The sequence below is a fragment of the Sphingomonas sandaracina genome, from assembly GCF_036663695.1.
Classification (GTDB): Bacteria; Pseudomonadota; Alphaproteobacteria; order Sphingomonadales; family Sphingomonadaceae; genus Sphingomonas.
Window position 1 is genome coordinate 631,430 of sequence record NZ_JAXOJK010000001.1, and the last position, 113,952, is coordinate 745,381.

At 65.6% G+C, this 113,952-nt stretch carries 108 protein-coding genes and 6 tRNA genes (2 of these 114 only partly in view); 43 read left to right on the forward strand and 71 right to left on the reverse strand.

All coding sequences use genetic code 11. From position 1 onward, the window contains the following. On the reverse strand, positions 1–867 hold the 5' portion of the coding sequence (locus tag U1707_RS02750) for an acyl-CoA ligase (AMP-forming), exosortase A system-associated (protein ID WP_332798592.1). Its footprint begins 729 nt before the window's first position; only the first 867 of its 1,596 coding nucleotides appear in the window; its start codon is at positions 865–867; its stop codon lies beyond the left edge, outside the window. Positions 868–945: 78 nt separating this feature from the next. Between U1707_RS02750 and U1707_RS02755 the strand changes: the two genes are divergently transcribed. From U1707_RS02755 to U1707_RS02765, 3 genes are read left to right on the forward strand one after another with little or no spacing between them, the layout of a single operon-like run. Next, complete coding sequence (locus U1707_RS02755; protein WP_332798593.1) at positions 946–1,224, forward strand: acyl carrier protein; 279 nt, start codon at positions 946–948, stop codon at positions 1,222–1,224. Between the two features lie 29 nt (positions 1,225–1,253). Continuing rightward, positions 1,254–1,931 (forward strand): alpha/beta hydrolase family protein, encoded by a 678-nt coding sequence (locus U1707_RS02760; protein ID WP_332798594.1) that lies wholly within the window; start codon positions 1,254–1,256, stop codon positions 1,929–1,931. Then, a complete protein-coding gene (locus U1707_RS02765; protein WP_332798595.1) occupies positions 1,919–2,686 on the forward strand; it encodes a hydrolase 1, exosortase A system-associated in 768 nt (255 codons plus the stop codon). Before U1707_RS02760 ends, U1707_RS02765 begins: the two co-directional genes overlap by 13 nt. 17 nt (positions 2,687–2,703) lie before the next feature. On the opposite strand, the gene trxB is transcribed toward U1707_RS02765, so the two are convergent. Beyond that, positions 2,704–3,672 (reverse strand): thioredoxin-disulfide reductase, encoded by a 969-nt coding sequence (trxB, locus tag U1707_RS02770; protein WP_332798596.1) that lies wholly within the window; start codon positions 3,670–3,672, stop codon positions 2,704–2,706. A 140-nt stretch (positions 3,673–3,812) separates the two neighbouring features. Between trxB and U1707_RS02775 the strand changes: the two genes are divergently transcribed. From U1707_RS02775 to fdhD, 3 genes are read left to right on the forward strand one after another with little or no spacing between them, the layout of a single operon-like run. Then, on the forward strand, positions 3,813–6,101 hold the full coding sequence (locus U1707_RS02775; RefSeq protein WP_332798597.1) for an FdhF/YdeP family oxidoreductase: 2,289 nt from the start codon (positions 3,813–3,815) through the stop codon (positions 6,099–6,101). Beyond that, positions 6,098–6,613: a molybdenum cofactor guanylyltransferase gene (gene mobA, locus U1707_RS02780; protein ID WP_332799040.1), complete on the forward strand. Its 516-nt coding sequence runs from the start codon at positions 6,098–6,100 to the stop codon at positions 6,611–6,613. Before U1707_RS02775 ends, mobA begins: the two co-directional genes overlap by 4 nt. Further along, positions 6,610–7,401 carry a formate dehydrogenase accessory sulfurtransferase FdhD gene (fdhD, locus tag U1707_RS02785; RefSeq protein ID WP_332798598.1) on the forward strand — a complete coding sequence of 264 codons (792 nt, stop codon included), beginning with the start codon at positions 6,610–6,612 and terminating at the stop codon, positions 7,399–7,401. Before mobA ends, fdhD begins: the two co-directional genes overlap by 4 nt. 30 nt (positions 7,402–7,431) lie before the next feature. Here fdhD and U1707_RS02790 read toward each other — a convergent pair whose 3' ends face one another. From U1707_RS02790 to U1707_RS02815, 6 genes are all read right to left on the reverse strand, one after another. Then, complete coding sequence (locus tag U1707_RS02790) at positions 7,432–8,220, reverse strand: formate/nitrite transporter family protein (protein ID WP_332798599.1); 789 nt, start codon at positions 8,218–8,220, stop codon at positions 7,432–7,434. Continuing rightward, positions 8,217–10,595: an FdhF/YdeP family oxidoreductase gene (locus U1707_RS02795; protein ID WP_332798600.1), complete on the reverse strand. Its 2,379-nt coding sequence runs from the start codon at positions 10,593–10,595 to the stop codon at positions 8,217–8,219. The genes U1707_RS02790 and U1707_RS02795 overlap by 4 nt, the downstream gene beginning before the upstream one ends. Before the next feature lie 190 nt (positions 10,596–10,785). After that, a tRNA-Met gene (locus U1707_RS02800) sits at positions 10,786–10,862 on the reverse strand. A 66-nt stretch (positions 10,863–10,928) separates the two neighbouring features. Further along, positions 10,929–11,450 (reverse strand): 2'-5' RNA ligase family protein, encoded by a 522-nt coding sequence (locus U1707_RS02805; protein WP_332798601.1) that lies wholly within the window; start codon positions 11,448–11,450, stop codon positions 10,929–10,931. Positions 11,451–11,619: 169 nt separating this feature from the next. Continuing rightward, a complete protein-coding gene (locus U1707_RS02810) occupies positions 11,620–13,518 on the reverse strand; it encodes a potassium transporter Kup (protein WP_443025652.1) in 1,899 nt (632 codons plus the stop codon). Between the two features lie 352 nt (positions 13,519–13,870). Further along, positions 13,871–14,311, reverse strand: coding sequence for an Lrp/AsnC family transcriptional regulator (locus U1707_RS02815; protein WP_332798602.1), 441 nt, complete (start codon positions 14,309–14,311; stop codon positions 13,871–13,873). Positions 14,312–14,438: 127 nt separating this feature from the next. On the opposite strand from U1707_RS02815, the gene ald reads away from it, so the two are divergent. Beyond that, a complete protein-coding gene (gene ald / locus U1707_RS02820) occupies positions 14,439–15,545 on the forward strand; it encodes an alanine dehydrogenase (protein ID WP_332798603.1) in 1,107 nt (368 codons plus the stop codon). Between the two features lie 50 nt (positions 15,546–15,595). After that, positions 15,596–15,814: a DUF3072 domain-containing protein gene (locus U1707_RS02825; protein ID WP_332798604.1), complete on the forward strand. Its 219-nt coding sequence runs from the start codon at positions 15,596–15,598 to the stop codon at positions 15,812–15,814. Positions 15,815–15,924: 110 nt separating this feature from the next. Here the strand turns inward: U1707_RS02825 and U1707_RS02830 are convergent, their stop codons facing one another. The 20 genes from U1707_RS02830 to U1707_RS02925 all read right to left on the reverse strand — a co-directional run bounded on the left by U1707_RS02830 (position 15,925) and on the right by U1707_RS02925 (position 33,514). After that, positions 15,925–16,641 carry a tetratricopeptide repeat protein gene (locus U1707_RS02830; RefSeq protein WP_332798605.1) on the reverse strand — a complete coding sequence of 239 codons (717 nt, stop codon included), beginning with the start codon at positions 16,639–16,641 and terminating at the stop codon, positions 15,925–15,927. Continuing rightward, positions 16,566–16,949, reverse strand: a complete 384-nt coding sequence (locus U1707_RS02835; protein ID WP_332798606.1) for a cytochrome c-type biogenesis protein — start codon at positions 16,947–16,949, stop codon at positions 16,566–16,568. The genes U1707_RS02830 and U1707_RS02835 overlap by 76 nt, the downstream gene beginning before the upstream one ends. A 134-nt stretch (positions 16,950–17,083) precedes the next feature. Beyond that, the gene (locus U1707_RS02840) at positions 17,084–17,611 is read right to left on the reverse strand and encodes a DsbE family thiol:disulfide interchange protein (RefSeq protein WP_332798607.1); all 528 of its coding nucleotides are present in this window, start codon (positions 17,609–17,611) and stop codon (positions 17,084–17,086) included. Next, on the reverse strand, positions 17,608–19,521 hold the full coding sequence (locus U1707_RS02845) for a heme lyase CcmF/NrfE family subunit (protein WP_332798608.1): 1,914 nt from the start codon (positions 19,519–19,521) through the stop codon (positions 17,608–17,610). The genes U1707_RS02840 and U1707_RS02845 overlap by 4 nt, the downstream gene beginning before the upstream one ends. Then, positions 19,518–19,964 (reverse strand): cytochrome c maturation protein CcmE, encoded by a 447-nt coding sequence (gene ccmE, locus U1707_RS02850; protein WP_332798609.1) that lies wholly within the window; start codon positions 19,962–19,964, stop codon positions 19,518–19,520. Before ccmE ends, U1707_RS02845 begins: the two co-directional genes overlap by 4 nt. Positions 19,965–20,061: 97 nt before the next feature. Next, positions 20,062–20,787, reverse strand: a complete 726-nt coding sequence (gene ccmC, locus U1707_RS02855) for a heme ABC transporter permease CcmC (RefSeq protein ID WP_332798610.1) — start codon at positions 20,785–20,787, stop codon at positions 20,062–20,064. A gap of 189 nt (positions 20,788–20,976) precedes the next feature. Next, positions 20,977–22,026, reverse strand: coding sequence for a Leu/Phe/Val dehydrogenase (locus U1707_RS02860; RefSeq protein ID WP_332798611.1), 1,050 nt, complete (start codon positions 22,024–22,026; stop codon positions 20,977–20,979). Positions 22,027–22,138: 112 nt separating this feature from the next. Further along, positions 22,139–22,215: transfer RNA gene (locus U1707_RS02865), tRNA-His, on the reverse strand. Positions 22,216–22,280: 65 nt separating this feature from the next. Further along, positions 22,281–23,006 (reverse strand): type II secretion system protein N, encoded by a 726-nt coding sequence (gene gspN / locus U1707_RS02870; RefSeq protein ID WP_332798612.1) that lies wholly within the window; start codon positions 23,004–23,006, stop codon positions 22,281–22,283. After that, positions 23,003–23,479 (reverse strand): type II secretion system protein GspM, encoded by a 477-nt coding sequence (gene gspM, locus U1707_RS02875; protein WP_332798613.1) that lies wholly within the window; start codon positions 23,477–23,479, stop codon positions 23,003–23,005. The genes gspN and gspM overlap by 4 nt, the downstream gene beginning before the upstream one ends. After that, entirely contained in the window at positions 23,476–24,582 is a 1,107-nt protein-coding gene (gene gspL, locus U1707_RS02880) for a type II secretion system protein GspL (RefSeq protein WP_332798614.1), read from the reverse strand. Before gspL ends, gspM begins: the two co-directional genes overlap by 4 nt. Further along, on the reverse strand, positions 24,579–25,577 hold the full coding sequence (gene gspK, locus U1707_RS02885; RefSeq protein WP_332798615.1) for a type II secretion system minor pseudopilin GspK: 999 nt from the start codon (positions 25,575–25,577) through the stop codon (positions 24,579–24,581). Before gspK ends, gspL begins: the two co-directional genes overlap by 4 nt. After that, entirely contained in the window at positions 25,564–26,247 is a 684-nt protein-coding gene (gspJ, locus tag U1707_RS02890; protein ID WP_332798616.1) for a type II secretion system minor pseudopilin GspJ, read from the reverse strand. Before gspJ ends, gspK begins: the two co-directional genes overlap by 14 nt. Beyond that, positions 26,244–26,648 carry a type II secretion system minor pseudopilin GspI gene (gspI, locus tag U1707_RS02895; RefSeq protein WP_332798617.1) on the reverse strand — a complete coding sequence of 135 codons (405 nt, stop codon included), beginning with the start codon at positions 26,646–26,648 and terminating at the stop codon, positions 26,244–26,246. Before gspI ends, gspJ begins: the two co-directional genes overlap by 4 nt. Then, positions 26,638–27,108, reverse strand: coding sequence for a GspH/FimT family pseudopilin (locus U1707_RS02900; RefSeq protein WP_332798618.1), 471 nt, complete (start codon positions 27,106–27,108; stop codon positions 26,638–26,640). The genes gspI and U1707_RS02900 overlap by 11 nt, the downstream gene beginning before the upstream one ends. Then, complete coding sequence (gene gspG / locus U1707_RS02905; protein ID WP_332799042.1) at positions 27,083–27,538, reverse strand: type II secretion system major pseudopilin GspG; 456 nt, start codon at positions 27,536–27,538, stop codon at positions 27,083–27,085. Before gspG ends, U1707_RS02900 begins: the two co-directional genes overlap by 26 nt. An 8-nt stretch (positions 27,539–27,546) precedes the next feature. Further along, complete coding sequence (gspF, locus tag U1707_RS02910) at positions 27,547–28,773, reverse strand: type II secretion system inner membrane protein GspF (RefSeq protein ID WP_332798619.1); 1,227 nt, start codon at positions 28,771–28,773, stop codon at positions 27,547–27,549. Between the two features lie 171 nt (positions 28,774–28,944). Further along, the gene (locus tag U1707_RS02915; protein ID WP_443025653.1) at positions 28,945–30,432 is read right to left on the reverse strand and encodes a GspE/PulE family protein; all 1,488 of its coding nucleotides are present in this window, start codon (positions 30,430–30,432) and stop codon (positions 28,945–28,947) included. A gap of 81 nt (positions 30,433–30,513) precedes the next feature. Continuing rightward, the gene (gene gspD / locus U1707_RS02920) at positions 30,514–32,721 is read right to left on the reverse strand and encodes a type II secretion system secretin GspD (RefSeq protein WP_332798621.1); all 2,208 of its coding nucleotides are present in this window, start codon (positions 32,719–32,721) and stop codon (positions 30,514–30,516) included. Between the two features lie 10 nt (positions 32,722–32,731). After that, on the reverse strand, positions 32,732–33,514 hold the full coding sequence (locus U1707_RS02925; RefSeq protein ID WP_332799043.1) for a type II secretion system protein N: 783 nt from the start codon (positions 33,512–33,514) through the stop codon (positions 32,732–32,734). Positions 33,515–33,694: 180 nt separating this feature from the next. Between U1707_RS02925 and U1707_RS02930 the strand changes: the two genes are divergently transcribed. Further along, positions 33,695–34,351, forward strand: coding sequence for a prolyl hydroxylase family protein (locus tag U1707_RS02930; protein WP_332798622.1), 657 nt, complete (start codon positions 33,695–33,697; stop codon positions 34,349–34,351). 261 nt (positions 34,352–34,612) lie between these two features. On the opposite strand, the gene U1707_RS02935 is transcribed toward U1707_RS02930, so the two are convergent. After that, a complete protein-coding gene (locus tag U1707_RS02935) occupies positions 34,613–37,420 on the reverse strand; it encodes a TonB-dependent receptor domain-containing protein (RefSeq protein WP_332798623.1) in 2,808 nt (935 codons plus the stop codon). Positions 37,421–37,550: 130 nt separating this feature from the next. Next, on the reverse strand, positions 37,551–39,179 hold the full coding sequence (locus U1707_RS02940; protein WP_332798624.1) for a beta-helix domain-containing protein: 1,629 nt from the start codon (positions 39,177–39,179) through the stop codon (positions 37,551–37,553). A 143-nt stretch (positions 39,180–39,322) separates the two neighbouring features. Between U1707_RS02940 and U1707_RS02945 the strand changes: the two genes are divergently transcribed. Then, positions 39,323–39,823: a DUF6481 family protein gene (locus tag U1707_RS02945; RefSeq protein WP_332798625.1), complete on the forward strand. Its 501-nt coding sequence runs from the start codon at positions 39,323–39,325 to the stop codon at positions 39,821–39,823. A 304-nt stretch (positions 39,824–40,127) separates the two neighbouring features. Here U1707_RS02945 and U1707_RS02950 read toward each other — a convergent pair whose 3' ends face one another. From U1707_RS02950 to lon, 7 genes are all read right to left on the reverse strand, one after another. Then, positions 40,128–41,585 carry an efflux transporter outer membrane subunit gene (locus tag U1707_RS02950; protein ID WP_332798626.1) on the reverse strand — a complete coding sequence of 486 codons (1,458 nt, stop codon included), beginning with the start codon at positions 41,583–41,585 and terminating at the stop codon, positions 40,128–40,130. Beyond that, on the reverse strand, positions 41,585–43,213 hold the full coding sequence (locus tag U1707_RS02955) for a DHA2 family efflux MFS transporter permease subunit (RefSeq protein ID WP_332798627.1): 1,629 nt from the start codon (positions 43,211–43,213) through the stop codon (positions 41,585–41,587). Before U1707_RS02955 ends, U1707_RS02950 begins: the two co-directional genes overlap by 1 nt. Before the next feature lies 1 nt (position 43,214). Next, the gene (locus tag U1707_RS02960; RefSeq protein WP_332798628.1) at positions 43,215–44,384 is read right to left on the reverse strand and encodes an HlyD family secretion protein; all 1,170 of its coding nucleotides are present in this window, start codon (positions 44,382–44,384) and stop codon (positions 43,215–43,217) included. After that, positions 44,381–45,016 (reverse strand): CerR family C-terminal domain-containing protein, encoded by a 636-nt coding sequence (locus U1707_RS02965; protein WP_332798629.1) that lies wholly within the window; start codon positions 45,014–45,016, stop codon positions 44,381–44,383. The genes U1707_RS02960 and U1707_RS02965 overlap by 4 nt, the downstream gene beginning before the upstream one ends. A gap of 300 nt (positions 45,017–45,316) precedes the next feature. Then, positions 45,317–45,391: transfer RNA gene (locus U1707_RS02970), tRNA-Val, on the reverse strand. Positions 45,392–45,457: 66 nt separating this feature from the next. Then, a complete protein-coding gene (locus U1707_RS02975; protein WP_332799044.1) occupies positions 45,458–45,754 on the reverse strand; it encodes an HU family DNA-binding protein in 297 nt (98 codons plus the stop codon). 103 nt (positions 45,755–45,857) lie between these two features. After that, positions 45,858–48,251: an endopeptidase La gene (gene lon / locus U1707_RS02980; RefSeq protein ID WP_332798630.1), complete on the reverse strand. Its 2,394-nt coding sequence runs from the start codon at positions 48,249–48,251 to the stop codon at positions 45,858–45,860. Between the two features lie 250 nt (positions 48,252–48,501). On the opposite strand from lon, the gene U1707_RS02985 reads away from it, so the two are divergent. Genes U1707_RS02985 through U1707_RS02995 form a run of 3 tightly spaced genes read left to right on the forward strand, consistent with a single transcriptional unit; the run spans position 48,502 to position 50,923 of the window. Then, a complete protein-coding gene (locus U1707_RS02985; protein ID WP_332798631.1) occupies positions 48,502–50,226 on the forward strand; it encodes a M1 family metallopeptidase in 1,725 nt (574 codons plus the stop codon). Further along, positions 50,223–50,540 (forward strand): hypothetical protein, encoded by a 318-nt coding sequence (locus U1707_RS02990; protein WP_332798632.1) that lies wholly within the window; start codon positions 50,223–50,225, stop codon positions 50,538–50,540. The genes U1707_RS02985 and U1707_RS02990 overlap by 4 nt, the downstream gene beginning before the upstream one ends. Continuing rightward, positions 50,537–50,923 (forward strand): c-type cytochrome, encoded by a 387-nt coding sequence (locus U1707_RS02995; RefSeq protein ID WP_332798633.1) that lies wholly within the window; start codon positions 50,537–50,539, stop codon positions 50,921–50,923. Before U1707_RS02990 ends, U1707_RS02995 begins: the two co-directional genes overlap by 4 nt. Positions 50,924–50,925: 2 nt before the next feature. Here U1707_RS02995 and U1707_RS03000 read toward each other — a convergent pair whose 3' ends face one another. Beyond that, on the reverse strand, positions 50,926–52,050 hold the full coding sequence (locus U1707_RS03000; RefSeq protein WP_332798634.1) for a calcium:cation antiporter: 1,125 nt from the start codon (positions 52,048–52,050) through the stop codon (positions 50,926–50,928). A 100-nt stretch (positions 52,051–52,150) separates the two neighbouring features. Between U1707_RS03000 and U1707_RS03005 the strand changes: the two genes are divergently transcribed. Next, entirely contained in the window at positions 52,151–52,603 is a 453-nt protein-coding gene (locus U1707_RS03005; protein WP_332798635.1) for a hypothetical protein, read from the forward strand. Positions 52,604–52,866: 263 nt separating this feature from the next. Here U1707_RS03005 and clpX read toward each other — a convergent pair whose 3' ends face one another. The 5 genes from clpX to U1707_RS03030 form a co-directional block, all read right to left on the reverse strand. Continuing rightward, the gene (clpX, locus tag U1707_RS03010; protein ID WP_056048170.1) at positions 52,867–54,132 is read right to left on the reverse strand and encodes an ATP-dependent Clp protease ATP-binding subunit ClpX; all 1,266 of its coding nucleotides are present in this window, start codon (positions 54,130–54,132) and stop codon (positions 52,867–52,869) included. Between the two features lie 134 nt (positions 54,133–54,266). Then, positions 54,267–54,956 carry an ATP-dependent Clp protease proteolytic subunit gene (locus tag U1707_RS03015; protein WP_131585632.1) on the reverse strand — a complete coding sequence of 230 codons (690 nt, stop codon included), beginning with the start codon at positions 54,954–54,956 and terminating at the stop codon, positions 54,267–54,269. Between the two features lie 211 nt (positions 54,957–55,167). Further along, the gene (locus U1707_RS03020; protein ID WP_332798636.1) at positions 55,168–56,094 is read right to left on the reverse strand and encodes a glycosyltransferase family 2 protein; all 927 of its coding nucleotides are present in this window, start codon (positions 56,092–56,094) and stop codon (positions 55,168–55,170) included. Between the two features lie 323 nt (positions 56,095–56,417). Next, positions 56,418–58,073 (reverse strand): trigger factor, encoded by a 1,656-nt coding sequence (tig, locus tag U1707_RS03025; RefSeq protein WP_332798637.1) that lies wholly within the window; start codon positions 58,071–58,073, stop codon positions 56,418–56,420. Positions 58,074–58,141: 68 nt separating this feature from the next. Beyond that, positions 58,142–58,226 (reverse strand) — tRNA-Leu (locus tag U1707_RS03030). Positions 58,227–58,335: 109 nt separating this feature from the next. Between U1707_RS03030 and U1707_RS03035 the strand changes: the two genes are divergently transcribed. After that, the gene (locus tag U1707_RS03035; RefSeq protein ID WP_332798638.1) at positions 58,336–58,491 is read left to right on the forward strand and encodes a hypothetical protein; all 156 of its coding nucleotides are present in this window, start codon (positions 58,336–58,338) and stop codon (positions 58,489–58,491) included. A 2-nt stretch (positions 58,492–58,493) separates the two neighbouring features. Further along, positions 58,494–58,712: a hypothetical protein gene (locus tag U1707_RS03040; RefSeq protein WP_332798639.1), complete on the forward strand. Its 219-nt coding sequence runs from the start codon at positions 58,494–58,496 to the stop codon at positions 58,710–58,712. A 14-nt stretch (positions 58,713–58,726) separates the two neighbouring features. On the opposite strand, the gene U1707_RS03045 is transcribed toward U1707_RS03040, so the two are convergent. Continuing rightward, positions 58,727–59,359 (reverse strand): hypothetical protein, encoded by a 633-nt coding sequence (locus U1707_RS03045; RefSeq protein ID WP_332798640.1) that lies wholly within the window; start codon positions 59,357–59,359, stop codon positions 58,727–58,729. A gap of 250 nt (positions 59,360–59,609) precedes the next feature. Between U1707_RS03045 and U1707_RS03050 the strand changes: the two genes are divergently transcribed. Continuing rightward, positions 59,610–60,170 (forward strand): retropepsin-like aspartic protease family protein, encoded by a 561-nt coding sequence (locus U1707_RS03050; protein ID WP_332798641.1) that lies wholly within the window; start codon positions 59,610–59,612, stop codon positions 60,168–60,170. 297 nt (positions 60,171–60,467) lie between these two features. Here the strand turns inward: U1707_RS03050 and gatB are convergent, their stop codons facing one another. Genes gatB through gatC form a run of 4 tightly spaced genes read right to left on the reverse strand, consistent with a single transcriptional unit; the run spans position 60,468 to position 64,142 of the window. Continuing rightward, positions 60,468–61,949: an Asp-tRNA(Asn)/Glu-tRNA(Gln) amidotransferase subunit GatB gene (gene gatB, locus U1707_RS03055; protein ID WP_332798642.1), complete on the reverse strand. Its 1,482-nt coding sequence runs from the start codon at positions 61,947–61,949 to the stop codon at positions 60,468–60,470. Next, a complete protein-coding gene (locus U1707_RS03060; protein WP_332798643.1) occupies positions 61,946–62,362 on the reverse strand; it encodes a hypothetical protein in 417 nt (138 codons plus the stop codon). The genes gatB and U1707_RS03060 overlap by 4 nt, the downstream gene beginning before the upstream one ends. After that, positions 62,356–63,840: an Asp-tRNA(Asn)/Glu-tRNA(Gln) amidotransferase subunit GatA gene (gatA, locus tag U1707_RS03065; protein WP_332798644.1), complete on the reverse strand. Its 1,485-nt coding sequence runs from the start codon at positions 63,838–63,840 to the stop codon at positions 62,356–62,358. The genes U1707_RS03060 and gatA overlap by 7 nt, the downstream gene beginning before the upstream one ends. Further along, positions 63,840–64,142: an Asp-tRNA(Asn)/Glu-tRNA(Gln) amidotransferase subunit GatC gene (gene gatC, locus U1707_RS03070; protein WP_192977073.1), complete on the reverse strand. Its 303-nt coding sequence runs from the start codon at positions 64,140–64,142 to the stop codon at positions 63,840–63,842. The genes gatA and gatC overlap by 1 nt, the downstream gene beginning before the upstream one ends. Positions 64,143–64,389: 247 nt before the next feature. Between gatC and U1707_RS03075 the strand changes: the two genes are divergently transcribed. The 4 genes from U1707_RS03075 (at position 64,390) to U1707_RS03090 (ending at position 68,356) form a co-directional block, all read left to right on the forward strand. After that, a complete protein-coding gene (locus tag U1707_RS03075) occupies positions 64,390–65,499 on the forward strand; it encodes a DUF3089 domain-containing protein (RefSeq protein ID WP_332798645.1) in 1,110 nt (369 codons plus the stop codon). After that, complete coding sequence (gene ruvX, locus U1707_RS03080; RefSeq protein WP_332798646.1) at positions 65,496–65,963, forward strand: Holliday junction resolvase RuvX; 468 nt, start codon at positions 65,496–65,498, stop codon at positions 65,961–65,963. Before U1707_RS03075 ends, ruvX begins: the two co-directional genes overlap by 4 nt. 189 nt (positions 65,964–66,152) lie before the next feature. Continuing rightward, on the forward strand, positions 66,153–67,139 hold the full coding sequence (locus U1707_RS03085) for an aspartate carbamoyltransferase catalytic subunit (protein ID WP_332798647.1): 987 nt from the start codon (positions 66,153–66,155) through the stop codon (positions 67,137–67,139). Beyond that, positions 67,136–68,356, forward strand: a complete 1,221-nt coding sequence (locus U1707_RS03090) for a dihydroorotase (protein ID WP_332798648.1) — start codon at positions 67,136–67,138, stop codon at positions 68,354–68,356. Before U1707_RS03085 ends, U1707_RS03090 begins: the two co-directional genes overlap by 4 nt. A gap of 2 nt (positions 68,357–68,358) precedes the next feature. Here the strand turns inward: U1707_RS03090 and U1707_RS03095 are convergent, their stop codons facing one another. The 3 genes from U1707_RS03095 to U1707_RS03105 form a co-directional block, all read right to left on the reverse strand. Beyond that, positions 68,359–69,699: an SPOR domain-containing protein gene (locus U1707_RS03095; RefSeq protein ID WP_332798649.1), complete on the reverse strand. Its 1,341-nt coding sequence runs from the start codon at positions 69,697–69,699 to the stop codon at positions 68,359–68,361. Positions 69,700–69,715: 16 nt separating this feature from the next. Next, complete coding sequence (locus tag U1707_RS03100) at positions 69,716–70,096, reverse strand: hypothetical protein (protein WP_332798650.1); 381 nt, start codon at positions 70,094–70,096, stop codon at positions 69,716–69,718. Positions 70,097–70,211: 115 nt separating this feature from the next. Continuing rightward, entirely contained in the window at positions 70,212–70,916 is a 705-nt protein-coding gene (locus U1707_RS03105; RefSeq protein WP_332798651.1) for an AAA family ATPase, read from the reverse strand. 186 nt (positions 70,917–71,102) lie between these two features. Between U1707_RS03105 and U1707_RS03110 the strand changes: the two genes are divergently transcribed. Both U1707_RS03110 and U1707_RS03115 read left to right on the forward strand, forming a co-directional pair. Beyond that, positions 71,103–72,164, forward strand: a complete 1,062-nt coding sequence (locus U1707_RS03110; protein WP_443025639.1) for an SPOR domain-containing protein — start codon at positions 71,103–71,105, stop codon at positions 72,162–72,164. Positions 72,165–72,472: 308 nt separating this feature from the next. Continuing rightward, positions 72,473–72,955 carry a hypothetical protein gene (locus tag U1707_RS03115; RefSeq protein WP_332798652.1) on the forward strand — a complete coding sequence of 161 codons (483 nt, stop codon included), beginning with the start codon at positions 72,473–72,475 and terminating at the stop codon, positions 72,953–72,955. A gap of 125 nt (positions 72,956–73,080) precedes the next feature. Here U1707_RS03115 and serB read toward each other — a convergent pair whose 3' ends face one another. Next, entirely contained in the window at positions 73,081–73,962 is an 882-nt protein-coding gene (gene serB / locus U1707_RS03120) for a phosphoserine phosphatase SerB (RefSeq protein ID WP_332798653.1), read from the reverse strand. Here serB and miaA point away from each other — a divergent pair. The 6 genes from miaA to leuA all read left to right on the forward strand — a co-directional run bounded on the left by miaA (position 73,961) and on the right by leuA (position 81,431). Beyond that, positions 73,961–74,902 (forward strand): tRNA (adenosine(37)-N6)-dimethylallyltransferase MiaA, encoded by a 942-nt coding sequence (gene miaA / locus U1707_RS03125; RefSeq protein WP_332798654.1) that lies wholly within the window; start codon positions 73,961–73,963, stop codon positions 74,900–74,902. The genes serB and miaA overlap by 2 nt on opposite strands. Before the next feature lie 82 nt (positions 74,903–74,984). Beyond that, positions 74,985–76,745: an acetolactate synthase 3 large subunit gene (locus U1707_RS03130; protein ID WP_332798655.1), complete on the forward strand. Its 1,761-nt coding sequence runs from the start codon at positions 74,985–74,987 to the stop codon at positions 76,743–76,745. Positions 76,746–76,881: 136 nt separating this feature from the next. Further along, positions 76,882–77,397: an acetolactate synthase small subunit gene (gene ilvN, locus U1707_RS03135; RefSeq protein WP_056048113.1), complete on the forward strand. Its 516-nt coding sequence runs from the start codon at positions 76,882–76,884 to the stop codon at positions 77,395–77,397. A gap of 106 nt (positions 77,398–77,503) precedes the next feature. Then, the gene (gene ilvC, locus U1707_RS03140) at positions 77,504–78,523 is read left to right on the forward strand and encodes a ketol-acid reductoisomerase (protein ID WP_332798656.1); all 1,020 of its coding nucleotides are present in this window, start codon (positions 77,504–77,506) and stop codon (positions 78,521–78,523) included. Between the two features lie 449 nt (positions 78,524–78,972). Further along, complete coding sequence (locus U1707_RS03145; protein ID WP_332798657.1) at positions 78,973–79,578, forward strand: YceI family protein; 606 nt, start codon at positions 78,973–78,975, stop codon at positions 79,576–79,578. 194 nt (positions 79,579–79,772) lie between these two features. Further along, positions 79,773–81,431, forward strand: a complete 1,659-nt coding sequence (gene leuA / locus U1707_RS03150) for a 2-isopropylmalate synthase (protein WP_332798658.1) — start codon at positions 79,773–79,775, stop codon at positions 81,429–81,431. A gap of 115 nt (positions 81,432–81,546) precedes the next feature. Here the strand turns inward: leuA and U1707_RS03155 are convergent, their stop codons facing one another. From U1707_RS03155 to folE, 3 genes are read right to left on the reverse strand one after another with little or no spacing between them, the layout of a single operon-like run. Continuing rightward, positions 81,547–81,897: a dihydroneopterin aldolase gene (locus tag U1707_RS03155; RefSeq protein WP_332798659.1), complete on the reverse strand. Its 351-nt coding sequence runs from the start codon at positions 81,895–81,897 to the stop codon at positions 81,547–81,549. Continuing rightward, the gene (locus U1707_RS03160) at positions 81,890–82,660 is read right to left on the reverse strand and encodes an SDR family oxidoreductase (protein ID WP_332798660.1); all 771 of its coding nucleotides are present in this window, start codon (positions 82,658–82,660) and stop codon (positions 81,890–81,892) included. Before U1707_RS03160 ends, U1707_RS03155 begins: the two co-directional genes overlap by 8 nt. Next, positions 82,660–83,298, reverse strand: coding sequence for a GTP cyclohydrolase I FolE (gene folE, locus U1707_RS03165; protein ID WP_332798661.1), 639 nt, complete (start codon positions 83,296–83,298; stop codon positions 82,660–82,662). Before folE ends, U1707_RS03160 begins: the two co-directional genes overlap by 1 nt. A 202-nt stretch (positions 83,299–83,500) precedes the next feature. On the opposite strand from folE, the gene U1707_RS03170 reads away from it, so the two are divergent. Beyond that, entirely contained in the window at positions 83,501–86,470 is a 2,970-nt protein-coding gene (locus U1707_RS03170) for a TonB-dependent receptor (protein WP_332798662.1), read from the forward strand. Between the two features lie 461 nt (positions 86,471–86,931). Here U1707_RS03170 and fghA read toward each other — a convergent pair whose 3' ends face one another. The 3 genes from fghA to U1707_RS03185 are packed head-to-tail and all read right to left on the reverse strand — an operon-like array spanning position 86,932 to position 89,281. After that, positions 86,932–87,768 carry an S-formylglutathione hydrolase gene (fghA, locus tag U1707_RS03175; RefSeq protein ID WP_332798663.1) on the reverse strand — a complete coding sequence of 279 codons (837 nt, stop codon included), beginning with the start codon at positions 87,766–87,768 and terminating at the stop codon, positions 86,932–86,934. After that, positions 87,768–88,151, reverse strand: coding sequence for a VOC family protein (locus U1707_RS03180; RefSeq protein ID WP_332798664.1), 384 nt, complete (start codon positions 88,149–88,151; stop codon positions 87,768–87,770). The genes fghA and U1707_RS03180 overlap by 1 nt, the downstream gene beginning before the upstream one ends. A gap of 11 nt (positions 88,152–88,162) precedes the next feature. Beyond that, positions 88,163–89,281, reverse strand: a complete 1,119-nt coding sequence (locus U1707_RS03185) for an S-(hydroxymethyl)glutathione dehydrogenase/class III alcohol dehydrogenase (protein WP_332798665.1) — start codon at positions 89,279–89,281, stop codon at positions 88,163–88,165. Between the two features lie 119 nt (positions 89,282–89,400). On the opposite strand from U1707_RS03185, the gene U1707_RS03190 reads away from it, so the two are divergent. The 5 genes from U1707_RS03190 (at position 89,401) to U1707_RS03210 (ending at position 92,796) form a co-directional block, all read left to right on the forward strand. Beyond that, positions 89,401–89,604, forward strand: coding sequence for a hypervirulence associated TUDOR domain-containing protein (locus U1707_RS03190; protein ID WP_332798666.1), 204 nt, complete (start codon positions 89,401–89,403; stop codon positions 89,602–89,604). Between the two features lie 47 nt (positions 89,605–89,651). Next, complete coding sequence (locus tag U1707_RS03195; RefSeq protein WP_056411383.1) at positions 89,652–89,912, forward strand: SWIB/MDM2 domain-containing protein; 261 nt, start codon at positions 89,652–89,654, stop codon at positions 89,910–89,912. Between the two features lie 212 nt (positions 89,913–90,124). Next, a tRNA-Arg gene (locus tag U1707_RS03200) sits at positions 90,125–90,201 on the forward strand. Between the two features lie 59 nt (positions 90,202–90,260). Continuing rightward, positions 90,261–91,133, forward strand: a complete 873-nt coding sequence (locus U1707_RS03205; RefSeq protein ID WP_332798667.1) for an exonuclease domain-containing protein — start codon at positions 90,261–90,263, stop codon at positions 91,131–91,133. Positions 91,134–91,224: 91 nt separating this feature from the next. Beyond that, positions 91,225–92,796: a carboxylesterase/lipase family protein gene (locus tag U1707_RS03210; protein WP_332798668.1), complete on the forward strand. Its 1,572-nt coding sequence runs from the start codon at positions 91,225–91,227 to the stop codon at positions 92,794–92,796. Positions 92,797–92,800: 4 nt separating this feature from the next. Here U1707_RS03210 and U1707_RS03215 read toward each other — a convergent pair whose 3' ends face one another. The 12 genes from U1707_RS03215 to mutL all read right to left on the reverse strand — a co-directional run bounded on the left by U1707_RS03215 (position 92,801) and on the right by mutL (position 103,790). Then, a complete protein-coding gene (locus tag U1707_RS03215) occupies positions 92,801–93,901 on the reverse strand; it encodes a lactonase family protein (protein WP_332798669.1) in 1,101 nt (366 codons plus the stop codon). Positions 93,902–93,920: 19 nt separating this feature from the next. Next, positions 93,921–94,862, reverse strand: a complete 942-nt coding sequence (locus U1707_RS03220) for a DUF979 domain-containing protein (protein ID WP_332799046.1) — start codon at positions 94,860–94,862, stop codon at positions 93,921–93,923. Beyond that, on the reverse strand, positions 94,859–95,512 hold the full coding sequence (locus tag U1707_RS03225; protein WP_332798670.1) for a DUF969 domain-containing protein: 654 nt from the start codon (positions 95,510–95,512) through the stop codon (positions 94,859–94,861). Before U1707_RS03225 ends, U1707_RS03220 begins: the two co-directional genes overlap by 4 nt. Before the next feature lie 6 nt (positions 95,513–95,518). Then, positions 95,519–96,343: a subclass B3 metallo-beta-lactamase gene (gene bla / locus U1707_RS03230; RefSeq protein ID WP_332798671.1), complete on the reverse strand. Its 825-nt coding sequence runs from the start codon at positions 96,341–96,343 to the stop codon at positions 95,519–95,521. 74 nt (positions 96,344–96,417) lie between these two features. Beyond that, positions 96,418–97,974: a glutamine-hydrolyzing GMP synthase gene (gene guaA / locus U1707_RS03235; RefSeq protein WP_332799047.1), complete on the reverse strand. Its 1,557-nt coding sequence runs from the start codon at positions 97,972–97,974 to the stop codon at positions 96,418–96,420. Positions 97,975–98,133: 159 nt separating this feature from the next. Further along, the gene (gene rplQ / locus U1707_RS03240; RefSeq protein ID WP_332798672.1) at positions 98,134–98,556 is read right to left on the reverse strand and encodes a 50S ribosomal protein L17; all 423 of its coding nucleotides are present in this window, start codon (positions 98,554–98,556) and stop codon (positions 98,134–98,136) included. A 228-nt stretch (positions 98,557–98,784) separates the two neighbouring features. Further along, positions 98,785–99,855, reverse strand: coding sequence for a DNA-directed RNA polymerase subunit alpha (locus U1707_RS03245; protein WP_031395236.1), 1,071 nt, complete (start codon positions 99,853–99,855; stop codon positions 98,785–98,787). Positions 99,856–99,955: 100 nt separating this feature from the next. Further along, complete coding sequence (gene rpsK, locus U1707_RS03250) at positions 99,956–100,345, reverse strand: 30S ribosomal protein S11 (RefSeq protein WP_031395237.1); 390 nt, start codon at positions 100,343–100,345, stop codon at positions 99,956–99,958. An 84-nt stretch (positions 100,346–100,429) separates the two neighbouring features. Further along, positions 100,430–100,798 (reverse strand): 30S ribosomal protein S13, encoded by a 369-nt coding sequence (rpsM, locus tag U1707_RS03255; protein ID WP_056015521.1) that lies wholly within the window; start codon positions 100,796–100,798, stop codon positions 100,430–100,432. Positions 100,799–100,953: 155 nt separating this feature from the next. Continuing rightward, complete coding sequence (locus U1707_RS03260; RefSeq protein WP_332798673.1) at positions 100,954–101,199, reverse strand: hypothetical protein; 246 nt, start codon at positions 101,197–101,199, stop codon at positions 100,954–100,956. A 115-nt stretch (positions 101,200–101,314) separates the two neighbouring features. After that, positions 101,315–101,935, reverse strand: coding sequence for a hypothetical protein (locus tag U1707_RS03265; RefSeq protein WP_332798674.1), 621 nt, complete (start codon positions 101,933–101,935; stop codon positions 101,315–101,317). 52 nt (positions 101,936–101,987) lie between these two features. Continuing rightward, positions 101,988–103,790: a DNA mismatch repair endonuclease MutL gene (mutL, locus tag U1707_RS03270; protein ID WP_332798675.1), complete on the reverse strand. Its 1,803-nt coding sequence runs from the start codon at positions 103,788–103,790 to the stop codon at positions 101,988–101,990. A 154-nt stretch (positions 103,791–103,944) separates the two neighbouring features. On the opposite strand from mutL, the gene U1707_RS03275 reads away from it, so the two are divergent. The 6 genes from U1707_RS03275 to U1707_RS03300 all read left to right on the forward strand — a co-directional run bounded on the left by U1707_RS03275 (position 103,945) and on the right by U1707_RS03300 (position 109,954). Beyond that, a complete protein-coding gene (locus U1707_RS03275) occupies positions 103,945–104,988 on the forward strand; it encodes a rod shape-determining protein (protein WP_055878614.1) in 1,044 nt (347 codons plus the stop codon). 106 nt (positions 104,989–105,094) lie between these two features. Further along, on the forward strand, positions 105,095–105,967 hold the full coding sequence (locus U1707_RS03280; protein WP_332798676.1) for a rod shape-determining protein MreC: 873 nt from the start codon (positions 105,095–105,097) through the stop codon (positions 105,965–105,967). Between the two features lie 10 nt (positions 105,968–105,977). After that, the gene (gene mreD / locus U1707_RS03285; protein WP_332798677.1) at positions 105,978–106,508 is read left to right on the forward strand and encodes a rod shape-determining protein MreD; all 531 of its coding nucleotides are present in this window, start codon (positions 105,978–105,980) and stop codon (positions 106,506–106,508) included. Then, entirely contained in the window at positions 106,505–108,577 is a 2,073-nt protein-coding gene (gene mrdA, locus U1707_RS03290) for a penicillin-binding protein 2 (protein WP_332798678.1), read from the forward strand. The genes mreD and mrdA overlap by 4 nt, the downstream gene beginning before the upstream one ends. A gap of 19 nt (positions 108,578–108,596) precedes the next feature. Further along, positions 108,597–109,703, forward strand: coding sequence for a rod shape-determining protein RodA (gene rodA, locus U1707_RS03295; RefSeq protein ID WP_131585720.1), 1,107 nt, complete (start codon positions 108,597–108,599; stop codon positions 109,701–109,703). Between the two features lie 175 nt (positions 109,704–109,878). Beyond that, positions 109,879–109,954: transfer RNA gene (locus U1707_RS03300), tRNA-Lys, on the forward strand. A 128-nt stretch (positions 109,955–110,082) separates the two neighbouring features. On the opposite strand, the gene U1707_RS03305 is transcribed toward U1707_RS03300, so the two are convergent. After that, positions 110,083–110,583, reverse strand: a complete 501-nt coding sequence (locus tag U1707_RS03305) for a DUF427 domain-containing protein (RefSeq protein ID WP_332798679.1) — start codon at positions 110,581–110,583, stop codon at positions 110,083–110,085. A gap of 255 nt (positions 110,584–110,838) precedes the next feature. Between U1707_RS03305 and U1707_RS03310 the strand changes: the two genes are divergently transcribed. Beyond that, positions 110,839–112,797 (forward strand): glycoside hydrolase family 127 protein, encoded by a 1,959-nt coding sequence (locus U1707_RS03310; protein WP_332798680.1) that lies wholly within the window; start codon positions 110,839–110,841, stop codon positions 112,795–112,797. Between the two features lie 149 nt (positions 112,798–112,946). Beyond that, positions 112,947–113,952: the 5' portion of a S9 family peptidase gene (locus tag U1707_RS03315; RefSeq protein ID WP_332798681.1), read on the forward strand. 926 nt of this gene lie beyond the right edge of the window; the window shows 1,006 of its 1,932 coding nt (coding positions 1–1,006); it begins with the start codon at positions 112,947–112,949; its stop codon lies off the right edge, out of view.

Consider the following 113,952-nt stretch of genomic DNA (forward strand, 5'->3'; position numbering starts at 1 on the left):
CAGTCGCGCCGCGGTCTCCGCCGGCCAATCCGCCTCCAGCAACTGCACCCACAAGGGCGGCACGCCCGCCAGCGTCGTCGCCCCGACCCGCTCGACCGCCTTCACCACGTCGCGCGCGACCAGATAATCGAGCGGTGCCACCGACGCGCCCGCTACCCAGGTGGAGAACAGCTGGTTCTGGCCATAGTCGAACGACAAGGGCAGCACGCCGAGCACCCGGTCTTCAGGCTCCAGCTTGAGATAGTGCGCGACGGAGATCGCCCCTAGCCACAGGTTCGCATGGCTGAGCATCACGCCCTTCGGCCGCCCGGTGGAACCCGAGGTGTAGAGGATCGCCGCAAGACTATTAGAGTCAGCATCCGACGGACCCATAACGCCGTTGTTCCCCCGCGAAAGCGGGGGCCCAGGGTTACAGAGCGCAACGTTTGGGATTCCTAGACCCCCGCGTTCGCGAGGGAACGAGAGTAGCTCCGTCTCGTCCACGATCACGCAGCCATCCGGAACGTCGCCATCGTCCAACGTCCCAGCCCGCGCGCCCTGAGACAGCAGCAACCGCGCGCCGCTATCGCCAAGAATATGCGCGACCTGCGCCCGCCGCAGCAGCGGATTGATCGGCACATGGACGAACCCCGCCCGCGCCACGGCCAGCGGCATCAGGCAGGCGACGCGTGTCTTGGGCAGCCACGTCGCGACCCGGTCGCCCGCGGCCAGCCCCTGGGCGGCAAGCCAGCCGGCCAACGTTCCGACGCCCGCCTCGAGTTCGGCAAACGTCATCGTCTCCGCTTTGTCGATCAGCGCGACGTCTTCCGCAGCACCGCGCAAGGCGACATGGTCGATAGGGTACGGAATGGGATTGAGAGACATCATGACAGCCCTCATAGCGCCAAGCCGTTGCCGAATTCACCCCCACACGCTAGCGCGGCCCGGTTCGTAACGGTTCAGGCGATGCTCGTGATCTTCGAAGGTACTTCCCAAGTCGAAACGACGGTACGCGCCGTCCTTGCAGACATACTCGGCCTCAGCGCCGATCGCGTCGCCGCGTTCACCGCCGACACGCCGCTGTTCGGCGCACTGCCCGAACTCGATTCGATGGCGGTGGCCAGCGTGCTGACCGAACTGGAAGATCGTCTCGGTATCCTGATCGAGGACGACGAGGTCGATGGCGAGATGCTCGAGACGTTCGGCGCACTGGTCCAGTTCGCCGCGAACAAGGCGCTGGTTTAGCCTCGACGGGGGGGCTAGCCTCGACCGGGATGACCGGCCTCCGCTTCGAACATTATGACTGGGCGGGTGGTCGCGAAGCGATGCTCCGGTTCGGCCCCGATACGGGTCCGATCGTCGTCGCCACGCTCCCCCTTTTCGAAGAGGCTAACCGAACGCGGCAGTTCCTCGTCACGATTTTGCGCGCGCTGGCGCAGCGCGGGATCGGCAGCGTGCTACCGGACTTTCCCGGCGTCGGTGAGAGTTGCGTTGCTACGGCTGATGCGCGACTGATCGACCAACGCGTCGCCTATAACTCGCTTATTCAACAGCTTGGCGGACGCAGTTACGGAATTTCGATAAGAAGCGGCGCGCTCTTCGACGTGGAAGCGGGCCTCGTCGGCCGGTGGCAATTGTCGCCGCAGACCGGCGAGGATCTTGTGCGCGAACTGGATCGCGCGCGGGCGGCCAATCGATCCGCAACTGCGGGCGCGACCGACTATGCTGGCAACACGCTGTCCGATGCGATGCTGAGCGACCTTCGCGACGCGCTGCCTTATGCCGCGGAGTGCCCTTTGCGGACCGTTCGCCTCGACTCCGACCCCCGCACCGCGAATGTGAAGTACGTGGCGTCGCCCTTGTGGCGCCGGTCCGAACCCGGCAACGATATCTCATTCGCGCAAGTGCTTGCCGGCGATATCTCGGAGTGGGTCGCATCATGCGAACGCTGATTGCGTTCTCGTGCGAAGGCGAAACGCTCGCCGCCACGCTGGACGAAGCCGTCGGCACGACCGGGCTCCTCATAGTCTCCGGCGGCAACGAGATCCGCAGCGGCGCGCATCGCGGCATGGCTATGCTAGCGCACCGCCTAGCCGCCACCGGCACGCCCGTCTTCCGCTACGACCGCCGCGGCGTCGGCGATTCGACGGGCGACAATGGCGGCTTCCTGAGCGCCGAGCCCGACCTTATCGCAGCGGTCGCCGCGTTCAGGAACGCAGCACCGCGCGTGACCCGCTTAATAGGCTTTGGCAACTGCGACGCCGCCAGCACGCTCGCGCTGTTCGGAAGGGTGGCGGGGTTCGACAAGGTCATCCTTGCCAACCCCTGGGTCATCGAACCGATAGACGACCTCCCCCCCGCCGCCGCCATCCGCGCGCGCTACCGCACCGCGTTCCGGGACTCGGCGACATGGCGTCGAGCACTGTCTGGGAACCTCAATATCGCCGGTCTTATTAGGGGCATAGCGAGGATAGTTCGGACAGACCGGGAAAGCCAAAACCCTCTCGCCGGACGGGTACTGACCGCAATCGCGGACTGGGAAACGGACGCCACCGTCATCCTGGCCCGCGGGGACGCGACCGCCATTGCCTTTGCAGCGGCAGCCGGCGTCGCCGTCCCTTCAGAGACTATCGATACCGACTCTCACAGCTTTGCGGGCACCGCGGGGGCCGCGCTGGAGAAAGCGATCAGGCGCAATCTGGCCTGATCGCTTTCGCGCCGCCGTTATTCGGCGGCTTCGGCGAATTCCGCAAACTCGGCTGCGGCGAGGAACCGCTCTGCGTCCAGCGCCGCCATGCAGCCGGTGCCGGCCGCCGTCACCGCCTGCCGATAGACCTTGTCCGCCACGTCGCCGCAGGCGAACACGCCCTCGACGCTGGTCCGTGTCGAACCCGTCTCGACGGCGATATACCCATCCGAATCGAGATCGATATGGCCGCGGAACAGCTCGGTTGCCGGGTGATGCCCGATCGCCACGAACCCGCCATCGACCGCGAGCCGCGACCGCTCGCCAGTTACGGTGTCTTCGAGCTCGAGCGCGACAAGGCCTGCGTTGCCACCGCCATCGACGAACTCGCGAACCTCCTTATTCCACAATACCGTCACGCCCTTATGTGCGAACAGACGCTCCTGGAGGATCTTCTCCGAACGCAGCGAATCGCGGCGGTGGATCAGCGTCACGTCGGGCGAATGGTTGGTGAGGTACAGCGCCTCCTCGACCGCGGTATTGCCGCCGCCGATCACTGCGACCTTCTTGCCGCGGTAGAAGAAGCCGTCGCAGGTCGCGCAGGCGCTGACGCCCTTGCCCTTCATCGGCTCCTCGCTGTCGATGCCGAGCCATTTCGCCTGCGCCCCGGTCGCGATCACCAGCGTGTCGCCCTCATACACGTCACCGCTGTCGCCGATCAGGCGGAACGGGCGGCTGGTCAGGTCGACCTGCACGATCGTGTCCCACATCATCCGCGTGCCGACATGTTCGGCCTGCGCCTGCATCTGTTCCATCAGCCACGGGCCCTGAATCACGTCCTTGAAGCCAGGATAATTCTCGACATCGGTGGTGGTGGTCAGCTGACCGCCCGGCTGGATACCCTGCACGACGATCGGCGCCATGCCGGCACGCGCGCCATAGATCGCGGCCGACAGCCCGGCGGGCCCCGAGCCGAGGATGAGCATGCGGGTGGTATGGGTGGTCATCGGCATTCCTTGACGGTTCTGGCCTTGGAGATTCGGGATTGCATCTAGGGGATGCGCGCGCGGATTTGAACTGCCGGTAAATCTGTTGCGCCTGCATCGAAAGCTATGCCGCTTCGTTAACAAGCAAAACGGAGATGAGCATGAGCGACGACCGTACCGTAGAGATCGAGGATTACACGGCACCAGCTGGCGGCTGGGGTTCGATGAAGTCTCTCGTCGAGATTTCTGCACGCGAGAAGGTAGGACCCGAAATGGTCCGCGAACTGGCGCGCCAGAACAAGCCCGACGGCTTTCAGTGCGTCAGTTGCGCCTGGGGCAAGCCCGCACACCCGCATGTCGCCGAGTTCTGCGAGAACGGGGCGAAGGCGACCGCGTGGGAATTGACGTCGTACCGCGTGACGCCGGCGTTCTTTGAACAGCATACCGTCAGCGAACTGCTCGGCTGGAAGGATTTCGACCTCGAACAGGCCGGCCGCCTGACGCATCCGCTGAAGTACGATGCGGCCACCGACAAATACGCCGCGTGCAGCTGGGACGAAGCCTTTGCTGGGATCGGCGCCAAGCTGAAGACGTATGATCCGACCAAGGTCATCTTCTACGCGTCGGGTCGTGCCAGTCTCGAAACCTCGTACATGTATAGCCTGCTTGCACGCATGTACGGCAGCCAGAACCTGCCCGACAGCTCGAACATGTGCCACGAGACGACCTCGGTCGGGCTCAAGTCGGCCATCGGTTCGGCCGTCGGCACGATCCACCTGTCGGACTATGAGAAGTGCGACGCCATCTTCTACTTTGGACAGAACCCGGGCGTGAACAGCCCGCGCTTCCTGCATCCGCTGCGCGATTGTGCAAAGCGCGGCGTCGAGATCGTGGTGTTCAATCCGCTGAAGGAACGCGGGCTGGAGAAATTCCAGGATCCGCAGAATCCGATCGAGATGGTGTCGGGCAAGTCGACGCCGATCGCATCGCAATACCATCAGTTGAAGACCGGCGGCGACGTCGGCGCGATCATGGGGATGTGCAAATACCTGATCGAAGCCGACGACAATGCCAAGCGGATCAATGGCCTGCCCGTGCTCGACCACGCGTTCCTGAGCCAGCATACCACCGGGTTCGAGGCGTTCGCCGATGTCGCGCGAGCGACCGAATGGGCGACGATCGAGCATGAGAGCGGCCTGGCCCGCACCGAGATCGAAGCGGCGGCGAAGGTCTATGCCAAGTCGAAGGCGGTCATCGCGGTGTACGGCATGGGGCTGACCCAGCATGTCGGCGGGATCGACAACGTCCACATGGTCGTCAACCTGATGCTGCTCCGCGGGAATATCGGCAAGCCCGGTGCCGGCATGGGTCCGGTCCGTGGTCACTCAAACGTGCAGGGCCAGCGCACCGTCGGCATCACCGAGAAGCCTGAACTAGCCCCGCTCGACAAGCTCGCCGAGCAATTCGGCTTCGAGCCGCCGCGCGAGAAGGGTTGGGATACCATCGAGGCATGCGAAGCCGTGCTTGACGGCAGCGCGCAGGCATTCGTCGGACTGGGCGGCAATTTCGTCCGAGCGATCCCCGACCATGCACGGATGGAGCCGAAATGGCGTGGGCTCGACCTGACGGTGCACATCGCGACCAAGCTCAACCGCTCGCATCTGCTGCCTGGCGAGACGTCGTACCTGCTCCCCTGCCTCGGCCGGATCGAGACCGACATGCAGGGCACCGGGCCGCAGAGCGTGTCGATCGAAGATTCGTTCAGCCAAATCTACGGCTCGAAGGGCAAGGCAACGCCGGCGGCCGAGACGCTGCTGTCGGAGCCGGCGATCTTGGCCGGGATCGCCAAGGCGACGCTCGCGCCCAATCCGAAACTCGATTGGGACGCCTGGGTGCGCGACTATGCGCGCGTTCGCGATGCGATCGAGGTGACGTATCCGGACATGTTCAAGGACTTCAATGCGCAGATGTTCACGCCCGGCGGCTTCTGGAAGGGCGTGCCGGCCGCGCACCGCGAGTGGCTGACGGAAAGCGGCAAGGCGGAAATCAACATTCCGCAGGCGCTGAACGTGACGGGGTTCGAGGAAGCCGAAGGGCGCTTCCGGCTGATGACGCTGCGGTCGAACGACCAGTTCAACACGACCGTCTATGGCTATCATGACCGGTTCCGCGGCGTGAAGGGTACGCGAGACATCGTGTTCATGAACCGCAGCGACATGATCCGCATGGGGATCACCGATGGCGACGACGTCGATCTGGTGGGCGATGCCGGCGACAATTCGGACCGTCGCCTGAACAAGCTGCGCGTGGTCGAATATTCGATCCCCGAAGGGTGCCTCGGCGCTTATTATCCCGAGAGCAACCTGCTCATGCCGGTTGCTCACCATGCGCGCGAAAGCCATGTTCCGGCAGCGAAATCCGTGCCCGTGCGGATCGAGAAGACGCGCTGACCGAGCGGCGCGTTCTCGGCGTCGTTCTTGCGGGCGGGCGGTCGTCGCGGTTCGGGTCGGACAAGGCGATGGCGGTGCTGGACGGGCGCACGTTGGCGGACCGTGCGCGGGCGCTGCTGTTGCCCCATGTCGATAGCGCCGTGATTGCGGGACGCGATGGGGCGATACCTGATCTGCCAAGCCCGGATATCGGGCCTCTGGGGGGTATTGCGGGCGCACTGGATTACGCAGCCTCGCTCGGGTTCACCTTGGTGATGACGATCGCGTGTGACATGCCGTGGTTGCCGGATGGTCTGCTCGCGGCACTCTCTCGGCATGCTCCCGCGTATTGTCCCGATGCCCCTGTCCTTGGGCATTGGGAGACTAGCTCGCTTGGAAACTTGCTGACGCATATCGAGACCGTGCCACGGCGATCGGTGCGGGGTTGGGCGGACGCGATCGGCGCTATCCCGGTTCCGGCGGGTTCGCCTATTCCGAACGTCAACACGCCGCAGGACCTCGATACCTTATGAGCACATCGCGCACCCAAGCGATCAAGATCCTGCGGCCTGATTCGATCACGGCCGGCGAGCGCGCGATCGCGATCGAGGTCCCGGTCGCGATCGAGATCGACGGACTTGGTTATGCGGTGATGATGATGACCCCGGCCGATCTGGTCGAGTTCACGACCGGCTTCCTCCTGACCGAGCGCCTGGCCGACAACGCCGACGATGTCCGAGACATCGATATCTTCGAGGCGGAGGCGGGCTGGATCGTTCGCGTCGGCTTGTCCGAGCGGTGCAAGGGCCGCATTCACGACCGTGTTCGTCACCGGACAAGCGACACAAGTTGCGGGCTGTGCGGGATCTCCGGGCTCGAGCAGCTTCGCAAACCGGTCCCCAACGCCTCGCCAAAGCCCGATACGCCCGTTGAGGCGCTGTTCGCGGCACTAGGCGGCCTGCGCGCGCATCAGCCCCTCAATGCGGCCACGGGCGCGATCCATGCCGCCGCCGCCTGCGACCGCGAGGGGCGGATCGTTGCGGCGTATGAGGACGTCGGCCGCCACAACGCGCTCGACAAGCTCGTCGGCGGCATCGCGATCACGGGGCAGCCTATCGACGGCTTCATCCTCGTCACGTCGCGGATCAGTTTCGAGATGGTCGACAAGGCGCTGATCGCCGGTGCGCCGATGCTGGTGGGCATCTCCGCCCCGACCAGCCTGGCGATCGATCATGCCCGCGATCACGGCCTGACATTGCTCGCGCTCGCCCGCAGTGACGCGATCCTGGTGGTCAACGATCCGTGGGATGTCTTCGCCTGAGCGCACGTGATGCAGCCAGGCGAAGATCGATCACTTCGCGGTCGGTACCGTGTCGGTCTTTGCCGCGGCCAGATAGCCGCCGACGACGAACACCAGGCCGCCGATGATGTTGCCGAGGCTGACGATCGCAAGGTTGCGAACCATCCCGGCAATATCGATCGAGGGGTTGGGCACCAACAATCCGAGCGTCAGCGCGGTCATGTTGGCGACCGAATGCTCGAACCCGGCGGCCACGAAGGCCAACAGGATCCACGCCATGGCGATGCACTTGGCGGCGTCGCCCGTCATCCTGGCGGCGGTCCAGATCGCAAGGCAGACGAGCCAGTTGCACAGGATCGCGCGGGCGAGGAGTGCGACGGTACCCGCCTCGACCTTGTGCTGGGCATAGGCGTGGAACATCGTGTCCGCATTGGCGAACACCGCGCCGCCACCGCCGGCTGCGAATACGGCCGACAAGATAAGTCCGCCGACCAGGTTGCCGATCCAGACGACTACGGTCAGCTTAAGGGCATCCCCGATGGTGATGGTCCGGCGTGCAAGACCGAAGCCGAGATACATCACGTACCCGGTAAACAGTTCGGCACCGGCGAACACCGTCAGGATCAGCCCTAGCCCGAAGGTCGCACCCATCACCAGCGGTCGGACGCCCGGTTCGAGCCCCGACCCGGTGCTGAGCGCGAGGATCATCGCGATGCCGATATAGGTGCCCGCCAGGATCGCACCCGCGAAGAAGCCAACGGGAGAGCGCCGAAACGCCGCCGCCTTGGTCGCCGCGAGGGTCGCGTAGGTATCGATCGTCGGCGTGTAACCGGTGCTCATGCGTCTACTCTTACGTTGTCTTGATGGCCGACCACACCCGCACGCGCCACGCCACGGTCCGCCTTGAGGTCGCCGGCTGCGGGACGGACGCTTACCGGAATGGACTTGTACGACGGGGTAAAGCTCTGCGGATCGTGATCCTCGAGCGCGATCAGGGGCTGCGTCTCGGGGTAGTAGGACGCGACGCAACCGTCGGGCAAAGCATAGCGGACCAGCATCAGCTTCTGTACGACACGGTCAGGCCGCGCGAACTGGAGCGCGGTGGCAATGTCGACGATGTCGCCTTCCTTGTGTCCGAGACGCGCCATGTCGCGCTCGTTCATGAACAGGATGTCGCGGCGTCCGAACACCCCGCGGTAGCGATCGTCGAGGCTGTAGACCGTCGTGTTGTACTGATCGTGCGCGCGCAATGTCGTCAGTCGCAGCACGGTTGGATCGCCTGCGCTTTCGTCCTTCTCCACGCCCTTGGCGACGATGAAGTTGGCCTTGCCACTATCGGTCTTCCACTCGCGCATTGCCGCCGAATTGGGGAGGTGGAAACCGCCCGGCTTGCGGATCCGTTCGTTATAGTCGGCAAAGGCCGGGAACACCGCTTCGATCTTGTCGCGGATCAGGCTGTAGTCGCCGACATAGGCGTCCCAGTCGATCTGGATCGGCGTGCGGCCCTTGGCAGCGAAGGTCGCCTTGGCGATCTCGCCGACGATCCAGATCTCCGACTTCACGTTCTCGCCCGGCGGCATCAGGAAGCCGCGCGAGGCGTGGACCATCGACATCGAGTCCTCGACCGTCACCGCCTGCTGGCCGCTAGCCTGCATGTCGAGTTCGGTCCGGCCCAGGCATGGCAGGACGTACGTCGCCTTTGCCATCAGCAACTGCGTGCGGTTGAGCTTGGTGGTGATGTGCACCGCGAGATCGAGGTTGCGGAAGCCTTCCGCACACGCTTGAGGGTCGGACGAGGCGATTGCGAGATTGCCGCCGAGGCAGACGATTGCCTTGGCCATCCCGTCGCGCATCGCAGCGATGCTCTCGACCACCGAATGGCCGTGCTCGCGGGGTGGCTCGAACCCGAACACGTCGCGCATGTTGTCGAGCAGCAACGCCATAGGCCGCTCGGTGATGCCGACGGTGCGATCGCCCTGGACGTTGCTGTGGCCGCGCAAGGGGCAGATGCCCGCGCCGGGGCGGCCCATGTTACCGCGAAGAAGGAGCAGGTTGGCGATCTGCTGAACGTTGGTCGTGCCGGTACGGTGCTGCGTGATGCCCATGCCGTAGCAGCAGATAGCCGCCTTCGACGTCGAATAGGCGAGCGCGACCTCTTCCAGATCGCTGCGGGAAAGCCCGCTGGAGCGTTCGATCTCGGCCCATTCGGTGGTCGCGAGGTCGGCGATATAGTCGTCGAGCCCGGCGGTATGCTCGGCGATGAAGGCGTGATCGAGCGCGGGTTCGCCGCCGGATACCTTGGCCGCGTCGTCGAGGGCGACGAGCGCCTTGGCAATGCCCTTGAGCGCGGCCGCGTCGCCGCCGACCTTCACCTGGTAATAGCTGCTGGCGATCGGTGTTGCTGACATCGTCGCCATCTCGACCACCGATTGCGGCGATTCGAAGCGTTCGAGCGAGCGTTCCTTGAGCGGGTTGAAGACGATGATCTTGCCGCCGCGCTTCGACACTTCGCGCAAGGTCGCCATCATCCGCGGATGGTTGGTGCCGGGGTTGTGGCCGACCGAGAGGATCAGGTCGGCATGATCGAAATCCTCGAGGCTGACCGTACCCTTGCCGATCCCGATCGATTTCGGCAGACCAACCGAAGTCGCCTCGTGACACATGTTCGAGCAGTCGGGAAAGTTGTTGGTGCCGTACAGCCGCACGAACAACTGGAACAGGAAGGCCGCTTCGTTCGAGCAACGGCCCGACGTGTAGAACTCGGCCTGATTGGGATCGGGTACGGCTGCGAGACCAGCGCCGATCTCGCGCATCGCATCGGCCCAGCTCACGACTTCGTAGTGATCGGTGGCGGCGTTGTAGCGGAGAGGCTCGGTAACGCGGCCCTGATCCTCGATCCAGTGATCGCTCTGCTGCCAGATGTCGGACACGCTGTGGGCGGCGAAGAAGTCCGCGCCGATCGTCTTGGCGGTCGATTCCCAGGCCACGGCCTTCGCGCCGTTCTCGCAGAACTCGAAAGACGACGTGTGTTTGGGGTCGGGCCATGCGCAGCTCGGGCAATCGAAGCCGTCGGGCTGGTTCGACTTGAGCAGCGTCTGGCCGCCGCGCACGACGATCTGCTGTGCCTTCAGCGAAACGGCGACCGCCTTCAGCGCACCCCAGCCGCCGGCCGGCCCGGTGTAATCGGCAATCCCGTCAGGACGTTTGTCGCGCATACTCTCTCTCCCGTAAGGCCGGACACGCGTATGCGCCCAAAACACGACACACAGGCTTACCGTTAATCCACGGCAATAGATGGGCATTTTTGGATTGCGAAGACGAGTTTCCCGCAGTTGGTGATCGTCTGCGTTGGTCTGCGGATGAGTTTGACGCGACGGACGAACGACGCCGGCATCAGGTTTTAAATGGTAGCGAAGGAGGGACTTGAACCCCCGACCCCAGGATTATGATTCCCGTGCTCTAACCAACTGAGCTACTTCGCCGTACCGTCCGTCAGGGAAGCATTCTTCCCTGCGAGGCGCGGCCTATAGGAAGCGGTTTCGAGGCGGTCAAGCGAACATGTGCCGCGAAATCGCTTCCCACGGTCCGCCGCGATACCACCACGCCCCCAGACCGGCGATTTCGACGTCGCGCTGGCTGAAATCGCGCTGCAGATTGGCGAGCAGGAGCTTGGCGACCTGGGGACTGACCTTGTTCTGGATCGTGACGTGCGGACGCCAGCCGCCGGCGTCCTGCGGGGTCAGCATACCGGTAAACGCATCAGCGAGCCGAGCGCGGATGTCGATCAGTTCGGGGGATTCGATCCGGTAGGCGACGCCCCGCCCCAGCGACATCAGCCCGCCCACACGCGACTGCGGGGCACGGATGCCCCGCGTCTCCTGGTTCAGGCGGTGCTTGAGTTCGTCGAGCCCCGACGGCGGCAGATGGTGGAACAGCGTCAGATGCGCGTCGAGCTGGTTGCGCTCGGGCGGGAAATGCTCGCGGCGCATGGCATCGAAGAACGCGGTGTCCTGGCGACCGAACAAGGCGGTAACGATGATCGGGGCGACTTCCGTAACGCCTGCCGTCATAGAGACACCCCCCCGGCGAAGGCCGGGGTCCAATTGGGAAACGCCAATGACGAGGGCCACGCTCCGTTACGGCAAACTCTCCAATTGGGCCCCGGCCTCCGCCGGGGGGGAGCAAACGCCCGCAGGATAGGCGCACCGTGCAAGTCCGGGATATGGACGAAATGAGGCATCAAATCTCGACCTGGCTGCCCAACTCGACGACGCGGTTGGTGGGCAGGCGGAAGAACTCCATCGCGCTTTCGGCGTTGCGCAGCATCCACGCGAACAGCTTTTCGCGCCAGAGCATCATGCCGGGCTTGTCCGACGCCAGCAGCGTCTGGCGCGACAGGAAGAAGCTGGTGTCCATCATCTTGAAGTCCGCACCGCAAGTATGGACCTGGCGCAGCGCCGCGGGAACGTCTGCGTCTTCCATGAAGCCGTAGCGCAGCACGAGGCGGTGGAAGCCGTCGCCGAGCTCCTCTCGCACCGCACGATCGTTGGCGGGCCAATAGGGCTGGCCGACGATCTTCACGGTGAGCAGGATGACGCGCTCGTGCAGCACCTTGTTGTGCTTGAGGTTGTGGAGCAGCGCGTGCGGCACGCCGTCCGCGGTCGAAGTCATGAACACCGCCGTGCCGGGCACGCGCGACGCGGACCCTGCCGCCGAACCGATGAACACCTTCATCGGCATAGCCGCCTCGTGCATCCGATCGATCATCAACTGCCGCCCCTTCGACCAGGTGGTCAGGAACGTGAAGATGATGAAGCCCACCAGCAGCGGGAACCACCCGCCGGCCGGCACCTTGGTCAGATTGGCCGCGAAATACGCGCCATCGACGGTGAAGAAGATCGCCAGCAACGGGATCGCCGCAATCTTCGGCCAGTTCCAAAGGCGGAACAGCACCACGCCGAGCAGGCAGGTGTCGATGAACATCGCGCCCGTGACGGCAATCCCGTACGCGCTCGTGAGGTTGGACGAGGTACGGAAGAACAGCACGAGCAGGATCACCATCACCATCAGTGCGCCGTTGACGAGCGGGATGTAGATCTGACCGGCGGTCGAAGCGCTGGTGTGCTCGATGCGCAGGCGCGGGATGAAGCCGAGCTGGATCGCCTGCTGCGTGACGGAGAACGCGCCGGAGATCACTGCCTGCGATGCGATCACCGCCGCCATCGTCGCGAGAATGACGAGCGGGAGCTGGAGACTCTCGGGCGCCAGGTTGTAGAACGGGCTGACGAGCGCCGCCTGCCCGTCGCGGAACAGCAGAGCGCCCTGCCCCATGTAATTGAGGATCAGCGCAGGGAGCACGAAGACCAGCCAGGACAGGCCGATCGGCTTGCGCCCGAAATGGCCCATATCGGCATAGAGTGCCTCGGCACCGGTGACCGCGAGCACGACCGAGCCGAGCGCGAGGAACGCGCGGACGGGATCGATCAGGAAGAACTCGACCGCGTAATGCGGCGACAGGGCCCACAGCACATGCGGTGTCTGGACGATGCTGAGGATGCCGAGCACGGCGATGACGCTGAAATACACCAGCATGATCGGCCCGAACACGAGCCCGATCCGTGCGGTACCGCTTTTCTGCACCCAGAACAGCGCGATCAGGATGACGATCACGATCGGCAGCACCAACCCCCCGAATGCGGGCGCGGCGACCGCCAGGCCTTCGACGGCGGACAGCACCGAGACCGCGGGCGTGATCATGCTGTCGCCGTAGAACAGCGCCGTCGCGAACACGCCGAGCAGAATGATGCCCTTGCTCCAGCGCTTCGTCTTGGTCTTGCCAGAGACGAGCGCGAGTAGCGCGAGACTGCCGCCCTCGCCCTTGTTGTCGGCGCGCATGATGATGATGACGTATTTCACCGTCACGACGATCATCATTGACCAGAACATCAGGCTGATGACGCCCATGATGTGCGCCGCGTCGAGCGCGAGCTTGTGATGGCCGGCGAAGGTTTCGCGGAAGGCGTAGAGAGGGCTGGTGCCGATATCGCCGAAGACGATGCCGATCGCCCCGAAAGCGAGCTTCAGCATGCCGTCGGAGTTGTGATGCCCCGTCTCGAGATCGAGATTGGCGGGTGGCACGGTCGAGGCCGCGGCTGTCTGGTCGACGCTCACTGGACGGTGAATCGACCCGGAAGTGCAGCAATCATCATCGAATTTCCGATTTCACCCTGTGCCCCAAGCGCGCGCATTTAGCATGGGGGGTAGAGGGCGGCAACGCCGCGGCTGGAAACGTGGATTAACGACGGCTGATCGGAGCTGGGGAGAAAGACATGCCAACACTTCCCCCCTCCCTGGGAGGGAGGGGTTGGGGGTGGGTCGGCTTCCGCATTATCGAACGTCGGCGGCACAAGCGGACCGACCCACCCCCGCCCCCTCCCTTCCAGGGAGGGGAGAAGAATCTCGTACGCGTCGATCACCGGTCCGCCGTCGTTCAGCGGGTGACGACCTCGCGGATCACGAAGTGCGAGGCCAGCCGCGTGACGCCGGGCAGTTGCGACAGCGTTTCGCGGTGGATGCGTTCGAACGTCTCGCCGTCGCGGATCTCGACGTGGAGCATGTAGTCCGCCTCGCCGCTCATCAGGAAGCATTGCACGACCTGCGGGCAGTCGACGATCTCCGCCTCGAATGTCGCCATCGTTTCCTGGCGCTGGTCGCGGAGGGTCACGTTGACGAGCACGATGCTCGGGTCGCCACGCGCGGCCCTGGACAGGACGGCGCGGTAGCCGACGATCGCGCCGCTTTCCCGCAGTTGCGCGACGCGGCGGTGCGCAGCGCTGGCCGACAGACCGACCGCGTCGCCAAGCTCGGCGCTGGTCAGGTCGGAATTGGCCGCCAACAGGTCCAGGATCCTGCGTTCGATCGTGATGCTCAAGGTTTTCCCGTTTCGACGACAGCGAACGCATTTATCGTGCAAGGACGCTACCGTATTGCGACAAATTTGCGAACCCTTCCCGTCCAAGGCGCGCTACTATCGCGCAAACGATAATGGAGTGGAATCAATGCGCGTCGGTGTCCCCAAGGAAATCAAGAACCACGAATATCGCGTCGGCCTGACGCCGCCGTCGGTCGCCGAACTGGTCGCGGCCGGCCACGAGGTCGTCGTCGAGACGCAGGCCGGATCGGGGATCGATTTCGAGGACCCGGATTATGTCGACGCCGGTGCGACGATCCTGCCGACCGCGGCGGCGGTGTTCGCCGGTGCCGACATGATCGTGAAGGTCAAGGAGCCGCAGCCGAGCGAAATCGCAATGCTCGAACCGCGCCACCTGCTGTTCACCTATCTGCACCTCGCCGCCGACAAGCCGCAGGCCGAGGGGCTGATGAAGTCGGGCGCGACCTGCATCGCGTATGAGACCGTCACCGACAATCGCCGCGGGTTGCCGTTGCTGAAGCCCATGTCCGAGGTCGCGGGCCGCATGTCGGTGCAGGTCGGTGCGCATTATCTCGAGAAGGAGCAGGGCGGACGCGGCGTCCTGCTCGGCGGCGTTCCGGGTGTTGCGCCGGCGAAGGTCGCGATCCTGGGCGGCGGCGTTTCGGGCGTCAACGCGGCGCAGATGGCGGTCGGCATGCGCGCCGACGTGACGATCTACGACATCTCGAACGATCGTTTGGCCGAACTCGACATGTTCTTCTCCAGCCAGATCAAGACAGCGTATGCGTCGAAGGCGGCGATCGCCGCAGCGGTGAAGAACGCGCATCTGGTGATCGGTGCGGTACTAGTGCCCGGCGCAGCGGCGCCCAAGCTCGTGACGCGCGAGATGCTGAAGACGATGAAGCGCGGTTCGGTGCTGGTCGACATCGCGATCGACCAGGGCGGCTGCTTCGAGACGAGCCACGCGACCACGCATGAGGACCCGGTGTTCGAGGTCGACGGCGTGATCCATTACTGCGTCGCCAACATGCCGGGCGCGGTGGCGCGAACCTCTGCGTTCGCGCTCAACAATGCGACGCTGCCGTTCGCGCTGAAGCTCGCCAATCTGGGTGCCGAGGCGGCGATGAAGGCCGATCCGCATCTCGCCAACGGGCTGAACGTCTACAAGGGCAAGATCGCCTACAAGGCGGTCGCGGATGATCTAGGTTTACCTTACGAAGCATGGGCCGGATAATCGGGAACACATGCGGAACACGGGTGTTGGACAGGGGAAAGGAATTACCAATGTCCGACACACCGAACCCTAAGTCCGAACCGTTCTCGAACGCCGAGAAGGACCCGGACGACTGGACCACCGGCGACGAGAAGATGACCGGTGCGCAGGCAAGCTACCTCAAGACGCTGTCCGAAGAAGCGCATGAGGAATTCGACGAAACGCTGAGCAAGGCGGATGCTTCGAAGAAGATCGACGAGCTTCAGTCGAAGACCGGCCGGGGGCAGTAAGCCCTCCTTACCGTCACCCTTCTTCCGTCATCCCGACGAAAGTCAGGATCCAGAGCCGAATAGCTTAACGTTCATGGCTCTGGATCCTGGGTCGAGCCCAGGATGGCGAACTATCTTTGGCCTGCGTTGGCCATGTCCTGCATAGCCAGAAACCGATCCAGCAACGCGAGCCGCGTGGTAATCTCGCCCCGATACGAAATGTCGGATGGCGTCAAGGCAAGCGCCTTAGCCCAATACGGTCGTGCCTTTTCGAACTCCCCCGCCCGCACATACGCCAGTCCTAGAAAGAACGGTGGCGCCGGATGCTTGGGCGCCAGGCGCGCCGCCTGTTGATAGGCAAATAGCGCCGACGGCGAAACCTGATTGCCGTCATGCGCGGCCAGCGCGTTGGCGAGTCCGGTCCACAATACGAGGCTCTTCGGCGCGATGCGGATGCCGCCGAGCAGCACTCGCACCGCCGCGCGGCGATCGCCGATCCGCGTCATCGCATCCGCCGCGACCAGATACGCAGCCGCGCCGGTATAACGCTCCAGCATCCGATCGCGCAGGTCGAGCATCGCACTATCGTCGGGCGTCGGTGCGAGCCCGGTCGATACCGTGTGGCCGACAAGTCCCGGCTGTCCCTGCCACGCATAGCCCGCCGCGCCGAGCATCAGCGCGGATGCGACCATGGACCATAGAACGCGGTCCACCTTCCACGCGAGCAGCGCGAACGCCCCTGTGCCGATCGCGGCGAGCCAGACATACCCCATCAGCGCACCCTCCGCCGAAAGCTTGACCGCGCGATCCAGCCGCCGATCGCGAGCAGCACGATCGGTGCGAGCCATAGCGGCCACGTCAGCCCCGACAATGGCGGGTCGTAGGTCACATACTCCCCGTACCGAGCCACCAGCCAGTTGCGGATCGATACAGGCTTTTCCCCGCGCTCGATCCGTTCGCGGACGAGCGCGCGCATGTCGGCGGCCATGTCCGCGTCGCTATCGGCGATCGACTGGCCCTGACAGACGAGGCACCGCAACGTCTCCATCAGCGCACGGGCGGAGGCTTCCTTGGCGGGGTCGGCGAGTTGCACGTTTGCGTAGTGCGCGGGCGGCGTGGCCGGCTGCGCAGCGGCGGGTGAGATGCAGAGCAGCAACGCCGCAGCAATCTCCCCTCCCGCTCGCGCGAGGGGTCGGGGGAGGGCAGGACCCGGACGCGGGGTTGGCGAGAGTTTAGAAGCCCCTCCCCTAACCCCTCCCGCAAGCGGAAGGGGGATGAAGTGCGAGCGTCTCACCGCGCGTCCTTCACGGCTTGCACGATCTCAGCGACGTTCTCCGGTCGGATGTCGCCGATGATCTGCTTCACGACGATCCCGTGGCCGTCGATCACGAACGTCTCGGGCACGCCCGACGAGCCTAGCGCCATCTGTACCTGGCTGGCCCGATCGCTGCCGATCCGCTCGTACGGATCGCCATTGCGGCGGAGGAATCCCGCGATCGCCGGCCCGGTGTCGCGGATCGCGATCGCGTCGACAGGTACGCCCATAGCCTTCAACCGCATCAGTTGCGGCGCCTCCGCGATGCACGGGATGCACCAACTCGCGAACACGTTGAGCAAGCGCGGCTTGCCCTGCCGGAACGACGCGCTGCTCAAACCCGGTTTGCCGGGGACCATCGCCGGCAACGCGAAATCGGGGAGCGGTTTGCCGACCATCGCGGAGCGGACCGTCTTTTCAGCCGGACGGAACAGCCCGCTCGCAACCACCGCGAACAGCAGCGCGAAGATTGCGAGCGGTGCCCAGAGTGCAAAACGCTTCATGCCCATTCATTCCGTATCGCGGTCCGGCGCTCGCGGCGCCACCGCCCGAGCAGCGACAGCATCCCGCCCAGCGCGATCAGGACGCCGCCGAACCAGATCAGCGTCACGAACGGTTTCCACCAGAGGCGAAGCTGCCACCGTCCCTGCCCGTCCGGCTGACCGAGCACGGTGTAGAGCTGGCCATCGAGTACCGTCAGGATGGCGGACTCGTTCGTGCTGGTCGGCGGGTTGGCAAAGAAGCGGAGTTGCGGCCGCAGGATACGCACGCTGTCGCCGCGCGTCGCGGTCAGGCGCGCTTCCAGTGCCGACCAGTTCTCGCCGATCACGGGAGATATCCCGTCGAGCGTCACGGTGTACGGCCCCACGCGCGCCAGCTCTCCCGCGCGCACCGCGACCAGCGTCTCCTTGGTGAAAGCGCTGTCCGACGCCATCCCGGAAAGGCTGACCGCGATGCCGAGATGCGCGAGGACCATGCCGTAGGTGAACAGCGGCGTGCGCTTCAACTTGCGCTTCCACAGCGGCGCTACGCTGGCGACGGCGAGCCCGGCCGCGAGCGACAGACCCGCCCAAGGCAGCACGCCCGGCCAGACGAACAGCAACGCGAGCGCCGCGATCAGCGTCGCGCCGATCGGCAGCATCACGCGGCCCAGCACCGCCTTCGCATCGTCCCGCCGCCAGCGCAGCAACGGCCCGACCGCCATCACGGCGACCAGCAACAATGCGATCGGCCCCGCCGCCTTGTTGAAGAACGGCGGCCCGACCGAAAGCTGGACGTCGAAGCTCGCCGCGACGATCGGATACAGCGTGCCGATCAGGACGATCCCGAGGATGACCGATAGCAACAAATTGTTCGCGACAAGACCGCCCTCACGGCTGACCGGGTCGAAGGTCGTGCCTGCGCGCACGGACCCGATTCGGGCCGCAAACAGGGCCAGCGCGCCGCCGATGTAGATCGCGAGCAACGCCAGGATGAACGCGCCACGCTCCGGGTCGACCGCGAACGCGTGGACGCTGGTCAGGATGCCCGAGCGCACCAGGAACGTGCCGATCATTGACATCGAGAAGGCGACCACCGCCAGCATGATCGTCCAGGCGCGCAGACCGTCGCGGGTCGCCAGCACGGTCACGGAATGGAGCAAGGCGGTCGCGGCAAGCCACGGCATCAGCGACGCGTTCTCGACCGGATCCCAGAACCACCAGCCGCCCCAACCGAGCTCGTAATACGCCCAATAGCTGCCCGCGGTGATGCCGAGCGTCAGGAATATCCACGCGATCAGCACCCAGGGCCGCATCGCCTTGGCGAACGCTGGCCCCACGTCGCGGGTGACCAGTGCGCCGACGGCGAACGAGAACGCGACCGAGAGGCCGACATACCCGATGTAGAGCGTCGGCGGATGGAACGCCAAGCCGGGGTCCTGCAACAGCGGATTGAGCCCGAGGCCGTTCGGTGCGGCCGGGTTCAACCGCGCGAACGGGTTCGAGGAGAACAGCAGGAACGCGTAGAAGCCGAGCGCGATCGTCGCCTGTGCGCCGAGCGTCGCGGTCAGCGTGCGCTTGGGCAGCGCGCGTTCGAAGATCGCGACCGCGCCGCCTGCCACTCCGAGGATCGTTACCCACAGGAGCATCGAACCCTCGTGATTGCCCCATGCGCCGGCGAACTTGTAGAGCCAGGGCTTGGCGGAATGGCTGTTCTCGACGACCAGCTTCACCGACATGTCGGAGTCGAGGAACAGCTCGATCAGCAACGCCATCGCCAGCAGCGCGAGCAGGCCCTGGACGATGGCCACCGGTCGCACCGCGGCGGCCACGTCGTCACGGCCGCGGGCGATACCGATCGCCGCCATCGCCAACTGCAACGCCGCCAGCGCGCCCGCGAACCAGAGCGCGGCCAGGCCTGCTTCGGCGATCATCGCCGTGCGTCCGGTTCGAGCGTCTTGGTTTCATGCATCTTGCCGGCCATCTGCGGCGGCATGTATTTCTCGTCGTGCTTGGCCAGCAGGTTCGAGGCGACGAAGCTGCCGTTCGGCTGGAACTGGCCTTCGGCAACGACGCCCGACTTCTCGCGGAACAGGTTGGGGACGATCCCGGCGAAGACGACGGGGGTGGTCGCCTGCCCGTCGGTGACGACGAAGTGCACGGTGACGCCGTCAGCGGCGCGCTGCACCGAACCGTCCTCGACCATCCCGCCGAGCCGGACCGCGCGGCCGAGCGGCAGGCCGTCGCGGCGGACGTCGGAGGGCGCGTAGAAGAACGCGGCTTGATCCTTCAGCGCCGACAGCGCGAGCAACCCCGCGACGACGACCGCGCCGAGCGCCAGCAGCGCCAGTGTCAGGCGTTGGTGCTTGGCTTTCATCGCTCGGCCTTACGCATCGCCAGATAGCTCAGCAACGCGATGATCGCGCCGCCTCCGAGCGTCACGACATACGCGGCAGTCACGAACGGCCAGGGGTTCATGCGCGCGCCATCCTGCGCATCCGAACTTCGGATTTCGCGACGGCAAGCATCGTCCGCATCCGCATCAGCACGATTCCCGCGAAGACGAGGGTGAAGCCAACAAGCATGATCGGCAGCGGCCACAGGATCGAGCCGTCGATCGTCGACTGGGTCAGGCCGATGCTCGGTCCCTGGTGCAGCGTGTTCCACCACACCACCGAATAGCGGATGATCGGCAGCAGCGCCGAGCCGGCGATCCCGTAGAGCGCGGGGATACGGCCGTCGCCGCCACGGTCGGCATCGGCCTTCGCCAGCGCCATGTAGCCGAGATAGACGAAGAACAGCAGCAGCATCGAGGTCAGCCGGCCGTCCCATTGCCACCACGTTCCCCAGGTCGGCCTGCCCCATATCGAACCGGTCATCAGGCAGAGCGCGGCGAAGACGGCGCCGGGCAGCGCGATCGCACGCGCGGCGATGCTGGCGAGCGGGTGACGCCAGACGAGCACCATGATGCTGGAGATCGCGATCCCGCTCCACCCGCCCATGCCGAGCCAGGCGGCGGGGACGTGGATGTAGAGGATGCGGACCGTCTCGCCCTGAAGATAATCGGGCGGGGTCTGCGTAAGGCCGGCCCAACAGCCCAGCGCGATAACCGCGACGCCCGCCCAGAAGAGCAGCGGCGTCAACGGCTTGGCGATCTTCAGGAAGCGCGCGGGGTTTGCGAAGGCGTGTAGGGTGGCCACTGGAGACAGCCTTATGGGCTTAATTCGCTGACGTCACGCGGGGACTTTTTACCCTCTCCCCTCGGGGAGAGGGAGGGGCCCGCCGCACTTGCGGTGGGAGGGTGAGGGGGAGTGAGGCTCGGGTCGTTCGCCCCAACTCCCCTCATCCGGCACTTCGTGCCACCTTCTCCCCGGAGGGGAGAAGGACGCTCAGCGGCCGATTAAGCGCTTTGCGATCGAGTCCGCCACGTCCGAGGAGGGTTCACCCGAACGATCGCTTTCATCCCAGACCTGGATCAGGCGCTCGGGGATGCGGGCGATCCGCGCCTTCACCTCGGCCTCGTCGCCTTGCCCGAGATATTCCAGGCCGACGTTGATGATCCCGCCGGCGTTGATCACGTAGTCGGGTGCGTACAGGATACCGCGGGCATGGAGCCGCGCGCCGTCTTCGCGAACACTCAGCTGGTTGTTCGCGCCACCCGCGACGACCTTCGCCTTCAGCGCGGCGATCGACATCTCGGTCAGGATCGCGCCGAGCGCGTTCGGGCTGAAGATATCCGCCTCGGTCGTCAGGATCGCCTCAGCGGCAACCGCGGTCGCGCCGAGTTCGCCGGCGAGCTTCTGCGCCCGGCCCTCGTCAACGTCAGCCAGCGTCAGCACCGCGCCGTCCTTCGCCAGCAGCCGCGCGAGACCGCCGCCGACCGAACCGACGCCCTGGATCGCGATGCGGACGCCCTTCATGTCGGTCGCGCCGAGGCCGCGCTGCGCCGCCGCCTTCACGCCGAGATAGATACCGAGCGCCGTGTAGGGCCCCGGATCGCCACCGGCAGCGCCGCTTGCGACCGGCAGGCCCGAGACGTAGCGGGTCTGCGTCGCGATCACTTTCATGCGCTGTTCGGACATGCCGACGTCTTCCGCCGTCACATAGCGCCCGCCGAGCGAATCGACCGCGCGACCGAACGCCTCGAGCTGTGCGGTCGTGATGACGTCGCCGGGCTTGGCCGCGAGGACCACGCCCTTGCCGCCGCCGAGTTCGAGGCCGGCCATCGCATTCTTGAAGCTCATGCCACGCGACAGGCGCAGCGCGTCGGTTACCGCGCGGCCGTTATCAGCATAGTGCCAGAAGCGCGTGCCACCGGCGGCCGGGCCCAGTTTGGTCGAGTGCAGCGCAATCACCGCGCGCAAGCCCGATTCGGGATCGGTGAAGGCATGAACGCCCTCGTGGTCGTCGAAATCGGGAAGGTCCCAAACCGCTGTCATCGCCGGCTCCTGAGGAGAATAAAATTACCGGGAGGCGAAATATTATTTTCTCGAGGCTTTTACCAGCCCAAAGCGCCCGCGCTGCAGGCACATACGAAAATAACGGGAATAATGGGGCGACCGACGGGACTTGAACCCGCAACATCCGGCATCACAAGCCGACGCTCTAACCAATTGAACTACGACCGCCGCGTAGGCGCTGCCCCCTAGCGGGGGTCGCCGCCTCCCGTCAACCGCCGACTTGCATTAACGCGTTAAAAACGTCCTTCGATGGCGAGCCGATAGCCGTTCGGGCCGCTCACAAAGCCGGCCTGTTCGAGCTTCTGGACTGCCAGCGGGTCGGACGGGCGCAGCGACAGTTCGGCGCGGTAGGTGCCCGCCCCTTCGATCCGCAGCGCGATGCCTTCGGTACCGGCCTGGCTCGTCAGCGGCAGGAGCAGCGCGGTGCCATCACAGCGCGCGGTGCCGCTGACCGATTGCGGCAAGGCGATCCCGCCGACGCCGCCCGCCAGCGTCGCGCGGACACGGCCTTCGGCGGATTCGCACTGGCCGTCGCGGAAGCGAACCGAGACGTCGTCGAGGTCGAGCGCGGACACGGGCACCGGTGCGAACAGCCGGCCGGTCGCGACAGTGGCGGTCATGTGATCGACGCCGAAGCCGTGGCGACTGACGCTTGCCGACCCGCGCAAGGGCCTGGCGGACACCGCCTCGGGACCCGCGAAGACGATCGTCGCGCGGCCGATCAGCAGCGGCAATGGCGACAGCCGCGCGTGCAGGTTGCCGAGCGCGAGATCGCCGAACCGTGCCTCGGTCAGCGTCGCACCCCAGATCGTGCCCGACACGCGGCGTGCGACCAGCCCTTCATCGCCGACACCGACCCAGCCGAGCACCGCGCGCATCGGCAGGAAAACGATCAATGCGATCAGCAGCATGCCCCCGAACAACGCCGCAGGGCCGGTCCGCATCCGAATCCGCCTCATGCCGCGCGTGCCTTCAACGTGAGCGCGACGCCGACGGTCTGGTCGCCCTTGTCGGTCATCGCAACAGAATCGACGAGAATGCCGAGCCGTTCGAGCCGCGCCAGCCATGCGACGAGCGCGGCCGGTCGTGCCGACTGGATACCGATACGCACGCGGCTGGCCCCATCCTGATCGAGCGATGCGAGGGCAAAGCCGGCCTGGTCGGCCTCGGCCCGTACCGTGTCGGCGAGCGTACCGGTCAACGGCGTCGCCCGCGCCCGCTGGATATCGCGCAACGTCGCGACCTGTGCGCGGGTCTCGCCGAGCCGGGTGACGGCATCGGCATGGCGTTCGCGGGCGCTCGACAGTCCGTCACCGACCGGCCGGATGATCAGCGCCCAGAGCAACGTCAGTACCGCGAGCGCCGCCATCACGAGCAGCAGGCGACGTTCGCGTAGCGAGCGCCCCTCGAACCAGGTCTTCAGTCCGGTCATCGTGTCACTCCCGACGGGCTGCTTGAACCTGGGCTAACCGTGAGTTCGCCGGTCACGCGGCCGGCCGCCGCCTGGAACACGCCCGCGCGTACCGAGAAGCCTGCGACTTCCAGCGCGCGCTTCAGGTCCGTCGCCAGCGCCTCGCGCTCGACCGCCACCGACAAGCGCAGGTCGCCGTTCGCCTGGAAATCGAGCCCGGTGACTTCTGTGCCGGGTGTCGCGCGTACTGCGGCGAATACCGCCGCGGTCGTGTTGGTGAAGCCAAGCCCCGGCCCGCGCACGCGCGACAGGCGTTCGTCGAGCTGGCGGCTGGCGTCGACCACCGTCTCGCCGCGTGGCAGGCCGGTGACGGCGACGGTATTGGCCTCCGCTTCCAGTGCGTCCGCACCAAAGCTGTACTTGGCGATGCGGACGAGCGAGATCGCCAGCGTCACGGCGAGGATCGTCAGCGCCAACAGCGCCAGTCGCCGGATCAGTCCCCAGTCGACCCCGAACCGACGACGGCGCGCGAATGGGCCCTGCCGCAGGTCCAGCGTCGGCGACGCGGCGGCGGCAACGATCGCGGCCTCCAGCGTATCGCGCGCGATTGTCGCCGGCGCAGTGCCGCCCGTCACCAGTTCGGTCAGTCGCGCCTCGTCGGCGAACCCGCTCGACGTACCGCGCACCACGCCCCTGCCCGCAACGTCCGCCCGCGCGTATCCCTCGTTCGGTCGTGGGAGCAGCATCGGGGCGGGAATGACGGCGACGGGATCGACTCCCGCCTCCGCCAGCATCCGAAGCCAGTCGCGCATCGTCGCCGTGCCGACTACCCCGATCGGCCGGTCGGCGGCGCCTTCGTCGCCGACCGCGACGTGCAGTTCGGCGAGCGGCGATGCACTTGCCTCGCTCGCCAGGATACGCGCGGCGGCGGTCGCCTGCGCCACCGAGCGCGACGGCAGTTCCGCCCAGTGCAGCGTCACCGCATCGGCCGGCGCCACCGCGATCGTCTCGTCGTCGGCGGCGATATCGGGGATCCCCTCCCCCTCGCCGACCACGCGCGCGTCGGCGACGCGCATCCAGCGGAATCCGGTCTCGCCGGCAGGGAGGAACACTAATGTCGTCATGATGGCTCGCCCCATTGCCGCGATACGAGCTGCGCGGGAAGCCGGTTCGCGTCGATCAGCGCACGTTCCTGCATTTGAGTGGTGCCGAGCGTCACGTCGATATCGAGCGTGAACCATTTCGACGTCACCGCCGCATCCACCCCAGGCGCGATATTGGCGGCGCCGAGCAGCGACGCGCCCTTCTGCATTTCGTCGAACGTCGCATAGCCCTGCACCGGTCGCCGCAGCAGCAGTTGCTGGGCGGCGCCGACCGACAGCGTATCGGGATACATCATTGCCAGCAGCACGCCCTGTTCGGGCAGCAGGGTGTTGACGTTGATCGGCGATGGCCTGGCGAAGGGCAGCGTGCAAATCCACGGACGGATCTTCGCGTAGATTTCTGGCGTCATGCCGGCGATCGGACGCAGTTCGCTGGGGTCGCTCATCAGCGTACCGGCGGTGCGATACGACGGGTCGCGCCCGAGATACGCGCCGTCCTCGGCACCCATGGGCTGCTGGTCCTGATCGCTGTCGATCCAGTCCGTCGTACCCGCCGCGACCTGTTCGGCGACCTGGACCGGCACGTCGAGCAACCGCATCAGCCGGACGAACTGTGGTCGCACCTCGCCGCGGGCGACATAGACGCCCGGGGTCGTCATGGCGACCAGCGCGTTCAGGTTGAAGCAGTTCGCGCCATCGCGGACGCGCGCGGTGGCAAAACCACCTGGCACCGGCAGACCGAACGGCGTGTTGCTCCAGCCGCCCGCCAGCGTGACTCGCTTGGGACTTTGCGCGAGCAGGTTGGAGACCCGGGTCAACGCCATCGTCTCGGCTGCGAACGCAAAGGCGCGCGCCTGCTCGCCGGTCGCGGCATTGCCCGCGAGGCGGGTCGAGAGGCGCAGTTTCTCCAGCGCGGCGCCCGCCATCACCGCGATGATCGCGACGAGCATCAGGACGGTTAGCAACGCGGCGCCCCGCTCCTGCCCGCGATGGCCGGGGCGATCAGGTACGCGCACCGGGCGTCTCCTGCGCTGGCGTGCCGGGCGGCGGCGTAGTCGATGGGCCGGCTCCATCGGCCGGCGCGGGGACATAGCTTGTGCCGACGAGGAACATCTGACGGAATTGCGTACCGTCGTCGCGCTGGACGGTGAGTTCCATCGCGTCGGGCAACGACCTGCCGCTGGCGCCGTCCCAGCGGTCGGTCCAGGCCCCGGCGAAGCGGTAGCGTAGCCCGACCTGGCGAACGCGGGTGAGCAGTGCCGCAGGGGGCAGCGGCTGCGCGCCGTCGATCATCGGATAGGCAATCCGCTGGAACGTCCCCCCGTCGACGCGATAGGCGACCTTCTGCAGGCTGGAACGCGCCGCGCCGTCGATATTGCTCCAGCCGGTGCGGACTAGGCGGAGCATCGGCGTGACGCCCGACCCGCCTTCGCCGATGAACGCGGGGACGCTGATGCCGGCCTCGTCGCGACTGGCGCGGTTCGAAGCCTGGGCGAGATCGGCGGACAGGATCGACATGGTCCGGGTGAGCGCGCTGATGTCGTCGAGCTTGGCGCCGGTGCTGCTCTGCGCCTTCACGCTGAACGACAGGATCGCGACACCGGCGGCGGCGATCATGCCGAAGATCATGAGCGAGACCATGACTTCGACGAGCGTGAAGCCGGCCTCGGATTTTGCGTGCGTCACATCACCATCCGCGGCGCCGGTCGCACCATCGTCAGGCGGCCGAGTTGCGTGCCGGTCCGGTCGGCGACCGCCACGTCGATCCGCAACACGCTCGATCCGCCGAGCGCGCTGACCTGCCGCGTCCACGTCCAAGGCTGGCCGCCGTTGGTCTCGACGCCAGTGACGCGGCCTGCGGTCGGGGGCTGCGTGGCGGTCACCGCGTCGATCGCGACGTTGCGCGCGACCATCTGCGCGACGAGCGTTTCGTCGAGGATCGAGGCGCCGCGGATCGTTGCGCTCTCCAGACGCACGAGCGCCATCGCCGCGAGGCTGAAGACTGCCAGCGCGACCATGATTTCGATCAACGTGAAGCCGTGTTCGGCGTAACGTCGACAAAGCGTGAAGCCGCGCTCAGCCTGCATCGGCTCTTACGCTACCGTCGGCGTCGATGTGGACGGTCGCCGCGACGCCGCCACGATCGAGGCGGATCTCCGCAGGGCGATCGACGAGGCCGGTCGGGTCGAACGTCACGCGCATGCGACCGCTGGTGTCGCCGATGATGGCTCTCGTACCGTCGTTCCAGCGTTCGACGCGCATCGGCTTCTCGGCGATCGGCGTCCAGCCGCCCGCGAGCCGCCGGTCGAAACCGTAACCGCCGCCGCTGATCCAGACGCTGACCGGGCGTGCCTCGACGATCGCCGAATCATGCGCCGCGCGGGCGCGCAGGGCAAAACGGGTCGCCTCGTCGAGCACGCGGCCGCGCGGGTCGGGCATGACAAGCACGGCCACCGCAGACGCCAAGCCGATGATCGTAACCACGACCATCAGCTCGACCAGCGTAAAACCAGCCTGCCGCTTATTGCCAGCTGCCGATATCGGCATCGATCCCCTCGCCGCCTTCCTTGCCGTCCGCCCCGAAGGTCCAGACGTCGGCTTCGCCATGTGCGCCGGGCGACGCGTAGAGATACGGGCGGCCCCAGGGATCGTTCGGCAGCTTCTTCAGATACCCGCCACGCTGATAGCGCGACGGATCAGCGAGGCCGGCGGGCGCCGACACAAGCGCATTGAGGCCCTGCGTGGTGTTGGGGAAGGTCATGTTCTGGAGCTTGTAGAGTTCCAGCCCGCCCTCGATCTGGGCGATGTCGGCCTTCGCCTTCTGGATCCGCGCAGTGTCGCCCGAGGGCAGCACGTTGAGGGCGACGATGGTCGCGAGCAGGCCGATGATGACGATCACGACCATCAGCTCGACGAGGGTAAAGCCGGCTTCGCGTTTTTTGCGGAGTTCGGGACGTTTCTTGGCTTCGGGACGCATGAACAACCTCATTGTCCGGCCAGCGTGTTGAGCTGGAGGATCGGGAGCAGGATGGATAGCACGATCGTCGCGACGATGCCGCCCATCACGACGATGATAAGCGGTTCGAGCAACGAGAGCGCGGTGGCGGTGAACCGGTCGAACTCTCGCTCGAGATAATCGGCGGCGCGCTCCAGCATCTCGTCAAGGCGGCCAGCCGCTTCGCCCGATGCCGCAAGATAGGTCAGCAGCGGGGGGAAGACGCCGGCGCGGCGCATCGCGGCGGACAGCGAGCCGCCGCCGCGGATCGCCTCGACGATCTGGTCCGAAGCCAGGCGCAGGCGGCGATTGTGGATCGTGCTGGCGGTCAGGTTGAGGCCGTCGAGCAGCGGCAATCGGCTCGCGACCATCGTGCCGAGAGTGCGTGCCATCCGTGCTGCGTGAAGGTCGCGCAGGAGACGCCCGAGCAGCGGGATGCGGAGCAGCCAGCCGTCGAACGCGAGCCGGATCGTCGGGTCCTTGAGCGCCTGCCACCCCGCCAGCCCGCCGCCCACGACGATCAGCAGCATCACCCACCAATAACCGACGAGGAACGCGGAGAACGCCATCACCATCCGCGTCAGCAGCGGCAATTGCTGGCCGACCGTGTCGAACTGCTCGACCACCTGTGGCACGACGAACATCATCAGCGCCGTGACCACGCCGAACGCGACGAGCGCGAGAATCGCGGGATAGGCGAGCGCGGTGATCAGCTTGCCGCGGATCTCGGCCTGGCGCTCGAGGAGCGCGGCGAGACGGTCGAGGATGGTCGGGAGCGAGCCCGAGCTTTCGCCGGCCGATACCATCGCGCGGTAGAGCGGCGGGAAGCTTTTGGGTTCGCGCGCCATCGCGTCGGCGAGGCGGCGGCCTTCGACGACGCCGGCGTGGACGTGCTGGACGATCGTGCGGACGCTGTCCTGCTCGGTCTGGCGGGTGATCGTGCGGAGCGACTCTTCCAGCGGGGAGACGCGATTGAGGGTGGCGAGCTGGCGGGTGAAGAGCGTGAGGCTCTTGCCCGACATCTTCGGCGTGCCGAGCTGGAGGCCGAACAGCGGGCGGCCCTTCGAGGCCTGCGGCGGCGCGCCGGGGGTGATCTTCACGACGTAGAATTTGCGCGCGTCGAGCGTCGCACGTGCGACGTCGATGTCCGCGGCGGCAACGTGGCCGCGGCGTTCGGCGCCCTTGGTATCGATCGCGATGTAATCGAAGTCCGCCATTATCCTCCCCTGCAAGGGGAGGGGGACCGCCGCGAAGCGGTGGTGGAGGGGGCGTGCCGCGCACGTTGCGTTGCGCTGCTGGCGGCGCACCGCTGGTGGTGCGAACGTGGTGAGCCCCCTCCACCAGCTTCGCTGGTCCCCCTCCCCGTTCCGGGGAGGATTGTTAGGGCGTTATGCAACTTCCGTATCCTCCACGACTTCCGTGGTGTCGCGGCGAGATACTCGGACGGCTTCTTCGGCGGTGGTCTGGCCGGAGAGGACTAGGTCACGGGCCGATTGCGCTAGGTTCGGGGACTTGGCGAACGCGTGTGCGGTTATCTCCGATTCGTGGCCGTCGGTGTTGATCAAGCGGCGGATTGTGTCGTCGATGCGGACGGCTTCGAATACGCCGATGCGGCCCTTGTAGCCGGTCTGGTTGCAGTCCTCGCAGCCTTGCGCGACGTAGACGACCGCGTCCGGCGCGATGCCGAGCAGTGGCGCGACCGTATCCGACGCAGGAACCGCCTTGCGACAGGTCGGGCACAGCCGGCGGACGAGACGTTGCGCGATCACCGCGCGCAGCGTCGAGGCAAGAAGGAAGCTTTCGACCTTCATGTCGCGCATGCGGGTGATCGCGCCGATCGCGTCGTTGGTGTGGACCGTCGACAGCACGAGATGGCCGGTGAGCGAGGCCTGTACCGCGATCTCGGCGGTCTCGCGGTCGCGGATTTCCCCGATCATCACGACGTCGGGATCCTGGCGGAGGATCGCGCGGAGGCCGGCGGCGAAGGTGAGGCCGACCTTCGGGTTCACCTGCGTCTGGCCGACGCCGTCGACGGCGTACTCGACCGGGTCCTCGACCGTGAGGATGTTGCGGCTGCCGTCGTTGAGCAGGCGGAGAGCGGCGTAAAGCGAAGTGGTCTTGCCCGAGCCGGTCGGACCGGTGACGAGGATGATGCCGTTGGGTTCACTCAACGCTTCGTTGAGCAGCGCAAAGAGTGCGGGCGGCAGGCCGAGCGCTTCGAGGTCGATGCCGGCGTTTTCCTTGTCGAGGATACGCAGCACGACGCGCTCGCCGGCCCGGCTCGGCAGCGTCGAGACGCGGACGTCGAGCAGCTTGCCGCCCAGCGTCAGCCCCATGCGGCCGTCCTGCGGTACGCGGCGCTCGGCGATGTCGAGGCGGGCCATCACCTTGACGCGGCTGACGACGACCGGCGCGACGTTGGGCGGCATGCGCAGCGTTTCGCGCAGCACGCCGTCGATCCGCATGCGCACGACGAGGCCGGTCTCGTAGGGCTCGATATGGATATCGGACACGCCATTGCGCGCGGCGTCGGCGATGATGCCGTTGATGAGGCGGATCGCGGGGGCGTCATCGGCGGTGTCGAGCAGATCCTCCGCGGTCGGCATGTCGCCGGCGAGCAGGTCGAGTTCGTCGCCCATCCCGACCGCGGCCAGCGCGTTGGCCTGGCCGTCCATGGCGTAGACGTTCGACAGGAGACGGTCGAACGCGATCTGTTCCACGAAGGTGACGTCGAACGGGCGGGCGAGGTAGCGGCGAAGTTCGACTAGAACCTTGGGCTCCGCCCCGGCGCGCATGGCGATGGTCAGATGGGAGTCGGTGTCCGTGTGATCGACGACAACCCCGAACTTCCGCGCGAAGGCGTAGGGAATGGTGATCTGGGGGAGATCTGCCTCACTCCCCTCCCGTAAGCGGGAGGGGGGAAGGAAGAGCGTCGATCTCGTGGCCTTCGCGGATGATCATTTCCTGGGCCGCACGACCATCGTCGATGTACGCACCGGAACGGCGATGCGGGGGTCCTCGATGTTGCCGGGGATCGGTGCGCTAGGGATCGGCGGGGCGGCGCCCATGTAATCGCGGACGAGTTGATCGATCGACGGCTCTGTACCCGGCTCCTGCAAGCCCTGTTGCAGGCGGACATAGCCGTACCGCTGCTCGGTCAGTTTGCGACTGTCCTCGGCGGTGCGCAGGATGGTCGGGCGGATGAAGATCATCAGATTGGTCTTAGCCCGCTGCTTCGCCTTCGAGGTGAACAGATGGCCGAGCACGGGAATGTCGCCGAGCAGCGGGATTTTCTCGATCGTGCGGCGTTCATTATCGTCGAGCAGGCCGCTGATCACGGCGATCTGGCCGTCGTCGACGGTCCGGACGGTCTCGACCTCACGCTTGTTGAGGATCAGGTCGCTGTTGTCGCTCGATACCGGGCCGGCGATCGAGCTGACCTCCAGGCGAAGGTTGAGCTTCACCGTACCCGACGAGTTCACCTGCGGGCGGACCGTCAGTTCGATGCCGACATTCTGGCGCTGCGTGGTGCGAAACGCGTTGTCGAAATTGGTGCTGAGCGCCTGGCCGGTGGTGATCGGGATCTCCTGCCCGACAAGGCTGTGCGCCTCCTGGTTGTCGAGCGTGACCAGGTGCGGGACCTGGAGCAGGTTGGACGTCGTGTCGCTCTTCACCGCGTTGATGATCGCGCCGAAGAACGTGCTGCCAATCTTGCCGCCGAACCCGCCAAAGCCGCCGGTGGCCGCGAGGATCGACGCGATCGCCGACTGCTGCAACGTGTCCGCCGCGGCATTGGGCGTGTTCGTTTCGGTGCGCGTGCCATCGGGCGCAACGACCGTCGTGCCATTGCCACCGATCGAGCGCGCGCCGATCGCGCCGGCAATCTGGAGGATGTTGGGCGCGGAGTTCGAGAAGGTCGACGCGCCGAACGCACCGCCGCTCGGGTCGCCGACGATGAACTGCGCGCCGAGCGTACGGGCGGTTGAATCCGATACTTCGGCGACGATCGCCTCGACCAGCACCTGTTCGCGGCGCGTGTCGAGCTGGCGGACGACCTCGTTCAACTGGCGCTGGATTTCTGCGGGGGCAGCGATGACGATCGCGTTGGCGCCGGCGAAACGCGTGACGACCACCGCGCTCTTCGATCCCGCCGCGGAGATCGCAGCTTGACCCGATCCCGACGATCCGCCGCCGGATGTCGGTCCAGACTGGGGGATCCGAGCCTGCGAGGCGTTCGACTGCCCTCCTGCGCTTCCGTTGCTGCTGTTCGGTCCGAAATTTGAGCGCGACAATGCCGTCTGCACCGGTTGGGTCGGGGTCTGGCCGACGAGTTCCTGCAACACCGGCAGCAGTTGCTCGGCGTCGGCGTTTTCGAGGAAGACGACCCGGATCTCGGTACCGTTACGCGCCCGTTGATCAAGATCGACAGCGACCTGCGCGAGGCGGGCGACGGTAGTCGGATCGCCCCGCAGCGCGACCGCGTTCGAGCCTTCGACGGCGACGACCGAGGCGCTGGGACCGGTCGTGGCCGCACCCTGCCCGCCGCCGGTTCCTGTGCCGATCAGCCCCTGAAGCGCCGTTGCGATCTCCTTCGCATTCGCGTTCTTGAGCGCGACGACGCGCGTCGAGGACGTATCGGTGTCGATCCGGCGGAGGACTTCGCGGATGCGGCGTATGTTGTCGGCGAAATCGACGACGACGAGGCTGTTGCCGCCACGGTTCGCGCTGACCGAACCTTGCGCACTGACCAACGGGCGAACGGTCTCGACCGCCGATTGTGCATCGATCGCGCGAAGGCGGATGATCTCGGTCACATAACTGTTCCGCGCCGCGCCTGCGACGCCGATCCGGCTCGGCTGCGAGGCGGCGTTGTCGAGCGGCTGAACGCGGAACGCACCATTCGATGTCGGCACCGCGACGAGGCCGTTGGCGCGCAACGTCGAGAGGAAGATCTCGAAATATTCGGACCGGCTGAGCGGGCGATCGGTGACCACCGTCACCTTGCCCGCGACGCGGTTGTCGATGATAAACGTGCGCCCGGTAACCTTGGCGGCATCCGCGATGAACGCGCGAATATCGGCGTCGCGCACGTTTAGCGTGGTCTGGGCATGGACGCCCGCGGCCAGCGCGAGCGCGACGACAGGACCGAGAAGAAGCTTTTTCATGTGGGCGTTTTCACTTGGGAGGCGCGATCGTAATGGCGAGCGGCAGGGTGTCCTGGCCGCGCTCTACGGTGATGGGGACGTTGCCGCCGCCCGCGAAATCCTTGACGACCCGGTCGAGATCGCCGGGACCGGAGACCGGGCGGCCGCCGATCGAGGTGACGACGTCGCCGTCCTTCAGTCCGGCTGAGCGGAACGCGTTGCCCGACCCTTGCGAGCGGACGGTAAGGCCGCTGATCCGGCCGCCATCGATGCGCGGGATGAAGCCGATTTCGCTGCGCAACTGCGCGACCGGAATGCCCACGACCGGTGCAGCCGTGGCCGACGCACCAGTTGGCGAGGCGCCCGGGGCGACTGGCGTTACGGAACCCGACTGATCGAGAAACAGGTCTTCGTCGGCTCCACCACGGTCGATCGTCACATGGTCGAATGCCACCGCCTTGAGGCGCACGCCGGGCTGGATTTCGTCACCGACCGCGATGCTCTGCTGGACACCGTCGGGACCAGCGATGATCGCGGAGCTGCGCCCCATCGCCTCGTCCATGCGCGTACCGAACAGTACCAACTGAAGCGACGTGACGGTAGCGGGCGCTCCCGCCGCACCACCGAGGCGGAAGAAAGGATCGAACCCGCGCAGGATATCGGCGGGCGACCCAACGACCATCGGCACGGCCGGGCGCCAATCGCCGAGCGGCGTGATCGGCGTCACGATCGTCCATGCCAGCCGCGCGCACTGCACCGCCACCCCGGCCAGCAGCGCAAGTTCGACGACACTGTAAACATTCACGACCGGCATACGCCGCAAGATACGGCGCGCCCGCGCGTCCAGCTTCAATCGCATCCGCGACCCACCCCAATTTCCCGCATTCCGTCGCGTAGGCATGCCATGTTACAATTCCGCGTCAATGGCTTGTGCGCCAATCGCGGTATTTCCGATGGGGTAGCACTTCGCGTCGACCCTTGGCAGAAGGCGAGTATGTCCGACACTCTCCCGTCCAGTGGCTCCGGCCTGCCGCCCGAAGCGATCATAGCGCGGCTGTCCGTCCCAGGCGTGCAACGCGTACCGAGCCCCAAGCTCGACCTGTTCGTGCGTCGGGACTTCCTGCCGCCGGACCTGTGCGCGTCGCTGATCGAGCGGATCGATGCGGTGCGGCGTCCCTCTACGATCTCCGATTCGAACGGCGACGCGAACTATCGGACGAGCGAGACGGGCGATCTCTCCCCGCTCGATCCACTGGCGATCGAGGTCGAGCAGAGGATCGCGGCGCTGACCGGGCTCGACCCGGTGCACGGCGAACCGCTGCAGGGCCAGCGCTATGCGGTCGGACAGGAATTCAAGGGACACACCGATTACTTCGAACCGACCGGGGTGGATTTCCAGCGCTATTGCGGGGTTGCCGGCAACCGGACGTGGACCGTCATGGTCTACCTCAACCGGCCCGAGGCGGGCGGCGCGACGCGGTTCAAGGCGATCGACAAGATCGTCCAGCCGGAGACGGGCAAGCTGCTCGCCTGGAACAATCGCAGAGCGGATGGCAGCCTGAACCCCGCGACGCTGCATCATGGGATGAAAGTGCGCGCGGGGGTCAAGTATGTGATCACCAAATGGTTTCGCGAGAAGGCCTGGAGCTAGGGCTGGCCGTCGACGGCTTAGTTGGTCCGACGAGAAACCGACGGATCAGCTGGGCGACGCCCCCGGCATCTTGGCGTCTTTGTACCTAAGCGCTTCAACCCAGCGCCCTGACCACCGCCCCGGCGGAGGCCGGGGTCCAGTTGGGCAACGTCGTTAACGGACGATTGATGCTCCGTTACCTCGACCTTACCAACTGGACCCCGGCCTGCGCCGGGGAGGTACCGTTTTCAGGATGTCCCCTTAATCAGGACATCCCCTTGATCAGAACGTCGTGCTGACCCCGAGCGTGAACACCTGACCCAGATTGTACCGGTTGATGTAGATGACGTTACCGTTCTCGAACGTCTGGCCCTCGGTGAACCGCGTCTTCGTCAGGTTGCGGGCCTCGGCCTTTACCTCGAACTTGGCGCCGCGCAATTCGATACCCTGGCGGGCGACGAGATCGAGGCGGATGCCGGGCTTCTCGATGATGTCGGGCAGGAAGCCCGTGCCACCGAGGTTCGAAGGGCCGCGATTGGTCACGCGCTCGCTGGCGTAGTTGAAGAGCAGCGTGATCTGCGACAGCCGCTTGGTGTCCTCAAGCCCCAGCTGGACGTTGACCAGGTGATCGGACTGACCTGTGAGCGGCGCACCGTCGCGGAAATTGCCCGTTGCGGGCGCAAACCCGGTTGCGCAGCCCGGAACCGTCGTCGTCTGGTCGACCACGTTCGGAACGCACGTGTCATCCACCGTGATCGACGACTGCGTATAGGTGTAGTTGGCGATGAACAGCAGGCGGCGCGTCGCGAAGAAATCGCTGCCCAGCGTGTCGAGCGGCACGTATTTCTGGAACTCGACCTCGCCCCCGTACAGCTTGGCCTTGGGCAGGTTGGTGAAGCCGGTCTGGAGACGATCGTCCGCGCCGGTGTAGAAGCCGACCTGTTCGATCGGCTTGTCGATCCGCTTGTAGAACGCGCCGAGCGTGAAGCGCTGGTCACGCGCGAAGAACCATTCGTACCGCGCGTCGATATTGTACAGCTTGGTATCCTGCAACAGCGGGTTACCGAAGAACAGGCGATCCGATTCGGGATCACGGAACTGCTGCGGGGCAAGCTCGCGGAACTGCGGGCGCGAGATCGTCTTCGACCCACTGACGCGGAACTGCATATCCGACGCGAAATTGTAGGTGAGCGTCGTTGCGGGCAGGAAATAGTCGTTCTTCAGACGCGTCGTCGCCGAACCGATCGGGGTGACCCGCTCGTCCGCCGTCTCGTAACGCACGCCGATCGTGCCGCGGATACCGTCGGCCACTTCGGCCTCTGCCTGGGCATAGCCTGCGTGAATGCGCAGCGATGCATCATATTGGTACGCGCCGAGCGGGGTGTTGAACTGCAGCTCCAGCGAGTTGGCCGGATCGTTCGTGTCGATCGCGAGCAGATAGTCCGGACGCAGGAGGTTGTACGGATAGCCCGGCGCCGTGCCACCACCGCGCGGCGTCTGGTAATTGAACTGAAGACGCGACGACGTACGCTTCGTGTCCGAAAAGAAATATCCGGTCGAAAGCGTCACCGGCCGCGCGGTCGACAGCTTGTAGGCCAGATCGGCCTGCCCGCTATAGAGGTCTTCCTTCAGTTCGCTGAAGATGATCGACGCGAATGGCGAGAAGCGCTGCGTCACCTGATACGCTCCGTTGCACTGCGCGCCGCCGATGCCGTTAGGATCCTGCACGGTGATCGGCAGACCCGTCGTGGTGGTGTTCGAGCAGAGATAGTCGAACTGCCGCTCGTACGGCGCATTGCGCTTCGAGTTGGCGTAGGCGCCCCGGACGTCGAGCGTCAGCGCGTCGACGGGCTTGAACGCGCCGACCAACTGGGTCTCGAACAATTGGCGTTCGAACCAGTTGGTGTTCTGCTGGAAACGCAGGCCGCTGGAGTTGTTATACGTGGTCGCCGCCGACCCGCGCGCCTGTTTGAGCGTGTCGTGAATATAGACGTTGGTCAGCTTGATGCTGTTATCGCCGAACTCGTAGCCGATGCCGAGCAAGCCATTGGCGACCATCCGGTTGTCGGTCAGCAGCGTCTGGAAATCGTTTCGCACCAGACCCTCGGGCGTGACCGAATCCTGCTGCGTGATGTTGCGCGTACGGAACGTGTTGCTCGCGCTGACCGACGCGATCACGCCGAGCCGACCCGAGCCGACGTCGAACACCGTACCACCGCTGACCTCGCCCGAGAAATTGGCGGGAAGCTGATTGTTGCGCTGAAGCAGCGAGGTCGAGGCGTTGCTGAGCGTCGCGGCCTGTGCAGCCGAAATGTTGCCGTTGCCCTTCGGCGCGTCCTTGATGAAGCTCGGCACCTTGCGGGTGCCGTCGTCGTAGCCGATCCAATCTTTATCGCCACCATAATAGGTGTAGCCGAGCTCGCTGGTCGTCGCGGTGTCGGCCGAAACCGAGCCGCCGAACGACAGGAAGTTCTTGTCCGGGATCGTCTTGGTCGTGAGGTTGATCACGCCGCCGCCGAATTCACCCGGATAGTTCACCGAATACGTCTTCTGGACCAGGGCGGACCCGACGATCGTGGTCGGGAAGATGTCGAGCGGGACCGAGCGACGCAGCGGCTCCGGGCTTGGCAAAGGCGAACCGTTCAGCAGCGACGACGAATAGCGATCGCCGAGGCCGCGGACGTAGACGAAGCCGTTGCCGACGATGCTGAGACCGGTGACGCGCGACAGGGCGCCGGCGATGTCGCCTTCGCCGGTGCGGGCGATGTCTTCGGTCGACAGGATCGACACGACCTGTGGTGTCGCGCGGACGAAGTTCGGAATGTTGCGACCGACGACGACGATGTCCTCGCCGCCATTGGGATCATAGCCCGGCGTCGACACTTCGGCCTGCGCTCCGGCGGCCTCTGCACCGGCAGCCTGAGGCGCGGACGAGTCCACCGGCGTCGAGGTCGGACCGGTCTGGGTCGTCGAGGCGGGAGGCGAAGCGGCGGGCGCGGGTGCAGCGCCGCCCGTCTGGGCCAGCACCGCGGGCGCGACCAGCTGCGAGGTCAGGAGAAGTAAGGTGGCATAGCCGAAGCGCGTCTGCATGGCCGAATATCCAGATCAGGAGTCTATGGGCAAATGCCGGGGCGGTCGTCGAACCACCCCGGCATCGCTGCTCACATCATCGACCGCCCCAGCTGACTGGGGGACCGACTAAGGGGAAGACTGCGGACCGTTACCGGCCGTTGCAGTTGAAGTAGACCGACGTGAAGATCGGCGGCCCCTGGTCCTGCTTCGAAGCATCGGCGGCGCGGATCGTCGAGCGATCGGCCTGGCTGGTTTCCTGCGCAACGAGGTTAAGGCAGGCGACGGTCGCCGGCGTTTTCACGATACCGTTGATGAAGCGCATGTCCGAGCCACCACGCTGGCGGATCGCGGCCGGCGCAAGCGCGGTCTGCACGAACGTGAAGTTCGAGAACTGACCGAAGGTGCGCGGCAGCAGATCCTCGGCACCGTTCGAGTCGATCTCGGTCGAGAACGAGTCGGCGGTCGCACCGAGCAGGCGCTGTGCGGAGATGATGAACTGCATGAAGCCGCGATAACCGTTGTCGATATCGTAGCCGTCGTCGTCCGCGCCGGTGACCGCGAAATACTTGACGTTCGTGGTGCCGCCGAAGATCTCGATGCCGTCATCGGCCGAGTTGTGGCTCTGGACGTGATCGATCGTCGTACCCGAACCGGTGCCGCCGAGCGTCAGGCCTTGAAGCTCGTTGCCATCGCTGATCGCGATGCCGCTGTAGCGGATCTGGACATACTGCATTGCGCCGCTGTTGTCCGCGGCGGCCGGGCCACCGTAGAAGCGTCCGGTGACGCCTTCGATCGCCTGCTGGCAGGTCGTGCTCGTTCCGCCGGCGTTGTTCGGACCGGTACCGGTCGCGCAGACCGCGACGGGTGCACGGCCGAGCAGGATGATCCCGCCCCACTGGCCCTGGGTCGCATCGCTGACGCCGTTGGCGGTCAGGTTCTGCTGCGACGTGAAGATGATCGGCGCATCGCGCGTACCGACGGCGCTGATCTTCGACCCGCGGTTGACGAGCAGGAGATCGGCGGTGACTTCGGTCGAATCCGCTGCAACGACGACGCCGGGTGCGATCGTCAGCGTTACGCCAGTGTCTGCACCGGTCGTGCCGGCATCGGCGCCGACTTCTGTCTGGCCGCGCAGGCGGTAGAACACGCCGGCAATCTTCGGAAGCGTCAGGCTGGACGAGATGACGGTCGGGAGGCGGCAGGCGCGGAAGGTCTGGACGAGGCCATCGTCAATCGTGCCGGTCGGGCAGGCTGCGGCCGAACCGCCAGCACCGACGGCGGGGACAGCGGTGCAGCTAGCGGTCGTGGTGCCGCCGAACTGTGCCGAAGTCGAGTTGCAGGTCCAGCCCTGGAACGCGGTGTCGGACGGGCCGTTCAGTGCGCCGACGAAGTTCGTGCTGGTGAAGAACGCGTTGAGCGACGAAGGGTCGGTCGCGGTGGTCGCCGAAGTGGCAGCAATCGGGTAGACGCCATTCAGGACGTTCGTGCCGTTGACGTTGTTGTTCGTGCCCGCGTTGACGATCGCAAGCTGCTCGTCGGCGCTGATCGTGATCGCACCGCCTGCAATGGCGCCAGATGTCGATGCGAACTGGGCTGCCGTGATCGCAGTCGGGGTGGGAGTCGGGGTGGCCGGCGTCGGGGTCGGCGTTGCCGGCGGGGTGATGATCACCGAGCCTGCGCCCGGCGAAGCGACGTCGTCGGCACCGCCGCATGCGGTGAGTGCGAGGCAGGCCGTGCCGGTCAGCAGGATCGTGCCGAGGCGAGTAAAGCTGGTCATGCGAAGGACTCCCGAGTCGTACCGTTGATTGTTCGGATCGACCCAGGCTCCCCCCTGCCGACCGTGACATGGCGGTTAGGCTGGCCAGATGACGTCGCGATGCGATTCAGGTTACGCTTGCATGACTGTGATATGACGGTTCGATGACTGTGGATAAGGTCATGCTCGGCATCGGGGTTGAAAACCGCGCTAACGAACACATCTCTTCCGATCCGGCGTGCGATGATTTACAGGCGCAGCCAGTGTCACCCGCGGCGCATCCCTGCGACCGCGCGGCCAGACCATCATTACAGGATTATTCTACGACAATGGCCTCTTTCAAGGACCCCAGTTTCCAGGACCGCACGAGCAGCGCAGCCGCCGCCAAGCAGAAGGCGCTTGAAGCGCTGCGTGCCAAGCCCCCGATCGACGAAGCCGTCGTCGCCGAACGCCTCGCCGCGCGCGAAGCCAAGGAAGTCGCAGAGCGCGAGAAGCGCGCCGCCAAGCGGGCTGCAGAAGATGAGGCCAAGGCCGTGAAGAAGGCCGAGGCAGAGGCCGCTGCTGCGAAGAAGCGCGAGGCCGAGGCCAAGGTCGAGCTGACCGATGCCGAGAAGAAGGCTATTCGCGACGCTAAGTATGCGGCGCGGAAGAACAAGAAGAAGTGATTTTGGAGGGCGGTCGTGTGGCCGCCCTGCTACGGTAACGTTAACGTTGCCAGATGTGATCCTAACTCGAGCCACCACCCAGGCGAAGGCCGGGGCCCAGGTGGAGAGGTCGGAGTAACGACGCGCAGCCCTCCGTTGGCGACGTCTCCCACCTGGGCCCCGGCCTTCGCCGGGGTGGTGCTTCGAAAACGATGCAGTTTCCTGACCACCTTGTTCTCCCGCGAAGGCGGGAGCCTAGACTGGGCTCCCCCCCTTCGCGGGAGAACACTTAAGGGCGGGTAACGTCAGTAAAGGGCGCGCGCCCCTACTCTGCCTGCTCCCAACCGCCGCCCAGCGCCTTGAACAGCGCCACCGTCAGCTGCCGCAATTGCGCATCGCTCGACACGAGTTGTTCCCGCGCCGTCAGTACGTCGGTCTCCGCATTCAGCAGCGTCGTCTGCGCGACGAACCCGGTCCGGTACTGCGACTCCGCCGCCTTCGCGCTGCTCTGCGCGTCGACCACGGCCCTCTGCAGCGCAGCGTTCCGGCGGCGCTCGGCGGCGATCTGGGCAAGCGGGTCCTCGACGTCGCGCAACGCCTGGAGCACGCTCGAGCGATAGCGCAGATACGCCTGCTCGCGGTCTTCCTCGCGCGACTTGACCGTCGACTTGCGTCGGCCCCAGTCGAGCAGCGGGAACTGCGCCGCGCCCGATGCCGTCAACTGCAGACTGTCGCCCGAGAACAGATTGCCGAGCGCAGTCGAGATCAGCTGGCTCATGCCCGTCAGGCTGAACTTCGGATACATGTCCGCCACCGCGACCCCGATATCGGCGGTCGATGCCGCGAGATCGCGTTCCGCCGCGCGGATGTCGGGACGACGACGCAACAGGTCGGACGGCAGACCGGCCGGGATCGCCGGCACGCCGAGCGGGGCGACCGATGGCGCGGCGAGTTCGGTCATCAGCGTCGCGGGCGGCTCGCCCAGCAGGATCGCCAGCGCATGCATCCGCACGTCGACATCGGCGCGGACCGGTTCGGCACGCGCCTCGGTCGAGGTGATCGAGGCGCGCTGCCGCGTGACGTCGATCGGCGGGACGAGGCCGACCTTGGCGATGTTGCCCGCGATCGTCAGCGCGCGGCGCTGGTTGGCGATCTCGCCCTCGATCGTGGCGATCTGCGCCTGGTCGAGCCGGAGTGCGAAATACGCCTGGGCGACCTCGGCCGCCAGCGTCACCGCGGCATCGCGCTTCGACCAGACCGCAGCTTCGGTCCGTGCTCGCGCACCCTCGGTGCTGCGTCGGACGCCCCCGAACAGGTCGAGTTCCCAACTCGCATCAAAGCCAACGGAGTAGGTCGTGATCCCGCTGCCGGGCAGCGCGATGCCGCCGGTCGAGCCGGTGCCGCCCGCCCCGGTGCCGCCGCTGAATGCGCGCGCGATGGACGACAGGCCGGCGTTCTTGCTGAACTCGATACGGCTCGGGCTGGCGCTGGCGTTCACGCTTGGCAAGCCTTGCGAGCGCGCGACGATCTCCTGCAACCGTGCCTGGCGCACGCGCGAGGCGGCGATCGCGATGTCGGGATTGCCCTTCAGCGCGCGCTCGATGAGGCCGTCCAACTGCGGATCGCCGAACGCAACCCACCAACGTGCCGGATCGACCGATGCGCCCGTCATTTGCGGCCCAACGAACGCTGGCGGCACCGCCATCTCCGGCGCCACGTAATTGGGCCCGACCGTGCAGCCGGCGAGCAAGGCCGCCCCGAAAAGCGTAAACCGCGCACGCATCAATGCATCCCTCCCGAGGGCGCGCCGCCGGTCTTGCCGGAGCGCATGAATAGAACCAGCGGTGCGACGCACAGCACGACCACCATCATCGCGCGGAACACGTCGAGGAACGCGAGCATCGTCGCCTGCCGCTGCATCTGGCTGTATAGAACGGCCAAAGGTGTCGTCGAATCGCCCTGCCCGCCGAACACGTTCGCCGCCTTCTGCATCCAGTCGTTGTAGTTCGGATCGAGCGGGTTGAGCGTCTGCGTCAGTTCCGACTGATGCCGCTGCAACCCGCCCGCGAGCTGCGTCTGCGCGAAGCAGATGCCGATCGTCCCGCCGAGATTGCGCGAAACGTTGAGGAGGCTCGACGCCTGCGCGGTCTGCGTCTGCTTGAGCCCGACATAGGCGATCGCGTTGATCGGCACGAACAGGAACGGCAGCGCCATCGCCTGGAACAGCCGCGCGAACGCGGCATCGGAGAACGCGATGTCGGCACTCAGGTGGCTCATGTTCCACAGCGCGAACGCCTGGACGAGCAACGCCGGGAATAGCAGCAGCCGAACGTCGATCAGCCCACTCAACCGCCCTGCGAACGGCACCATCACGAGCGTCGCAAGGCCGCCCGCCGTCAGCGCGAGCCCCGCATCGAGCGAGCTGTAGCCGAGCACTTGTTGCAGCATCTGCGGAATGAGCTGCGTGGTGCCGAACAGGATCATGCCGGTGACGCCCATCACGCCGATCGTCAGCGCGAAGTTGCGGTTCTTCATCAGCTTGAGGTCGATCACCGGGTCCTTGTGGTTCAGTTCCCAGACGACGAGGCTGATCAGCGACACCGCGGCGATGATCGCCGACATGACGATGAAGCCGCTCGAGAACCAATCCTCGCGCTCGCCGCGATCGAAGGTGAGTTCGAGGAAACCGAGGCCCAGCGCGACCAGCGCGACGCCGACATAGTCGATCGTCAGGCCGTTCTTGAACCGCTCGTCACGGTCCTTCTTTACCTGCGGCGGCTCGTCGACGAACGTCTCGACCAGGAACCATGCGCCGATGCCGACGGGGACGTTGATCAGGAACACCCAGTGCCAGCTCGAATATTCGACGATGTAGCCGCCGAGCGTCGGCCCGAGTACCGGCCCCACGACGACGACGATCGCGAAGGCGGCGAACGCCATCCCGCGTTGTTTCGGCGGGAAGGTATCGGCGAGAATCGACTGTTCGACGGGGGCCAAACCACCGCCGCCGATACCCTGCAGCACGCGCGCGACGACCAGCGTACCGATATTCGGCGCGAGGCCGCAGAGCAGCGAGGCGAGCGTGAACAACGCGATCGACAGCAGGAAATAGCGCTTTCGCCCAATCGCGTCCGACAGCCAGCCCGAGATCGGGATGACGATCGCGTTGGCGACAAGGTAGCTGGTCAGCACCCACGTCGCCTGATCGGTGGTGATCGACAGCCCGCCCGAGATATGATCGAGCGCGACGTTGGCGATCGAGGTATCGAGCACTTCCATGAAGGTCGGGATCGAGATGATCGCAACGATCAGCCACGGACTGTACTTGCCCGCTGCCGACCGGCTCGGCGACCAGGTATGGCCGCCGCCAGCATCAGCCTTGGCCCCAGCGTTGGAGGGAGCCTTGGCCACCTCAGCGGACCTTGACGGTCGGTACCACCGACATGCCGGGGCCGATCGGGTAACGCCGCGGATCGGGGCCGTTCTTCACGTCGAACACGATCCGCACCGGCACGCGCTGGACGACCTTCACGTAATTGCCGGTCGCATTCTGCGGAGGCAGCAGGGCGAAGGCCTGTCCTGCACCACGCTGAATGGAATCGACATGACCCTTGAAATCGACGCCGGGATACGCGTCGACATGGATGTCGACCGGCTGGCCGATCTTCATCAGCGTGAGCTGCGTTTCCTTGAAGTTAGCGGTCACCCACATTTTATCGGGGATGATCGCCATCAGCTGCGTGCCGGGAGCGACATAGGAGCCGACGTTGACCGAGCGGTTGACGACCTGCCCCGCGACCGGTGCGGTCAGGCGGAGATCGCCGATCGTGACGTCCGCCTGCCGGACCTGCGCACGGCGAGCGTCGATCACCGACTTTGCCGCACCGACCTGTTTCCGGGCGACCGTGATCTGGGCGGCGGCGGTGTCGATCTGTTCGCGGGCTGCTGCTGCATCCGCCGCGGTCTGCCGGGCAGATGCCCGCGCCTGGTCGAGCTGTTGCCCGGCCACCGCGCTCGGATCGAGCCTGAGCAACGCTTCGTAGCGCGCGAGATCCTGTCGCGCCTTGATCGCCGCCGCCATCGGCACGCGAGCCTGCGCCGCAGCCTGCTGGCGCTGGGCCTCGGCGGCCGTGACCTGCGCCTGCGCCTGCGCGAACTGCGCGCGCGCCTGTGATTCGTTCGCCTGTGCCTCGGCGACCTGCGCGTGGCGACCCGACGACTTGATCACCGCGAGCAAGCGGCCGGCCTCGACGTGGCGGTTGTCGATATCGGCGACCTGCACCAGCGTACCGGAAACCTGTGGCGCGAGGCGGACGATATGCGTGTCCACGAACGCGTCGTCGGTCGACTCGAACTGCCGCGCGTGCAGCCAGTAGAGAACCCCGCCGATGATCAGTCCGCCGACGACGATGACCAGGATGATCCAGAACAGCGGTTTTTTGAACACCGACGGCTTCTTGTCGTCGTCGTCGGCCCCGTCCTGCTGTTCGGTCTCGGACTGCTGATCGTCGCCGTTCGGATCGGGCTTGCGGCCGTCCTCATCATCATGGTCGTGTTCGGAGTGGTTCGTCTGGTCGGTCATGCCTGGCCCTGTTCTTCAGCACGAATCGAATCGAGAATGGCGTCGATATTGGCGTCGATCCGCGCCTTGATATCGAGGATGTCGGTGGGCTCGAGCGTGTCGCGCTCGAGCAGTTTGAGGCAGGTCGCGCGGTTCGCCCGCAGCGTGATGACCTGTCCCATCATGGTGATCGTCGCGATCCTGCCGGTGCGGATCTCGGCGCAACCGGTGGCGATGCAGACGAGATCGCCGAGCCTGCGCACCATCTGGCCCATCACGCCGCCATAGATGCGCTCGAACGCCTCGCCCGGCTTCATCTGCTCGCGCAGAACGAACAGCGTCCAGTCGGCGCTTTCGTTGCTCGCCATCTTGTCCGCGAGCCGGCCGAGAATGCGGTGGATCTGGTGTCGCGCCTCCGCTACGTCCATCGGCAAGGCGTCGCCAAGCTCCGACGGGTCGTCCATGACCGCGGACATGCGTTCGGCGATCCGGTCGGCTGCGGCGAGGTACAAGCCCTCCTTGCCGCCATAGTGATAGGTGATGGACGACATCGCGGTGCCCGCAGCCGCGGCGATCCCACGCGTGCTGGCGCCCTCCAGCCCCTTGGTGCCGAATTCGCTGATCGCGATGTCGAGGAGTCGAGACTGAACCACGTCGGGGCCATTAGTTCGATCGAACGAACACGCCTAATGAACAAATCGTCATGTTGGGGGATAGGGTTGGTTAGGCTGTATTCGATGCTTCTCCCCTCCCTGGAAGGGAGGGGTCCAGGGTGGGTAGGCCGGTTTATGCTGCAACGGTTCGCCGATGCGGAAACCGACCCACCCCCAGCCCCCCCTTCCAGGGAGGGGGGAAGAAGGGGGCCTTTCCTTCATGGCGTAGAGAAGACGGATCGGGCTGGACGCCGGAAACAGCAACGCCGGCCCCTTCGTGCGAAGGAACCGGCGTAAATCTGGTGGGCGCGGCTGGGATTGAACCAGCGACCCCACCCGTGTGAAGGGTGTGCTCTACCACTGAGCTACGCGCCCGAAACTCGTTCGGAAGCGGGCCTTTAGGAAGACCCCGTCCGTCTGTCCAGCCCTATAACACCGGTCCTAGTTGACCGCGTCCTTCAGGCCCTTGCCGGCCTTGAACTTCGGCTGGGTCGAGGCCTTGATGGTCATCGGCTCGCCGGTACGGGGATTGCGGCCGGTGGATGCCTTGCGCTTCGAGATCGAGAACGTGCCGAAACCGACTAGGCGAACCTCGTCGCCCTTCTTCAACGATGCTTCGATCGCGTCGAACACCGCCTCGACCGCCTTGGTCGCGTCGGCCTTCACCAGCCCCGACGTATCGGCAACCGTCGCGATCAGCTCCTGCTTGTTCATACAATCCCCCGAAAAAACGCGAATCGGCCGCGATGGACTCGCGACCGCACTCAGCACGCAATAATGCGGCGGCCCCGTCTGCTGTCAAACGAAACCGCCGCATACTCACTTGCACGCCAAACATGGATCAGTGGTGCAGGCCACCTCCGACCGGTGCTATCGGTGCTGGTGGCAGCGCCGCCAATTCGTCCGCATCGGTCCACTCGATCGCTTCGAGCGGCTCGGTCAGCGCCAGGCGAAGCACCTCGTCGACATGCGAAACGGGGATGATCTTCAGCCCCGCCTTGATGTTCGCCGGGATCTCCGCGAGGTCCTTCTCGTTCTCGGCCGGGATCAGCACCGTCTCGATTCCGCCCCGCAGCGCCGCGAGCAGCTTCTCCTTGAGCCCACCGATCGGCAGCACGCGGCCACGCAGCGTGACCTCACCGGTCATGGCGATCTCGCGCCGGATCGGCACGCCGGTCAGCGTCGAGACGATCGACGTGACCATGCCGATACCCGCCGACGGACCGTCCTTCGGCACCGCACCCTCGGGCAGATGGATGTGGATGTCCTTGCGCGCGAACAGGCTCGGCTTGATGCCGTAGCTCGGCGCGCGGGCCTTCACATAGCTGAACGCGGTCTCGATCGATTCCTTCATCACGTCGCCGAGCGTACCGGTGAGCTTGGCCTGCCCCTTGCCGGCGACCGTGACGCTCTCGATCGTCAGCAACTCGCCGCCGACCTCGGTCCATGCGAGGCCTGTGACCGCGCCGATCTGGTTCTCGGTCTCGCCAAGCCCGTGACGGTATTTCTGCACGCCGGCATATTCGCCGATGTTCTCAGGCGTGATCGTTACGCTGGTCGTCTTGTTCTCGAGAATCTGGCGTAGTGCCTTGCGGCACAGCTTGGCGATTTCGCGCTCCAGCGTACGCACGCCGGCTTCACGCGTGTACTGCTGGATGAGCGTACGAAGCCCCTCCTGCGTCAGCGTGAACTCGCCCGGCTTCAGGCCATGCGCCTCAATCTGCTTCTCGACCAGATGGCGCTCGGCGATCTCGACTTTCTCGTCCTCGGTATAGCCCTCCAGACGAATGATCTCCATGCGGTCGAGCAGCGCCTGCGGCAGGTTGAGCGAGTTGGCGGTGCAGACGAACATCACGTCCGACAGGTCGATATCGACCTCCAGATAATGATCCTGGAACTTGCCGTTCTGCTCCGGGTCGAGCACTTCGAGCAAAGCCGACGCCGGATCGCCGCGGAAATCCTGACCGAGCTTGTCGATCTCGTCGAGCAGGAACAGCGGGTTCGAGGTGCCGGCCTTCTTCAGGTTCGTGACGATCTTGCCCGGCAGCGAGCCGATATACGTGCGGCGATGGCCGCGGATTTCGGCTTCGTCGCGCACGCCGCCGAGCGACTGGCGAATGAACTCGCGCCCGGTCGCCTTGGCGATCGACTTGCCGAGCGAGGTCTTGCCGACACCGGGAGGGCCGACGAGGCACAGGATCGGCCCCTTCAGCTTGTTGGTGCGTGCCTGCACGGCGAGATACTCGACGATCCGGTCCTTGACCTTTTCGAGCGCGTAATGATCCTCGTCCAGCGTCACCTGTGCGGCGGCGATGTCCTTCTTGATCTTCGACTTCTTGCCCCAGGGGAGCCCGAGCAGCACGTCGAGATAATTGCGCACGACGGTCGCCTCGGCGCTCATCGGTGCCATCGTCTTGAGCTTCTTCAGCTCCGACGTAGCCTTGCCGCGCGCCTCCTTGCTCATCTTGAGCGTCGCGATCTTCTGCGTCAGCTCGGCGATCTCGTCGCCTTCGCCCTCGCCGTCCTCGTTGCCGAGTTCGCGCTGGATCGCCTTCAACTGCTCGTTGAGGTAATATTCGCGCTGCGTCTTCTCCATCTGGCGCTTGACGCGGCTCTTAATCTTCTTCTCGACCTGCAGGACGCCCAGCTCGCCCTCCATCGCCGTGAATGCCATTTCTAGGCGCTTCACGGGATCGGTCTGGAGCAGCAGCGCCTGCTTCTCGGCGACCTTGATCTGGACGTTTGCGATCACGGCATCGGACAGCTTGGAGGCGTCCTCGATCTCGCCGAGCTGGATCGACGTTTCGGACGAGAGCTTGCGGTTGAGCTTGGCGTAATTCTCGAACTGATCGACGACCGAGCGCATGAGGGCGACGACCTCTGGGCCTTCGACCTCGGCATCGGCGACCGGCTCGACCGTCGCGGTCAGGAACTCGCCGCTTTCGTCCAACGTCTCCAGCGTCGCGCGCTGCTTGCCTTCAACGAGCACGCGGACGGTGCCGTCGGGCAGCTTCAGCAGTTGGAGGACGGTCGCGGTAACGCCCATCGAATACAGGTCGTCACGTGCGGGGTCGTCCTTGGCCGGGTCGACCTGCGCGACGAGATAGATCTCCTTGTCCGCCGCCATCGCCGCTTCGAGAGCAGCGACGGACTTATCGCGGCCGACGAACAGCGGCACGATCATGTGCGGGAAGACGACGATGTCGCGAAGGGGAAGGACGGGGTATTGGGTCATGAACGCTCCGGTGGGTGCCTGCATGGGGGCATAATCTGTAGCTTATATGGTGAGGATGCGGCGTCCATCAATTGGTTGGCGGCGGTTAGGGGTTTTGGCGCGGCGCCCAAGCGTCAGCCGTTCTCCTGCAAACGCAGGAGTCCAGGGTAACGGGCGGCGGCATTCGTGATCCTGGGCTCCTGCGTTCGCAGGAGAACCGAAGGTGCCGGATCACACTTGTATGCGAGCCGCCCAGGCGCAAGAACGCGGCATGATCTCGCGTTTTCTCCTTGCCGCCAGCGCCACCACGCTACTCGCCGCCGCCCCGCTTCCCAAGAAGGGCGAGCCTGCTATTACCGCACAGACGCAGCGGTCGGGCGGGGTGCTTACACCCGAGCAGGCTGCACTCCAATTCGACAGCGCGGACCTGGCGTTCGAAGTTCTGCCCGATACGGAGAGCCTGAACGGTGTGGCGACTTTGGTTTTCACCGCGAAGGCCCCCCTCACCCGCCTGCCGATCGACCTCGATCGCAATCTGCCCGTCAGCGCGATCGCGATCGACGGCGTATCGCTCCCACCCTCGGCGTGGAGCAATCCCCAGGGCCGGTTGACGATCACGCTGCCGAAGCCGGTCGCGACGGGCGGCAAGGTTACCGCGAAGATCACCTATGGCGGCACGCCGCACGTCGCGGTGAAGGCGCCGTGGGACGACGGCATGGTCTGGTCGAAGACACCCGATGGCCGAACCTGGTTCGCGACGACTGCGGAAGGCTATGGCTGCGACCTATTCTGGCCGTGCCTCGATTTCCCGACCGGCGAGCCCGGGCTGGTTACGCTGCACATCACCGTACCGAAGGGGTTGAAAGCACCTTCCAATGGCGTGCTGCTCGGCGTCGATACGTTGCCCGACGGCCGGACGACCTGGAACTGGGGCGCCAAGCATCCCAACACCTACGGCATCGCGCTGAACGTCGGGCCGTACGAGGAGATCAGCGGCACGTACAAGAGCCGTTTCGGCAACAGCATCCCGATGTATTACTGGTACCTGCCGGGCGAGAAGGTGCAGGCGGAAAAGCTCTTCGCCGAGTTCGCGCCGACGCTTGATTTCTTCGAAAGCATGATCGGCCCCTACCCGTTTGGCGACGAGAAGCTCGGCGTGGTCGAGACGCCGCACAAGGGCATGGAGCACCAGACGATCAACGCGTACGGCAACGACTACGCCAAGGCGCCGGAGGGGTTCGACTGGCTGTTCCAGCATGAGTTCGCCCATGAATGGTTCGGCAATCAGCTGACCGCCGCCAACTGGGACGATTACTGGCTGCACGAGGGCTATGGCACCTACATGCAGCCGCTCTACGGCCAGTGGCGCGAGGGGCGTGCGCGCTATGCGGCGATGATGCAGACAGAGCGTGGCTCGATCATGAACCTCAAGCCGATCACGCAGCAACGCGTCACCACCGAAGAGGAGGTGTACGAACTCGACAAGGGCGGCGCGGGGCAGGACATCTATTACAAGGGGTCCTGGATGCTCCACACGCTGCGGGGGCTGATCGGCGACAAGGCGTTCTTCGATGTCACGCGGCTCGCGGTGTACGGCCGCCCCGACCCCAAGCCGGGGAATTTCAGACCGCGGTTTGGGTCGACGAAGGAGTATGAGGGGTTTGTCCGGAAGGTGACCGGGAAGGATTATCGCTGGTTCTTCGACGTGTATCTGCGTCAGGGGGCCCTGCCCGATTTGGTCGAAACGCGGACCGGCAATACGCTTTCGCTGGCGTGGAAGGTTTCGGGTAACGGCCCCTTCCCGCTGCCGGTGCAGGTGCAGGTCGATGGGAACACCCGGACTTTGCCGATGACCGGCGGGAGGGCGAGCCTATCCGTCCCAGCGGGCGCGCATGTCGTTATCGATCCGGACGCGCGGGTCCTGCGCCGCAGTGCCGCGTTGGAGGACGTAGCCACCTGGAAAGCTGCTCAAACCGCAAAGGCCAAGCCGCAATGACCACCTCTCCCTTGTTCCCTCGCCAACGCGGGGCGCCGGAGATCACGGACACCGCCCCCGACACCGCGCTTCCGGTTTCGCGGAAAGGCGGACCTTGGGGATCGCGCGCGGCGGAGATGGCGGCGATCTTCATGGTCGGGGACGGTTTGATCGGCCTCCTCCAGCCGCGTCGTCACGTCGACCTCTGGAAGGACGATGCGCTCGGGACGGAAAAGCTCGTAAAGGCGTTCGTCGACCGCCCCGGTCGGCGGCGCCTTTACGCGGTGATGCAGATCGCGGCCGGCCTGGCCTTGGCGGCGCGTCAAAAACCGTGAGCCTGCCGCGGTGGCCCCTGCTGGCACTCGCGCTCGCCGGTTGCGGATCAAGTCCCGAGGCCGGCCCGACCGATCAGATCGCGCATGGCGAGCGCGTCTTCCGCCGGTGCACCGCATGCCACACGATCGGGCGGAATGCGGGCGATACCGACGGTCCGAACCTCTACGGCGTAATGGGCGGTCCGATCGGCGAGCGACGCACGCGCTTCTCCTACACCGCCGGATTGAAGGCGCTCGGCGGCACGTGGGACGCAAAGCGCATGGATGCGTGGCTGACCAATCCACGGCGGATGGTTCCCGGCACGACGATGGCCTTTGCAGGCCTTACCGATCCGAAGGACCGCGCCGCCGTCATCGCCTATCTGTCGACGCAGGGTCCGTGAACCTACGGCACGACCGTCGTGAACAGATATGCCGCGAAGATCACGAGATGGACGACGCCCTGCAACACAGTCGTCCGTCCGGTGCCGAGCGACAGGGTGGCGACGAACAACGACAGCGCGAGCAGCGTCATGCCTTTCGCATCGATGCCAAGCGCGATCGGCAGGTCGAGCACCAGCGACACGATCGCGACGCTCGGGATCGTCAACCCGATCGTCGCCATTGCAGAACCCAGCGCAAGGTTGAGGCTGGTCTGCAACCGGTTGCGCTGAGCGGACTTGTAGGCGGCCAGGCTTTCGGGCGCGAGCACGAGCGCGGCGATCACGACACCCACGACGGTCAGCGGCAGGCCCGCCTCGATCACCGCCGCCTCGATCGTCGGCGACAGCGTCTTGGCCAGCAGCACCACCGATACGAGCGCAACCAACAGCGCGGCGAAGGCGATCCCCGTTGCGCGGCTCGATGGCGGTGCGGCGTGATCGTCCTTGTCGTCGGTCGAGGGCAGGAAATAATCGCGGTGGCGCACCGTCTGCACCAGCACGAACGTCCCATAGAGGATCAGCGACACGACCGCGACGAACATTAGTTGCGACGGCGCATAGGTCGGCCCCACCGTCGACGAGGTGTAGTTCGGCAGGATCAGCGACAGCACCGCCATCGCCGCGAGCACGCCGAGCGCGGCGGTCATGCCCTTCAGCGTGAAGCGTTGCTCGTGATGCCGCACCGCGCCCGCGAGCAGGCAGATACCGATGATGAAGTTGAGGATGATCATGATCGCCGCGAACACCGTGTCGCGGGCGAGCGTGGTGGCGTCGCCGGCGTTGGAGAGCATGAGCGAGACGATCAACGAGACTTCGATCACGGTGACGGCGATGGCGAGCACGAGCGTACCGAACGGCTCGCCGACCTTGTGCGCGATGACCTCGGCGTGATGCACGGCGGCGAGCACGCTGCCGATCAGCACGATTACGGCGGCGGCGGTGCCGATCGTGCCCATCTTGGCCAAGCCGGCCAGAACGGCGACGAGCCCGAGACCCGGCGCGATCAGAGTCCAGATCGGGAGCGCCAGGCGGTCCGGCATCGTGTCCACCACGTCTTCATTGGGTCGTTCGGCCACTTCGATCGTCATGCATGCTCCCTCGTTCCACTTGGATAACGAATGCGTGAGGGCCGGTAAGGGTCCGAGCCGGGGCGATTGCGGGGCGGTAGGGATCGAGTAGGTTGCGCCGATGCTAACTTCAGATCTTGGCGAAACGCTGACTATGGTGGCGGAGGCGATGCGTCACGCGCGTGATCCGTGGTGGGTGATTTCGAGCGCGGCATTGGCCCTTCACGGAGTCGGGCCGATTGAGGTTGGCGATGTCGATGTGGTATCGAGCGTCGGCGATGCGTGGCGGCTGATGGATGCGCTCGGCATCGCACCGGTCGAGGATGGCGCGAGTTCGCTATTTCGGTCGACGCTGTTCGGGCGATGGGAAACGCCGCCCTTGGTCGTCGAGATCATGGCGGGGTTTCACGTCGCGACGGGCGCGGGATGGACGGAGGTGTTGCCTCGGACGCGCGTGCCGGTTCTGATTGAGGGGTGCGCCGTCTATGTGCCTGACCGTGCCGAGTTGGCGGCGATGCTGAGACTGTTCGGGCGACCGAAGGATTTGGAGCGGGTTCGGCTTCTGACCTTGTAGATTAGTACCGCAGCCGTCCTTACCCTTTCCATGTGGAAGTCCCTCACCTCTCACGTTGGGAAAGGGGAGACGCCGGCTGCCCTACCCTCCCCCGTCATCCTGACGAAAGTCAGGACCCAGGGTAACGAACGCAGGCCCTCATGGCTCTGGATCCTGACTTTCGTCAGGATGACACGAGGGGTTTGTGAGCGAGTTTCACCCCAAAACAAAAAGGGCGCCGATCGCTCGACGCCCTCTTCCGCATTTCACGACCGAACTACGATTTAGGCAGCGTCGCCGGTCTTCTTCTTCTCGGCGTAGACGCGGATCGGTTCCTTGCGGCCTTCGATCACGTCCTTGTCGATCATCACCTCATCGACGCCGTCCATGCCGGGCAGGTCGAACATGGTATCGAGCAGGATGCTCTCCAGGATCGAGCGAAGCCCGCGGGCGCCGGTCTTGCGTTCGATGCCCTTCTTGGCGACCGAGACCAGCGCGTCGTCGGTGAAGCCGAGCGCGACGTCCTCCATCTCAAACAACTTCTGGTACTGCTTGACCAGCGCGTTCTTCGGCTCCTTCAGGATCTTTACCAGCGCGTCGACGTCGAGATCCTCGAGCGTCGCGATCACCGGCAGACGGCCGACGAACTCGGGGATAAGCCCGAACTTCAGCAGATCCTCGGGCTCGACCGACTTCAGCGTCTCGCCCGTCTTGCGCTCGTCCGGCCCGGCGACATAGGCGCCGAAACCGATCGACTTGCCCTGAAGGCGATCACCGATGATCTTCTCGAGGCCCGAGAACGCACCGCCGCAGATGAACAGGATGTTGGTCGTATCCACCTGCAGGAATTCCTGCTGCGGATGCTTCCGACCACCCTGCGGAGGAACCGACGCCGTCGTCCCCTCCATCAGCTTCAGCAGAGCCTGCTGCACGCCTTCGCCCGACACGTCGCGCGTGATCGATGGATTCTCAGCCTTGCGCGAGATCTTGTCGATTTCGTCGATATAGACGATCCCGCGCTGCGCCCGCTCGACGTTATAGTCAGACGCCTGGAGCAGCTTGAGGATGATGTTCTCGACATCCTCGCCAACATACCCCGCTTCGGTCAACGTCGTCGCATCGGCCATCGTGAACGGCACGTCGAGGATGCGGGCGAGCGTCTGCGCAAGCAGAGTCTTGCCGCACCCGGTCGGCCCGACGAGCAGGATGTTCGACTTGGACAGTTCGACATCGGCACCCTTGGCGCCGTGGTTGAGCCGCTTGTAGTGATTGTGCACCGCCACAGAAAGCACGCGCTTGGCGCGCTTCTGGCCGATCACATAATCGTCGAGGACGTCGCAGATCTCCTGCGGAGTCGGCACGCCACCATCCTTCTTGGACACCAACGCCGACTTCGTCTCCTCACGGATGATGTCGTTGCATAGCTCGACGCACTCGTCGCAGATGAAGACCGTCGGCCCGGCGATCAACTTGCGGACCTCGTGCTGCGACTTGCCGCAGAACGAGCAATAGAGGGTGCTCTTCGAGTCGCCACCGCTCAGCTTCGTCATTCAATCACCTCTCGTGCATGTCGGTGCACGTGCCGTTTCCGGGGCCGCTACCGTAACGCACCCCGGAGTTCCTACAATCAAATAAACCGGCGGGTGTTACGATTCACCCCATGTCGGCGTCGGTTGAGCAGGGATCAAGCGGATGTCGCCGCATCATCCGCAGGCGCCGGACGCTTGTCGAACACCTCGTCGACCAGTCCGAAATCCTTAGCCTCGTTCGCTTCGAGGAACGTATCGCGGTCCATCCGGCGCTCGATCTCTTCGATCGGCTGGCCGGTATACTGCGAATACAGCTCGTTCATGCGCTTGCGGATGCGCAGGATCTCGCGCGCCTGGATCTCGATATCGCTGGCCATGCCCTGTGCACCACCCGATGGCTGATGGATCATGATGCGTGCGTTGGTCATCGCGACGCGCATGCCGGGCTCGCCGCTCGCGAGCAGGAAGCTGCCCATCGATGCGGCCTGGCCGATGCACACCGTGCCGACGCGCGGACGGATGTACCGCATCGTGTCGTGGATCGCCATGCCCGCCGTGACGACGCCGCCCGGCGAGTTGATGTACATGAAGATATCCTTCTTCGGGTTCTCGGACTCGAGGAAGAGCAGCTGTGCGGTGATCAGCGAGGCCATGCCGTCCTCGACGCCGCCGGTCACGAAGATGATGCGTTCGCGGAGCAGGCGCGAGAAGATGTCGAACGAACGCTCGCCGCGGTTCGACTGCTCGATGACGATGGGAACCAGGCCTGCTTGCGTCTGCTGCAGGCCGAGCCCGGCGCTGGCCAACGGGCTCGCGAAATCGCCGGTCTCGAACGGATTGTGCATGGAAATCTCTCTTATGCCCCAGTGAACCGCTAACATCGGCGGTCCGAGAGGGGAGTTCAAGCCCTGCTAAGCCCTCGCCCCTCCGGGGAGAGGGAGGGGCCCGCACGCACTTGCGGGTGGGAGGGTGAGGGGCGTTGGGATCCGCCAACCGCCCCTCACCCTCCCGTCGCCAACGGGCTCCTCCTTCCCTCTCCCCGTGGGGGCGAGGAAGTTAGATGCCTGGGGCGGGGTAAGCCAGGTAAGCGAGGCGGCGGACTTCGCGGCGGCCTCTTACTACCGTGTCAAGGATCAGGCCGGTGAAGACGTTGAGCGCTGCGAAGATGCCGAGGCCGGTGATCAGGATCGCGGTCGGGAAGCGCGGGACCTGGTGGATCTCGATGTAGGTGAGCACCAGCGGGATGCCGAGAATCAGCGCGAGCAATCCGAACACGCTGCCGATCGCGCCGAAGAACCAGAGCGGACGCTCGATCCGGTAGAGCGTCATGATCGTGCGGAGGATGCGCCAGCCGTCGCCGTAGGTGCTGAGCTTCGATTCGGACCCCTCGGGACGCGCATAATAGGGCGTCTCGACCTCACCGATCGGCATCTTGAGTTCGAGCGCGTGGACGCTGATCTCGGTCTCGATCTCGAACCCGGCCGAGAGCGACGGAAAGCTTTTCACAAACCGGCGCGAGAACACGCGGTAGCCCGAGAGGATGTCGGTGAAGCTGCGGCCGAACAGGCGGGCGAGCATGCCGGTGAGAAGTGCGTTGCCGAAGCGGTGACCGCGGCGATAGCTTTCCTGGACCTGGCTGATCCGCGAGCCGACGACCATGTCGAGTTGCTCGTCCAGGACGCGGGCGACCAATTTCGGGGCGGACGCGGCATCGTAGGTCGCATCGCCATCGGCCATGACATAGATATCGGCGTCGATGTCGGCGAACATGCGGCGTACGACGGCGCCCTTCCCCTGGATGCGCTCGGTCCGCACCACCGCACCGGCGTCGCGCGCGACGTCGACCGTGCGGTCCGCGCTGTTGTTGTCATAGACGTAGATCGTGGCGCCGGGCAGCGCATCGCGGAACCCCGCGATCGTTTGAGCGATCGCGGCTTCCTCGTTGTAGCACGGGAGCAGGACGGCAATTCTCGGTTCGGTCATGACCCTCCCCCGCGAAGTTGGAGACGGTATCGAAGGTCGAGTAGCGGGCGAAACTTCAGTCACCGAACCATCCCAAAACGCACTTCCCCGGCGGAGGCCGGGGCCCAGTTAGGGAAGGTCCATAACGGAGCTTTGCGCACCGTTACAGCTACCTTTCCAACTGGACCCCGGCCTCCGCCGGGGAGGTGGTAAAATCTCATACCGGTCCCACCCACTCCGTCACCCCGGACCTGTACCGGGGTCCACCGTTCCGCCCGCTCATCGGCTTGAGAGCGTGCGGAACGGTGGATGCCGGAACGAGCCCGGCATGACGGAGGGGAAGCTTACGCCTCGGTCTTGGTCGGAGCCTTCTTCGCGCGCGGCTTCTTCACCGGTGCGTCGGCGGCGTCGGTGCCCTCTGCGTTCTCGGCAGCAACCGGCGACGATTCCGTCACGGCGGTCTCCGCTTCGACCGGAGCGGCCTTCTTCTTGGCAGGCGCCTTCTTCGCAGGCTTGGCCTCGTCCGCTGCGTCCGAAGCAGGTGCCTCGTCCGTCACGACGTCATCCGAAGCGACCTCGTCCGAAGCTGGCTTGGCCTTCTTGGCAGCGGCCTTCTTCTTTGGCTTGTGATTGTCGTGATCATGCGTGTGCGTGCCGCTGGCGAACCCGTCCTCGCTCTCGATCGCGGCCTCAAGCTCCTCGCGCGTCGCTTCGCGGTCGGTGATCTCGGCTTTCTCGAACAGGAAGTCGACGACCTTGTCCTCGTACAGCGGCGCACGCAGCTGAGCTGCCGCCATCGGCTCCTGCTGGATGTACTGCATGAACTGCTGGCGCTGCTCCGCGGGATACTGCTGCGCTGCCTGGGCGAGGAGACGCTGCATTTCCTGGTTCGAAACCTCGACGCCGTTCGCCTGTCCGATTTCGGACAGGAGCAGACCCAGACGCACGCGACGCTCGGCGATCTTGCGGTAATCGTCGCGCTCGCCTTCCATCTCGGCCATCGCCGCCTCGGGATCGGCCTCGTGCGTGGCTTCGTGCTGAAGCTGCGACCAAATCTGGTTGAACTCGGCTTCGACCATCGACGGCGGAACCTCGAAGTCGTGACCCTCGGCGAGCTGATCGAGCAGCTTGCGCTTCATATGCGTGCGCGTGAGACCGTTATGCTCCTGCTCGACCTGGCTCTTGAGCAGGCCCGTGAGCTGCTCCAAGCTCTCGAGACCCAGCGACTTCGCCAGATCCTCGTCGATCGCGCTCTCGCCTGCGGTCTTCACCGACTTGACGGTGATGTCGAACGTCGCCGGCTGGCCTGCGAGCGACTTCTCCTGATACTCCTCGGGGAAGGTCACGTTCAGGACCTTGTCGTCGCCGGTCTTCACGCCGACGAGCTGATCCTCGAAGCCGGGGATGAGACGACCCGAACCGAGCTCAACGCCCATGTCGGTGCCGGTGCCGCCCTCGAACGCGACGCCGTCGGCAGTCTTGCCGACGAAATCGACGGTGACGAGATCGCCCATCGCCGCGACATAATCGTCGGCTGCGTCATCCCACTTCTTCTGCTGGTCCGCGAACTTCTGGAGCTGCTCGGTGACCGCCTCGTCGGCGACGGGCACGGTAAGGCGCTCGAGCTTCAGGCTGTCGATCGCCGGTGCCGGGACCTGCGGGAGGACCTCCATCTCGACCTTGACCACGGCGTCCTTGCCAAGGTCATAGCCGTCTTCCAGCTCGACCGAAGGCTGCATCGCGGGGCGAAGCTGCTTCTCGGCAACGAGCGTCTGGACGCCCTCCTGGATCGCCGCGTTCAGCGCGTCCTGGGTCAGGGCCGGGCCGTGCATCTTACGGATGAGGTTGGCCGGCACCTTGCCCGGACGGAAGCCCGGCATCTTCATCTGCGGCGCGAGGCGCTTCAGCTCGACATCGACCTTGGCATCGATATCCTTCGCGGTGATGGTGAGCGTAAAGGCGCGCTTGAGGCCCTCGTTCAACGTCTCGACAGTCTGCATGTCCGGCCTTTGTTATAAGAGCATTCGGGATAATTTCTTCGGGCGGTCGCCTCGCCTACGCGGCGGGCTGGTGCGGGCGAAGGGACTCGAACCCCCACATCTTGCGATACTTGGACCTAAACCAAGCGCGTCTACCAGTTCCGCCACGCCCGCACAGGACATCGCCGTAGCGGGCGCGTCTATACCAACGAAGCATGCGGGGGCAAGCACATAGGCAACTCCGCATGATTACGCGCGTTAAGCACCGAGAAGGAGAGACATCATGGCTACCCAACCCCCGGCAGAGTTCCCGACTCCGACGCAGCCCGTCGAGCCGACCGCGCCACCGCCCGAGTTCAATCCGCCAGCACCGGACATCGACGTGCCTGCTCCGGGTGCACCGTCGAACGATCCCGCGCCCGTTCAGCCGGAGTTTTGAGCGTGAGCGATCCACATTCCGGTACGAACCCCGAAACGCTCCCCGAGGACCGTGACGAGGACACCCGTAGCGATATCGAACAGGCAGTGGAGTCCCGCTCCGACGCAGCCGAGCGCGGCGAAGGCGGTGACGAACCCGAGACGTTCACCGACAGCGGTCTGCACGACGGCGTCGGTGGGACCGGTGGTGTCGTGAAGAACCAGGACGCCGACGCGCAATAGGCGGGAAATCCTCGTCAGAAGTTCGGCAAATGGCGGTCGCTGCGATAGGCATCGACCGCCATCAGCAATCCGGCGATCTCCGCCGTCGAGAGCGATAGGCTACGTTCCTGACCGTCGCGCGCCAGAACCTTGAAGCGCCAACGCGTGTTCGTTTCAGGGGAATACAGCGCTGCATTAGCCTTCAACAGCGCCGCTTCAACGGCAAACCCGATGGTTTCCGACCGTGGGCATGGAAGGCTCCGTGAGCAGGCCCCCCGCAGGCGCACTATGCGCCGGGTCGGTATCGATCGGGGCCCGGTAGGCGCGGCGTAGTTCGCCACCCTCCAATCCGCCCACCCATAGCCGCGATACCGCATCGTGGCGTAGACTTGGTAGGCAGCTCGTCCCGTCTTCTTGTCGATGAAGGCACGGAGAAAGACGTCATCGGGTGCCAGTCCCAGCAGCGGCCTTCGCTCGACAAACCCGTCCGCGGTGGTGACCGTCGCGATCGTGTCCAGATCGTCGTCGTGAAGCGTGGCGAGAGCCTGAAATTGCGCAGGGGTCATGGCCGCTAGGCGCCGTGCGTCGCCGGACACGTGCGTCGCGGCAGACGTCTGCCTAGAGGCGAGCAACAGGAACGCGACCGTCATTGCCAATCTGATCGCCATGTATCGATCCCCCGGGTGCAGTGGAGCCGGTCCGAGGGAGGCGCGCAATCCAGGGGAACCACAATCCGAACGGTTTCGGATCGGTCCCTTCGGTAGCTTCAGTTCTCCCCTACCCGGTCAGCACCGATACAGGTTGTAGCGATTACGCTAAGACATTGCTTTCACAACTTTTCAGGACCCGCCGATCTTTACGTTTCCCACCCCCGACCAACCACACACGCTCTACGTTGCGCTTGGCATTGCCGTCGTCGTGCTGGTGGTCGCGCAGCGCATTCCGATCGTGCGCACGCTCGTGAATATCGGCATGACGCTCGTGCTGGTCGGCTTGCTGTTCGTCGCGGTCGACCAGCGTCGGCAGTTCGATCCCTATGTCGGCAAGATCGCGCGGTTTCTGAAGATCGAGGACCAGCAGGTGGTCGGCGGCGAAGTCCGCATTCGCATGTCGCCGGATGGGCACTTCTGGGCGCGGGCGACCATCGACGGAGTAAGCCAGCGGCTGCTGATCGACAGCGGTGCGACGATCACCGCGATTTCGGAGCAGACTGCGGAGGATGCGGGGATCCAGGCGCGGGTCGGGGTGGTGCCGATCGTCTTGCAGACCGCCAATGGGTCTATCGCGGCGAAGACGGGGACGATCGCGGATTTGCGCCTCGGCGCGATCGTCGCGCGCGATTTGCAGGTGGTGGTGTCGCCGGCGTTCGGGGATACCAACGTGCTGGGGATGAACTTCCTGTCGCGGCTGGCATCGTGGCGCGTGGAGGAGAACACGCTGATTTTGGTGCCGCATCATCCGCAGAAGGTGGATGCGTAAGGCTGCTCCGCCCAGCCCTCGCTTTCAACCCGACCCAACCTCACCCAACTACCACCCCGGCGAAGGCCGGGGCCCAATTGGAACGTCCGGAGTAATGAGGCGCTGCCCTCCGTCAGCACCGTCCCCCAATTGGGCCCCGGCCTTCGCCGGGGTGGTTCAGTTTGGGGAGATGCCCCTCCTTCTGTTCCCTCGCGAACGCGGGGGCCCAGGAATCAAGCAGCGCTGCGCTCTGTTACCCTGGGCTCCCGCCTTCGCGGAAGAACCTTAGGTGTGGGGAAAGGCATGGAAGTCGGAGCGTTACGAAGCCACCGACTCCCCAAGCGCCGTCTTCAGCAGCTCGTTCACCACCGCGGGGTTAGCCTTCCCCCCCATCGCCTTCATCGTCTGGCCCACAAAGAACCCGAACAGCTTGTCCTTGCCGCCCCGGTAGTCCGCGACCTTGTCCGCATTCGCCGCCATCACCTCGGCAATCACCTTCTCGATAGCCCCGGTATCGCTGGTCTGCTTCAACCCGCGGTCCTCGACCACCTTTGCCGCGCCGTCACCAGTCTCAAGCATCACCTCGAACACCTGCTTAGCGAGACTGCCCGACAGCGTGCCGTCCGCGATCAGCCCCAGCAATTCCGCCGCCTGTGCCGGTGATACCGGCGAGTTCTCGATGTCCTTGCCCGTCCGATTGAGCGCCCCGAACAGCTCCGACGTCGTCCAATTCGCAGCGGCTGGCGGCTTTACGCCTGCACCCAACAACGCATCGAACCACCGTGCGGCCTCGACCTCGGCGGTCAGCACCGTCGCCTGATACGGCGCGATCCCGAGCGCCTCGTAGCGCGCACGCTTCGCATCGGGGAGTTCCGGCAGCGACGCGCGGCACTCGGCCAGAAACGCATCGTCGAGCACCAGCGGCAACAGATCGGGATCGGGGAAGTAGCGATAATCATGCGCGTCTTCCTTCGACCGCATCGAGCGCGTCTCGTTGCGGTCGGGATCGTACAGCCGCGTCTCCTGCTGGATCTTGCCGCCGGCCTCAAGCACCTCGACCTGGCGCTTCGCCTCCTGCTCGACCACCGCCATCACGAAGCGCACCGAATTGACGTTCTTCGTCTCGGTCCGCGTGCCCAGCTCGTCGCCCGGCTTGCGCACGCTGACATTGACGTCGGCGCGCATAGAGCCCTCTTCCATGTTGCCGTCGCACGAGCCGACATAGCGCAGGATCGATCGCAGCTTCCGCAGATAAGCGCCTGTTTCGGCAGGCGATGCCAGATCGGGCTTCGACACGATCTCCATCAGCGCGACGCCCGACCGGTTGAGGTCGACATAGCTCTGCGTCGGATGCTGGTCGTGCATCAGCTTGCCGGCATCCTGCTCGACATGGATACGCTCGACGCCGATCCGCTTGCCGGCGGCATCCGGGTTCTTATCGTCCAGGCTGATGTCGATCGCGCCTTCGCCCACGATCGGATGATAGAGCTGGCTGATCTGATAGCCCTGCGGGAGATCGGCGTAGAAGTAATTCTTACGGTCGAACCGCGACCATTTGTTGATCTGCGCCTCGATTGCCATACCCGTGCGGACCGCCTGGCGGATGCACTCGCGGTTCGGGACCGGCAGCATCCCCGGCATCGCCGCATCGACCAGCGACACCTGCGTGTTGGGCTCCGCGCCGAACGCGGTCGCCGCGCCCGAGAACAGCTTGGCGTTCGACGTCACCTGCGCGTGCACTTCGAGGCCGACCACGACCTCCCACTCGCCGGTTTCGCCCTGGATCCGATAGTCGCTCATGTCCGATTCCGATGATGAATATAGTTGATAGCGGTCAGCACCGCATTGCTGCCGAGCAGGCTGACGACCCAGCTTGCCGCCAGGATGCGAAGGATCGCGCCTTCGAAACCCAGCCGCAGCGCTTCATGATGCGCGCAATACCCCGCTACCGCGGAAAAGATCAGGAACATCGCGCCAAGCCGAAATTCGGCTCGCATGATGACGCTGTTGCCGACGCACAGGCACAGGATGAATACGGCGATACCGATGAAGAATCGGGCGAGAACGTGATGGTCGAACGGGTGGTTGTCGATTTCCGACAACGACACGCCGACATACGCGCTGAGGATCGCGCCAAACGCCACGTTCAGCGCGGCCTGCGCCTCGCGCAGGACCGCGATGTTGCGGCTGACGAAGGCGCGGTCGCTTACCACCAGCTCTCCGGTCGCGCGACGAACCCGGCACGCTGTTCGATCGCGAGCCCTGCGTTCAGCACGCCCTGCTCGTCGAGCGGCTTGCCGATGATCTGCAGCCCAAGCGGCAGGCCCTGCTTGTCGAGCCCACCCGGCACCGACATCGCCGGCAGCCCTGCGAGCGAAGACGGCACGGTGAATACGTCGTTCAAATACATCGCGATCGGATCGGCCGACTTCTCGCCGAGCGCGAACGCGGCCGACGGTGCGGTCGGGGTGAGCAGAACGTCGCACGTCTCCCAAGCCCGCTCGAAATCGCGCGCGATCAGCGTCCGGACCTTCTGCGCCTGCGTGTAATAGGCGTCGTAGAAGCCGGCCGACAGAACGTACGTGCCGATCATGATGCGACGCTTCACCTCGGGGCCGAAGCCGTCCGCACGCGTCGCGGCGTACATGTCCTGCAGGCCGGCGCCGGTCGGCAGGTCGCGGATGCCGTAGCGGACGCCGTCATAGCGTGCGAGGTTCGACGACGCTTCGGCGGGCGCGATGATGTAATAGGCGGGCAGCGCGTACTTGGTGTGCGGGAGCGAGACCTCGACGATCGTCGCGCCGGCATCCTTGAGCCAGTCGATGCCCTGCTGCCAGAGCGCCTCGATCTCCTCGGGCATCCCGTCGACGCGATATTCCTTGGGAATCCCGACGCGCAGGCCATTGAGATTGCCGGACAAACCCGCTTCCCATTTGGGAACGTCGAGCTGCAACGAGGTACCGTCCTTCGCATCGAACCCGGCCATCGCCTCGAGCAGGATCGCGCAGTCGCGAACGTCGCGTGCCATCGGCCCCGCCTGGTCAAGCGACGAGGCGAACGCGATCGTCCCCCAGCGCGAGCAGCGGCCATAGGTCGGCTTGATGCCGCTGATCCCGGTGAATGCGGCGGGCTGGCGGATCGAACCGCCGGTGTCGGTGCCCGTCGCGCCGGGGCAGAGCCGCGCGGCGACTGCCGAGGACGAACCGCCCGAAGACCCACCGGGCGCGAGCGACGCGTTACCGCCGTCGTTGCGCTTCCACGGCGAGATCACGTTGCCGAACGCGGAGGTCTCGTTCGACGAGCCCATCGCGAACTGGTCCATGTTCAGCTTGCCGAGCATCCCCGCGCCCGCGTCCCACAAATTCTGCGAGACGGTCGACTCGTAGGTCGGCGTGAAGCCTTCGAGGATGTGGCTCGCCGCGGTCGTCGTGACGCCCTTCGTGCAGAACAGGTCCTTCATGCCGATCGGCACGCCGGCCAGCGGCTTGAGCGTCTCGCCTGCCTCGCGCGCGGTATCGGCGGCGGAGGCTGCGGCGATCGCGTGTTCGGGCGTCTCGACAAGAAACGCGTTCAACGCCTTGGCCTGGCTCACCTTTACGATGAACGCGTCGGCAACTTCGCGGGCTTTGAAGGAACCATCGCGGACGCCGTCGCGGATGCCGGCAATCCCGAGATCTGTGAGGTCGGTCATTATTCGATCACCTTCGGCACGGCGAAGAACCCGTGCTCTGCTGCGGGCGCATTGGCGAGGACCTGCTCGCGGATGCCGCCGCCGGTCAGCGGGTCGGCGTTGACGACGTCGTCGCGCAGCCGCAGCGTGTTGGGGATGACGGCGGTCATCGGCTCGATACCGGTCGTGTCGACCTCTTCGAGCATCTCGATCCAGCCAAGGATGTTTCCGAGTTCCGGCGCCATGCGGGCGGCGTCCTCGTCGGTGATCGCGATGCGCGCAAGGCTCGCGATCCGCTTCACGGTTGCAGTATCTACGGACATGGGTTGCGGCTAGCACCGCGCGACGCGGGCGCGCAACACCCTTCTAGCTCCGCGTCTTCTTCTGGTTCCCCCGCGGAGGCGGGGGCCCAGGATTACAGACGATACCGCCCGAGATCCTGGGCCTCCGCCTCCGCGGGGGAACGAGGCATTTCCGCGCCGCCGCCATTTTCACCAACGAGAACGCACCGATTGCAACAAGCCACAGCTTGCGGCACGGGAGCCGGACCGCCTGCACGGAAGGTCCCGCTTGGCCCGCAAGTTCCTCTATTTCGTCGCCGCCATGATCGTCCTGGCGATCGCCGCCTTGCTCGCCTATCGGCTGTTCGGCACGCAGTTGATGCGTGCAGTGATGGTCCCGACCGAGACGTTCAAGGCGCAACGAGAAGCACCGCGCAACATCTATGCGCGAAAGATCATGTGGCTCGCGCGCGCAGACGCGCCCGGCAATCCCGCACTTTGGACGCCGCCCGGCTACTCCCCCGGCGAACGCGGCAAGGGCGCGGCGATCTTTTTCATCCATCCGACGTCGTACATCAACCGCGACCATTGGAACGCGCCGATCGACGATCCGGAGACCAATGCGCGGGCGGAGTTGTTCCTTCGCGGCCAGGCAAGTGCGTTCAACGAAGCTGGCGACATCTGGGCGCCGCGGTATCGTCAAGCGACGTTCGGCGCGTTCCTGACCAGCGTCGCCGACAGCGAACGCGCGCTGGCGCTGGCGTATGGCGACGTCTCTGCCGCGTTCGACCGGTTCCTCAAGGAAGCCGGCCCGACCCGCCCGATCATCCTCGCCGGGCACAGCCAGGGCGCGCTGCACCTAACCCGCCTGCTCCGCGACCGCATCGCCACCGATCCGAAGCTGAAGGCAAGGATCGTCGCGGCGTACGTGGTCGGCTGGCCCGTTTCGCGCGCGACCGACCTGCCGCGCATGGGCCTTCCCGAATGTCGCGCTGCCGACCAGACCGGCTGCATTCTGTCATGGGAAAGCTTTGCCGAGCCTGCGGATCCGTCGCTGATCGTCGACGCCTACGACCAGACTACCGGCTTCAACGGCCAGCCGCGCAAGGACACCCCGATCGTCTGCACCAACCCGTTGACCGGCACCGCCGACGCGACCGCGCCCGCCACCGCCAACCTGGGGACGCTCGTGCCGTCCGCCGATCTCAAGACCGCAACGCTCGCCGTCGGCAGCGTCCCCGCGCGCTGCGCCGACCGCGGCCTTCTCCTGATTGGCGAGCCGCCAAGCCTCGGGCCGTACGTGCTGCCCGGCAACAACTACCACGTCTACGACTACAGCCTGTTCTGGGCGAACGTCCGCGCCGACGCCAACCGCCGCCTTGAAGCCTTCAAACGATGATAACCCTCTCCCCCGCCCTCTTCCGCGACGCGCTCCCGAACGGCGGCCGGCTGATTGGTCTGGACGTCGGCACCAAGACGATCGGTACCGCGCTCTGCGACGCCGGCTGGAGCTTCGCCAGCCCTGCCATCCTCATCCGCCGCACGAAGTTTCAGAAAGACAAGGCTGCGCTCGCCGAGATCATCAAGGCGCAGAATGTCGTCGGCCTGGTGATCGGCCTGCCAATCAACCTCGACGGCAGCGAAAGCCCGCGCTCGCAATCGACACGAGCGTTCGCGCAGAACCTCAAGGACATGGGCCTGCCGATCCTGCTCCAGGACGAACGCTGGTCGACCGTCGCGGTCACCCGCACGCTGATCGAACAGGACGCGAGCCGTGCCAAACGCGCCGAACTCGTCGACAAGATGGCCGCCGCCTACATCCTGCAGGGCGCGATCGATGCGCTGGTGACGGGGCACATCTGATACTCGCCCGTCATCCTGACGAAAGTCAGGATCCAGAGCCAAGAGCGGCGCACTGCTCGGCTCTGGATCCTGGATCGAGTCCAGGATGACGGACGGTGGGAAGGTGATCCGCATCACAACTTTCGACGCCGCGGGGGCCGCCCCTTGCCCCTTGCCCCCTGCCCCCGCCGCCACTATCCCGCAGCTTTAATGCGAAACTCAGATCACCGCCCCGCCGCCCTCATCGAAGGCGGCGCCGTCTTTCCGCACCGGCATCTCACCGGCATCGACGGGCTCCAGCCGCACGAGATCGCGTTCCTGCTGGACGAGGCCGAGACCTGGGTCGGTGCGAACCGGACTCATGCCACGCCTGACAAGCGGCTCGCTGGGCTCACTCAGATCAACGCGTTCTTCGAGAACTCGACGCGCACATTGCTGTCGTTCGAGATCGCGGGGAAACGGCTCGGGGCCGACGTCGTCAACATGCACGCGGCGCAGTCGAGCGTTAAAAAGGGCGAGACGCTGATCGACACCGCCATGACGCTCAACGCGATGCGCGCGGACGTGATCGTGATCCGCCATATGTCGTCGGGCGCCGTGCGATTGATCGCGGACAAGGTGGATTGCCCGGTGCTCAACGCGGGCGACGGGCGCCACGAGCATCCGACCCAGGCGTTGCTGGATGCACTGACGATCCGGCGGCGGAAAGGCTCGATCGCGGGGCAGCGCGTCGTGATCTGTGGCGATCTTCTGCACAGCCGCGTCGCGCGGTCGAACATCCTGGCGCTCACCGCGCTTGCCGCGGAGGTCCGCGTCTGCGCGCCCTCCACGCTGCTGCCGCCGATGATCGAGCGGATGGGCGTCACCCCGTTCACCGATTTCGACAAGGCCTTGGAGGGTGCGGACGTGGTGATGATGCTCCGGCTCCAGAGCGAGCGGATGGACGGCGCGTACGTCCCCTCCACACGCGAATATCGCCTGCGCTACGGGCTGACGCTCGACCGGCTGGCCAAGGCCGCCCCCGATGCGCTCGTGATGCATCCCGGCCCGATGAACCGCGGCGTCGAGATCGACAGCGCGGTCGCCGACCATGCGCGTTCGGCGATTACCGAGCAGGTCGAGATGGGAGTAGCCGTCCGCATGGCGTGCCTGGACGTGTTGACGCGGCGCGCGCGCGGCGTGGAGGGTTGGGCATGATCCTCGCGCTGACCAATGCCACGCTCGTATGCCCCGTCGGCGGGGTTTCGAAGGGCAATTTGCTGGTCAAGGACGGCGTGATCGTCGCGTCCGGGACCATCGCCATTCCTGCCGACGCGCAGGTGGTCGAGTGCGGTGGCAAGACATTGGCGCCGGGGATCGTCGACCTGGGCGTCGCCAAGGTCGATCGCGCCGCGTTCCGCGTGGGCGGGATCGTCCGCATCGGCCTGATGCCCGACCAGTCGCCGGTGCTGGATGACCCAGGCATCGTTCAGCGTGCCGCGCTGATCGGCAAGCCGGACCTCTGGATCCACCCGATCGCAGCCGCCACGCGCGGCCTCGAAGGCCATGACCTTGCCGAGATGGCGATCTGCCTGTCGGCCGGCGCAAGAGCGGTTGGTACGGGCCGGCATTGGGTCGCCGACAGCGGTGTGATGCGGCGCGTGCTGGCCTATGCGCGTGACCTCGACGTAACGGTTATCACACATGCGGAGGACGGCGGGCTTACGATCGGCGCGGTCGCGTCCGAAGGCGAGACGGCGACACGCCTGGGCCTGCCTGCCGCGCCTGCGATTGCCGAGGCGCTGGCGATCGCGCGCGACCTCATGCTGGTCGAAGACACCGGCGCGCGACTGCACATCCGCCAGGTCACCACCGCGGCCGGGTTCGATCTGGTTCGCGCCGCAAAACGTCGCGGTGTCGCGGTCACCTGCGGCATCACGCCTGCGCATCTGCATCTGTCGGAGATCGCGGTCAGCGATTTCCGGAGCTTCGCGCTTCTGTCGCCGCCGCTGCGCAACGAGAGCGACCGCCGCGCCGCGCTGGACGCGATCGCCGACGGTACGATCGACGTAGTGTCCTCGGGTCACGATCCGCGCGGCCCCGAGGAAAAACGCCTGCCGTTCGCCGATTCCGCAAGCGGCATGGCGGGTGCCGAAACGCTGCTGCCTCTTGCACTGATGCTGGTCCGCGACGAGCTCCTGACGCTCGAACGGCTGTTCGCGTTGCTGGCGCGCAACCCGGCGCGAGTGCTGGGCGTGGACACCGGTACGCTGGAGCCGGGCAAGCCGGCAGACGTGATGCTGTTCGACCAGAACGCGCCGTGGCAGATCGTCGGCGACGCGTTCTCCGCAACCGCCGGCAACACGCCGTTCGACGGGCTACCCGTCCAGGGCCGGGTGCTGCGACTCTGGAAGGGCGGCCGCGAGGTTCGCTGAGATCAGAACCGCGAGGCCATCTGCGTATTGTTGGCGCGCACCCACTGCGCCATCGCATCACCCGCGCCGCGCCGGACGAAGCAGTTGCCTCCTCGCGCGCGGTACTGGCGGCATACCGTATCGGCAGCGGCGCGACTGAAGCCGCCGACCGACAGCCGATAAAAGTCTTCGCCGCCGGTCTTGAAAGTCATGCCGTTCGGGGTGTGGCCCGCGAGTGCCGCGAAGCGACGCGATGCGCGTCCCCATGCATCTTTCGCGACGCCCGCGCTCTCGAACGCGCCAAGCTGGACATACCAGTTGCCCGCCGCTCGCGATTCGATCGGCGCCCTGGCAGGCGTCGCCGCCGTCATCACGCCGCGCGACGCGGCGACCTTGATCGGACCGCCGCTCGGCCGAAGCATCATTGCGGGCAACGACTGTGCGACCTCGCGCGCAGGTCCGAACGTGACGGTGGAATATCCCGACGCCGGTAAGGGTGCCGCTGCGGACGCTGTCGCGAACGGCGCGGTGACGACCGTCGGGTCCGCCGATGCCAATGCCTGAGCTTCGGGCGCCATCGGTGACGGCGATATCGGGGACGGCGTGTTAAGCGCCAGTGCGGTGGGCTGGCCGCCGTCCGCCGCCGCGCGTACGCCGAGCAGGCTCGCGACCTGATCCGATGCCTTGGCCGGCTGTGCGAAAATGGCCCATTGCTCAAGCCGGGCATCGACGTCGGCAGGCGCCATGTCCGCCGCCGCGACGACGCGCGCCGATTGCCACTGCCCCGCAAGCGCAAGGCTCAGCCCGAGATTCTGCCGGACCTTCGAATTGGTCTGGGGCGACCGGGCGACCTCGGTCAGGACCGCGATCCCGCCCGCCGTATCACCGGCCAGCGACATCGCCAGACCGCGATCGCTCGCCGGGATGATTGCCGCATTGGTCTCGAGCGTCTGCCGGGCCGTCTGCCAATCGCCCGTCGCGATCTGCGACAGCGCGAGGTTCAGTGCGGCCTTGCCGTTGCCCGGCGACAGTTGAAGCGTATCGGCGAAGGCGTGCCCCGCCGAGGTGAAGCGACCCGCCTGAAGATAGCTTTGCCCGAGCAGCATGCGGTAGCCGGCCGATCGCGGCATCAGCGCCACTGCGCGCTCGGCGTATCCGACCGCCGCAGGCGCGTTGCGGCTCGCCAAGGCGGTTTGTGCCCGACCCGCGTCGCCGGCCGCAGCCTTTGCCGCCCCCTTGGCTGCCAGCGCGGCGCTGCGGTCGCTGGCCGATGCCACGCTGCCGCCATTGGCCGCACAGCCAACCATCGGTCCGCCGAGCAGAAAGGCGGAGAAACCGCCAATCAGAAATGCACGCGTCTTCATCGGGACTGTCCCTGTTCTATCGTTTGCGAGGCTTTGCCCGCGGCAGTTGCGCGACGAGCGCATCGACCTCAGGCAGACGCCGCAGAAAATCGTCGAGCGCCTGGATCACCAGCTGCTGCGACGAGCTTCTGGTGACGGCGCTGGCCAGCCTGAGCTTCAGGTGTCGATCGGCATCGAGACGCAGCGTGAACGCCGCTTTCGTATCGCGCGTCTTGGCCGCGGCCTCGCGTCCGATGCGGGTCGCGGCGGCCAGCGATACCGACGTCGTGGCGAGGGTGCGCTGTTCGAGTTCGCTTTCCAGCGCGTCGCGTTCGATCAGCACGGGAGGGACCCCATCGCGGTCAGGTTCGGCACCCATATCGTTCCAGCCGAGATCCTCGCCTGTCTCGGTCTGCATCTGGGTCTGCACCGGGCCGCTCAGATCTTGCGATCGCATCGCCGGACGGGCGCTACCCTTGCGGGCCAGCAGAGACGGCGACAGGGACGCCATAGGTTTGGACTGAGACATCGCCTTAAACCACGACCCGGCGACCAAAGCCGACGGCGGCCGGACGGTTCGCCGGAGCCGAGGGGACAGCGAAGACGGTGCGTCTGAAATTCTTCTCCAGACGATCGCAGACATAGGTCCACAGCGCTTCGATCTCGGCGGTCGACCGGCTCTTCGCGTCGACCTCCATCACGGTCCGGCCATCAATCATCGATGCTGCGAAATCGGTGCGCTGGTGGATGATGACCGGGGCGACGGTACCGTGCTGCGACAGGGCCAACGCCGCATCGGCCGTGATCCGGGCCTTGGGCGTCGCGGCGTTCACGACGAAGATCAGCGGCTTGCCCGCACGGGCGCACATGTCGACGGTGGCGCCGACCGCGCGCAGATCGTGCGGGCTCGGACGGGTCGGCACGACGATGAGTTCGGCGACCTGAATAACGCTCTGGATCGCCATCGTGATCGCCGGCGGGGTGTCGATCATGGCCAGCTTGAACCCCTGCTGGCGGAGGATTTCGAGATCGGCGGCAAGGCGCGAGACGGTCGTTTGCGCAAAGGCGGGCTCGTCCGCGACACGCTCGTTCCACCAGTCCGACAGCGACGCCTGCGGATCGATGTCGATCAGCACGACAGGGCCCTGCCCGGCACGTTCGGCCTGGACCGCAAGGTGGCCCGTCAGAGTGGTCTTTCCAGATCCCCCCTTCTGCGATGCGAACGCTAGAACGCGCATAACCCCCGAACCCCTTTAGTTGACCGGGGGAATGCCACGCGCGGGCATAAGAATAGGTTAACGCGGCGTCATATTGGTTGGATTATAGACGTCGAAATGGATCCAATCAGGACAGAAGCCCTTGTCCGCCTTCCCTTGCACGACGAACGGCGGCATGGTGGTGCGATACTGATACGAGGTAGACCGATGAAGGCTGGGCACGGACGTTTCTGGGGTGCTGTGGTGCTGAGCAGCATGCTGGCGACGGGTGGCACGCTGACGGCGGATCGCGTGTCGGCCGCGGCACCGGCTGGAGCCGACGTCAAATCCGGGGTCGACGCTTGGGCGAAAGGCGACTTCTCCCGCGCGGTCGGCGTTTGGCGCCCGCTAGCGATTGCCGGCGACCCCGATGCACAGTTCAATCTCGCCCAGGCGTACAAGCTCGGTCGCGGCGTCCCGCTAGACCTTACGCTGGCCGAAAGCTGGTTCCGCAAGGCGGCGATGCAGGGGCACCTCCAAGCCGAAGACAATTACGGCCTGGCGTTGTTCCAGTCGGGCAAGAAGACAGAGGCGCTGCCGTGGCTCGAGAAATCGGCAGCGCGCGGCGAGCCCAGGACGCAGCTTGTGCTGGGGACGATGCTGTTCAATGGCGACGGCGTGGCGCGTGATCTGCCCCGCGCCTATGCGTTGATGAGCCGGGCCTCGGCATCCGGGCTGCAATCCGCCTCGCAGACCCTGACCCAGATGGACCAATACATATCGCCGGCCGACCGCGAGAAGGGCACGGCATTGGCGCAACATTATGCGTTGCAAGCCCAGGCGTCGCCGTCGCCGGCGTCGCGCACCACGGTCGGGGTGACCGCCGTTCCTGCCGCCCGTTCCGCGGCAATGCCGCGTCCTGCCAAGCTGCCCGCCAGTTCGTTGCCTGCACGCGTGCCGGGACCGGTTCGCGAGCCTGTAGCTTCAACGCCGCCTCCGAAGCCGGAGCGGAGCGCGATCAAGCCGGCAGCTGCCGCCAAGCCTGTAAATCCCAAACATGCCGTCGTTCGCGCGACCGGCAATTGGCGCGTGCAGCTCGGTGCGTTCCGCGATCAGGCCAATGCGGAGACGCTCTGGAACCGGGTCCGTGGCAAGCTGCGTGGTGCACAGCCCTTTTATCCAAAGGCCGGTACCGTGACGCGCCTTCAGGCCGGCGGTTTCGCGACCAAGGCGGATGCGACGCGCGCCTGTGCGTCGGCCGGCGTCCCGTGCGTGATCGTCGCGCCTTGATCAGGGCTGCTTTCTCAGCCTCCAGTTACGCAATCAGGGGCTGACATGATGCTGTTTGTGGCGCCTGCCTTGCTGTCCACGCCGCAGTCCTGCGTCGATGTGAAACAGCAATGTCGCGCTTGTCCGACCGACGGGAAGCAGGGCTGCTCGTCGGTTGGCATAGCCTGCCAGCCAATCCGCCGCGCGTGCGAGCCCACGAAGCCGGAAAGGCTCGAGACGCGCAAGCCGCCGCACTAAGGCACAGGCGGCAATAGGATCGTTTCTTCCCGTCGGTCGTTTCGTTTGGACATCGACCGGGAGCTAGATGGATGATTTTGAAGACCTTGGCGCTGGCACTTGCCGGCGCAACGCTGTTGACCGCGTGTTCTGGCCAGCAGCCTGCGACTAACACCTCCGATACGATCGTGGAGAACGGCGTTTCGTTGCGCAATCTCGCCGAAACCGAAGTGGCCGTGCCCAAACCCGAGCAACTGACGGTCAAGGGCCGGCTGATTCCGACCCCGTCCGATCCGACATCGCGCCATTTCCTGTTGCGCGAGCGGAAGGCCGTCGGCGGCACGATCATCGCGATCCTGCGACAGGAGCATGACGGCAAGGTCGCCTATGCGCGCACCGAAACGGATTGCGCCAAGCGCCTGTTCCACGTCCTAGGCGTCGGCCCGAACCGCGCGCTGGTCGAAACCAACATCGCGCATGACGGCCCGTTGCGGCCGATCAAGGGACTGCCGCTGCGTGAGGAACTGGCCACGTATGTCTGCGCGGCGAGCGGTACACCACTGGCGAAGGGCTGACGCACTTCCTCGCCCCTCCCTGACGGGGAGGGGTTGGGGGTGGGTAGGCCAGCTGGAGCCATTCAGTTCGGGTAACGCGGAAGCCGACCCACCCCCTGCCCCTCCCTTCCAGGGAGGGGTGAAAACTAGTCCAACACCCAGTCGCGCTTCGCGATACCCTGTGCGTAAAGCAGCGCCGTCAGGTCGCCATGATCCACGCGAGCCGCCGCCGCCGCCGCGACGACCGGCTTGGCGTGGTACGCCACCCCCAGCCCCGCCGCTTCGATCATCGCCAGGTCGTTGGCGCCATCGCCTACCGCGAGCGACTCTTCGACCGGGATACCGCGCGCGGCGATCGCTGTGCGTAACGTCGTCAGCTTTGTGTTCGATCCGACGATCGGCTTGGTCACCGTCCCCGTCAGCACGCCGCCCTCGATCTCCAGCACGTTGGCGATCGCCCGGTCGAAGCCGATCGCCTTCGCCACGGGCTCGGCGAACCGCGTGAAGCCGCCCGATACCAGCACCGCCGTCCCCCCGCGCGCGCGCATCGTCCGCACGATAGCCTTCGCGCCCGGCATGATCGTCACGCGCTCGGCAAGGCAGCGTTCGATATCGGTTTCGGCCAGCCCCTTGAGCAGCGCCACACGCGCATCGAGCGCCGCCTCGAAATCGAGTTCGCCGCGCATCGCGCGTTCGGTGATCTCGGCGATCTGGGGCTTTATCCCGGCATAGTCGGCGAGCTCGTCGATGCACTCGACGGTGATCATCGTCGAATCCATATCGGCGACCAGCAGGGACTTGGTGCGGGAAAGGCTGGACTGCACGACAACATCGGTCTTGGCGAACGCGCCCTCCAGCGCAACCCGGGCCGCATCCGGCGCCATGCCGAAGATCAAGTCAGCGGCGGCGCCCTCGTCGATCCAGCCGCTGATCGCGGGCACGCACCCTGCCGCGCACAGCCGGTCCATGCCGGTCGAAATATCGCCTGCGGTCAGCGTGCCCGAGGCTATAAGCGTTGCGGTGAACATGCCGTACTCCAAACCACAGTGCGCGTTGCCGAAGGTCGCGCTCATCGCAGGGCCGACCGCAAGCGGCAAGTCCGCGCTGGCGCTGGCGATCGCCGCCAAACACCGGGGCGTCGTAATCAATGCCGATTCGGCCCAAGTCTATGCCGATCTCCGCATTCTAACCGCGCGCCCATCGGCCGAGGAGGAGGAGAGCGCCCCGCATCGGCTGTTCGGCCATGTCGACGCTGCCGATGCCAGCTATTCCGCTGCGCGTTGGGCGACGGAGGCGACGCAGGCGATCCGCGAGACGCTGGCCGAGGGCAGGCTGCCGATCCTAGTCGGTGGTACGGGACTCTATGTGCGTACGTTGCTCGACGGCATCGCTCCCGTACCCGCGATCGATCCAGCCCTGCGCGAGCATGTGCGCGCCCTCCCCGTCGCGGTCGCACACGCTGCGCTTGCAGAACTGGACCCCGCCGCCGCGGCGCGGCTCGCCCCCGCCGACACCACCCGCGTCGCCCGTGCCCTCGAAGTCGTCCGCGGTACCGGCCGGACGCTTGCAGACTGGCAGACCGAACGTGTGGGCGGGATAGGCGAGACGATCGACGTCCGCGCGCTGATCCTGCTCCCCGACCGCGACTGGCTAAACGCGCGCATCGATCAGCGCTTCGCCGAGATGGCCGACACCAGCCGCGCGGAAATCACCACGCTGCTCGCGCGCACCGATATCCCACAGGACGCCCCGATCCGCCGCGCGATCGGCGTGCCCGAGGTTAGCGCCTTCGTCCGCGGCGAAGTTTCAGAACCCGACACCATCGCTGCGGGATCGCTCGCCACTCGGCGCTATGCCAAGCGCCAATATACGTGGCTCAGGCACCAGCCGCCCGCCGACTGGACCCGCACCGAAGCCTTCGACCAGCAAACGCGCTTGCAACAATTTGAAACTATATTGCTGAAATGATGTTTGACACGCATCTTTTATATCGGTAGCCGGCCCCTCCACGAGACGCTAAAGGCAGCGTTCTCGCAAAGGATGATTTGAAATGACCGAGAAGAGTGGAGCCGATATCCTGATCGAGGCGCTGTGCGATCTCGGCGTGGAGGTCGTCTTCGGCTATCCGGGTGGTGCCGTGCTGCCGATCTACGACGCGTTGTTTCGCCACAATTCGAACGGCGGTCGGATCAAGCACATTCTGGTGCGCCACGAGCAGGCCGCGACGCATGCCGCCGAGGGTTACGCACGCTCGACCGGCAAGCCCGGCGTGGTGCTCGTCACCTCCGGCCCCGGCGCGACCAACGCGGTCACCGGCATCACCGACGCGCTGATGGATTCGATCCCGATGGTCGTGATCACCGGCCAGGTGCCCACCGCGCTGATCGGCACCGACGCGTTTCAGGAGGCCGATACCGTCGGCATCACCCGCCATTGCTCGAAGCACAATTATCTCGTGAAGGATCCCGCCAAGCTTGGCGACGTGATCCACGAGGCGTTCCATATCGCCACCTCGGGGCGTCCGGGCCCGGTGGTCGTCGACATTCCCAAGGACGTGCAGGTCGCGACCGCGCGGTACAAGAAGCCGGGCCCGATCCAGCACAAGACCTATCGCCCGCAGGTCAAGGCCGACCAGTCGCAGATCGAGCAGCTCGTCGACATGCTCGCCGCGGCCGAACGTCCGATTCTGTACACCGGCGGCGGCATCATCAATTCGGGTCCGGCTGCGAGCCAGTTGCTGTGCGAACTCGTCCGCATCACCGGCGCGCCGGTGACGTCGACGCTGATGGGCCTTGGCGCCTATCCCGCATCGGGGCCACAGTGGCTCGGCATGCTCGGGATGCACGGCACGTACGAGGCCAACATGGCGATGAACCAGGCCGACCTCGTCGTCGCGCTCGGCTCGCGCTTCGACGACCGCGTGACCGGACGGCTCGACGCGTTCAGCCCGAACTCGCGGAAGGTGCACATCGACATCGATCGCTCGTCGGTGAACAAGACGGTACGCGTCGATCTCGGGATCATCGCGGACGTCGGTCATGCGCTCGAGGACATGGTGCGGATCTGGAAGAGCCGCCAGCATCCAAAGCCCAACACGACCGACTGGCAGCGGCGGATCGCCGGCTGGCGCGCGGTGAAGTGTCTCGATTTCCCCGAGAACGACCCGACCGAGATCATGCCGCAGCGCGCGATCCGGGCGCTGTTCGACGCGACGCATACGCGCTCGCCGATCATCACGACCGAGGTCGGCCAGCACCAGATGTGGGCCGCGCAGCATTTCGGGTTCGAGAAGCCGAACAAGTGGCTGACCAGCGGCGGTCTCGGCACGATGGGGTACGGCCTGCCCGCTGCGATCGGCGCGCAGCTTGGCAACCCGAACGCGCTGGTGATCGACATCGCCGGCGAAGCGTCGATCCAGATGAACATCCAGGAGCTCGCGACCGCCACGCAGTACCGGTTGCCGGTGAAGATCTTCATCCTCAACAACCAGTATATGGGCATGGTCCGCCAGTGGCAGGAACTCACCTACGAGAGCCGCTATGCCGAGAGCTATTCGGATTCGCTGCCCGATTTCGTGAAGCTCGGCGAGGCGTATGGCTGGAAGGGCATCCTGATCGAGACGCGCGACCAGCTCGACGGCGGCATCGCCGAGATGCTGGCCTATGACGGCCCGGTGATCGTCGATTGCCGCGTGTCGCAGCTGACCAACTGCTTCCCGATGATCCCGTCGGGCGCTGCGCATACCGACATGATCCTGCAGGCGAACGAAGTGTCCGGCACGATGGACGACGAAGCGAAGGCGCTGGTGTGATGGCGTATTCGTCTTCTGCGCCCCTCCCTGGAAGGGAGGGGTTGGGGGTGGGTCGGCCTGCTTTGGCCACCGCCGCCTCCGATCGAAACCAACCCACCCCCGGCCCCTCCCTGTCAGGGAGGGGAGAAGGCTAGTCATGCACATTTCCCAGGAAAAGGCCGAGCGGCATACGCTCGCCGTCATCGTCGACAACGAACCGGGCATCCTCGCTCGGATCGCCGGCCTGTTCACCGCGCGCGGCTATAATATCGAGAGCCTCACGGTCAGCGAGATCACCGCGGACAAGTCGGTCAGCCGGATCACGATCGTCACCAGCGCGTCGCCGGCGACGATGGAGCAGATCATCGCCCAGCTCGACCGGCTGGTCCCCGTCCATAAGGTCACCGACCTGACGGCACAGGGCGCGCATGTCGAACGCGAGCTCGCGCTGGTGAAGGTCCGCGGCACCGGCGACCACCGGATCGAGGCGCTGCGCCTCGCTGACGTCTACCGCGCGCGCGTCGTCGATGCGACGACATCGAGCTTCGTGTTCGAGGTCACCGGCGGGATCGACAAGATCGACAAGTTCGTCGAACTTATGGGCGAAGTCGGTCTGATCGAAGTCGCCCGAACCGGCATCGTCGCGATCGCCCGCGGCAAAGAGCCCGCTTAACTTACTGCGTCATCCTGACGAAAGTCAGGATCCAGAGCCACACATGGCGCCGCCTGCAACCCTGGGTTCCGGCGACAGCCCGAATGACGAAAGAAGGAAGAATCCAATGCGTGTCTATTACGATCGCGACGCCGACCTGAACCTCATCACCGACAAGAAGATCGCGATCGTCGGCTACGGTTCGCAGGGTCACGCGCACGCGCAAAACCTGCGCGACTCAGGCGTCAAGGACGTCGCGATCGCACTGCGCGAAGGTTCGGCCACCGCCAAGAAGGCGATCGAGGCCGGCTTCGCGGTCAAGTCGAACGCCGAGGCCGCCGCCTGGGCCGACATCGTCATGATCCTCGCGCCTGATGAGCATCAGGCGGCGATCTACGCCGCCGACCTGCACGACAACCTCAAGCAGGGCGCGACGATCGCCTTCGCCCACGGCCTCAACGTGCATTTCGGCCTGATCGAGCCGCGCGCCGATCTCGACGTCATGATGATCGCGCCCAAGGGCCCCGGCCACACCGTGCGCAGCGAATATGTCCGCGGCGGCGGCGTTCCCTGCCTGATCGCAATCGACCAAGACAAGTCGGGCAACGCGCATGACATCGCCCTCGCCTATGCCAGCGGCGTCGGCGGCGGGCGTTCGGGGATCATCGAGACCAACTTTCGCGAGGAATGCGAGACCGACCTGTTCGGCGAGCAGGCCGTGCTGTGCGGCGGCATCACCCATCTGATCCAGGCCGGGTTCGAGACGCTGGTCGAGGCCGGCTACGCGCCCGAAATGGCGTATTTCGAATGCCTCCACGAGACCAAGCTGATCGTCGACCTGCTGTATGAGGGCGGCATCGCCAACATGCGCTATTCGATCTCGAACACCGCCGAATATGGCGACATCACGACGGGGCCGCGGATCATCACGTCGGAGACCAAGGCCGAGATGAAGCGCGTGCTGGCCGACATCCAGTCGGGGCGGTTCGTGAAGAACTTCATCTTGGATAACCGCGCGGGGCAGCCTGAGCTGAAGGCGGCACGTAAGCAGGCGCTGGCGCATCCGATCGAGAAGATCGGGTCGGAGTTGCGTGGGATGATGCCTTGGATCGGGAAGAATGCTCTCGTCGATAAGGCGAAGAACTGACGCGAGCGCGAGCGCGCGAACGCGCGTGAGCGCCGCCGGCACGACGGAGCTTGCCCATGGGGCACGGCTTCGCCGGGTCCGACGGGCTGGCCGCTTCCGCGCGCTCCACACCACCCCGGCGAAGGCCGGGCCCCAATTGGGAAGATTCGAGTAACGGAACGCTGTCTTCCGTTAGAGACGTCCCCCAATTGGGCCCCGGCCTTCGCCGGGGTGGTAGTCTTCGTCGGGAAAGGCGTTCCCCTTTCTTGTTCCCTCGCGAACGCGGGGGTCCAGGGTCTCGGGCGGTGACCTTGGTTTAGCTGGGGCCCCGCCTCCGCGGGGGAACAAGACGGTGCGGCGCCCCTGCCCCCCGCCCCACCGACCCAATTCCGAAACACACCGTTGGCATAACGCCGTTTGACGCGCCCCCTTACCTCGGCCAGCATCGCGCGATCAACAGGAGACCCCGCATGCGCCTAGTCCTAGCCACGATCCTCGCCCTCACCGCCGCACCCGTTCTCGCACAAACCGCCGCCATCCCCGGCGCACCCGTCAAGGCGCGCGTGACCGCCGGCACCTACGCGGTCGACGCGAACCACACGCAGGTCACGTGGCAGGTCAACCACATGGGCTTCTCGATGCTGGAAGGGCAGCTCGGCGCGTCGGGGGGTAGCATCACGATCGATCCCACCAAGCCGAACGCGACCAAGGTCGAAGTGAACTTCGCGATCGACCAGCTCGCGGTCACGTCCGCGCCGTTCGCGGGCCATCTGAAGTCGAAGGACTTCTTCGACGCCGCGACCTATCCGACCGCCAAGTTCGTCTCGACCAAAGTCGTCGCGACCGGCGACAAGGCGACGATCACCGGCAACCTCACGCTCAAGGGCGTCACCAAGCCGGTCGTGCTGCAGGCGACCTTCATCGGCGCAGGCGCGAACCCGATGAACAAGAAGCTGAACTTCGGCTTCCGTGCGACGACCTCGATCAAGCGCAGCGACTTTAACATCGGTGCGTATGCCCCGGTCGTGTCGGACAAGGTCGACCTGACGATCAACGCGGCGTTCGCCGCGCAATAATCGACCGCATTCCCTATCGCGCTGGACACATACACCGCCCGCGCGGTAGGGAACTCGCGATGACGCATGGCCGCCTCCTGCTGCTTCGACTTACGCGCCCTTAGGCGCGCCGATCGTTTGCGCGGTGGCCACGCCCCGTGCCTCGCGCCTAAGGGCTGACCCGAACGCTCCCGACGATACGAGAGACACGAGCCATGCTGCGCGACCCATCGACCAAATACCGCCCCTTTCCCCAGATCGACCTGCCCGACCGCCAATGGCCGTCGAAGACCATCGTCAAGCCGCCGCGGTGGCTCTCCACCGATCTGCGCGATGGCAACCAAGCGCTGATCGACCCGATGGATGCCGAGAAGAAGACGCGCTTCTTCGACCTGCTCTGCAAAGTCGGGCTGAAGGAGATCGAGGTCGGTTTCCCAAGCGCCGGCGCGACCGAGTTCGACTTTATCTCCGGACTGGTGAAGACCGGGCGCATCCCCGACGACGTCGCGATCCAGGTGCTGACCCAGTCACGCCGCGACCTGATCGAAACGAGCTTCGCCAGCCTGGTCGGCGCGAAGACCGCGATCGTGCATCTGTATAATGCGGTGTCGCCTGCGTGGCGGAAAATCGTGTTCGGCATGGACCGCGCGCAGGTGAAGCAGATCGCGATCGACGGCGCCAAGGTGCTGCGCGACGAGGCCGCCAAGCAACCGAACGTCCGCTGGCAGTTCGAATACAGCCCGGAGACCTTCTCGACCGCCGAACTCGATTTCAGCCTCGAGGTCTGCGAGGCGGTAATGGACGTGCTGATGCCGACGCCCGACACCCCGATCATCTTCAACCTGCCCGCCACCGTCGAGTGCGCGACGCCGAACATCTATGCGGACCAGATCGAATGGTTCGGGCGCCACATCCGCAACCGTGACGCGGTGGCGATCAGCCTGCACACGCACAACGACCGCGGCACCGGCGTCGCGGCGGCGGAGCTCGGCATGATGGCGGGCGCTGACCGCGTCGAGGGCTGCCTGCTCGGCAATGGCGAGCGCACCGGCAACTGCGATCTCGTGACCGTCGCGCTCAACATGTACACACAAGGGGTGGACCCGAAGCTCGACCTTTCGGACATCGACGGCGTCGTGAACACGGTCAATTACTGCACGAACATCCCGGTCCACCCGCGCACGCCCTATGCCGGCGACCTCGTGTTCACCGCGTTCTCGGGGTCGCATCAGGACGCGATCAAGAAGGGGTTCGCGGCGCAGGAGGCGAAGAACGACACCTTGTGGGAGGTGCCGTATCTCCCGATCGACCCCGCCGATCTCGGCCGCAGCTACGAGGCTGTGATCCGCGTCAACTCGCAGTCGGGCAAGGGCGGCGTCGCCTGGGTGATCGAGCAGGACAAGGGGCTGAAGCTGCCCAAGCGGTTGCAGGCGGACTTTAGCCGCCACGTTCAGGCCTATGCCGACGAGACCAGCCGTGAGCTGAACGCGGCGGACATCTGGGGCCTGTTCGAGCGGACGTACATGCCGCAGGCGGACGATCGCGTAGAGTTGCGCGACTATGAGGAGAGCGGTGCGTCGGGGCATCGCGTCTTCATCGGCCGCGTTGCGATCGATGGCGAGGAGCGGTCGATCTCGGGGCGCGGCAACGGGCTGATCTCAGGCGTGATCTCGGCGCTGACGGAATCGACCGGGCCGACGCTCGACGTGGTCGATTATAACGAGCACGCGATTGGCCACGGCGCGGACGCGCAGGCCGCCGCATATGTCGAATGTCGCACGGCCGAGGGCAAGACTGTGTTCGGCGTCGGCATGGACACCGACATCGCGACTGCCTCGGTCCGCGCGGTCCTGAGCGCCGCCAACCGCGCATAATGCGGCTCTCCCTCCCCCCTTCGGGGAGAGGGTCGGGGTGGGGGGCAGCCAAGCAGTGCGACGTCTGGAACAGCCCCTCACCCCAGCCCCCTCCCCGGAGGGGAGAGCGAGCCGTTCATCGCTTGCGGACGATCTCGCAACCTACGCGGGCGTCGGGGTAGACGTCCGCCTTCAGGGTGCGGACCTTTACCCGCCGCACCCGAGCGTCCGCCAGGCATAACCCGGCAATCGCCTCGCAGAGCGACTCCTGCAAGGCAAACGGCCGTTCCGCGACCATCGCCAGGATACCCGCGCGCACGAAGTCATAGTCGAGCACTTCCGCAATCGCATCCTCGCCGAGCGGCGCCAGATACACGACCGTCATCTCGACCGACACGACCACGCGCTGCGGTGCGACCTCGTGCGGATGGATGCCGAGGCGCATCATCACCTCGAGACCGTCGAGGATCGTCGTGAACTCAGCCATGTCGCCCCCCACGGTCCCGGTCGAACATCACGTCGCTATCGCGCGCCAAGAACCGCTGCCCGCAATCTACGAACAGGTTCTGCCCCGTCACGCCCCTCGCGGTCAGCAGCCACGCCACTGCGTCCGCGACCGCGTGGGCGCCGACCGGTCGCCGAAGTAGATTGTCGCTCGCCACCGCCGCGAACTGCTCGTCGCTCTGGTCCCCGCTTGGCAGCGTCAGCCCGGGCGACACCGCATTGACGGAAATGCGCGGCCCGAGTGCCTGTGCCAGCATCGTCGTCGCCCCCTCCAGCGCGATCTTGCCGCAACTATACGAGAAGAAGTCAGGATTGAGGTTCGCCACCTTCTGGTCGAGCAGGTTGACCACCGCACCGTCCACGACGTCGTCCTGTGAGGCCAGCGCGGAAGCCAGCAGCACCGGCGCCCCGCAGTTGATCGCGCCAAGCTCGGCGAACAGCACCGGATCGACCTCGGGCGGCCGATCGAACTCGAACCGCGACGCGCAGTTCACCAGCCCGTCGATCGGTCCGCCGATCGCCGCCCGCGCCGCCGCGAATAGGCCGCCGATCGTGCCAAGATCGCTCAGGTCGCCGGCCACCGTAGCCGCACGCCCGCCGCCATCGACGATCTTCATCACCAGCGCCGCCGCCTCGTCCGGCGAATGACCCTGATGAACGACCACCGCATGGCCATCGGCCGCGAGTCGCCGGACGATCGCCGCGCCCAGGCGCTTCGCCCCGCCGGTGACAAGCACCGTTCGCATCAGGCCGGCTGCCCCATCAAAGCCAGCACTTCTTTGCGGCTGCGTTCGTCGTCGCGGAACACGCCCATCATCCGGCTGGTCACCATCGTCACGCCCGGCGTCCGTACGCCGCGCGCAGTCATGCAGGCGTGGCTCGCCTCGATCACCACCGCGACACCCTGCGGCTTCAAGTTGTCCCAGATGCAGTCCGCCACTTCCGCGGTCAGCCGCTCCTGCACCTGCAACCGCCGTGCAAAGCCGTGCAGCACGCGCGCGAGCTTCGAGATGCCGACGACGTGGTCGCGCGGCAGGTACGCGATGTGCGCCTTGCCAATGATCGGCGCCATGTGATGCTCGCAATGCGACTGAAACGGGATGTCCTTCAGCAGGACGATCTCGTCATAGCCGCCCACTTCCTCGAACACGCGCTCGAGATGCTTCGCCGGATCGTCGCCATAGCCTGCGCAATATTCCTTCCACGCACGTGCAACACGACGCGGCGTATCGAGCAGCCCCTCACGGGTCGGATCGTCGCCCGCCCAGCGGATCAACGTACGGATCGCCGACGCTACGTCTTCGGGCACGATCACCTTGCCGTCGGGGCCCAGCACATCTTCGGCCACGGTGGGGTCGTTCGACCCGCTCAGTTCATCCCGCATCGCAACACCTTTTGTCAGCATACCCAAACATCGGAACATGGGTCCTCTTTTGCAACTGTTTCATTTCAGCAACGCGCCGTAAGTGCCGTATTCCAGGCATCAAAAAGCGTTGACGGTTGATTTTTTTCGTCGTTACTTCGCCATACCTGAAAAACTAAATCGTGAATCGGCAAAGACCGGCACGATCGGGGAGAGGACTGCCATGGCTAAGTTCGAATTGCTCGCCGCATCGGCGATGATACTCCTGTCGATTGCGCCGGCAATGGCCCAGACGGCCACCACAACATCGGCTGAAAACACCGCCCCCACCAACGGTCCGGGTCAGGAAGCACCGTCGACGCAGACGACACAGAACGTGTCCACCGCGGCACCGATCGATCCTTACGCCGCCCAGGATATCGTGATTACCGCGCAACGCCAATCGCAGCGGTTGCAGGATGTTCCGATTGCTGTGAGCGCCTTTACCGCTGACAACCTCGCCAAGCAGCAGATCGTCAACCCGAGTGCACTCCAGCAGACGCTGCCCAACATCACCTTCACCAAGACCAACTTCACCACGTCGAGCTTCACGATCCGCGGGATCGGCGATCTGTGCACCGGCGCGACCTGCGATACCGCGACCGGCATCCACGTCAACGACATGCCGCTGGTTACGACGCGCCTGTTCGAAAGCGAGTTCTTCGATCTGGAACGGATCGAGGTGTTACGCGGGCCGCAGGGAACGTTGTTCGGCCGCAACGCAACCTCGGGCGTGGTCAACTTCATCTCCGCCAAGCCCGACCTCACCGGCGTGCATTCCGCCGCCGAGTTCGAATATGGCAATTACGATTCGAAACGCGTGAGGGCGATGGTCAACCTGCCCTTCACCGACACGCTGGGCATCCGCGTCGCCGGCACCTATCTCAACCGCGACGGCTATACCAAGAACCTGTACGACGGTCGCAAGATCGACGGGCGCGACCTGCATTCGGTGCGCGGCACGCTATCGTGGGAGCCGACGAGCAGTACCCGGATCGACCTGATCGGGTCGTATTTTCGCGAGAAGGACGATCGCTCGCGGTTGCAGAAGCAGCTTTGCCACCGCGATCCGACCGGCGTCCTCGGCTGCCTGCCCGACCGGCTTGCCAACGAGACCGCGAACGGCAATTCGACACTGTCCGCGGTGCTCAGTTCGAGCGAGTTCTTCGCCGTCAACAACCCCGCGCTGGGACGCTTCGGGCTGCAGAGCCTGTACGGCCAGGATACCTATACCGGCGTGGTCAACCCGGCCGACGTGCGGACCGTATCGCTCGACTACAGCCCGACCTATTTCGCGGAGGAGGAGCAATATACCGCGAAGATCTTCCATGATTTCGGACCGGTCAGCCTGAACCTCACCGGCGGCTACACCCGCAACGCCGTCGACAGCACCGCCGATTATAACCTCGCGGTCGAGAACCCGCTGACCAACAATGCCGGGCTCGCAACGCTCAACGCGCTCGGCCGCGCGGGATCGCCGTTCGCGTTCCTGAACGGCGTGCGACAGACGCTGATCCCCAACGGCCCAGCGGGTGGCGCATGCCAGTCGGCGGCGGATCCGAACAATGTCGGCGTCTATGGTGGAAATTCGATCGGGTGTTTTGCGCAAAGCCTCGACTTCGATCGCTCACGCCAGAAGAACCGCCAATATTCCGCCGAGGCGCATCTCGACAGCAACTTCGACGGGATGTTCAACTTCCTGCTTGGCGGCATCTATGTCGACAGCAAATCGACCAACACCGACTATTTCGTCAACGCGTTCGGGCTGGACTACGCCTCGGGCATCCTCGGCTCGGCGAACGCGGCGAGCGCCGGGTTACCCGCTGGCAACGGCTATTTCCTGTCGACGCCCTTCTATCGCAACAGCGATAGCGAATTCCGGCTGAAGTCCTACGGCATCTTCGGCGAGACCTATTTCAAGTTCACCGACAATCTGAAGCTGACCATCGGCCTGCGGTATAACCACGACAAGAAGACCGACCAGGCACGCAATCTCGCGCTCAACGTGCTGACACCGATCGGCGCGACGGGCATCGAGCAAGGGCTGAACTACGGCACGGTCGATTTCGACCCGAACCTGCCGGGGCGTCAGGAGTTCGCCAATGCGCAGGTCAGCTTCTCGCGGCTGACCGGTCGCGCGGTGATCGATTACCGGATCACCGAGAACAACCTGCTCTACGCATCCTACTCACGCGGGTATAAATCGGGTGGGATCAACCCACCGCTGCTGCCGATGTTCAACGTCAGCAACACGTTCCTGCCGGAACAGGTCAACGCGTACGAGATCGGCTCGAAGAACACCTTCGGCGGCGGCCGGCTCCGGCTCAACCTCACCGGCTTCTTTTACCAGTACAAGAACCTCCAGCTGAGCCGGATCGTCGCGCGCACATCGGTGAACGACAATGTCGACGCCGATATCTACGGTGTCGAGGCGGAGGCGATCATGAGCCCGGTGCCGGCGTTCGTGGTCAACATGAACGCGAGCTACCTGCATTCGAAGGTGTCGAGCGACAAGTTCCTGGTAAACCCGCGCGACGTGTCCGGCGGCCGCGCGGACGCGGTGATCATCAAGGACATCACCAACGCGTCGAACTGCGTCGTCGTGCCGAACGTAGCGGGCAATGCGGCGCTGGCGAACGGCTATGTCGCGGCGGTCAATTCGGCGATCGGCCTGCGCGCACCGACCGCGATCCCGACGATCTCGGCGACCGGCGCGTTCGGGATATGCTCAGCGCTGGGGACCAACGCCGCGGCGAGCGGCGTGTCGGTGCTCGACGGCGTGACCACCAACATCCGCGGCAACCGCCTGCCCCAGGCACCGACCTACAAATGGTCGGTGGGTGCGCAGTACACGATCGACTTCGCCAACGGCATGAGCCTCGTGCCGCGCGCGGACCTCAATTACACCGGCGGGCTGTCGGGCAGCATCTTCAATACTCAGATCGACCGGATCCAGGGGTATGAGGTCGTCAACATGCAGGTGCAACTCAACGCGCGCGAGGACCGCTTCTACGTGCGGGCGTATGTGCAGAATCTGACCGACAACGATGCGACGACCGGGCAATATGTAACCGATCAGTCGGCCGGGCTGTTCACGAACATCTTCACGATCGAACCACGCCGGTACGGTGTCGCGGCGGGGTTCAAGTTCTGAAGGGACGTTCGAGGCGGGTCCGCCGCAAGGCGAGTCCGACGGAAAGGACGGCGATCTAACTGATCCTCCCCCGCCAGTGGGAGGTGGCGCCGAAGGCAACGGAGGGGGCGGGCACGGAACAGATGTGTCGCCTTACCTCCCCTCCGTCTGGCAAGCGCCAGCCACCTCCCCCTGGCGGGGGAGGATCCCACGACGCCGCCGTCATCCTGACGAAAGTCAGGATCCAGAGCCAATCAGCGCAGCGTTCGTGACCCTGGGTCCTGACTTTCGTCAGGATGACGTGTGGGTGGAGCCACGTGCTGGCTCATGCAGAGCTTGGACTCTCCCTTGCCCTCACCCTTCCCACAGCGAAGGCGCTGCGGGCTGCTTCCCTCTCCCATCGGGAGAGGGAGAGACGCCGAAGGCGGCGAGGGTGAGGGCACGACCTGCAGACCGCCAGCCTTGCACCATCAGAACCGCGGTTAGCGCCCCAGCAGCTCCGCATGCCAGGCGACATGATCGCTCATAAACGTCGAAATGAAATTGTAGCTGTGATCATACCCCCGCTGCATCCGCAAAGTCAGGTCGATCCCCGCCGCCTCGCACGCCGCCGCCAGCAACTCGGGCTTCAACTGCTCGACGCGGAAGCCATCAGCCTCCCCCTGATCGACCAGAATGTCCTTCACCCGCGCACCATCCTCGATCAGCGCACACGCGTCATACGCCCGCCACGCCGTCCGATCCTGCCCGAGGTACCCGCCAAGCGCCTTCTCGCCCCAGGCGCACTGTAGCGGCGCCACGATCGGGGCGAACGCCGAGACGCTCTTGAACCGGTCCGGGCTGCGCAACGCGATCGTCAGTGCGCCGTGGCCCCCCATCGAATGCCCGAAGATTCCCTGCCGCGCCATGTCCGCCATCGGAAACTCAGCCGCGATCAACACCGGCAGTTCGTCCTCGACATAGGACCGCATCCGGAAGTTCTTCGCCCAGGGCTCCTCGGTCGCGTCCACATAGAAACCCGCGCCCTTGCCGAAGTCGTATGCGTCGTCATCCGGCACGTTGTCGCCACGCGGCGACGTATCCGGCGCAACCAGGATCACGCCCAGTTCGGCACACGCCCGCCGATACTCACCCTTGTCCATGACGTTGGCGTGGCTGCAGGTCAGCCCCGACAGGAACCACAACACTGGCAACTGCGCGCCCTCGTCATGCGGCGGCACGTAGACGGCGAAGGTCATGTCGGTACCGGTGGAGGTCGAGGCGTGGCGGTATACGCCCTGAATGCCGCCATACGCCTTGCTGGTGGAGACAGTCTCCATCACGCGACCCGGTGCAGCGCGCAGATCTTGTTCCCCGAAGGATCGCGCAGATACGCAAGGTACAGTTTCCGCCCCCCAGTCGCCTCACGCACACCCGGTGGATCCTCGCAGGGCGCCCCGCCGTTCGCCAGCCCCGCAGCGTGCCACGCATCGGCGGCCTCGGTCGAGGCGGCCGCGAACCCCATCGTGCTGCCGTTGCCGTGGCTCGCCGGCTGCCCGTCGATAGGCTTGGTCAGCAGGAAGCGCCCGCCGTCATGCGCGTAGACCACACGCCCCCAATCGTCCGTGACGCCTTCGGGAACGCCGAGCGCGCCCAAGGCCGCGTCGTAGAACGCCTTCGACGCCGCGATGTCGTCGGCACCGAGCATGATGTGCGTGAACATGGCCCCGCCCCTCAGTAGATCACGACGGAGCGGATGCTCTCGCCGGCGTGCATCAGGTCGAAACCCTTGTTGATCTCGTCCAGCGTCAGGCGGTGCGTGATCATGGGGTCGATCTCGATCTTGCCGTTCATGTACCAGTCGACGATCTTGGGCGTATCGGTCCGCCCGCGCGCGCCGCCGAACGCCGTCCCGCGCCAGTTGCGCCCGGTGACCAGCTGGAACGGCCGCGTCGAGATTTCCTTCCCCGCCTCTGCCACGCCGATCACGATCGAGGTGCCCCAGCCACGATGGCATGCCTCAAGCGCCTGCCGCATGACGGTCGTGTTGCCTGTCGCGTCGAACGTGTAATCCGCGCCGCCGTCGGTCAGCGCGACGATATGCTGGACGATGTCGCCCCCAACGATGGAGGGGTCCTTCGGGTTGGCGAAGTGCGTCATGCCGAAGCGACGCCCCCATTCCTCGCGGTCCGGGTTGAGGTCGACGCCGACGATCATCCCGGCACCGGCAAGCCGCGCGCCCTGGATCACGTTGAGCCCGATCCCGCCAAGTCCGAACACGACGACGGTATCGCCCGGCTGGACCTTCGCCGTGTGGACCACCGCGCCGACGCCCGTCGTCACGCCGCAACCGACGTAGCACGACGTATCGAACGGCGCGTCCTCGCGGATCTTCGCGACCGCGATCTCGGGCAACACGGTGAAGTTCGAGAAGGTCGAGCAACCCATGTAATGGAAGATCGGCTGCCCCTTGTAGCTGAACCGCGTCGTCCCGTCGGGCATCAGCCCTTTCCCCTGCGTCGCGCGGATCGCGGTGCACAGGTTCGTCTTCTGGCTCAGGCACGACTTACACTGGCGACATTCGGGCGTGTAGAGCGGGATGACGTGATCGCCGACCGCGACGCTCGTCACGCCTGCGCCGATCTCGCGAACGATGCCGGCACCCTCATGGCCCAGCACACTCGGAAACAAGCCTTCCGAATCAAGTCCGTCGAGCGTGTACGCGTCGGTATGGCAGATGCCCGTCGCCATGATTTCCACGAGGACTTCGCCGAATTTCGGCCCTTCCAGGTCGAGTTCGACGATCTCGAGCGGTTTTTTTGCCTCGAACGCAACGGCGGCGCGGGTCTTCATCGGTCGGTCTCCTTGATTGCCGCCCTGATGCCCCGCCGACCCCGCGTCCGCAACCCGCCGCTGATGCAACCAAAGCCGTGCTCCAGCGCTTGATCGTTACTTATCAAGGAGATGGAACGATGAAAGATCCGAAGAAAGGCGACGAAGTCACCTGGAACTCGCCCGGCGGCGAAGCGCATGGCACGGTCGAAAAGAAGCAGACCAGCGACACCAAGATCAAGGGTCACACGGTCAAGGCGTCGAAGGAGGAGCCCCAGTTCATCGTAAGGAGTGACAAGGGCGGCAAGGCAGCGCACAAGGCGGACGCGCTCACCAAGGCGTGACCACGCGTGCAGTGCCTAACGCACGCGCGCAACAGGAAGGAATGCTTATGGCTACAGCTCCCAAGACCGGCGGCATCCACGCCCCCGTCCAGCCCTCTCCCGAGCTCGGCGAGATCGTCGGCAACGACAAGCTGCCGCGCAGCGAAGTCATCAGCAAGGTGTGGGTCTACATCAAGGCCAACAACCTCCAGAACCCCGAGAACAAGCGCGAGATTCTGGCTGACGAGAAGCTGAAGAAGGTCTTCGGGCGTGACAAGTGCACGATGTTCGAGATGAACAAGTACATCTCGCAGCACGTCAAGGCCTGACCGCCTGCACTGCACGACAAGAGGCGACGGGGCATCGTAATCGATACCCGTCGCCTCTTGGACGTTCCGGGACGGCCGGTCGGTGCCACAGATCCCGGCCGTGCCCTTGCCGTTCCAACCGACTAGGATAGCGCGCGACTGGGATAACGAGCGACTGGGATAAAGCGCCAAGCTTGATCGTCCCCCCCGACAGGCGTAATGCGCCAGCGGATGCCCCCGTAGCTCAGCCGGATAGAGCGACGGTTTCCTAAACCGTAGGCCGCGTGTTCAAATCTCGCCGGGGGCACCAGCTTTCATCCAGTCACCAAAGCTGTTTATCCGCCCCGCGCATGCGTGCATGGAGAGCGGATGCTCGACACTGTTACCGTGACGCAATCGGATTCTGACGCCCCCCTGCCCCCCGACTTCGTCGTCATCGATGTCGAGACCGCGTGTTCGCGGGTCAGCAGCATCTGTCAGATCGGCATCGTCGGGTTTCGCGACGGCCGAGAGATCTTCGAATACGAAACGCTGGTCGATCCGCGCGACGAATTTCATCTGTTCAACACGCGCATCCACGGCATCGCCGAGCATCATGTCGTCGGCAAGCCGAGCTTCGCCGACGTCCACGCCATAGTTCATCGCCATCTGACCGGTCACACGACGGTCGCGCATTCCTACTTTGACAAGGGCGCAATCGCCGCCGCGTGCAGAATCCATGACCGCCCCGCAATCGAAACGCGGTGGCTCGACAGCGTCCGCGTCGCGCAGCGCGCCTGGCCGGACCTGCCGAGCCATCGTCTCGGCGGGCTCGCGCAATATCTGGGGATCGCGCACAGGCATCACGATGCGCTCAGCGATGCGCGGGCGGCGGGATGGGTCATCGTAAAAGCGATCGACCATACCGGCATCGCCCTGGACGAATGGCTGGCGCCGCCGCGCAAGCCTGGCCCCGCACCGCGCGCCGCGACCGAGGGACCGCTGCGCGGCGAACGCGTCGCCATTCTCGGCCAACCGCGCGATGGTGCGATCGCGCACGGCATCGCCGCACTCGGTGGGCGGATCGTCTCGGCGGTGGGGCCGACGACGACATTGCTGGTGATCGCGGGTGGGCCGCCGTTCGGTTATTCGGTGCGCAACAGCGGCGCGTTCCGCAGGGCCGAGCAGTATCGACGGACGGGCGGCACGATCCGAATCGTGTCCGAACGCGAGCTCGATCTGGCCGTACCCGCGGCGATGTGAACCGCACCGCTGATCGGCATATCGCGCGCCGCCATTGGCAAAGCGATCACAAGATGCGACCATCGGTACAGTAACGGTGGGGGAAGATGGCATGCGGCGAACCTGGTGGGCATCGGCGCTCGGGCTGCTGGCATTCCCGGTGACGGCGCAGCAGGTCAAGGTCGAGCAAGGGGTGCTCGAAGGGGCGCATTTGCCGATGTCGGCGGCACCCGTCGACGGCTATTTCGGCATACCCTATGCCGCACCACCGATCGGAGCGCTGCGCTGGCAGCCTCCAAAAGCCGCACAGCCCTGGACTGGCCCGCGCAAGGCGGACGCGTTCGGCGCGCGGTGCATGCAGCAACCCCTGTACGCCGACATGAAGTTTCGTTCGCCCGGGATCAGCGAGGACTGCCTCACCCTCAATGTATGGACGCCGGCCGGTGCCAAGCGCGGTACCAAGCTTCCCGTGCTGTTCTACATCCACGGCGGGGGCGCGATCGCGGGCGACGGGTCCGAACTGCGCTACGACGGCGCGTCGATGGCCCGCCGAGGAATCGTCGTCGTCACGATCAACTACCGATTGGGCGTCTTCGGCTTCCTGGCGATCAGTGAGATGGCGGCGGAATCCCCCGCCCACGCCGCGGGCAACTACGGCCTGCTCGATCAGGCGGCGGCGCTGGAATGGGTGCGTCGCAACGTCGGCGCCTTTGGGGGTGATCCAACGCGGATCACGATTGCAGGCGAAAGCGCGGGGTCGATGTCGGTCAGCGTCCTGATGACCTCCCCGCTGACCAGGACGCGGTTCGCGCGGGCGATCGGCGAGAGCGGCGGTGTCTTTCCGCCGACGTTCCGGCCGAAATCGCTAGCGACCGCCATGACGCAAGGCGACGCCTTCGCGCGGGCAACCGGTGGGCCCTCGCTTGCTGCGCTCCGCGCGCTGCCGGCGGCCGATTTGCTCAAGGCGCAAGGGCAGGATCACGTCGGTGCGGACTTCATCGTCGATGGACTGTTCCTGACCGAGCCGCCGATCGATACCTATGCGGCTGGTCGTGCCGCCCGCGTGCCCTTGCTGGTCGGCTCGAATTCGCAGGAGGGTGCGTGGACCAACATCCTGCGGGATCGGCCGCCCACGGTTGCGAACTACCGCACGGCGATCGGCCGTACCTACGCAGACGCGGACGCACTGTTCGCGCTCTACCCCGCATCCTCCGACACAGACGTTCCCGCCGCCGCGACTGCGTTGGCGAGCGACGCGTTTCTCGGCGCATCGACCTGGAAATGGTTCGACCTGCATCGGCGCTCGCAGCAACCCGCCTATTATTATTATTTCGCGCACCCCCGCCCCCGCGCGCTTCCCCCGCTGACCAATCCCGATGTCCCACCGATCGGCGCGGTGCACAGCGCGGAGATCGAGTATGCGCTGGGCAATCTCGATACGAACCCGGCCTATGCCTGGACTGCCGACGACCGCCGGATATCGACGCTGTTCCAGGGCTATTTCGCTGCGTTCATCAAGACCGGGTCCCCCAACGCCGCCGGGTTGCCGCGCTGGTCGCCTGCGCCTCCAGGCGGAGGACCGATCCTGCGGCAGACGGTCGACGTCGATACGCGCGCGACGCCGTTCGACGCGCAGGCCCGCTACGAGGCTGCGGTGCCGCTACTGGAACGACGGGCCCGCTGACCGATCAGAGTCGGTCCAGAAAGACTGCGCCGGGCACGGCAATCTGCTGCCCGGTGGCGGACAACCGGCCGTCGGTGCCTATCGCAAGGATCGCCAGCGTCGCCGATCGCTCGTTGGCGACGACCATCCGTTGCGCGTCGTCGAGCAACAAGAAGAAGCGCGGCCAGTCACCGCCGCTGGAGATATGCTGGAGCAGCGTCGGCACACCCGCCGCATCGAGCGCGAACACGGCGATGCCGTTTTGCCCGCGGTTCGAAACGTAGACCCGCCGGCCTTTCGCATCGATCGCGATATGCGCGGCCTGCGACGCGCCACGATAGCCCGACGGCAGCGTCGAGAGGCGCGATCGCGTCACGAAGCTGCCATCCGCGCGTGACCCGAGCGTCATCAGCGTATTGGTCAGTTCGCAAACGACGTAGGCGCAAGGCAATTTGGGGTGATGCACGAGGTGGCGTGGTCCGGCGCCGGGATCCGCATGCCAGGCGGCAACCGGGCGGGCCAGCGTCCGCGCTGTCGGATCGAAGCGGTAGGCGTAGATCGTGTCCGTTCCCAGGTCGACCGAATGCAACCATCGCCGGTCCGGGCTGAACCCGACCCAGTGCGCGTGCGGCCCCTCCTGACACGCCGTATTGGGGCCGGTCCCAACATGATCGAACAGCACCGGGTCGCCGGGAACGCCGGTGCGCGGATCGAGCGTATAGAACGCGACGCCACCGCTGGAATAATTGGCGACGGCCAGGCATCCGCTGCCGCGGTCAAGCGCGATGTAGCAGGGATCCGCACCCTTGGTAGGCGCGGTGCCCGCTTTCACCCAGCCGGGCGTGTACGCCGATATCTCGCCACGGGCCTTCTCGCGGACGAGATAATAGGCGCCGCCGGGGCCGCGCCCCACGCCGAATGACGCGTCGTCGATGCCGGTGATCGGTGCCTCGACCTGCCAGCGGTCGCGATCGGCATCATAGACGATCGGGTAGAGGCCCTTGCCACCCTCGCGCGCATACGTGCCCGCGATCAACCGCACCGAACGTTTGGCGAGTGCGGGGACGGCAATCGTCGCCGCCATCGCGGTCAGCGCGGATCGTCGGGTCATCGTCCAGTCGGTCATCACCAGCCCTTATGCATGCTCATCGAAAACCCAACCAGTATAGCAGACCGATGTTGACCGCGAGCAACGGCAGCGCGGTCGGTATCTGGGCACGAATGACGGCGTTCTTGTCCTTGAGTTCCAGCAGCGCGGCGGGGACCAGATTGAAGTTCGCCGCCATCGGCGTCATCAGCGTGCCGCAGAACCCGCAGAGCATGCCGATCGCCGCGACCACCGCGGGGTCTCCGCCATAGTGCCGGACAAGCAGCGGGATGCCGATCGCTGCGGCCATCACCGGAAACGCCGCGAACGCGTTGCCCATGACCATCGTGAACAGCGCCATGCCGAGCGTGTAGGCGAGCACCGCGCCGATCAGGCTGCCCTCGGGAATCGCATGGCCCGCCAGACCGCCGACCACATCGCCGACACCGGCCAGCGCGAAGACCGCGCCGAGGCTCGCCAGCATCTGCGGCAGGACGGCGGCCCAGCCGATCGCGTCCATAAGCCGGACGCCCTCCGCGAGGGGCGTTGCAGGGCGTGGGCGGAACCAGAGGTGCATCGCGACCAGCGCGATCAGCACGCCGCAGGTGAGCGCGACGAGCGTCGCCTGCTTCGGGTCAACAAGGCTCGGGACTACGCGGAATAAGACCGTTCCGCCGAGTGCTGCGGCCGGGATGATCAGTGCGGGGAGGAATATCCGGTTACCGAACCGGGCGTCCTCGACACGCCGTTCGTCGAGCGTGGTGGTGGCACGCCCGCCCCGTCCCATCGCACCCGAGCCGGCGATCGCCACCAGCGTCAGGACGAGAACGCCGTTGCCGACATCACCGAGCTTTCCACCGAACAGGAAGCTGATTGCCAGCATGGCGTAGAACGCCGCGTTGCCAAAGCGCTTCGGGTTGGCGCGGTCGGTCGCGCTCAGACACGCGAATGCCGCGAACATCAGCCCGGCGACGCCGTAAATGAAGCCGGTGCCGATCAGCGCGCGCGCGCCAGTCGGCGATCGAGCAGCCACAGCCGAAAGCCGTGGATGACGAACGCGGCGATCGCGGTCGGGATCGCCCACATCGAAAGGTGGAGCGGCTGGATGACGATGCCGTAGCCCTCCAGCACGCCCTTCATCAGCAGGATCGAACCGATCGCGATGAAGATGTCCTCGCCGAAGAACAGCCCGATATTGTCGGTCGCGGCCGCCATCGCGGGGATGCGGTCACCACCGGGCGCTACGCCCTGCGCTTCGGCGGCGGCTTCGGCCATCGGTGCTACCAGGGGGCGGACGCTTTGCGCCGGGCCGGCGATCGAGGTCAGGCCGAGCGCCGCGGTAAGCTGGCGGAACAGCAGGTAGCCGATCAGCAGGCGGCCGACGGTCGCGCCCCTGAGCTTGCCGATCGCGAGCCGCGCGCGCTCCTGAAGGCCGTGGCGTTCGAGCATGCCGATCACCGGCAGCACGATGTAGATCACGGTGACGTAGCGGTTTTCGTTGAACGCCTTCCCGAACGCGGCGAGGATCGCGAGCGGCGAGATCCCGGCGGCCAGGCCGGTAACGAGCGCGGAGACCGCGACGACGAGCAACGGATTGAACCGGAGCAGGAAGCCAGCGACGATCACCGCGATACCGCACAGGACCAGCACTGCGGCCTAGCGCGCCTGCTTGGCGAGATCGGCGACGAAACCGGTCCGCGCCTTCGCGACGATCCTCGGCAGCAGCGTGGGATCAACGAATGCGGTGGCGTCACCGGCAGCGTGGCGCTTGCCGCGGGCGATCACGTCGGCGAGTTCGGGATGCGACGGCAGGACGATGTCCGCATGCAAGGTGCCGAGCATCGCGATACTGCGGCGATAGTCGGCGACGATGCCGGGATAGGCCCGGTTGCCGATCAGGCGGTTGCCGGCGACGCTAACGCTGCACGGGAACACGACGTCGAGCGCCCGCGGTTTGGCGGGGATCCGCATGGTCCAGGTGGTGCAGCCGGGTGTGTGGCCCGGCGTGGCGCGTGCAGTCAACGTGACGTTGCCGAGGGTGACCTTGTCGCCATCGCGGACGCCGCGGTCGACCTGAACGGCCGGGAAGCGGATGACGCCGTAACTGGTCTCGCCCGGTGGCACGCCGGTTTCGAGCGCGCGGACATCGCGAGCGCCAGCGACGACGCGCGCGCCGGTCGCACGCTTGAGCGCGGCCACGCCGGCGGCATGATCGAAGTGCGCGTGGGTGACGAGGATCAGCTTCACGTCGCGTGGACGGACTCCGGCAGCGGAAATATTGCGCTCGATCATGCCGGCATTCTCGGCGAGCGTGCCGTCGATCAGGATCGCACCTGCGCTGGTCTTGATCAAATAGGCGGCGATGCCTTCGCTGCCGACATAGGTAATGCGGCCGGCAATCGGGAACGGTGCCTGCGGGAGCGTCCAGGCCGGCGGGTCACCGGCCGCTACGGTTAGCAGCGGAGCTGCGACAAGAAGCACGCGTGTGAGGCTGCGGCGGCTTGCGCCGCCGAGCGAACGGGACAGCCATGCCCCGCATGGCTGTTGTTTCCCGTTCACTCCCACTCGATCGTGCCGGGCGGCTTCGAGGTGTAGTCGTAGGTGACGCGGTTGATGCCCTTCACCTCGTTGATGATCCGGGTCGCGACGCGTGGCAGGAAGTCGCCGGGGAACTGGAACGCCTGTGCGGTCATGCCGTCGGTCGAGGTGACCGCGCGAAGGGCCAGCACGTTGTCGTAGGTGCGGCCGTCGCCCATCACGCCGACGCTGCGGACGGGCAACAGCACCGCGAACGCCTGCCAGATCGTGTCGTAGAGCCCCGCCGCGCGGATCTCCTCCAGGTAGATCGCGTCGGCCTTGCGCAGGATGTCGCAGCGTTCCTTGGTGACTTCGCCGGGAATGCGGATCGCGAGGCCGGGTCCGGGGAACGGATGACGGCCGACGAATATCTCAGGCAGGCCGAGTTCGCGCCCCAACACGCGGACCTCGTCCTTGAACAGTTCGCGCAACGGCTCGACGAGCTTCATGTTCATGCGCTCGGGCAGGCCGCCGACATTGTGGTGGCTCTTGATCGTCACCGACGGGCCACCGGTGAAGCTGACGCTCTCGATCACGTCCGGGTACAGCGTACCCTGCGCGAGGAACTCCGCACCGCCGAGCTTCTTCGCTTCGGTGTCGAAAACGTCGATGAAGGTCTTGCCGATGAACTTGCGCTTCAGCTCGGGGTCGGTGATCCCGGCGAGGCCGCTGAGGAACAGTTCCTCGACGTTCACGTGGATCAGCGGGATGTTGTAGGCGCCGCGGAAGAGGCTGACGACCTGCTCGCTCTCGCCCGCGCGCATCAGGCCGTGGTCGACATAGACGCAGGTGAGCTGCTCGCCGATCGCCTCGTGGATCAGCACCGCGGCGACCGCGGAGTCGACGCCGCCGGACAGGCCGCAGATGACGCGGCCCTTGCCGACCTGTGCGCGGATTTCCGCAATCTTGGTCTCGCGGAACTCCGCCATCGTCCAGTCGCCGCTCAGGCCGCAGACGTGGCGCGCGAAGTTCGCGATCAGCTTGCCGCCATCGGGCGTGTGGACGACCTCGGGGTGGAACTGCACGCCGTAGAAGCGCCGCGCCTCGTCGGCGACGATCGCGTAGGGTGCGCCGGTCGAGGTGGCGACGGGTGTGAAGCCGGGCGGGATCGCGTCGACCTTGTCGCCGTGGCTCATCCAGACCTGGTGGCGTTCGCCCTCTGCCCACAGGCCGTCGAACAGCGCGCAGTTGGACTTGACCTCGATGAAGGCGCTGCCGAACTCGCCGCCGTCGCCCGAAACGATCACGTTGCCGCCGAGCTGTGCGGACATGACCTGCTGGCCGTAGCAGATGCCGAGGATCGGAATGCCGGCCTCGAAGAAGTGCTGCGGCACGCGCGGGGAGTTCTCGGCGGTGACCGAGGCGGGGCCGCCGGAGAGGATGATGCCCTTGGGCTGCATCCGGTCGAACGCGGCCTCGGCGGACTGGAAGGGGGCGATCTCGCTATAGACGCCGGCCTCGCGCACGCGGCGGGCGATCAGCTGGGTTACCTGGCTGCCGAAATCGACGATGAGAATGCTGTCTGGGTGCTCCATGTCGGGCGCATAGCCGGATGAGCCCCGTAACGAAAGAGGCCGCGCCCATTGCTGGACGCGGCCCTTTACGGTTTCCATGTTCTCCTGCGGACGCAGGAGCCCAGGGTAACGGACGATCACGCTTGTGATCCTGGACTCCTGCGTGCGCAGGAGAACGGATTAGGCGGCGTCGTCATACTCGGTGTCCGACATCACCGGGCCCGAGTCCTGGCCCTTCGCCGAGACGTCGCGATCGACGAGCTCGATGACGGCCATCGGCGAGGCGTCCGACATGCGGATACCGGCCTTGATGACGCGGGTGTAGCCGCCGTTGCGATCCGCATAGCGGGTCGCGAGCGTGTCGAACAACTTGATCAGCTGCGCATCGTCGAGCAGCTTGCCGTGCGCGAGACGACGGTTGGACAGGCCACCCTTCTTCGCGAGCGTGATCAGCTTCTCGATGTAAGGACGCAGTTCCTTCGCCTTGGCGACGGTGGTGGTGATCTGCTCGTGCTTGATGAGCGCGGCGCTCATGTTGCGGAAAAGAGCAAGACGGTGGGCCGAGGTCCGCTGAAGCTTACGGCCGCCTACGCGATGGCGCATGTTTAATACCTTTTCGTTCGTTCAGGGGCCGTGTGAGGTACCCGGGAGCTGGTCGCCGTTGAGGCCGCGACCGATCGCCTTTCGTTCAAAGGTTAGGATAAGGTCACGCCGACGACGCTTCCTTAGCCATTCCTAATTGTCTCTCCGCGAAGGCGGGGACCCAGTCTGGGCACCCGCCTTCGCGGGTGAACAAGAGGTCGGGGCCGATATTACTCGGCCCCGAACCACTTACCCCATTATCTCTTGCTCGAGCTTCTTGGCCATCTCTTCGATGTTCTCAGGCGGCCAGCCGGGGATTTCCATACCCAGGCGAAGACCCATCGACGACAGCACTTCCTTGATCTCGTTCAAGGACTTGCGGCCAAAGTTAGGCGTACGCAGCATCTCGGCTTCGGTCTTGCCGACCAGATCGCCGATGTAGATGATGTTGTCGTTCTTGAGGCAGTTCGCCGAACGCACCGACAGTTCCAACTCGTCGACCTTCTTGAGAAGGTAACGGTTGATCTGCTGGGTGTCGCCTGCGGGCTCCGCACCACCGGCAGCGGGCGCTGCCTGGCCGATCGGGGCCGACGAACGGGTCACCGACGAATCGTCGAAGTGGACGAACAGCGCCAGCTGGTCCTGGAGGATGCGACCGGCATAGCCGACTGCGTCTTCCGGGGTGATCGTGCCGTCGGTTTCGATCGTCAGCGTCAGCTTGTCGTAATCCAGGTCCTGACCGACGCGGGTCGGGTCGACCTTGTACGAAACCTGACGTACCGGCGAGTACAGCGCATCGACCGGGATCAGACCGATCGGCGCATCGGCCGGGCGGTTTGCGGTCGCGGGCACGTAACCCTTACCGATGTCGGCGGTCAGCTCCATGTTGAGCGTCGCACCCTCATCGAGGTGGCAGATCACGAGATCCTTGTTCATGATCTCGATGTCGCCCGAGACGGCGATGTCGCCGGCCTTGACTTCACCCGGACCCGTTGCCGAGAGCTGGAGGCGCTTGGGCCCCTCGCCCTGCATGCGGATCGCGATCTGCTTCACGTTGAGGACGATGTCGGTCACGTCCTCGCGGACGCCGGCCAGGCTCGAGAACTCATGCAGCACGTTCTCGATCTTGATCGAGGTCACGGCCGCGCCCTGCAGCGACGAGAGCAACACGCGACGCAGCGCGTTGCCGAGCGTCAGGCCGAAGCCACGCTCGAGCGGCTCGGCGATGAAGGTCGCCTTGCGCTTGGTGTCGCCACCGGCCTTTTTCTCCAGGCCGCTGGGCTTCTTGAGTTCCTGCCAGTTCTTTGCGTTGACAGACACATGCTTCCCCTAATTTGGGGGCCGGCGAAAAGGACTTCCGCCGACCGTTAAAATGCACCCGTGCCGCGCGATCAACCGCGCACGGGCAACGTCGGAGAAATCAGACGCGACGACGCTTCGAAGGACGAACGCCGTTGTGCGGGATCGAGGTCACGTCGCGGATCGACGTGATCTGGAAACCGACTGCCTGAAGTGCGCGCAGTGCCGACTCGCGACCCGAGCCGGGGCCCTTGACCTCGACTTCGATCGTGCGGACGCCGTGCTCGGCGGCCTTCTTGCCGGCGTCTTCCGCTGCGACCTGGGCCGCATACGGAGTCGACTTGCGCGAGCCCTTGAAGCCCATTGCGCCGGCCGACGACCACGAGATCGCGTTGCCCTGGGCATCGGTGATCGTGATCATGGTGTTGTTGAAGCTGGCATTAACGTGAGCGACGCCAGAGGTGATGTTCTTGCGCTCGCGCCGCTTAATGCGCTGAGGTTCGCGTGCCATGGTGTATTTCCTGACCTGTATCTGCGTGACGCCGGGCGGTCCGTCGGGACCAGCGCCGGCGGAGTAATCCATTCGAAAAGTGGATTACTTCTTCTTGCCGGCGATCGGCTTGGCCTTGCCCTTGCGGGTGCGCGCATTGGTATGCGTGCGCTGGCCGCGGACCGGGAGGCCCTTGCGATGACGCAGGCCGCGATAGCAGGCGAGATCCATCAGGCGCTTGATGTTCATCGAGGTCTGGCGGCGCAGATCGCCCTCGACGGTGTGATCGGCGTCGATCGTCTCGCGGATGTGCAGGACTTCCTGGTCGGTCAGGTCCTGGACGCGTGCGGTATCGGCGATGCCGAGCTTCGCGACGATTTCCTTGGCCTTGGTCGAACCGATGCCGTGAATATAGGTCAGCGCGATCACCACGCGCTTGTTGGTCGGGATATTAACACCCGCGATACGTGCCATGAACTTGGTTCTCCTGCTCCACGAGGTCCGGCATGGCTGCACGGCCCTCATCTCCTAGCGATGAACCGAAACGCACGATAGCGGCGAACGCAGACAAGCGCCGCCGGGAACCGTCGTGTCGGGGAGAGGTCAATTAGGGCCGCGCAAACGCACTGTCAAGCGAGCGGTTCCGCGGTTTGCGCGGCAGCGTTGCGCATCTTCAGCCAGCGGCGGAACGAGACGACCGTCCAGATGAGCTCCACCACCCCGAACGGCCACGCACCCTGGAGGAAGCCATAAATCGAGCCGAGGACGCAGCCGAACGCGAAGCCGAGCGTCCACCAGTGTGATCCGGCCTCCTTGGCGTAGCATAGCAGGGTGAAGGATACTGCGGCCAGGCCGAATAGGGAGAGTGCGTCCATATGTTGCGCTGTGCACTGGATGATCGGCAGAGGCTACGGGAGATGCGTGAGAATCATACAAAGTGCAGAGAGCGTAAGGATACTGCACTAAAATCTAATGATCCGCCAGATTGAACTAGGGGCGCGCTTGCTTTATCGTATCCGCTTTTACAATATTGTCTATCACCCGCTCTATCATCCCTCCATCTCGCGGAAGACTTTTATAGTAATCCATGCCTTCCCTTTTAAGTAACGCAGTCTGAGGAAAAAATTCGCCGCTCTGATCAACTACCTTAAATTCCAGACACCCCTCTGCCGTTCGCGATAGATCAACATTCGCCAGCGTGACTGGCTTTCCGCCAATCCAGTCGAGTACCCTTATTCTCGATTTGCTGCGATAGACAGCGCCAACGACCGTTGCTTCGGGCCATGCAAAATTCTTCTGCAACCCTTTGGACATAACCTCCCCATGGATAGCATCGCTATCAACCTGGAGAGCGAGGTCCAGTCCACTGCCCTTTAACGTTGATTTCGGGAGCCCGTCGTCCAGATCTCCCACTTCAAACGGATCCCCCTTGCAGGTTTTTACTAAACTCCAATTTCCGTTCGATTTTCCGTCGACGGGCGCCCAAAGCCCCACTCCCTCAGCGGCGGCCGGCAGTTCCTTTCGAAAGCTGTTTATCTGAGCCGGCAGATTGAGCAGCCCCATAAATAAAGCAGCTACCCATCCCGAAATTGCGAAGACGTTTTTGTGCATTACGCAATCATAGTCTCAGCCTTCGCTACAGTGCCATAAATTATAAGCTCCACTATTTTCGCCCGAAGAGCTTCTCGATATCGCCGTGTGCGAGTTTCACCCAGGTAGGGCGGCCGTGGTTGCATTGGCCGGAATGGGGGGTGACTTCCATTTCGCGGAGAAGCGCGTTCATTTCGGGGACCGACAGGATGCGGCCGGCTCGGACGGAGCCGTGGCAGGCCATCGTGCCGGCTACTGCGTCAAGGCGCTCCTTTAGGGAGAGGGCTTCGTCGAAGGCGGCGAGTTCGTCGGCTAGGTCGGTGACCAGGCCCTTCGGGTCGCTTTGGCCGAGCAGTGCGGGGGTGGCGCGGACGAGCATGGCGTGGGGGCCGAAGCGTTCGAGGTCGAGGCCGAATTCGGAGAGTTCTTCGGCGCGGGATTCGAGGCGGTCGCAGGCGGATTCGTCGAGTTCTACGACTTCGGGGATCAGGAGGGCCTGGCTGGCGATGGTGCCGCCGATCAGCGCCGCGCGCATGCGTTCTAGGACGAGGCGTTCGTGGGCGGCGTGCTGGTCGACGAGGACGAGGCCGTCTTCGGCTTCGGCGACTATGTAGGTCTTGGCGACCTGGCCTCTGGCTACGCCCATCGGGAAGGCGGTGGTTTGGGGTGGGGGTGTCCAGGCGGGTTCGGCTCTTGCCTGTGGGGGAGACGCGAAGAACGTTGGACGGGCGTCGTTGACTGCGCCGTAGTGGCGGTTTTCTAGCGGTAGTCTTTGGGGCGTGCCCTCACCTTCCCATCCGCTTTGCGGACGGGCCCCTTCCTCTCCCCCGAGGGGAGAGGAGTTTTCCGGTTGCCACATGGAAAGGGCGGACTCGCTGGCGCGTTGGCTGCGGTGGCCGGCGGCATCGAGGGCGCGGCGCAAGCCGGAGACTATGAGGCCTCTCACCATTGCGGGATCGCGGAAGCGGACTTCGGTTTTGGCGGGGTGGACGTTGACGTCGACCTGGTCGGTGGGGATGTCGAGGAACAGCGCTACGACGGCGTGGCGGTCGCGCGGGAGCATCTCGGCATAGGCGCCGCGGATCGCGCCCATCAGCAGGCGGTCCTTCACCGGGCGGCCGTTGACGAAGAGATACTGGTGGTCGGCGATGCCGCGATTGTAGGTCGGCAGGCTGGCGACACCGCCTAGCACGAGGCCTTCGCGTTCGAAGTCGATCGCGACCGAATTGTCGGCGAGCCCGCGGTCGGTGAGCGTCGCCACCCTGCCCGGCCGGTCCTCGACCTGCATCGCCGACAGCGCGCGCCGCCCGTCATGCTCCAGCGTAAAGCCGATATCGGGCCGCGCCATCGCGAGCCGGCGGACGACGTCGAGACAGGCGGCGTATTCGGCGCGCGGGGAGCGGAGGAACTTGCGGCGGGCGGGGACGCGGGCGAACAGATCCTCGACGACGACGCGCGTGCCGGGCGGGAGTGCGGCAGGGCCTTCGCGCTCCACGCGGCCATTGTCGACGGTCCGAGCCCAGCCCTCGGCGCCGCGGATCCGGCTCTCGATCGTCAGCCGAGCTACGCTCGCGATCGAGGGTAGCGCCTCGCCCCGAAAACCGAGCGTCACGACCGATTCGATAAACTCGTCGGGCAGCTTCGAGGTCGCGTGGCGTTCGAGCGCCAGCGCCATGTCGGTGGGTGTCATGCCGCAGCCATCGTCGGCGACTTCGATCCGCGACGTGCCCCCCTCTACAAGGACAATCGCGATGCGCCCTGCCCCTGCGTCGATCGCGTTTTCGACTAACTCCTTCAACGCGCTGGCGGGTCTTTCCACCACTTCACCGGCGGCGATACGATTGACCAGATGCTCGGGGAGACGCCGTATTGACATGGGTTTGCGTCTAGACCAAGCGACGGCATCCCGCGACCCGCAAACGCCATGTATATGTATAGGCACCCGGTCTTAAAAACGCCGGCGGGTCACGCGAGATGATGTGTGCGAAATGCCGCCCGTCCGGCGGCCAGGATTACGGGACCCTGATTGAATGGCCTTCTACTCGCGTTTCTTCAAGTTCATGTCGCACGACATGGCGATCGACCTCGGCACCGCGAACACCGTCGTCTACGTCCGTGGCCGCGGCATCGTTTTGAACGAGCCGTCGGTGGTCGCGGTCGAGACGATCAACGGCATCAAGCGCGTGAAGGCGGTCGGCGACGACGCCAAGATGATGATGGGCAAGACGCCGGGCAACATCGAGGCGATCCGGCCGCTGCGCGATGGCGTGATCGCGGACATCGACGTCGCCGAGCAGATGATCAAATATTTTATCCAGAAGGTCCACGGCCCGCGCAAGTTCGCGCGCTGGCCGGAGATCGTGATCTGCGTGCCGTCGGGTTCCACCAAGGTCGAGCGCCGCGCGATCCGCGATGCCGCTTCGAACGCCGGCGCCAGCCAAGTGTGGCTGATCGAGGAGCCGATGGCGGCCGCGATCGGCGCGGACATGCCGGTGACCGAGCCGATCGGTTCGATGGTCGTCGACATCGGCGGCGGCACGACCGAAGTCGCGGTGCTGAGCTTGCGCGGGCTCGCCTACACCACCTCGGTGCGGGTCGGCGGCGACAAGATGGACGAGGCGATCGTCAGCTATGTGCGCCGCAACCACAACCTGCTGATCGGCGAAGCGACGGCGGAGCGGATCAAGAAGGAGGTCGGCATCGCCAAGCCGCCGGTCGACGGCATCGGCATGATCATCCAGATCAAGGGCCGCGATCTCGTCAACGGCGTGCCCAAGGAGATCCAGATCAACCAGGGCCAGATCGCCGAGGCGCTAAGCGAGCCGGTCGCGACGATCGTCGAGGGCGTCCGCGTCGCGCTGGAGAACACCGCGCCGGAACTGGCGGCGGACATCGTCGACCAGGGCATCGTGCTGACCGGTGGCGGCGCGCTGCTGCAGGGGCTGGACGAGGTGTTGCGCGACGAGACCGGGCTGCCGGTGACGGTCGCCGAGGACCCGCTGACCTGCGTTGCGCTCGGCACCGGTCGCGCGCTCGAGGATCCGCTGTTCCGCGGCGTGCTGATGAGCGGCTAAGAGGTTGTTTTTGTTGTAAGACACGCGGACACGAAATCGCGTCTTCCGAGTCGCAGGGGTAGGTCCCCCGGCACTTCGGCGGCGCCCGAGACAGGGGGACAGGCGCATGGCGCCAGCCCGCGACCGGCGCACGGGGTTTTCCCGGCGTCGGCAATATGGTGTGTTCATGGGCTATGTGCTCGCCGTCGCCGGTGCGGTGGTGGGCCTGGTGATGCTCGTCGCCTCGACCTTCAATCCGCCGGCGTTTTCCGCGCTGCGGATGGGCATCGCCGGGGTAACCGTGCCGGTGTCGACGGGACTTGCGACGGTCGGCTCCTCGATCTCCGGCATTCCCGATGCGATCGGCAATTACTTCTTCGTGAAGCAGGAGAACGTCGCGCTCCGTGCCGATCGCGATCGGACGCGGGCGCTGCTGATGCGCGCGCGGACGATCGCCTATGACAACCGCCGGCTGCGCAGCCTGCTCGCGGTGCGCGACCGATCGCCGGAGCCCGTGGTGACCGCACGGCTGGTGAGTTCGAGCGCGTCGAGTGGTCGGCGCTTCGCCCTGCTCAACGCCGGGCGCTGGAGCGGCGTCCTGCCCGGCATGCCGGTCCGCGGGCCCGACGGGCTGATCGGTCGTGTCGTCGAGACCGGCCCCAATGCGGCGCGCATCCTGTTGCTCAGCGACGGCGACAGCATCGTCCCCGTGCGCCGCACCCGCGACGGATTGCCCGCGATCGCAGCAGGACGCGGCGACGGGATGATCGACATCCGCTCGGTCAACGCGACCAACGTCCGCTTCAACGCCGGCGACGTGTTCGTGACGACCGGGACCGGCGGCATCTACGCGCCCGGCGTGCCCGTCGCGCGCGTCACCAAGGCGGGGTCGGATTCGGTCATGGCGCGCACGTTCGCCGATCCGGACACGCTCGACTTCGCGCTGGTCGAGCGGATGTTCATGCCCGTGCCGCCGCCCCGCCAGGTCGCCGAGCGATGAGCGCGTCACGATGAGCAGGGCCCGCGTCGTCGACAGCGTCGACTACAAGCCGTTCGAAACCAAGATTCCGGCAGGCCGGTCGCGCGCGATCCCGTGGGCGACGGTCATGGCCGGGTCGCTGATTACGATCATCCCGGTGGTCGCGACGATCCCGCTGCTGCCGCCATTCGGCTTCGTCATGCTGCTCGCATGGCGGCTGCTCGCGCGGTTCGCGTTCCGCCCTTGGGCCGCAGCGCCGCTCGGCTTCTTCGACGATCTCGTCAGCGGCCAACCACTCGGCAGCGCGGTGCTGATGTGGTCGCTGGCGTTCGTCGCGATCGACATGATCGAACAGCGGCTCGCCTTCCGCGACTATTGGCAGGACTGGCTGATCGCCGGTGGGCTGATCGCGGCGTGCATCATCGCCGGCCGCTTCATCGCGGTGCCGGTCGGCGCGCATGTCGACACGATCCTGATCGCGCAGATCGCCGTCACGATCCTCATGTTCCCACTCGCCGCGCGGATAGTCGCGGCGATCCAGAACAAGCGGGGCGCCGAATGAAGAACACCCCGCGCATCGTCACCGAGATGTCGCAGGCGTACAGCTTCTCGCGCCGCGCCTGGATGCTGGGCGCCGCGCAAGGCACGGTCGGGCTGATGCTCGCCGGTCGGATGGCGTGGCTGTCGATCGCGCAGAACGAGCGCTACACGATGTTGTCGGAGAGCAACCGCGTCAACATGACGCTGTTGCCGCCGCGGCGCGGCTGGATCGTCGACCGCCACGGCGTGCCGATCGCCAACAACCGCACGGACTTCCGCGTCGACATCATCCCCGATCGCCTGCGCGACAAGGAGCGCGTGCTGCCGCTACTCGGCCGCATCCTCCAGCTGCCGCCCGAGGAAGTCGAGCGGATTGCGATCGACCTCGAACACGCCGCCGGGTTCCAACCCGTCCAGGTCGCCGAGAATCTCGATTGGGAGCGGTTCGCCGCGGTGAGCGTGCGCCTCCCCGAACTCCCCGGCGTCGCGCCAACACGTGGCTTTGCGCGCAGCTATCCGGCGGGCGCCGCGGTCGCGCACCTGACCGGCTATGTCGGCGTGCCCAACGCCGAACAGTATAAGAAGACACACGACCCGCTGCTCGTCACGCCGGGGTTCAAGCTCGGCAAGGACGGGCTCGAGAAGATGCTGGAGGCCGAACTCCGCGGCGTCGCCGGCGCCAAACGAGTCGAGGTCACCGCGCGCGGCAAGCTGGTCGCCGAACTGGCCACCAAGCCCGATGTCCCCGGCAAGACAGCACGCCTGACGATCGACGCAGGGCTCCAGGAATATGCCGCGCGGCGCCTCGGGACCAACTCCGGGTCGGTCGTCGTGCTCGACTGCCGCACCGGCGAAATGCTCGCGATGGTGTCGATGCCGGCCTATGATCCGAACAGCTTTTCGGACGGGATCAGCCATCTCGAATGGCAGATGCTGAGCGACGACGATCACGTGCCGCTGATGAACAAGGTGACGCAGGGGCTGTATCCGCCGGGCTCGACCGTCAAGCCGATGAACGGCCTCGCGCTGATGAACGCCGGCGTCGATCCGCTAGCGCGCGTGAACTGTTCGGGGGCGATGCGGCTTGGGACCAGCGTGTTCCATTGCCACAAGAAAAGCGGCCACGGCCCGCTCGATCTCAAGAACGCGATCATGCAGAGCTGCGACATCTATTTTTACGAGATGGCACGGCGGGTCGGCTACAACGCGATCGCGCCGGTCGCGCGGACGCTCGGCATGGGGCAGAAATTCGACCTGCCCTTCTCGACGCAGCGTTACGGCACGGTGCCCGATCCGGCGTGGAAGCTGAAGAAGTACAAGCACGACTGGACCGTCGCGGATTCGCTCAACGCGTCGATCGGCCAGGGCTATGTGCTCGCCAACCCGTTGCAGCTGGCGGTGATGGCGGCGCGGATCGCGTCGGGGCGGGCGTTGCAGCCGAGCATTCTCGCGAGCCACGTCCACCGCGACTCCCCTGCCCTCGCGATCGATTCCGAGCATCTCGCGCGGGTTCGCGACGCGATGTTCGGGGTGATCAACCAGGGCGGTACCGGCGGCGCGGCCAAGCTGCTGATCCCCGGCGTCGCGATCGCGGGCAAGACCGGCACCGCACAGGTCCGCCGCATCACGATGGCGGAGCGCCGTTCGGGCGTGCTCAAGAACGGCCAGCTGCCCTTCAAGATGCGCGACCACGCGCTGTTCATCGGCTTCGCGCCCGCCGACAATCCGCGCTATGCGCTGGCGGTCGTGCTCGAGCATAACGGCCACACCGTCCGCAATCTCGACACGCCGATGATCGGCCGCGACATCATGACCTACATGCTCGACCGCGAGCGTGCGCTGAAGTCGCTCGCCGAGGTCGAGCCGACCTGGGGCGGCGACATTCGCACGCGCATGGCGGCGACAGCGGAGACCTATCGCGCCGCGCAATCCGCGCCGCCTGCCGCGATCGCCACCAAGACCGACGCGATCGTGCCCAGCGACGCCCCGGCGGTGGTCAACGCTACCGATATGGCAAATGCGACGCAGGAGGCGCTCACCACGCCCGGCAGCACGGTCGCCGAGGACGATGCGCGGGACCGCCAGCAATGACCTTTATCAGGCGCACACGATGAACCGTATCGTCCCCGAACCGCTCGCCAAGCTGCCGTGGCGGGTCCTGCTGCTGGTGGTCGCGATCGGCTGTTTCGGGCAGGTCGTGCTGTATTCCGCGGCGGGCGGCTCGCTGCGGCCTTGGGCGCTCTCGCAGGGCATCCGCTTCTTCGTGCTGCTCGCCGGCGCGATCGGACTGTCCTATATCCCCGAGCGCACCTGGAAGGCGGCCGCCTTGCCCGCCTACGCGTTGATCGTGCTATCGCTGATCGCCGTCGAGATCCTTGGCAAGGTTTCAGGCGGGTCGCAACGCTGGCTCGACCTCGGTTTCATCCGCCTGCAACCGTCCGAGTTCATGAAACCCGCGATCGTGCTGGCCTGCGCGAAGTTCTACGATCTGCTCCCGCCCGGCGAGACACGTCGGTTCGGCGGCGTCTGGCCGGCCGCGTTGCTGATCGGCGTGCCCGCGGCGATCGTGATGAAACAGCCCGATCTCGGCACCGCGCTGATGATCTGTTCGGGCGGCGCGACGGTGATGTTCCTCGCCGGCATACCGCTGCGGCTGTTCGTCGGCGGCGCGATCGGTGCCGCGGTCGCGATCCCGCTCGCGATCAACTTCGCGCTGCACGACTATCAGCGCAACCGCATCCTCATCTTCCTCGATCCCGAAAGCGATCCGCTCGGCACGGGCTATCACATCAGCCAGTCGAAGATCGCGATCGGTTCGGGCGGGATCTGGGGCAAGGGCTTCCTCCAGGGTACGCAGAGCCACCTCGACTACCTCCCCGAGGGTCATACCGACTTCGTCTTCGCGACGATGGCTGAGGAATGGGGGCTGGTTGGCGGCTGCCTGCTGATCCTCGCCTTCCTGCTGGTGATCCGCTGGGGCATCGAGGTCGGGCAACGCGCGCAGACCCGCTTCGGCCGCCTGACTGCGGCCGGCCTGTCGACGACGATCTTCTTCTACGTCGCGATCAATCTGATGATGGTCATGGGCCTTGCCCCCGTCGTCGGCATCCCACTGCCGCTGGTGAGCTTCGGCAGTTCGGCGCAGATGACGGTGCTGCTGTGCCTCGGCATCCTGATGTCGATCGACCGGCAAAACCGCAAGACGGTCGGCTGGTAGTGCGCCAGCCGGCTGGAAGGGCGAAAGCCGGATAATTTCGCGAAAAAGCGGCGCGATCAGGCAAAACGGACTCGGATCGACGAAAAGGGGGTTGCAGCCCCCGAAGAGTCTGCTAACAGCGCGCCTCCAGCAGCGGGGCGCCACACCAGGGCGCCACTCAAAACCGCCCCGGAATGGACGCATAGCTCAGTTGGTAGAGCAGCTGACTCTTAATCAGCGGGTCCTTGGTTCGAGCCCAAGTGCGTCCACCATATCTCCTAACATCATAAATACCCGAATCTCGGTGGTGGTACTATTCCACCTCTGAAGCCTGGTTCGGGCTGCGGGTTGCGGAAAAACATCTCCGCGACGTCGCTCTGTTGAGCGTTCCGCCTCGTCATCACCAGAAACGGCTGCCGGGGATGCCCTTGAACGGGCCGGCGAGATCAGCGGTGATCCAGCCGCCGTAGAAGTCGCCCGGTTGCGGTACGACGCGTTCGCCGTCGACCATGCAGGTCTCGAACGGTGCGGCATAGAAAGCGATGTGGTCGCGCAAGCAGGCGAACGCCGGCGTCGGCGTCGGCGTCGGATAGCTCCAGGCCATGTCGGGGAAGACGTCGTCCGCGATCACGACGTCGTAATATATAGCTTGCCCCTTCCACTCGCAAAGCGACCCTCGCCCCGAGCGGCGCAGCGCCGATGTCAGGACGTCGTCGGGCGGCAGATAATAGCTTGGCGGGTGGCTGGTTTCGAGCGTGCGGATCGCCGTGCGGGTGTCCGCGAGAACCACGCCGCGATGTTCGATCACGATATGCCGGGCAGTCGGTTCGGCGACGGCCGGTCGCGGATAGTCCCATACGCTTGTCTGTCCCGGGCCGACATCATCGGGGACCGGTCTCATGACAGGCGCTCTAGCGCGCACATGACGCACCGCGATGATCGACGAGGTTGGAAGTCAAAGGCTTCGAGCATTCCTGGCACTCCTTCATTCCACCGAGCGAGACGGCTGCCCAGGATCAAACCAGAATTGTGATCGCGATGTTCCTTTGGGAGGTCACATTACTCACGCAGGCGAGTCCCTTCGCAAACCGCTTTATCTCGGCCTGAAACCGGGTATGAATACTCCAACAATAAAGCGAAGTATTGGAGAGTGGCCGTGGCCGACGGGTGTTGCAACAGCGGTTCACGCCGGGATTTTCTCCTCAGTTCCGGTACGGTCGCGCTGACGGCTGGGGCACTGCTGACCGACACGCGGTCGGCGGCAGCGCAGGGAGCTAGGACCGCTACCTCAGCCTTGACCGCAAAGTTGACGCCGTTCGACCTTGGCGAGGTCACGTTGGGCGATGGGCCGTTCCTGCATGCGCAACGCAAGACGGAGGCCTATCTGCTGGCGCTGAAGCCCGACCGCCTGCTGCACAATTTCCGCGTGAACGCCGGCCTGAAACCCAAGGCACCCGTCTATGGCGGGTGGGAGTCCGATCCGACCTGGGCGGATATCAACTGTCACGGGCATACACTCGGGCATTATCTCTCGGGGTGTGCGCTCGCGTATCGGTCGACCCGCAACGCGACCTACAAGCGGCGGATCGACTATGTCGCGCGCGAACTGGCGGCCTGTCAGACGGCGGCGGACAGCGGGTTGGTCTGCGCATTCCCCGATGGGGCGGCGGTGGTGGCGGCGCATCTGCGGGGCGAGCCGATCAGCGGTGTGCCTTGGTATACTTTGCACAAGATCTACGCGGGGTTGCGCGACGGGGCCGTGCTCGCGGACAGCGCCACGGCGCGCGCGGTGCTCCTGAAATTCGCCGATTGGGCAGTGATCGCCACCCGTCCGCTGAGCGACGCGCAGTTCGAGACGATGCTGGAAACCGAGCATGGCGGCATGAGCGAGGTGTTTGCCGACCTGTTCACCATGACCGACAACGCCGAGTACCGCACGACCGCCGAGCGGTTCGCGCAAAAGGCGATCCTGGCCCCGCTCGCCAAGCGCCGCGACACGCTCGACGGGCTGCACGCGAACACCCAATTGCCCAAGATCATCGGCTACCAGCGCGTGTGGGAGATCACCGGGAAACCCGACTACCGCGTCGCGGCGGCGTTCTTCTGGCAGACCGTGGCGCTGACCCGGTCGTTCGCGACCGGCGGGCACGGCGACAACGAGCATTTCTTCCCGATGGCCGATTTCGCCGACCACGTCTTCTCGGCCAAGGGGTCGGAGACCTGCTGCCAGCACAACATGCTGAAGCTCACGCGGGCGCTGTTCCTGCACGATCCGCAGGCGGCCTATGCCGATTATTACGAACGCACGCTGTTCAACGGCATCCTCGCATCGCAGGATCCGGACAGCGGCATGGCGACCTATTTTCAGGGCGCCCGCCCCGGCTACATGAAACTGTACCACACGCCCGAACACTCGTTCTGGTGCTGCACTGGCACCGGTATGGAGAACCACGTCAAATACCGCGATTCGATCTATTTCCACGATGCCGACGCGCTTTACGTCAACCTCTTCCTGCCGTCGTCGGTGCGGTGGGCGGACAAGGACGCGGTCGTCACGCAGATCACCAATTTCCCCGAGACGCCGACGACGACGCTGCGCTGGGGTTCGAAGCGCCCGACCACCGCGACGCTGAAACTGCGCCATCCGCACTGGAGCGAGACCGCGATCGTCCTGGTCAACGGGGTCGAGACCATGAAGTCGACCACGCCTGGCAGCTATGTCGAGGTCGCGCGGACGTGGCAGGACGGCGACCGGGTCGAATTGCGGCTCGCGATGAAAGTGGCGGTGCAACGCGCGCCCGCCGCCCCCGATATCGTCGCCTTCACCTATGGCCCGCTGGTGCTGGCGGGGGCACTCGGCCGCGATGGACTCGCGCCGGGGTCGGACATCGTCGTCAGCGAGCGCAAATACGGCGAGTATAACGCCGCGCCGTTCGCCGTGCCGGCGCTGGCCGGGGATCCCGACACGCTCGCCGCGGCGGTAAAGCCGGGGCCCAAGCCGCTGGAGTTCACGACGCTGTCGGCCGAGGGGCTGCCGATCCGCCTGATCCCCTATCACCAGATCGCGCACGAGCGGTACGCGACCTACTGGAAGATCGCGCGCACCGCGGTCTGACCCGGTACGGACGCAACCATTTATCCCCTCCGGGCTTCGCTGGCGTCGGGATGAACGGACGATCTTCGCTGCGCGGGGCGCGACGTTGCTTGCGGCCTGAGGCGGACGCGGTAAGCATGGCGGTAACTTGCCGCCTGCCGGAGCTTTAGATGCGCCTGACCCTTGCTGCCGTCCTTCTCGCCACCACGTTGCCGGCATCCGCCCAGACACCTGCCTCGACGCCCACCCCGACGCCGCGCCAATATGGCGCCCTCGCCTTGTCCGCGGCAGGCGACCGGATGGCGACGATCGAGGGCAATGGGGGCCACGGCGTGGTGACGATCCGCAGCGCCGCCGACGGCCGCGTGCTGCGGACGATCGATCCTTGCCCGACATGCAGCTATGCCGGACCGACGTTCGCGCCGAACGGCGACCTCGTGTTCCTCGCACGCGATACCGCCGCCGGTACGGTGCGCCTGACCTATGCCGATGCGAAGTCCACCCGGACGGTCGCGACGATCGGCGGGATCGCGCAGACGCCGCGCGTATCGCCCGACGGCAAGCGGATCGCGCTGCTGGTGACGCTGGGCGCCGCCAAGGAGTCGGGCGCGACGCAGGCCGGGGTGCGGATGATCGGCGAGATCGGCGAGAAGAACGACGAACAGCGTCTCGCCGTGTTCGACCTGACGCGCACCAACGACGCCGTGAAGCCGCTGTCGCCGGCCGGACGCTATGTCTACGAATATGACTGGACGCCGGACGGGCGCGGCTTCGTCGCGACGACCGCGCTCGGCAATGGCGACAACAACTGGTGGGTGGCGACGCTCGATGCGATCGACGCGCGGACCGGCGCGGTGCGCGCGATCGCCAAGCCGACGGTGCAGATCAACCAGCCGCGCGTCTCGCCCGACGGGCGAACGGTCGCGTATATCGGCGGGCTGATGAGCGACTTCGGGTCGATCGGCGGCGACGTCTACACCGTCGGTTTCGGCGGCGGGACACCGCGCAACATCACCCAGGGTGCCAAGGCGACGGTGACCACGATCGACTGGACCCGAGCGGGCTTGCGCGTCGTGAGGCTAGCCGGCGACCAGGTGCAGTTCGGGACGCTGACGCCGGGTCAGCCGGTCGTGGCAGGTTTCACAAAGCCCGTGAGCACGGCAGCGGGCGACGGTC

What these genes read in the sequence shown, in the direction of transcription:
- U1707_RS03305 (WP_332798679.1), bottom strand. Translation starts at nt 110,583, where the DNA reads ATGAGACCGGTCCCCGATGATGTCGGCCCGGGACAGACAAGCGTATGG.
- rplQ (WP_332798672.1), bottom strand. Translation starts at nt 98,556, where the DNA reads ATGCGCCATCGCGTAGGCGGCCGTAAGCTTCAGCGGACCTCGGCCCAC.
- U1707_RS03180 (WP_332798664.1), bottom strand. Translation starts at nt 88,151, where the DNA reads ATGTTCACGCACATCATGCTCGGTGCCGACGACATCGCGGCGTCGAAG.
- leuA (WP_332798658.1), top strand. Translation starts at nt 79,773, where the DNA reads ATGCTGCGCGACCCATCGACCAAATACCGCCCCTTTCCCCAGATCGAC.
- rpsK (WP_031395237.1), bottom strand. Translation starts at nt 100,345, where the DNA reads ATGGCACGCGAACCTCAGCGCATTAAGCGGCGCGAGCGCAAGAACATC.
- U1707_RS03260 (WP_332798673.1), bottom strand. Translation starts at nt 101,199, where the DNA reads ATGGACGCACTCTCCCTATTCGGCCTGGCCGCAGTATCCTTCACCCTG.
- mreD (WP_332798677.1), top strand. Translation starts at nt 105,978, where the DNA reads ATGAGCAGGGCCCGCGTCGTCGACAGCGTCGACTACAAGCCGTTCGAA.
- U1707_RS03095 (WP_332798649.1), bottom strand. Translation starts at nt 69,699, where the DNA reads ATGAAGACGCGTGCATTTCTGATTGGCGGTTTCTCCGCCTTTCTGCTC.
- trxB (WP_332798596.1), bottom strand. Translation starts at nt 3,672, where the DNA reads ATGACCACCCATACCACCCGCATGCTCATCCTCGGCTCGGGGCCCGCC.
- U1707_RS02990 (WP_332798632.1), top strand. Translation starts at nt 50,223, where the DNA reads ATGACCACCTCTCCCTTGTTCCCTCGCCAACGCGGGGCGCCGGAGATC.
- U1707_RS02945 (WP_332798625.1), top strand. Translation starts at nt 39,323, where the DNA reads ATGACTGTGGATAAGGTCATGCTCGGCATCGGGGTTGAAAACCGCGCT.
- folE (WP_332798661.1), bottom strand. Translation starts at nt 83,298, where the DNA reads ATGCGGGATGAACTGAGCGGGTCGAACGACCCCACCGTGGCCGAAGAT.
- U1707_RS02830 (WP_332798605.1), bottom strand. Translation starts at nt 16,641, where the DNA reads ATGGCTCGCACCGATCGTGCTGCTCGCGATCGGCGGCTGGATCGCGCG.
- lon (WP_332798630.1), bottom strand. Translation starts at nt 48,251, where the DNA reads ATGACCCAATACCCCGTCCTTCCCCTTCGCGACATCGTCGTCTTCCCG.
- U1707_RS03015 (WP_131585632.1), bottom strand. Translation starts at nt 54,956, where the DNA reads ATGCACAATCCGTTCGAGACCGGCGATTTCGCGAGCCCGTTGGCCAGC.
- fdhD (WP_332798598.1), top strand. Translation starts at nt 6,610, where the DNA reads ATGAGCACATCGCGCACCCAAGCGATCAAGATCCTGCGGCCTGATTCG.
- U1707_RS02805 (WP_332798601.1), bottom strand. Translation starts at nt 11,450, where the DNA reads ATGACGGCAGGCGTTACGGAAGTCGCCCCGATCATCGTTACCGCCTTG.
- mrdA (WP_332798678.1), top strand. Translation starts at nt 106,505, where the DNA reads ATGAAGAACACCCCGCGCATCGTCACCGAGATGTCGCAGGCGTACAGC.
- U1707_RS03145 (WP_332798657.1), top strand. Translation starts at nt 78,973, where the DNA reads ATGCGCCTAGTCCTAGCCACGATCCTCGCCCTCACCGCCGCACCCGTT.
- U1707_RS03085 (WP_332798647.1), top strand. Translation starts at nt 66,153, where the DNA reads ATGCGAAACTCAGATCACCGCCCCGCCGCCCTCATCGAAGGCGGCGCC.
- U1707_RS02775 (WP_332798597.1), top strand. Translation starts at nt 3,813, where the DNA reads ATGAGCGACGACCGTACCGTAGAGATCGAGGATTACACGGCACCAGCT.
- U1707_RS02765 (WP_332798595.1), top strand. Translation starts at nt 1,919, where the DNA reads ATGCGAACGCTGATTGCGTTCTCGTGCGAAGGCGAAACGCTCGCCGCC.
- U1707_RS02950 (WP_332798626.1), bottom strand. Translation starts at nt 41,585, where the DNA reads ATGCGTGCGCGGTTTACGCTTTTCGGGGCGGCCTTGCTCGCCGGCTGC.
- gspL (WP_332798614.1), bottom strand. Translation starts at nt 24,582, where the DNA reads ATGACGACATTAGTGTTCCTCCCTGCCGGCGAGACCGGATTCCGCTGG.
- gatB (WP_332798642.1), bottom strand. Translation starts at nt 61,949, where the DNA reads ATGAGCGACTATCGGATCCAGGGCGAAACCGGCGAGTGGGAGGTCGTG.
- miaA (WP_332798654.1), top strand. Translation starts at nt 73,961, where the DNA reads ATGCCGTACTCCAAACCACAGTGCGCGTTGCCGAAGGTCGCGCTCATC.
- U1707_RS02845 (WP_332798608.1), bottom strand. Translation starts at nt 19,521, where the DNA reads ATGATCGCCGAAGCAGGCCTGGCCGCGCTCTGGTTCGCGGGCGCGCTG.
- U1707_RS03000 (WP_332798634.1), bottom strand. Translation starts at nt 52,050, where the DNA reads ATGACGATCGAAGTGGCCGAACGACCCAATGAAGACGTGGTGGACACG.
- ilvC (WP_332798656.1), top strand. Translation starts at nt 77,504, where the DNA reads ATGCGTGTCTATTACGATCGCGACGCCGACCTGAACCTCATCACCGAC.
- U1707_RS03280 (WP_332798676.1), top strand. Translation starts at nt 105,095, where the DNA reads ATGGCGCCAGCCCGCGACCGGCGCACGGGGTTTTCCCGGCGTCGGCAA.
- U1707_RS02790 (WP_332798599.1), bottom strand. Translation starts at nt 8,220, where the DNA reads ATGAGCACCGGTTACACGCCGACGATCGATACCTACGCGACCCTCGCG.
- U1707_RS03205 (WP_332798667.1), top strand. Translation starts at nt 90,261, where the DNA reads ATGCTCGACACTGTTACCGTGACGCAATCGGATTCTGACGCCCCCCTG.
- U1707_RS02925 (WP_332799043.1), bottom strand. Translation starts at nt 33,514, where the DNA reads ATGCCGGTCGTGAATGTTTACAGTGTCGTCGAACTTGCGCTGCTGGCC.
- ccmE (WP_332798609.1), bottom strand. Translation starts at nt 19,964, where the DNA reads ATGAAAGCCAAGCACCAACGCCTGACACTGGCGCTGCTGGCGCTCGGC.
- U1707_RS03155 (WP_332798659.1), bottom strand. Translation starts at nt 81,897, where the DNA reads ATGGCTGAGTTCACGACGATCCTCGACGGTCTCGAGGTGATGATGCGC.
- gatA (WP_332798644.1), bottom strand. Translation starts at nt 63,840, where the DNA reads ATGACCGACCTCACAGATCTCGGGATTGCCGGCATCCGCGACGGCGTC.
- ruvX (WP_332798646.1), top strand. Translation starts at nt 65,496, where the DNA reads ATGATAACCCTCTCCCCCGCCCTCTTCCGCGACGCGCTCCCGAACGGC.
- mutL (WP_332798675.1), bottom strand. Translation starts at nt 103,790, where the DNA reads ATGTCAATACGGCGTCTCCCCGAGCATCTGGTCAATCGTATCGCCGCC.
- U1707_RS03210 (WP_332798668.1), top strand. Translation starts at nt 91,225, where the DNA reads ATGCGGCGAACCTGGTGGGCATCGGCGCTCGGGCTGCTGGCATTCCCG.
- gspD (WP_332798621.1), bottom strand. Translation starts at nt 32,721, where the DNA reads ATGAAAAAGCTTCTTCTCGGTCCTGTCGTCGCGCTCGCGCTGGCCGCG.
- U1707_RS03130 (WP_332798655.1), top strand. Translation starts at nt 74,985, where the DNA reads ATGACCGAGAAGAGTGGAGCCGATATCCTGATCGAGGCGCTGTGCGAT.
- U1707_RS03115 (WP_332798652.1), top strand. Translation starts at nt 72,473, where the DNA reads ATGATTTTGAAGACCTTGGCGCTGGCACTTGCCGGCGCAACGCTGTTG.
- U1707_RS02960 (WP_332798628.1), bottom strand. Translation starts at nt 44,384, where the DNA reads ATGACCGACCAGACGAACCACTCCGAACACGACCATGATGATGAGGAC.
- serB (WP_332798653.1), bottom strand. Translation starts at nt 73,962, where the DNA reads ATGTTCACCGCAACGCTTATAGCCTCGGGCACGCTGACCGCAGGCGAT.
- U1707_RS02860 (WP_332798611.1), bottom strand. Translation starts at nt 22,026, where the DNA reads ATGACAGCGGTTTGGGACCTTCCCGATTTCGACGACCACGAGGGCGTT.
- clpX (WP_056048170.1), bottom strand. Translation starts at nt 54,132, where the DNA reads ATGACGAAGCTGAGCGGTGGCGACTCGAAGAGCACCCTCTATTGCTCG.
- rpsM (WP_056015521.1), bottom strand. Translation starts at nt 100,798, where the DNA reads ATGGCACGTATCGCGGGTGTTAATATCCCGACCAACAAGCGCGTGGTG.
- U1707_RS03190 (WP_332798666.1), top strand. Translation starts at nt 89,401, where the DNA reads ATGAAAGATCCGAAGAAAGGCGACGAAGTCACCTGGAACTCGCCCGGC.
- U1707_RS02900 (WP_332798618.1), bottom strand. Translation starts at nt 27,108, where the DNA reads ATGCCGATATCGGCAGCTGGCAATAAGCGGCAGGCTGGTTTTACGCTG.
- ald (WP_332798603.1), top strand. Translation starts at nt 14,439, where the DNA reads ATGCGCGTCGGTGTCCCCAAGGAAATCAAGAACCACGAATATCGCGTC.
- rodA (WP_131585720.1), top strand. Translation starts at nt 108,597, where the DNA reads ATGAACCGTATCGTCCCCGAACCGCTCGCCAAGCTGCCGTGGCGGGTC.
- U1707_RS03045 (WP_332798640.1), bottom strand. Translation starts at nt 59,359, where the DNA reads ATGGCGATCAGATTGGCAATGACGGTCGCGTTCCTGTTGCTCGCCTCT.
- tig (WP_332798637.1), bottom strand. Translation starts at nt 58,073, where the DNA reads ATGCAGACTGTCGAGACGTTGAACGAGGGCCTCAAGCGCGCCTTTACG.
- U1707_RS03005 (WP_332798635.1), top strand. Translation starts at nt 52,151, where the DNA reads ATGCTAACTTCAGATCTTGGCGAAACGCTGACTATGGTGGCGGAGGCG.
- U1707_RS02795 (WP_332798600.1), bottom strand. Translation starts at nt 10,595, where the DNA reads ATGCGCGACAAACGTCCTGACGGGATTGCCGATTACACCGGGCCGGCC.
- U1707_RS03265 (WP_332798674.1), bottom strand. Translation starts at nt 101,935, where the DNA reads ATGCACAAAAACGTCTTCGCAATTTCGGGATGGGTAGCTGCTTTATTT.
- U1707_RS03090 (WP_332798648.1), top strand. Translation starts at nt 67,136, where the DNA reads ATGATCCTCGCGCTGACCAATGCCACGCTCGTATGCCCCGTCGGCGGG.
- U1707_RS03020 (WP_332798636.1), bottom strand. Translation starts at nt 56,094, where the DNA reads ATGACCGAACCGAGAATTGCCGTCCTGCTCCCGTGCTACAACGAGGAA.
- U1707_RS03275 (WP_055878614.1), top strand. Translation starts at nt 103,945, where the DNA reads ATGGCCTTCTACTCGCGTTTCTTCAAGTTCATGTCGCACGACATGGCG.
- U1707_RS03170 (WP_332798662.1), top strand. Translation starts at nt 83,501, where the DNA reads ATGGCTAAGTTCGAATTGCTCGCCGCATCGGCGATGATACTCCTGTCG.
- U1707_RS02985 (WP_332798631.1), top strand. Translation starts at nt 48,502, where the DNA reads ATGATCTCGCGTTTTCTCCTTGCCGCCAGCGCCACCACGCTACTCGCC.
- U1707_RS03160 (WP_332798660.1), bottom strand. Translation starts at nt 82,660, where the DNA reads ATGCGAACGGTGCTTGTCACCGGCGGGGCGAAGCGCCTGGGCGCGGCG.
- U1707_RS03110 (WP_443025639.1), top strand. Translation starts at nt 71,103, where the DNA reads ATGAAGGCTGGGCACGGACGTTTCTGGGGTGCTGTGGTGCTGAGCAGC.
- U1707_RS03215 (WP_332798669.1), bottom strand. Translation starts at nt 93,901, where the DNA reads ATGACCGACTGGACGATGACCCGACGATCCGCGCTGACCGCGATGGCG.
- U1707_RS02940 (WP_332798624.1), bottom strand. Translation starts at nt 39,179, where the DNA reads ATGACCAGCTTTACTCGCCTCGGCACGATCCTGCTGACCGGCACGGCC.
- U1707_RS02825 (WP_332798604.1), top strand. Translation starts at nt 15,596, where the DNA reads ATGTCCGACACACCGAACCCTAAGTCCGAACCGTTCTCGAACGCCGAG.
- gspN (WP_332798612.1), bottom strand. Translation starts at nt 23,006, where the DNA reads ATGAGGCGGATTCGGATGCGGACCGGCCCTGCGGCGTTGTTCGGGGGC.
- U1707_RS02840 (WP_332798607.1), bottom strand. Translation starts at nt 17,611, where the DNA reads ATGAAGCGTTTTGCACTCTGGGCACCGCTCGCAATCTTCGCGCTGCTG.
- U1707_RS02935 (WP_332798623.1), bottom strand. Translation starts at nt 37,420, where the DNA reads ATGCAGACGCGCTTCGGCTATGCCACCTTACTTCTCCTGACCTCGCAG.
- gspF (WP_332798619.1), bottom strand. Translation starts at nt 28,773, where the DNA reads ATGGCGGACTTCGATTACATCGCGATCGATACCAAGGGCGCCGAACGC.
- guaA (WP_332799047.1), bottom strand. Translation starts at nt 97,974, where the DNA reads ATGGAGCACCCAGACAGCATTCTCATCGTCGATTTCGGCAGCCAGGTA.
- U1707_RS03100 (WP_332798650.1), bottom strand. Translation starts at nt 70,096, where the DNA reads ATGCAGACCGAGACAGGCGAGGATCTCGGCTGGAACGATATGGGTGCC.
- U1707_RS02760 (WP_332798594.1), top strand. Translation starts at nt 1,254, where the DNA reads ATGACCGGCCTCCGCTTCGAACATTATGACTGGGCGGGTGGTCGCGAA.
- U1707_RS03035 (WP_332798638.1), top strand. Translation starts at nt 58,336, where the DNA reads ATGGCTACCCAACCCCCGGCAGAGTTCCCGACTCCGACGCAGCCCGTC.
- gatC (WP_192977073.1), bottom strand. Translation starts at nt 64,142, where the DNA reads ATGTCCGTAGATACTGCAACCGTGAAGCGGATCGCGAGCCTTGCGCGC.
- U1707_RS03195 (WP_056411383.1), top strand. Translation starts at nt 89,652, where the DNA reads ATGGCTACAGCTCCCAAGACCGGCGGCATCCACGCCCCCGTCCAGCCC.
- U1707_RS03105 (WP_332798651.1), bottom strand. Translation starts at nt 70,916, where the DNA reads ATGCGCGTTCTAGCGTTCGCATCGCAGAAGGGGGGATCTGGAAAGACC.
- gspI (WP_332798617.1), bottom strand. Translation starts at nt 26,648, where the DNA reads ATGCAGGCTGAGCGCGGCTTCACGCTTTGTCGACGTTACGCCGAACAC.
- U1707_RS02755 (WP_332798593.1), top strand. Translation starts at nt 946, where the DNA reads ATGCTCGTGATCTTCGAAGGTACTTCCCAAGTCGAAACGACGGTACGC.
- ilvN (WP_056048113.1), top strand. Translation starts at nt 76,882, where the DNA reads ATGCACATTTCCCAGGAAAAGGCCGAGCGGCATACGCTCGCCGTCATC.
- gspM (WP_332798613.1), bottom strand. Translation starts at nt 23,479, where the DNA reads ATGACCGGACTGAAGACCTGGTTCGAGGGGCGCTCGCTACGCGAACGT.
- U1707_RS03185 (WP_332798665.1), bottom strand. Translation starts at nt 89,281, where the DNA reads ATGAAGACCCGCGCCGCCGTTGCGTTCGAGGCAAAAAAACCGCTCGAG.
- fghA (WP_332798663.1), bottom strand. Translation starts at nt 87,768, where the DNA reads ATGGAGACTGTCTCCACCAGCAAGGCGTATGGCGGCATTCAGGGCGTA.
- gspG (WP_332799042.1), bottom strand. Translation starts at nt 27,538, where the DNA reads ATGCGTCCCGAAGCCAAGAAACGTCCCGAACTCCGCAAAAAACGCGAA.
- U1707_RS02930 (WP_332798622.1), top strand. Translation starts at nt 33,695, where the DNA reads ATGTCCGACACTCTCCCGTCCAGTGGCTCCGGCCTGCCGCCCGAAGCG.